Raw genomic sequence first — 114,116 nt, 5'->3', positions numbered from 1 at the left:
TGGTGGAGGTGGACGATGCCTCCATCCGCGTCACGCCCACGGGCCGGCTGCTGCTGCGCGCCATCGCGATGGTGTTCGACGGCTACCTGCGGGCGCAGGCCGAGCCGCAGCGCTACTCCAAGATCATCTAGGCGGGTACGCGGCTAGCGCCGACGTATGACCATCACCTCGTAGCGCCCGCTCGGGCCGATGTACCAGGACGTCAACGTGCTCGTAAGGCTGACCACCAGCGAGCCGAACAGGGCGGCCCAGAAGCCCGACACCGCGAAATCGGCAAGCAGCCACGCGACCAGCCCGAACATCATCGCGTTCACGACGAACAGGAACAGCCCGAGCGTGACGAGGGTGAGCGGCAGCGTCGCGACGATGGCGATGGGCCGCACCAGCGCGTTCACCACGCCCAGCAGGATGGCGGCGAGGATAAACGTTCCCACGCCGCTGATGTGCACACCCGGGACGATAGCGGCGGCCAGCCAGAGGCCGAACATATTGATCAGGAGTCGGACCAGGAGTCCGGGCATCGCTCTCTCCTCCGTCGGGCTCAGTAGATCGGCGCGTACTGGTACTCGGGGTATTCGTAGCGCGGCACGACGACATCGTAATGGGGCTGCAGGAACGCGACCAGGTTGACGAGCTGGCGCACGGTCATGCGGTCGTTGAAGGCGGGCATCAGCGACTTGCCATCCTCGGAAACCTCTTCCTCCGGGTACCAGCGGACCAGTTTGTGCGACGGATTGATGATGGAGGTCACCAGCTCCCCGTAGGTCTTCACCCGGGTCACCTCGCCGCCCAGCGTCACCTGCACCGGACCCTTCGCCGCCGGCGGCGGCAGCTCGTAATTGCTGATCACGTGGCAGGAATTGCACTGCAGCGCCAGGAACGCCGCCCGGCCGGCCTCCGGGTCACCGTCCGGCAGCCGGAATCCGGCGGCGGACTTCGGGCCGGCGTCGCAGCCGGCCAGCAGCGCCGCGCTCAGCGTCGCGACCATTACCATTGCCACCCTGGCCATCCCGGACCGAAGCCTGGTTCTGCTCATGCCGTTTTCCTCATACCGGGCTTCCTCCCCGCAACCAGTGGCCACGGCCAATCGAACGACGCGGCCACAGCTCTACAGCTTCACTCTAGGCGATCCGGCCGAACCCGGCCAGTAGTGACATGTGCTTAGCCTAACGATGACCAGAATAGCCAGGATAGCCGGGAGACGCCCGGGAGCCTGTTGCGCAATACTGTAGCCATAACGCCGTCGCTGAGACCGATCGATGAGGACACTACTGCCCGCCCTCGTTTGCCTGGCCGCACTGACAGTCCTGACGGCCCTGGCAGCCCAGGAGGCCGCCCCGCTGCTCGGCGCCGGGGAACGGGAGATCCGCCTGCAGGCCGTCGACCGGGCCCACTACCATCGGCTGACGCCGGACGAGCCCGAGGGCGTCTACCACGTCCACGTGCGCCTGCCCGAGAGCCACCAGCCGGGAGCCGAGCCGCGTTATCCCGTGGTCTACGTGCTCGACGGCGGCAACATGTTCCCGCTCCTGGCCGGCTACTACCGCTATCTGGAACTGGGCGAGGAGGTCCCCGAGCTCATACTGGTGGGCATCTCCTACGGCACCGACTACTTCCGGGAAGGCAACCAGCGCAGCCGCGACTACACCGCGGAGGCGCCGGAACCGGACTTCTGGGGCGGAGCCGGCACCTTCCTCCGCTTTCTCCGCGATGAACTGATCCCGATGATCGAGTCCCGCTATCCCGCCGACCCGCAACGCCGGGTGATCCTGGGGCAGTCTCTCGGCGGCCAGTTCGTCCTCTACAGCGCGCTGCAGCCAGAGGGCCCCTTCTGGGGCCACATCGCCATCAACCCGGCGCTGCATCGCAACCTGCCGCTGTTCCTGGCGGCACCCGGCAAAGCACCGGACGGGCCGCGGCGGCGCCTGTACGTGGCCTCCGGCGCCGACGACCTGCCCCGCCTCCGCGGCCCGGCGCTGTCCTGGATCGGCCACTGGACGGCGCAGGAGAAGACGCCCTGGGATCTCGAGGCCGAGATCCTGCCCGGCGAGAGTCATTTCTCGGCGGCGCCCCCTGCCTTCAGACGCGGTATCCGCTGGCTGTTCGGGTCAGAGGACGCCCCGACCGACGACGGACTGTAACCAATCGCGGCCGACGGCCCTATAACGGGGCAGACAACATCGAAAACGGAGCCCCCCATGCGCTTTCCGAAACTGCACGCCGTCCTTATGGTCGCCATCCTCGCCCTCCCCGGCCTCGCCGTCGCCGCGGTCACGCCCGGCGAACTGCCCGGCAACACCCGCTGGTACCTGCATGCCGACCTTGTCGAGATGCGCGGCTCCGAGGTCGGGCGCCAGCTCTACGGCTGGCTGGACAAGGAGCTGTTCGCCGACCTGCGCAATGACCTCGGCGTGGACCTGGGCGCCGAGACCGACCGGGTCACGGTGTTCAGTCAGGGCGAAGACGACGCCGTGCTCGCCATCCGCGGCCGTTTCTCGGACCAGACCCGTGACAAGGTGCTGGCATTGGCGAAGCGCGAGGCGAAAGTGGACGAACACGAGGCCGACGGCAGCCGCTATTACCAGCTCCGCCAGATGGACGACACGGATTTCGACGGTTACTTCACCTTCGCCGTCGACGGACTGCTGCTATTCACGTCCGAGGCCGCGACGATGGAGAAACTGCTTGCCGACGGCGGCCGCCTGGAGGAGCGCGAGGCGGCAGACGGCACGCTGTTCATGCTCACGGCGGACCGCAACCTGATGCAGGGCGGCATCCGTCCCCAGGCCGGCACCGGGGGCTCCTGGGAGTCCCGCATCCTCGAACACACCCGTGAGGCGACATTCTTCGTCGCCGACCGTGACGGACTCGCCGCCATCGAGGCGAAGATCGTGGCCAGCGATCCGGGCATGGCGCTGGCCGTGGGCGGCATTGTGGGAGGCCTGATCGGATTGCAGGCCGTGGCCGCGGAGGAAGAGCCCGCGCTGGCCGAGCTGCTCGGCAAGACCAGGGTGACGGTGAACGAGGGTACGGTCGGCATCTCCGCCCTGGTGGAGCCCGAGCTGATGACGAGACTGCTCGCCCGTTGAGGCGGGCTCCGGCGACCGGCGCGCCGGACGACTCATGACCAGCGAGGACGAACTCATCGCGGCGGCGAAGGCAGGCTCACACAGCGCCTTCGCCACGCTCGTCGAGCGCTACCAGGACGGCCTGCATCGCTTCCTGTGCGTGCGCTGCGCCCGCACCTGCGACGCGGAAGACGCGCTGCAGGACACCTTCGTCGGTGCCTGGCGCTATCTCGCGAGCTACGATCCGCGCTGGCGCTTCAGCACCTGGCTGTACCGCATCGCCCTGCGGCATGCGGCAGCCCGGCCGGCAGCCTGGGAATCGCTGGCCGCCGAACCGGCCGATCCGGCCGCCGATCCGCTGGCCGACTGCATCGCGGACGACGGGCGGCGCAACATCTGGCTGACTGCCCGGCAACGGCTCACGCCGGACGGCTATACGGCGCTGTGGCTCCATTACGGCGAGGACATGGCGGTGCGCGACGTGGCACGCGCGATGGGACGGAGCGTATCGTGGGTCAAGGTGAACCTCTTCCGGGCACGCCGGCGGCTGGCCCGGGAACTCGAGACGGAGGACGGGGAATGACGGAACTGGAAGAGCGTCTGCGCCGCGATGCGGCGAAGATCCGCGCGGAAACCACCCCGGAGCTGAGGGCACGCGTGCAGACATCGCTGCAGGCCGCGGAGCCCGCAGTGCCGCGCCGGCGCCGCCCGGCCCTGGTGCCCGCGCCGCGGCTGCTCGGCGGCGCCGCGCTGGCGGCCGCCGTCGCGGTGGCGGGAGTCCTGGCGCTGCGCCTCGAGACACCCGCGCCGGAATCCTGGCCCGCAACGCCCACGGCACAGACGCAGACCCCGCTCCCCGCGAGACTGCCGGCCGCGCTGCAGGCGGATTTCGTCCTGCTGGAGCTGGAGCAGCGCGCCACGCAGCCGCTGACGGAGGAACAGGAGCGCCTCGAGGCCGATTTGCGCCGGCTCGAGGAAGAGCTGCGGCGGGCCTTCTGAGGACGGGCCTTCCGGGGACTGGCTTTGCGAGGACTGGCTTTACGAGGACTGGTTTCGCGAAGAATACGGGCGACGCGATATCGCCCTATTGCCCGCCATATTGCCCGCCACAAAAAAGTGAGGGGATGACGCCGTCGCGTCATCCCCTCGGTTTTTGAGCCAGCGCTTCGTCCGATTCGATCGATCCGGCAGCTTGCGCCACCCCCTCGGACCTGCCTGACTCCGGCCTGTGGCTCGTCCGCTCGGCTCTCGCCTTGCGGAACCTCGTCTCAGGCTCCTCACGAGGACTCTTCGTCCCCGATGTTTATTTAAAGACGCCTGGCTACGTCCCCCGCGAGCTGCATGCCGGTCATGCGAGTCACGAGTACAGGCAGTTTCCGCTCTCCAATGGTCGCCAGATGCTCTCGCTCCGGCTTCCTCAACGCGCGGCCTCTCGGCGTTGCGACTTGGTCAGCTTCCGCTGCCCTTGACCACTTTGGCGGGTGGCCCTGCCCCTGCCAATCGGGCCCGGTTTCAGGATCGCGCTCCTTTACCGTGGAGTTCACATTACGCCTGCCGATCCGCCCTGTCAGCAGAATATCCTGTGCCTCTCGTGTGTTTATTCTGTGGATAAGCGGTGGAAATTGAAAAACCAATACTTATCAGAATGTTGAGACGAAGAATCGACATCCCGGCGAACTGTTTTCCACAGGTTGCTAATAGAGTGAGAGATTCCCGCCGGCCTCCTTCGCCGTGAACAGCCAGGACAGCAACCAGTGCGTGGGCAGATAGACGCAGACCGGGAAGAACAGCATCACGAAGCCGAGATAAAGCCTGCCGTCGATCCGCCGCTGTGGGCGCTCGCCCGGCCCGAACACCCAGTTGATGTTCTTCGCGGGGTCCGTGACCAGCCAGGTGACCGGCAGCACCGCCCAGGCCAGCAGCGTCTGCAGCGCCAGGGCGCGGCTGTCGTAGCCGAGCCGCCAGACGCCCCAGATCAGCAGCGGCGGCAGGATCAGGTGGAATAACGACAGCCCGCGCAGCCAGCGGGGCAGCGCCGGGTCGAACATGTAGCCGGCCAGCCCGGTGAACGGCCGCCGGAAGAGGAGTCCGCCCAGATAGCTGATCGTCCATACGGCCTCGGGCAGCAGCACTCCGACCGCCATCATGCCGAACAGCAGCGCGCTCTCGAGCCACAGCGCCGGCACCAGCAGGATCAGCGCGATGTCGGAGAACCAGAGGAAATTCTTCGGGCCGTGGCGGAGCCAGTAGATCGGCAGGATGACCGCGACGATGGCCGTGTAGCCGATCTTCAGCCAGAGCGGGATCATGCCTCCGCGGCGGCGGCTCCCGCGCCGGTGAGTTCGCGGGCCGCGGCGACGCAGCCCTCCACCGCCTCGTCCGGCGTCGCGAACGAGGTGACCAGCCGGTAGACGCCGGGGCCGGTATGGGGCCAGGGATGGAACTCGAAGCCGCGGGAGCGCAGGCCCTCCGCCAGCGCATCCGGCAGGCGCATGAAGATCTCGTTGGACTGCACCGGATGCAGCAGCTCGGCGCCCGGGCAGGCGGCCAGCCCGTCGGCCAGCGCTCGGGCGCGGCGGTTGGCGGCGGCGGCCAGGCGCAGCCAGAGATCGTCGGCGAGATAGGCCTCGAGCTGTGCCGAGACGTAGCGCATCTTGCTCAGCAGGTGACCGGCCTGCTTGCGGCGCCGCGGCAACTCCACCGTGTCCGCCGGATCGAACACGACCAGCGCCTCGGCCAGCATCGCGCCGTTCTTGGTGGCGCCGAACGAGACCAGGTCGACGCCGGCGCGCCAGGTGATGTCCGCGGGCGCGCAATCGAGCGTGGCCAGCGCGTTCGCGAGGCGTGCGCCGTCCATGTGCACGCGCAGCCCGTCGCGGTGCGCGGCTGCGGCGAGTGCGGCCACCTCGTCGGGCGTGTAGACGGTGCCCAGCTCCGTCGCCTGGGTCAGGCTCAGCAACCGCGGGCGGCTCGCATGTTCGCCCATCGCGAGGGATGCGGCCACGGTCTCCTCCACGGCGGCCGGTACCAGCTTGCCGTCAGGGCCGTCCAGGGCCAGCAGCTTGGCCCCGCCGCTGAAGAACTCGGGCGCGCCGCACTCGTCCGTGTTGAGGTGCGCGTCCCGGTGGCAGACCACCGCGCCGACGGAGCCGCAGGTCTGGGCGACGGCGAGCGAGTTGGCGGCCGTGCCGGAGGCCAGCGGATAGATCTCCACGTCCCGCTCGAACAGCTCGCGGAAACGCTGCCGCAGCCGCGCGGTGGCGGCGTCCTCGCCGTAGGCGTGGGCGGGGCCGTCGTTCACTGCGGCCAGGGCCGCCATGATCTCGGGTGCCACGGGATACTCGTTGTCGCTGCGGAAATTGCCCGGCATGGCCTGCTCTGCTCCTTCTTTCCGACCGATGGGAGCGCGGCCCGCGCTCCTGGAGCGCCAATGCTACAGCCGCGGGACGGAATGTTCGACGCCGCTCAGGTCTCGTCCCTGTCCATCCACTTGGCCGTGTAGCGCGGCGTGTAGTCGGCCATGAGATCCAGCAGCGCGGCCGCCTCGCCGGCCGCGAGGATCATGTCCCGATGCTCTCCCCGCACGAAACCCTGGCTGACGGTCTGGTCCAGGAACCGGAGCAGCTCGTCGTAGTAGCCGCCGGCATTCAGCACGCCGCAGGGTCTGGCATGGATGCCGAGCTGCGCCCAGGTGAGAATCTCGAACAGCTCTTCCAGCGTGCCGAGACCGCCGGGCAGCGCCACCACGCCGTCCGAGAGCTCCGACATCAGTGCCTTGCGCTGATGCATGGTCTGCACCACGCGCAGGTCGGTGAGTCCCCGGTGGCCCACCTCCTTGCGCAGCAGCGCCTCCGGGATCACGCCGATGACCTCGCCGCCGGCCGCCAGCGCGGCATCGGCCAGCACGCCCATCAGCCCCACCCGGCCGCCGCCGTACACCACCCGCCAGCCCCGCTCCGCGACGGCCCGGCCGAGTTCCTCGGCAGCGCTCGCGTAAACCGGACGGGTGCCGCTGCTGGACCCCGCGAAGACGCAGATCGATTTCATGGTCGCCATCAGCCAGTCTCTCCGTACAGGCGTCTGCCCCGCCTTCCCGTCACTCTGCCGCAGATCGGCATGATCCCCGCGCGGCTCATGCAGAACCCGCTCGCATGGGTCGCCCCCTCGTCCGGCAGGTGCAGCGCACTTTCGCAGATCGGACCGGTCGTGCAAAGACCGCACCCTTGATTCGGACGCCGATCACACGCATTTCCCCGGTAGAGACGCGGCAAAAGCAGACCGCAACGAGGAGGATCAATGAAAACCACAGCCGGAATGCTGCTAATCCCGGCGGCAGCGCTCGCGCTGCTGGCCGGCTGCGCCACCCAGACTTCGCCCAACGAGCCGCCCGCAGGCCCGAGCGCGGTACTGCACTTCGCCGATCTGGGCGGTATCCGTGACTGGCGCTCCGTCGACAATGGCAAGGCGGTACTGATCGAGGGACGCCGCGGTCAGTGGTACCGGGCGACTTTCTTCAGCCCGTGCACCAGCCTGCCGTTCGCGAACACCATCGCCTTCGCGACGGACACCACCGGCGACCTGGACAAGTTCAGCTCGATCCTGACCCGGGACGAGCGCTGCTACTTCCGTACCTTCGAGCGGGTGCCCGATCCCGATGAGCGGGAGTGAGCGGGCTCCGGGAACGAACGTAGGAGGGCCTTCAGGCCCGATTCGTTATCTTGATCGGGCCTGAAGGCCCTCCTACGAGGCGCTCCTGCAATTCGATGTTGATGCTGGCCGGGTCTGCGATCAGGTCGCGGCCGTAGGTGTGGACGGTGATCGCCACGTCGTCGCTCGCGTTGTAGACCCGGTGGGGATAATCGATGCCCGGCTGCACGCAGGTCACGTCGCCCGGCGCGCAGACCGCCTCGCAGGCGAGTTCGACGGCGCCGTCGCACACCAGGCGGTAGTTGGCGACGCTCGGCGTGCCGCTGTACACCCCCACGGCACCCCACGCAGTGTGGCCGTGCACCGGAGTGCCCTGGCCCGGCCGCCACACGACGGACAGCACGGTGAACCGTCCCCGCGGATCGGCGTAGAGCACATGACGGCGATACGTGTCCGTGCCCGCCGCACGGCATTCGTCCGGCAGCCAGTCGTCCGCGGCCATCAGCCGCCGCACCTCGCGGCCGACCCGGCTCGCCAGCCGGTCGTCGCTGCACGATTCGCAGAGCGCCGTCACACGGCGGATGTACTCGTCGAAATCGATGGCCTCTGCCGCCGCGGAGGCCGCCCGTCCGGCGCCGTAATGCCGCTCGTGCAGTCGGTCTGCTGAAACGCCCATGGACTCTCTCCCTGCTCCCGCATTCACGTATCCGAAACGGTAGCAGCAAGATGGGAGCATTCGGGTGCAAAATTTGCCAGGAATGTGAAACGTGTTAGGTTATTTGCCTAACGATGTTCCGATTTGGGGGATGAGGTTCCATGGACAAGAAAGACAAGCAGATTCTCGCGCTGCTGCAGGAGGACGCTTCGCTGCCGGTGGCCGAGATCGCGGAGCAGGTGGGACTGTCGCGCACGCCGTGCTGGCGGCGCATCCAGCAGCTGGAAGAGAAGGGCGTCATCCGCAAGCGGGTCGCCCTGCTCGACCGACACAAGCTCGACGTACCCATCACCGTATTCGTCGCCGTGCGCACCAACCAGCACAACGCCGCGTGGACGGAACGCTTCCGCGAGATGGTGCAGAGCATTCCGCAGATCGTGGAGGTGCACCGGCTCAGCGGCGATATCGACTATCTGCTGCGGGTGCTGGTACGCGACATCAACGGCTTCGACGCCGTCTACAAGCAGATGATTGAGATGGTGGACTTCTCCGACGTCAGCTCCAGCTTCTCGATGGAGGAATTCAAGTTCACGACGGCGATCCCGCTGGACTGAGTCAGGCGGCGCGGTCGGCCACCGCCACCGCGCCCGCGATGGCCGCGTGGGCCGCAGCCAATCGGGCGACCGGCACCCGTGGCGCCGAACAGGACACATAGCTCAATCCGATCCGGTGACAGAACGCGATGGATGCCGGATGGCCACCATGTTCGCCGCAGATGCCCACCGGCATCTCGGGCCTCCTGCCCCGCCCCCACTCGATGGCCAGCTCCATCAGGCGGCCCACGCCCTTGCTGTCGAGCACCTCGAACGGGTTGTCCTGCAGGATGCGCGTCTGGTTGTACATGGGCAGAAACTTGTTCTCCGCGTCTTCACGGGAGAACGAGAACGTCGCCTGGGTCAGGTCGTTCGTGCCGAAGCTGAAGAATTCCGCCTCGTCGGCGAGATTCTCCGCCCGCATGCAGGCCCGCACCACCTCGAGCATGGAGCCGAACCGGAACGGCACGTCGATGCCATATTCCCGCTCGACGTCCGCGTGCGCCTCGTCCACCAGCTTCTTGACCCGCTTCAGCTCCTGGGCCGTGCAGACCTGCGGCACCATGATCTCGGCGTCCACTTCCAGACCCTCCCGCATGCACTCGGCAGCCGCCTCGAGCACGGCCCGGATCTGCATCGTGTAGATCTCGGGGAACGTGAGGCCGAGGCGCACGCCGCGATGGCCGAGCATCGGGTTGACCTCGAACAGCTGGCGCACCTTGGCCAGCATCGTCTCCTTGCGCTCTATCGCCTCCTCGACGAGCAGCGGATCCGCGAGGCGCCGTACCTCGGGGTGCTCCTGGCGGGTGCGATAGATGAGATCCACCGCATCGCTCAGCGTCTCCATGCCGCGCACGGTATCGCGCAGATGGGTGAGCCGGGCGATCTCCTCCACCAGCTGCCCCTCCGAGGGCAGGAACTCGTGGATCGGCGGGTCCAGCAGGCGGATCGTCACGGGCCGGGGCGACATCACCCGGAACAGCCCCGCGAAGTCCTGCCGCTGTATGGGCAGCAGCCGGTCCAGCGCCCGCTGGCGCTGCTCCCGGTCCTCGGCCAGGATCATCTCGATCACGATCGGCAGCCGGTCGGCATCGTTGAACATGCGTTCCGTGCGGCAAAGTCCGATGCCGACGGCGCCGTAGCGCAGCGCGCGCTCGGCATCCGCCGGGGTATCCGCATTGGCGCGGACCTCGAGCACCGCCATCTCGTCGGCCCACTCGAGCAGCGTCTGCAGCTCCGCCGAGAATTCGGCCTCGATCATCGGCACCTCGCCCTGGTAGACGTCGCCCGTGGTGCCGTCGATGGTGATCAGGTCGCCTTCGTGGACGATCACCTCGCCCACATGGGCCTCACGGATGCGCGCATCCACCCGGATGCCCTCCGCCCCCGCCACGCAGGGTTTGCCCATGCCGCGGGCGACCACCGCGGCATGGGAGGTGCGGCCACCGCGCGCGGTCAGGATGCCCTGCGCGGCGAAGAAGCCGTGAATATCTTCGGGCCGCGTCTCTTCGCGCACCAGGATCACGCGCTGACCGGTCCTGCCGAGCTGCTCGGCACGATCGGCGTCGAACACGGCGATCCCTCGCGCCGCGCCGGGCGAGGCGGCCAGGCCGGTGGCGAGCGGCGCCGTGCCGTGACCCGGATCGAGGCGGGGGAACAGCAGCTGCTCCAGCGCATCGGGGGTGATGCGCAGGAGCGCCTCCCGGCGGTCGATCAGCCCGTCGGCGACCATTTCGACGGAAGAGCGCACCAGCGCGGTGGCGTTCATCTTGCCGTTGCGGGTCTGCAGGCAATAGAGCCGCCCGCGTTCGATGGTGAACTCGAAGTCCTGCACCTCGCGATAGTGCTGCTCCAGCCGGTCGCGCAGCTCCAGCAGCTGCCGGTGCATGTCGGGCATCTCGTCGGCGAGCGCGTCGATCGGCTTCGGCGTGCGGATGCCGGCCACCACGTCCTCGCCCTGGGCATTGATGAGGTACTCGCCATAGAGCCGGTTCTCGCCGGTGTCCGGATAACGGGTGAAGGCGACGCCCGTGGCCGAGTCCTCGCCCAGATTGCCGAACACCATCGCCATCACGTTCACCGCCGTGCCGTTGGCCTGTTCCGGCGTGATGTTGAACTCGCGCCGGTAATCCACGGCCCGCCGGCCCATCCAGGAGCCGAATACCGCCTTGACGGCGAGTTCCAGCTGCTCCACCGGATCGTCGGGGAACGCACGCCCCGTCTCGCGTTCCACGATGGCCAGGAACCGCAGGCAGATGTCCGCCAGCGCCGTGGCGGAGAGATCGACGTCGGCGGAGATGCCGGCGCGCTCCTTGGCAGCGACGAACTCGGCGTCGAAAGCCTCGTCGGGGATGCCGAGGGCGACCTTGGCGAAGAGCTGGATGAATCGGCGGTAGGCGTCCCAGGCAAAACGCTCGTCGCCGGTTTGCGCGATCAGGCCCCGCAAGGTGGTGTCATTCAGGCCCAGGTTCAGGATCGTATCCATCATCCCGGGCATCGACAGGGCCGAGCCGGACCGCACCGAGACCAGCAGAGGATCGTCGGCGCCACCGAAGATCCTGCCGGTCTTCTGCTCCAGTGCGCGCATCTGCCGACGCACTTCGTCCATCAGCCCGGCGGGCAGCTCGCCCCGCGAGTCGGCGAGATACGCCAGGCACGCTTCGGTGGTGATGACGAAACCGGGCGGCACGTTCAGGCCGATCCGCGTCATCTCGCACAGATTCGCGCCCTTGCCGCCGAGACGCATCCGGTCCCGGCCGTCGCCTTCGTCGAACGCAAACACGTACCGCATGATCACCCCCGATCGGTCGCTCACATCCGCTGCGCTACTGCATTCAACCTTCGCGCCGCGGGGTGGCCGGGGCAATCCGTGAAATCCTCAGGTGGGGGCAGGCGCCCTGGGCGCCGCAATGAAATCGGCCGCCCGAGGGCGGCCGTCGTTCACCACTGACGGGCAGCGGGCCTCAGGCTTTCGGTGCGTAGGCGCTGCACCAGCCGGCAGCGTTCACCAGCTTGCCCGGGAAGAGGGAGCAGCCGGCCCATTCCTCGTCGCCCTTGGCCTGGAACAGCTGACAGTTGCTGCATGCCTGGCCGGGCTGATAGCGGGCGTACTTGCTCTGATCTACCTCGGTGGCGTCGTGCACGTAGCCGAGCGCCTTCGCCTGCGGGTCGTCCACGGACAGCTTAGGCCGACCGTCGCCGGCTGCTGCCGCCTCGCCGGCCTGGCTTTCGGCGGTGTCCGCCGCTGCCTGGCCGGACTCCTGGGCCGACTCCTGGCTCATGCCCGCATCCCCGGCCGCATCTTTCGCCATGTCGGCTCCGCTGCCGGAGCCCTCGTCGGCAGACGGTTTCGCGCCGCCCCCGCTCGCAGGAGCGGAGTCGCCGCCGCCCGAGCACGCCGCCAGCCCCGCGAGGGGCACCAGCACGACCGTGCCGCCCACCAGCTTCAGGAATTTCCGGCGTCCTGCCGGATCGGAATATTCGCTCATAACAAGTCTCCGCTAGCGTCGGCTCGCGCCGACGGGTTCAAGAATCGGTCCGAATCCGCGCGCTCTCATTCTCGGCAAGGGCCCCGGCCAATGCAAATGGCGCGCGCCGCGCGGGCGGCCGGCTGCAACATTTCTGCCACACATTCCTGTCACGATGCGGTTACGAAACGGATCAACCCTCAGGTCGCGCCTGCCCCGACATGACAGCGACGCCGTTCAGCATCGCAGCGAGGATCGCCGGGCTCTGCCGCCAGATCCTCGCCCCCTCCCGCTTCCCGGGACCGCTCCGCTATGTCCGCCGCGTCGCGGTCGGCGCCGTGTTTCTGCCGGCGCTCCTGCTGCTTCAGGCCGCGCACTGGATCGGCTTCCTGCTGGACGAAGTGCTCTTCCGCGGCTATCGGCGGGTCGCCATCCGTGAGCCCGTATTCGTGCTCGGCGCACCGCGCAGCGGCACGACCTACCTGCACCGCCTGCTGGCCGTCGACAGCCGCTACACCACCTTCGCCACCTGGGAGTGCCTGTTCGCCCCGAGCATCACGGAGCGGAAACTCTGGACCGGCCTCGCCGCGGCCGACCGGCTGATCGGGTCCCCGCTGGCCCGCTCGCTCACGGCGGCGGGCCGCGCCGCCCTGCGCTGGATCGACGACAAGCACCCCCTCGGACTCGCCGAACCGGAAGAGGATTACTTCTGCTTCCTGCCGCTGCTGTGCTGCTTCATCCTAGTCGTGCCCTTCCCCGAGGCACGCTGGGTGTGGCGCATGGGCACCTTCGACAGGGACATGCCCGAGGCGGAGCGTCGGCTGCTGCTGACCTGGTACCGGCGCTGCCTGCAGCGCCACCTCTACGCCCACGGCCCGGACAGGACGCTGCTGTCGAAGAACGCCGCTTTCGCCGGCATGGCGCGGAGCCTCGCACGCGAATTCCCGGATGCCCGCATCGTGGTCTGCGAACGCGACGCCGTCGAGGTGATCGCCTCGCAATTCAATTCGGTGACTGACGGCCTGCGCCTATTCGGCGTCCCGCCCGACGACCCGCTGTTCCGGGCACGGCTGCTCGACTGCCTGGACTTCTATTACCGGAACCTGGAGGACCTGCGCGCGGAACTGCCGCCGGAGCGCATCGCGGCCGCCCCGATGGAGGAACTGGCCGCCGACCCCGCCGCGCTGGTACGCCGCCTCTACGACCGCCTGGGACACCCGGTGACCGGCGCGCTGGCGGCACGTCTCGGGCAGCTCGAGCGGCGCCGGCCCCACGTGCCGGCCGAGGCGCCGCCGCTGTCCTCCTGGGGCATCGACATGGCGGAAGTGCGGCGGCGCTTCGCCGCCTGGACACGCAAGAAGGAGCCGCAGACATGATGGCAACAGAAGCGCTGCAGTCCCGACTGCGCGAAGACGCACCGGCCCGTTCCCGTTGCGAGCGCCTGCGTGTCGCCGTCGTCTCCGACGCGGTGGCCGAACGCAACGGCGTGGGCTCGTATTACAGCGACCTGGTCGGCCAGCTCGGCTCCCGGGTCGGGCGCGCCGAGCTGTTCTGCCCGCAGGACAGCCTGCGGGGCTGGCGGCGCCGGCTGGTGCCGCCGCTGCCGGGGGACCGGACCCAGCGTCTGTGGTTTCCGCGACCCTTCCGGCTCTGGCGCCAGTTGACCACGCTGGCGCCTCACGCGGTGGTGGTGCCCACCCCGGGCCCGTTCGGCCTGATGGGCCTGCTGGCGGCACGGCGTCTGGGCATCCCCCTGATCACGGGCTTCCACACCCACTTCGAGCAGCTGGCGGACATCTACTGGCGAGACACCTTCGGCCGGCTGAGCCGCGGCTACCTGGAGCGCTGTCACCGGCTGCTGTTCCGCCACAGCGCCCTGGTGCTGGCCAACTCCCCGGAGATGGCCCGCCTGGCGAACCGTCTCGGCGCCCGCGGCACGCGGCTCATGGGCACCTCGGTGCCGCGGGAGTTCCTGGACCGTCCGCTCGTCGCACCCGCGGCCGAAGTGCGCCGCCTCCTGTTCGCCGGACGGCTCGCCGAGGAGAAGAACCTGCCCGCGGTACTGGACGTGGCCGAACGGCTGCCGGACCTGCGGGTCAGCATCGCGGGCGACGGACCCATGCGCCCCGCCGTCGCGGCCGCGGCCGCGCGGCTGCCGAACCTGGATTACCTGGGCTGGGTGCCCCGGGAGCGGCTGATCGACACGCTGGACGCCCACGACATGCTGCTGCTGCCGTCCCGGGTCGAGTCGTTCGGCACCGTGGCGCTCGAAGGCATGGCCCGCGGCCGGCCGGTCATCGTGTCCGGCGACTGCGGCATTGCCGAATGGCCCGAGCTCGAAGGCGGCTTGTTCCGCATCGGCGCGGACGAGAGCGTCATAAAGGCCGTCACGCGGGCCTGCGCGGCGGCGCCGGCCGTGCGCGCCGAAATGGGCCGCCAGGCCCATCTGGCTGCGCGCCGGCTGAACGACTGGAATCTGCGCACCTGGATCGGCTGGCTGCAGGGAGACGCCGACGGTGGCTGAGGCGGCGTCCGAGATCCTGGTCTCGGTGCACGACGTGATGCCGGAGACCCTCGACCGGGTGGCCGGCATCCTCGCCGCGCTCGAGGCCGCCGGCGCCGGTACCGCGACGCTGCTCGTGGTCCCCGGCGTCGGCTGGACGGGCGAGACCCTGGACCGACTGCACGGCCTGCTGGCCCGCGGCCATACCCTGGCCGGGCACGGCTGGCAGCACCGCTGCGCCCGGATCCGGGGGCTCCGGCACCGCCTGCACAGCGCGCTCATCTCCCGCGACGTGGCGGAACATCTGTGTCTGGACGCGGCCGGCATCGAGGCGCTGGTCCGCCGCTGCGGCGAATGGTTCCCGCGCCACGGCCTGCCCCAGCCCGACACCTACGTGCCTCCGGCCTGGGCGATGGGCTCCATCCCGCGGCGGCGCCTGCACGGCCTCGGCTTCCGCTACTTCGAGACCCTCACCGGGCTGTACGACGCAGGAACCGGGCGCTTCCGACTCCTGCCGCTCGCCGGTTTCGAGGCGGACACACGCTTCAGGGCGCTGGTGCTGCGCGGGCTCAACCGGGCGGCCCTCGCGCTGGCGGCGCCGGGGAGGCCGCTGCGGCTCGCCATCCACCCCCATGACCCCGGACTGCTGCTGGCCCGCGATCTGGAGCGTCTCATCGCCAGGGCGGCAGGCGGCACCCGCCGGCTCACCGCGAGCGCCGGAGCCGGCTGAGCGCCCGCCGGACTGGCGGACCTGCGGCCCGGCGGGTAGCTTATGCGCCTGGTCCGCTCACGACGGCAGAGAAGATGAGGCCACGACAACCTTCGGCGGCCGAGGTCCGGCAGCTCCCTGCGCTCATGACTCACGTGATCCCGGCCGACTGGGAAGACCAGAACGGCCACGTGAACATCCAGTTCTACATGACCCTGTTCGAGCGCGGCGGCTGGCCCATGGTGCAGGAGATGGGCATGGAGGATTCCTACTTCCGGGACCGTCGCCAGGGTCTGTTCGACCTGGAGCACCACCTCTACTATCTGAACGAAATCCACGTCGGCGAATCGGTCAGCATCCATGCCCGCCTGGTGGACCGCAGCGAGAAGCGCTTCCACGGCGTGATGTTCATCGTCAACGACAGCCGCGACAACCTGGCGGCCACGCTCGAGTACATCACCAGCGGCGCCGACCTGGCGCACCGTCGCACGGCACCGTTCCCGGCGGACATCGCCGCGCAACTGGACCGGCTGGTGGCCGAGCACCGCCAGCTGGCGTGGGACCCGCCGCTCTGCGGCGTGATGTCGGCCTGAGGCTGCGGACGAACCCCTACAGCGTGGGCGGCGTCTCGCCGATCTGGCCCACGTCCAGCACCGGGGACGCATCCAGTTTCTCGGCCCCCATCAGGTCCGCCACCCGCTGCAGGGCCGCGACGATGGCATGGCGCTCCCAGTCCTGCAGGGCGGAGAACTCTTCCAGGAAGCGCGTCTGCAGCGCCGTCGGCGCCCGGGCCACGAGCTCCCGGCCTTCCGGCGTCAGGCTGACCTTGACCTGCCGCCGGTCGGCGCTGCCGCGCCGGCGCACGACGAGGCCGCCCTGCTGCAGCTTGTCGATCATCGAAGTGACCGTGCCCTGGGTGAGACCGACCTTGTAGGCGATCCCGCCCACCGTGAGTTCGCCCGCCATCGACAGCAGCTCCAGCACCAGCAACTGGGACGTGGTGAGGCCGGTCTGCCGCGCGAGAGACTTGGCGTCCAGGTCCGTCGCCCGGAACACGCGGCGCAGCGCGGTCAGCACCTCCTTCTCCAGCATCTCGTCCTTCTCTGTCATCGCCCCGTCACTCTCGTCGCCATTCGCCGGCATCCGCCGGAAGGTCTGCAGGTCCCTGATCCCAGTGATGTTTGTGCCCGCCGGACACCCGCTCTCTTGAAAGGAGTACTTTGACCCTCAAATCAAAGTTGCGCCGCTAATCGCTATTTTCTAAAATTGTAGCGCTATTCGATCAGCTTTTTTAATTGAATATCGAAATATCTGTCAACTGTAAGACGCCGGGCACCCGACAGGGCTCCGATAGGACTATTATCAGTCTATCGGGCCCATTCCCGCCGCATCGGACATAAGCCCCACTCGACAGATTCCCCGACCAGGCAAACCATGCAAGCAAAGAGAATCCAGAAAGATTCTGTTATCTCCATCCGCCCGCCGGTATCCACCGACGGCGCCGCGGTCCACGCCCTCATCGGCCGCTGCCCGCCGCTGGACACCAACTCCATGTACTGCAACCTGCTGCAGTGCACCCACTTCGGCGCGACCAGCGCGCTGGCGGAAGCGGAAGGCGATGCCGTGGGCTTCGTCTCCGGCTACAGCCCGCCCCCGCATCCGGACGCGCTGTTCGTCTGGCAGGTGGCCGTCGACGAACGGGCCCGTGGCCATGGCCTGGCCAAGCGGCTCATCATGGACATCCTGGAGCGGCCAGGCAACGAGCACCTGCACTACATCCGCACGACCATCACGGCCGGGAACGAGGCTTCCTGGGCCATGTTCCAGGGCCTCGCCCGCAAACTGGGCGCGCCGACCGAAGACAACGTGCTGTTCGATCAGGACGAGCACTTCGGCGGCGAGCACGAGAGCGAGCACGAATTGATTATCGGCCCTTTTGAAATTCAGACAGACTGAGAGAAATCGAGAAACGCCATGAAAACCACCGTTGAGAAGATCGACCTTTCCAGTAACGCTCACACGGGCGGCGTGTTCGCGCGCCTCGAGTCGGACGTGCGCTCCTACTGCCGCTCGATCCCGGTCCTGTTCGATAAAGCGGTCGGCACCGAACTCGTCGATGCCGACGGCAACGTGTATCTCGACTTCCTGGCCGGCGCCGGCAGCCTGAACTACGGCCACAACAATCCGGTGCTGAAAGAGGCACTGATGGACTACATCGCCGGTGACGGCATCGCCCACAGCCTGGACATGCACACCGCGGCGAAGAAGCGCTTCCTGGAGACCTTCCACGAGCGCATCCTGAAGCCGCGCAACCTGGACTACGTGGCCCAGTTCACCGGCCCGACCGGCGCGAACGCCGTCGAGGCCGCCATGAAACTGGCGCGCAAGGTGACGGGCCGCGAGACCATCGTCGCCTTTACCAACGGCTTCCACGGCGTCACGCTCGGCGCGCTGTCGCTAACCGGCAACCGCCATCACCGGGATGCCGCCGGCGTGTCGATGAGCGGCGTCGTGCGCATGCCCTTCGACGGCTATCTGGGCGAAGGCGTGGACACGCTCGACTACTTCGAGAAGACACTGGACGACCCGAGCAGCGGCGTGGGTCATCCCGCCGCCGTCATCGTGGAGGCGGTGCAGGGCGAAGGCGGCCTGAACGTCGCCAGCGAGGCCTGGCTGAAGCGTCTCGAGGCGATCTGCCGCGCCCGCGACATCCTGCTCATCCTGGACGACATCCAGGCCGGGTGCGGTCGCACCGGCAACTTCTTCAGCTTCGAGCCGTCCGGCATCCGGCCGCACATGGTGACGCTGTCGAAATCCCTGAGCGCCATGGGCCTGCCGTTCGCGGTACTGCTCATCGAGTCGGACCTGGACGAGTGGGAGCCCGGCGAGCACATCGGCACGTTCCGCGGCAACAACCATGCGTTCGTTACTGCCGCCGCCGCGCTGGAGGAATTCTGGTCGACGCCGCGCTTCGAACAGGACGTCAGGCGCAAGGCCGGCATCCTCCGCTCACGGCTGGAGGAGATCGCCGCCGCGTCGCCCCTCGAACTCACCGTCAAGGGCCGCGGCCTCATGATCGGCATCGCGTGCCCCGACGGCGAGACCGCCGGCAGGGTATGCCGCGCCGCGCTGGAGCGCGGTCTCGTGATCGAGACCAGCGGCTCCTTCGACGAGGTGGTCAAGTGCCTGCCCCCTCTCACGATCAGCGACGACGAACTCGAGCGGGGCCTGACGGCGCTCGCGGAGAGCTTCGACGTCGCCGCCAGCGACAGCGCCTGAATGGCGCGAGGAGCACAGCAAGCATGAGTCACACCGTAGAGAAGATCGGCGGCACCTCGATCGCCGACGCCGAAGCGGCGCTGAACAACGTCTTCCTGCCGTCGCGGCGGAAGGGCGACCCGTACAACCGCATCTTCGTGGTCTCGGCCTACGCCGGCATGACCAACGAGCTCCTGGAGGACAAGAAGACCAAGGAGCCCGGCGTCTACACCCTGTACAGCCATAGCGAGTCCGACTGGGCCTGGGGCGACGCACTCACGAAGGTGTGCCGCCGCATGATCGAGAAGAACGAGGAGATCTTCACCGATCCGGGCGTGCGCGAGCCGGCCAACCAGTTCGTGCTCGAGCGCATCGAGGGCGTGCGCAGCTGCCTGATCGACCTGCAGCGGCTGTGCTCCTACGGCCACTTCCATCTGGGCGAGCACATGATGACGGTGCGCGAGATGCTCTCTGCCCTCGGCGAGGCCCACAGCGCGTTCAACACGGCCCTGCTGCTGCGCATGCACGGCGTGGAGGCCCGCTTCGTCGACCTCACCGGCTGGCGCGACGACAAGCCGCGCACGCTGGAGGAGCGCATCGACATCGGCCTCCAGGGCATCGACTTCGAGGCGGAGCTGCCCATCGTCACCGGCTACACCCAGTGCCACAGCGGGCTCTTCCGCGAGTACGGCCGCGGTTACACCGAGGTGACCTTCAGTCACGTCGCCGCCCGCACCGGCGCCAGCGAGGCGATCATCCACAAGGAGTATCACCTCAGCAGCGCCGACCCCCTGATCGTGGGCGAGGACAAAGTGCAGAAGATCGGCAACACCAACTATGACGTCGCCGACCAGCTCTCCAACATGGGCATGGAGGCCGTCCATCCCCGCGCGGCGAAAGTGCTGCGCCAGGCCGAGATCCCGCTGCGTATCAGGAACACCTTCGACCCGGACGACCCCGGCACGGTGATCCGGCAGGACTACGTGAGCGACGAACCCTGCGTGGAGATCGTGACCGGCTGCCGCGCCGTGCTGGCGATCAAGCTCTTCGACCAGGACATCGTCGGCGTGAAGGGCACCGACCGCCGCATCGTCCAGGCGCTGGAGGACAACCGGCTGCGCATCGTGACGAAGGACATGAACGCGAACACCGTGACTCACTTCGTCACCGGCACGCTGAGCCGGGCCAAGCATGCCATCGCGGAGCTGGAGCGCCTGTTCCCCCACGCGGATATCGACCTGCGCCGGGTGGGCCTGGTCTCGGTGATCGGCACCGACCTCAACCGGCCCGGCCTGCTGGCGGACACGGTCGGCTGCCTGCACGAATCGGGCATCGACGTGATCGCCCTGCACCAGGGCATGCGCCAGGTGGACATCCAGATCATCGTGGACGAGGGCGACTACGACGCGACGATCAAGGCGCTGCACGAACGGCTGGTCGAGAACCGGGACACCGTGGGCGACCGTAACGCGGCCTGAGCCGCGGGCCGCCGCCCCACGCCAACCACCGCGACTCGCGCAAGCCCGGCAATCGCAGATGCTGACCAGCTTCATCGCAGCCATGGCCATCTTCGTGCTGATCGGGCTCGCCTCGGTGATGCGCAGCCGCGGCACCAAGGACGACTACTACCTGGCCAGCCGCGACGTCTCGCCCGCCTTCGCGGGCCTGTCCGCGATCGCCACCAACAACTCGGGCTTCATGTTCATCGGCCTCATGGGCTACACCTATGCGGCCGGCGTCGCGTCGCTGTGGGTGATGATCGGCTGGATCGTCGGCGACTTCCTCATGTCGCTGGTCATCCATCGGCGGCTGCGCGAATTCACCGAGAAGCATAACGAGGTGACCTTCGCGGGCGTGCTGGCCTGCTGGCATTACACGGACTTCCGCATCCTGCGCATCGTGGTGGCGCTGCTGACCCTTGCCTTCCTGGGTGCCTACGCGGCCGCCCAGCTCACGGCCGGCGGCAAAGCGCTGCAGGCGATGTTCGGCTGGACGCCGAGCAGCGGCGCCATCCTGGTGGCGACCATGGTGGCACTGTACTGCCTGGCCGGCGGTATCCGGGCCTCGATCTGGACCGATGTGGCCCAGTCCGTGGTCATGCTTTTCGCCATGGCGCTGATGCTGGTGGTGGCGCTCGTGAGCGTCGGCGGCGTGGGCAGCGCCGTGGAGGAACTCTCCACCGTCCCCGGCTTCCTCGCACCCTTCCCCGACGAACTCAGGCTGGACGCACCCGCGGGCCCACTGCTGTTCGTGGTCGGCTGGATGTTCGCCGGCATGAGCGTCATCGGCCAGCCCCACATCATGGTGCGTTTCATGGCGCTCGAGAATGCCGGCAAGCTGCGCCGGACGCGCATGTATTACTACGGTTTCTTCACCGTATTCTACTCGCTGGCCGCCGGCGTGGGCCTGCTGTCCCGGCTGCTGCTGCCGGACCTCGGCAGCATGGATCCGGAACTCGCGCTGCCCACGATGGCCATGGAGCTGCTGCCCGGCATCTTCGCCGGGGTCGTGATCGCCGGCCTGTTCGCAGCTACCATCTCCACCGCCGACTCGCTGGTACTCAGCTGCTCCTCGGCCCTCACCCACGATCTGCTGCCGCAGAAGATCGAGAAGCCACTGGAGCTGAAGGCAGGCACGCTGCTGATTGTGGTGCTGGCCCTCATCATCGCCCTGAACGGAACGCAGAGCGTGTTCGCGCTGGTGATCTTCTCCTGGTCGGCGCTGGCCAGCGCCTTCGGGCCGCTGCTCTACGTCTACTCCCGCGGCCTGCGGGTGGCCGAGAGCCAGGCGCTGCTGATGATCGGAGTGGGAGTCGCGGTGGCCATCGGCTGGCGCTGGCTCGGCTGGCACAACGACATCTACGAGGGCATGCCCGGCATGCTCGCCGGCTGGCTCACCTACCACGCCACGCGGCCGATGCTCTCCCCCACCGGGGATACGGCGGAGGCCAAGGCAAGCCAGGAAGCCTGACCCGCCAACAAGTTCAGAAACGCAAGAACCGGGTGCCGGACACCTTTTTCCTTACAGTTTGAACTTTCCGCCGCCGCCCTGCAGACGGGGATCGGGCATGCCGCCGGCGCCTTCCGAGCCCGGCACCACGATGGAAGAGGCCGCATCCCGGCGCATCTCCTCCAGCCGCCTGATCGTGTCCTCGGCCGCCTCCGCGGCGCCGGCGCCGAACTTCCGCGCGGCATCGCCCAGGGAGCTCGCCTCGATCTCGAACGACAGGGGCAGCGCGCCTGCCGGCGTCAGCAGCTGGGTCTGGCCCACGTACTGCACGGCCCGTGAGGCATCGTCCGCGCCCTCGGCGGTGACGGGGGTCATCCGCCGGATCGTCCCCACCCGCTGATCTGTGAAGACCTCCTCCCGATACAGGTCGTCGACGGACATCTCCATCTCTTTCTCGTCGGGGCCCTCGGCCATGTCGCTCATCCTTTCTGGCTGTGAATCCGGAACGGAAGGCTAACAAGTTTGCGCCGCCGCGGCACCTGCGGCGGCCATGGCCGGGGAAGAAGCCGCCGCACAAAAAAAAGGCCGACACGGCCCGTCGGGGTCGTGCCGGCCCTCCGACCGGTTGCGGACCGGCGCCTTCCGTGGCACCGACCCGGTTCACGATTCAGCTCACGCGCCTCACTCGGGCAGGATCACCTGATCGATCACGTGGATCACGCCGTTACTGGCCGCGATGTCCACGGCCGTAATCGTGGCGCCGTCCACCGTCACCTTGCCGCCGCTCGCCTCGATGGCGACCGACTGACCGTTCACCGTGGTGGCGCTGTCCAGCTTGACGACGTCGCCGGACGTCACCTTGCCGGGCACCACGTGGTAGGTGAGGATGGAAACCAGCTGCTCCTTGTTCTCGGGCTTCAGCAGGCTCTCCACCGTGCCCTCAGGCAGCGCGGCGAACGCCGCATCCGTGGGCGCGAACACCGTGAACGGGCCCTCGCCCTTCAGCGTGCCCACCAGGCCCGCCGCATCCAGCGCGGCCGCCAGCGTGGTGAAGTCACCCGCGGCCACCGCAGTGTCCACGATGTCCTTGTCGGCCTTCTTCTCCATGTTCTTGTGATGACCCGCGACCGCGGTGGTGGCCGCCGCCAGCAGCAGCAGTCCCATCGCCAGCACGGTGCGGATGTTGGAAGGGTTCGTCGTCCTTGTCATGTCGCTCTCTCCTCTGGGGTTGTCGTAAGACTCGCGACTGTCTTCGCGGCCCCGTGAATAACGGATGAGCGGCAGGGTAGACAGAACCTCGACGCGGCGTCAGGAGCCTCAGAGCAGGAAGCCGAGATCGCGCTGGATGAAGTTGTCGATGTGAGGCGCCACCTGGGCGAGGTCGGCGTCCGGTATGCCGAACCAGCGGGCGAGCGTCGCGGCGTACTGGTCCGCCGATACGGACGGGATCATGCGCCCGCCGCCGACGTCCTCGGGCCCGTCGATCGCCAGCAGCGGATAGGCTCCGTACAGCTCCCGACCCCTCACGGCATCGCCGACCACCAGCTGGATGCCGCCCCAGCCGTGGTCCGTACCGTCGCCGTTGGAGGTCAGCGTGCGGCCGAAGTCCGACTGGGTGAACGTGGTCACGCTGTCGGCGACGCCGAGTTCCACCGTCGCCGCATGGAAGGCGGCGATCGCCTGGCTGACGCCGGCCAGCAGGCCCGGCTGCAGCTCCGCCTGATCGTCGTGGGTATCGAAGCCGCCGGCGGCCACGAAGAAGATCTGGCGTTCCATGGCGAGTTCGTCGCGCACGGCGATCAGCCGTGCGACCGTGCGCAGCTGCTCGCCGAGCTGGGAGGCCGGGAAGGCGGTGGCGAGCTCCGGCGCGCCGGCAATGGCCCCGCTGACCCGGTCCGCGGCATCCACCGCACGCCGCTGCACGTCGGCGAAACCGCGCTCGTAGATGGAACCGTACTCGCCGCCGATGATGCGCTCGAACGCCCGGCGCTGTTCCAGGAAGATGCCGCTGTCGCCGAAGCCCTCGAAGGGCACCGGGCCCTGCGGCCCCATCACGTAGGCCACGGTCTCGCTGGCCGACTGGAACAGGGTGTTGCCGAACAGCGAGGCGTTGGTGGCGAGCTGCTGCCCGGAGACTTCCAGCCGGATGAGGTCGGCGATGCGTCCGGCCCAGCCCGTAGCGGTCGGGTTCCTGCCCTTCAGCGAGTGCCACTGATCCTGCTGGTCGTTGTGCGAGAACAGCTGCGGCGGCAGCACCGCCGAGCCGGCCTGGAATGCGGCCTTCGTCACCGGCTGGATCAGCGGACCCACGTTGTTCACGAACGCGGCACGCCCGCTCTCGAACAGGCCCTGCACCTCGGGCATGGACGGATGCAGGCCGTAGTCCGTGCCGTCGGAGGCCAGTGGCTGTATCGGCAGCAGATCGTCCTGCGGGATGGCCAGATTCTGGCGCGAGGCCGCATACACGCCGTACTCGGCGTCACTCACCGGCACCAGCATGTTGAACGAGTCGTTGCCGCCGAAAAAGAACACGCAGACGAGTGCCCGGTAGTCGTCGAACGGGCCGGGCGCGGCGGCCACGTGCAGACCGGGGCAGGCGGCCAGCGCGGCGCCGGCGCCGCCCAGCTTCAGGAAATCGCGTCGATTGATGATTGCCATGATGTCCTTCCCCTCAGCGCTGGTAGGCGTATTCCGGCGACGAAGCCACGAGGTAGATCGCCTCGGCCGCCCTGGCTATCGGGTCGCCGGCCGGGATGCGTTCCACCATCCCGACCGCCTCCTGCGCGAGCAGCGGAGAGATCTCGCCGGCCAGCAGCTTGTCCGCCACCCGGGCCACGAGCGCCTCCGCATCATCTGCCAGCGCCACCTCCTCGCCGATATCGATGAACACGTCGTCCGGCCCCAGGTCCGGGTTCTCGGAGTGGTTCACGAACGCCTGTGCCAGCATCAGATTGGTGATCAGCGCGTTCTGGTACTCGGTGGCGATCTGCAGCTCGGGCGCCACCAGCCGGCGGTCGCGGATCTCGCCGGGCGGCGCGTAGAACGGGCTGTAGAAGTTGAACACGGAGGGCGACTGCAGCGGTCCCTGGCCCAGCAGGATGTAGGCGAAGCCGAACGGGAAGGCCCCGCTCTCGCTGCGGGCGTCGTAGGCGCGCCAGAGCTGGGTCAGGCGCAGCAGCGGCTCCTTCAGCTTGCCGTCGGTGTCCAGCGCGTCGTCCGGCCGCGCCTCGGGGTCGGACAGGATCGCCCGCACCACCGCCGCGAGGTCGCCGCGCACGCCGGCGCCGTTGTCGTTGAAGGTCTCGGCCACCCGCCGCACATAGGCCGGCGACGGATTGCTCGTGGTCAGGCGCTCAATCAGCCGCGTGGCGACGAATGGCCCCACGTTCGGGTGACCGAAGATGTTGTCCAGCGCGGCGCGCAGGTCTTCCTCGCCGGACTGGCCGGCCGGCAGCTCGACACCGTCGAGCAGCTGCTTCGCCCCGGTGTCGTGGAACGCCTCGCACAGCGCCATCGGTTGCGTCTGGTTGAAGGACGTGATGCGCGCCTGCTCGAAGCTCGGCGCGCCGGCGAAGTGCCAGCCCGTGTAGACGTGGGCGAAACCCTCGATGACCGACTGGTCGTAGGTGGGGATCGGCTGGCCGGCGCCGTCGGTCTTGACCGTGCCGTCCACGTTCAGCTCGACGAGACCGATGGTGAACAGCTGCATGAGTTCCCGGGCATAGTTCTCGTCCGGACGGATGTTCAGCGCCGGGTTCGGTTTCTCGTTGCCGAGCATGCTGAGGTAGATGCCCATGGCCGGATGCAGCGTGACCGCTTCCATCAGCTCGCGAAAATTACCGAAGGCGTGTTCGGCCAGGGTGTCGTAGTAGTCCGCCAGCGCCCAGGGTGCGCCCTCGAGCGCACCGAGCTGGGAGACCACCATGATCTGGGACAGGGCGAAGGCCACGCGCTGGCGCAACTGGTCGGGGCCGTCCACCGCGTTGCGGAACCAGACGTCCACCCGGTCCGGCTGCAGCTGACCGGGGAAATCCGGCCGCGGCAGCGAGCGCAGGTAGGGCAGCTGCAGCGAGGCCGGCGTATTCATCTGCTCGTCGATCCAGGCCTCGATGCCGCTCTCGACCACCGCGTCGGCCCCGGCCTCGGTGGCGCCGAAGGTCGCCTGGTTCAGGAACCGGAACGCCTCGGTCTTGCTGACCGAGGGCGGCGGCGGAGGCGGAGGCGGTTCGGAGCCGCCCCCGGAGGAGCCGCCGCCACCGCAGGCAGTGAGTGCCAGCGAGGCCGCCAGAAGGAGCGCGGCCCTCGACCCCGATGCGTATGCCCGTAACCTTCCCGTCATCCTGCCACCCCGCGTTCCGTCTGATCGGCACGAGAAACAACAACGTTTCCGCGCCGGCCGGGTTGACAAGCACCTTGCCCGGCGCCGGACACGAAAGCCGTGACCCACGCCACATCCCGCGCCGCTACTCGGCCGCCTTCAGGTTCTCGGCCAGCCCCTGGCGCAGCAGCTCGATCGCCTCGGCGGAGCGTCCCGTCTCCTTCAGGGTGTCGCTCATGAGCACGTAAGCCGCGTTGCGGATGGCCTGATTGCGGCTGTTGTCGAGCACGCGACGAAGCTCCTCCACGACCCGCGCCTTCTCGCCGCGCTCCTCGTAGATCTCCTTCATCTTCTGCATCTGCAGGATGGCCGCCTTCTCCGGCTCGGCGCTGATCTCGTGGGTGGTCTCGATGATGGCCATGTAGTCGGTCATGATGCCGAGGAAGGTCTGCATCCTCGAGAGCTCGTCCATCGACTGCGCCGGCAGCGACGGCGCCGCCGCGACCAGACCTGCCGCCGCGATGAGCGCGCATACCCTTGCCTTCGATCCCCGTCTAGCTGTTCGCATGGTCCTTCTCCTCTTCGTCCCGCGAGTGATTCCGCAGGTCTTCCAGTTCCGTGTCGGTCGGCGACGGCGCGACGGCGCCCGCGCCGGTGGCCGGGCCCGGTGGCGCCGGCAGGCTCATGCCGCGGACGGACGACAGGCCCGGCATGGCCCCGGCCGGCTTGCTGCCCGCCGCCAGCGAGAGCACCGTCAGGGAGGTCGGCCGTATCTCCGCCTCGCCGTGTTCGGCCCGGGGCAGGGCCAGCAGCAATGCGGCCACAGCCAGTGTGGCGGCCAGCGCCGCCCCAGCGGCAGGCAGGATGAGGTGCCGCGGCCGTGCCTCGGGGAGCCGCGCGTGCACCCGGCGCAGCGTATGATCCGGCGCCTTCAGGCGCCGGTACTCCCTCCTGATGGCCTCGATGTCCGTCTCCATGTCCATCTCGACACCCATTCCTTCGTCGTTCACGCGCCGGCTCATCCGCCGAGTCCCTCCATGCCGTTCTCCCGCAAGCGCCGGACGGCCTTGTGCAGCAGGGCCTTCACGGTGCCCTGCCGGCACCCCATCGCCTTCGCCGTATCGGCCACCGACAGCTCCTCGAATATTCGCAGCATCACCACCTCCCGCTGGCGGCCGGGCAGCACGGCCACGAGCCGGCGCACTCGCCTTGCCGCCTCCAGCTCGCCCGCGCGCCCCTCCGGGCCGACGGCCGGATCGGCGGGCTCGCCGTCCAGCGCCTCGCTCGTGCGCCGGCGGTTGTACTCGTTGCACACGTGCCGCGCCGTGCGGTATAGCCAGGTGAACGGCGCCGCACGGAAGCGAAAGCGCCGCAACCCGCGCCAGGCCCGCAGGAAGACGTCCTGCACCGCGTCCTCGGCGTGCTGCGGGTTGTACAGCCACACGCTCGCGAGCCGGTAAAGCGGGTCCTGGTAGCGCCGCACGATGGCATCGAAGGCCTCCGGGTCCCCGGAGCGGAAACGCTGCACCAACTCGACATCGGACGGCTCGGTCAAAACATGCAATCCCTCTTTGACCGGTTAGTGCAGCCGGGGCCGGCGAGGTTTACCCGCCGTGACGAAAAGGTCGGCCGCGGGCCGGCGGCAGCTGCTCCCTCAGGCCGGGCCGTAACCCTGCGGCGGCGTGAACCCGCCGAGCAGCCGGTACAGCCGGTCGGCCAGGTCCAGGCAGGTGCGGTCCTCGAGGAAGGGGCCGATGATCTGCAGCCCCACCGGCAGGCCGTCGTCCGCGACTCCCACGGGGATCACCGTCGCCGGCAGGAACGACGCGCCGGCCAGGCCCATCCAGCTGAATTGCTCCTGGTAGTGCCGCTGCTCGCCGTTCACCGTGATGGTGCGCCGGCTCATCGGTTCGGAATGATCGTGGGGGATGGCCGTCGTGGGCAGTACCGGCGCCAGCACGGCGTCCCAGTCGCCGAAGAACTCGTGCCAGCGCGCCCTGAGCTGCAGCCGCCGCTCGTTCGCCGACAGCCATTCCCGGTGCCGCTGGGAAGTGTAGCGCGCCGCCAGCGCACGGCCCTCCCCGGCCTCGGCGGCCCTCGCGGCCATCTTCTCGATCTCGTCCCGGCTGAAGCCGCCGGAGAGCGCCGCATTCAGCAGCTGGTTGAATACCGTGACCGCCTTGTCGAAGGTGAACGCCGGCCGTGCCTCGTAGTCCACCCTGGCGCCGGCGTCCGCCAGTGCATCGGCCGCCGCGCCGAGCAGACCGCGGACCGATGCGTCCACCGGCGCCGACGGCTCGTCGAACCACACCGCCACCCGGTAGTCGGCGAGATCCCGGTGGCGCGGCGGCGGCAGATCGAGCGACCAGGCCTTCGCGTACCACTCGTTCGGACCTGTGAGGACGTCGAGTGCGAGTTCCAGGTCGGCCACGTCCCGGGCCAGGGGGCCCACGACGGCGATGTCCGCCTCGGTCAGGGTGCCCGGCGGGCCGGGAATCTGGCCCCGCCCCGGCACGATGCCGTAGCTCGGCTTGTGGCCGGTGACGCCGCAGCAGGACGCGGGCCCGCGGATGGAGCCGCCGATGTCGCTGCCGAGTTCCAGCGGCGTGAAACCCGCGGCCAGCGCCCCGGCCGCGCCGCCCGAGGAACCACCCACGGTGCGGCCCGTATCCCAGGGGTTGTTGCTCTGCCCGAAGACCGCGTTGTAGCTCTGCACGTCCGCGGCGTAGAGCGGCAGGTTGGTCTTGCCGGCGATCACCGCGCCCGCGCCGCGCAGCCGCGCCACAGCCACCGCGTCTTCCTCCGGCACGAACTCCGCCAGCTCCGGGGCACCGGAAGTGGTGCGCAGCCCGGCGGTCTGGAAGGAATCCTTGATGGTCATGGCAATGCCGTGCAGGGGGCCTCGCCAGCGGCCGCGCGCGGCCTCCCGATCCGCCTCGTCGGCGGCGCGCCGCGCGCGCTCGTCGTCCCGGGTGACCACCAGGTTCAGCGGCCCGTCCAGCCGGTCGATGCGGGCCAGCATCGCCTCCAGGTGCTCGCGGCTGGTGAGCTCGCCGGCACGGATGGCCGCCGCCGCTTCCCGCGCACTCAGCCAGGCTATGCGCGCCTCGTCCACGGCCTGCTCAGAACTGCCCGGCGATATAGCTCTGCAGCTGCTCGATGGTGTGCTCCTGGTCCGCGATCTTCGCCTTCACCAGGTCGCCGATCGAGACCAGGCCCACAACGCCGCTGGCGTCGCGCACCGGCAGATGCCGTATGCGCTTGTCGGTCATCAGCGCCAGGCACTCGTCCACGGAACGCTCCGGCGCCACGCACACCACCTGCGTGGTCATGATCTCGCTCACCGGCAGCTCCCGCGACGACCGTCCGGCCAGCACCACCTTCCTGGCGTAGTCGCGCTCGGTGAAGATGCCGGCCAGGCGGCCGTCGTCCAGCACCACGACGGCGCCGACGTCCTTCGCGGCCATCACCTCCAGGCTCTCCAGCACGGTCGCGTGCGGCGACACCGACCACAGTCCGCCGCCCTTCTGCTTCAGGATATCGCTGACCTGCGCCATGGCTGGCTCCCTCCCCCTGACGTTGACAGCTCAGAAACTACCACAGTCACCTGCCCGGGTGCGCCGCCGCGGGCCGTCGCGCTTTTGCCCTCTTCCGGCCCTTGGCCTATGCTGCCGGGAATTTTTCAAAAGACGAGGGAGCGAGCATGGCACCGTCGGACGGCACGCCCGCCACCAACACGGGCATACTCGGCTGGATCGAGCGCACCGGCAACCGGTTGCCCGATCCGGTATTCATTTTCCTGTACCTGATCGCCGCCCTGATCGCGTTCAGCGTCTTCGCGGCCTGGGTCGACATGTCCGCGCTGCATCCCACGGCGAAAGGCGACGACGGCATGCCGCTGGTGCTCACCGCGGAGAGCCTGCTCTCGGCGGACAACATCCGGCGGCTGTGGGTGGAGATGCCGACCACGTTCACCCACTTCCATCCGCTCGGCTACGTGCTGGTGGTCATGCTGGGCGCCGGTATCGCCGAGCGCTCCGGGCTGTTCGCCTCCGCCATGCACGCCGGCGTGCGCAACGCGCCCCGCTTCCTGCTGACGCCGGTAGTCGCGCTGGTGGCCATGCTGGGCAACCTGGCGGCCGACGCCGCCTACGTGGTGCTGATCCCGCTGGCCGGCGTCCTCTATGCCGCCGCCGGCCGCCATCCCATCGCCGGCATCACGGCGTCGTTCGCCGGCGTCTCCGGCGGCTTCTCCGCCAACCTGCTGCCGGGTCAGCTGGACGCCCTGCTGTTCGGCATCACCGAGGCTGCGGCCGAGAGCATCGTGCCGGAGTGGGATGCCAACATCGCCGGCAACTGGTATTTCATCGCGGCGATGACGGTGCTCTTTCTGCCGGTGATCTGGTTCGTCACCGACCGCATCATCGAGCCCCGCCTCGGCACGTACAAACCCGAGGGCGAAGCCGCCAAATCCATCCATGAGGACAAGCCGCTCACCACGGAGGAGAAGCGAGGCCTGAAATGGGCCGGGCTGGCGGTACTCGGGGTGGTCGCGCTGTGGATCTTCTTCACCATCGGCCCGGGCACGCCGCTGATCGACGAGGAGGCGGACCCCACCGCCCGGCTGTCCCCGTTCTACCGTTCGCTCGTCGCCGGCTTCTTCATCCTGTTCCTCGCCGCCGGCTGGGCCTATGGTTCCGCCGCCGGCACCGTCAAAGGCCACCGGGACATCGTCACCATGATGTCCGAGTCCATGGCCGATCTCGCCTATTACCTGGTGCTGGCTTTCGCCGCGGCGCACTTCGTGGCCATGTTCAACTGGTCGAACCTGGGCCTCATCTTCGCGGTTCAGGGCGCAGGCGCCATCGAGTCGTCGAACCTGCCCATGCCGGTGCTGCTGGCGCTGCTCGTGCTGTTCGCCGGCGGCATCAACCTGCTGGTGGGCTCGGCCAGCGCCAAGTGGGCCCTGCTGGCGCCGGTGATGGTGCCGATGATGATGCTCCTCGGCGTCAGCGCCGAGATGACCACCGCCGCCTACCGGGTGGGCGACAGCGCCACCAACATCATCACGCCGCTGATGGTCTATTTCCCGCTGATCCTGACCTTCTGTCAGCGCTGGAAACCGGACTTCGGCATCGGCAGTCTCATGGCCTCCATGATCCCGTACTCGATCTGGCTCATGATCTCCGGCCTGGTGATGACGATGATCTGGGTGGGACTGGGCCTGCCGCTGGGTCCCGGGGCCTCGGTGGGCTATCAGCTCCCCGGCTGACACCGGCATCGCTGCGCCGCCGGTCGGCGCGGCCGTGCCGCGGGACCTGTGCACCGATTGCGGCATCTCGCGGACGGCCGAGCCGAAGCGCTGCGGCCGCGCCTGCCAGTTCATAAAGCCGGACTATCCGGGGCTCGAGCGGCAGGTGCACGGCCGCGCCCGCGACCCGGCGCGGCCCGACGAGCTGCACTTCGGCCCGTTCCGCCGCATGCTGCGGGCCCGGCTCGCCGAGCCGCGGCCGGGCGCCCAGTGGACGGGCATCACCACGCGCATCGGCGAGCGCCTGCTCGAGGAAGGGCTGGTGGATGCCGTGCTCACCATGGCGCCGGACCCGGAAGACCGCTGGAAACCCGTGCCCGTGCTGGTCACCGATTCGCGGCAGATGGCCGCCTGCCGGGGCATGCGCATGGGCTACGCGCCGCTGCTTGCCCGGCTCGAACCGGCCGTCGAGGCGGGTCACCGCCGCATCGCCGTGATCGGCATCCCCTGCCAGGTCTACGCCCTGCGGGCACTGGAGCGGGAGCTGGGGCTCGAGCGCCTGTACGTGATCGGCACGCCCTGCTCCGACAACACCACCACCGAGCGCTTCCACCAGTTCCTCGCCCTGCTGTCCGACGAACCCGAGACCATCGAGTACCTGGAGTTCCGCGCCGACTACCACGTGGAGCTGCGCTACACCGACGGGCGCCGCCGCGAGATCCCGTTCCTGAAACTGCCTATCTCGAAGCTGCCGTCGGACTTCTTCCCACTGACCTGCCGCACCTGCGTCGACTACACCAACGTGCTGGCCGACATCACCGTCGGCTACATTGGCGGCCAGGGCGAGCAGTGGCTGCTGCTGCGCAACCACCGCGGCGAGGAACTGCTGGGACTGCTGGGCACCGAGGTCGTGACGAGCGAGCCCGGCAGCGCGGGCAGGCGGAAGAGCCATGTCGAAGGCTTCCTGAAGAACACGGAACGCGCCGCCGGCGGATTGCCGGTGCGGGGCATGCCGGACTGGCTCCGGCCGCTGGTCGGCTGGCTCATGCCGCGCATCGGCCCGCGGGGTCTGGAGTTCGCCCGCGCCCGGGTGGAGATGAAGGCGGTGGAGACGGTGCTGCACCTGGCCCGCCAGGCGCCGCGGCGCATGCGCCACATGGTGCCGGCGCACGTGTGGAGACTGGTGGCGCCCTACGGACTCACGCGGGACGATTCGAAGCCCATGCGCGACAGCAGCTCCCCGTAGCGGGGATCGCCTTTAAGCGGCTCCAGCAGCGGGTCGACTTTCAGATCCGTCATGCCCGGATCGCGCGCCTCCCACGCCCGCTCGAGCCAGCGGAAGGCGAGGTCGGTCTGGCCCAGCCAAGCGTAGACTTCCGCGATCTGGTACGGCGCGGTGAGCGCATGGTCCCGCTCCAGGATCCACACGGCCGCCAGCGCCTGCTTTCTCTCGCCGCGGGCCTCCGCGATCAGTGCATCGGCCACGGGCCCCAATATGGGATTCGGCTCCACCCGGCTCCCGGCCAGCGCCACGTCACCGCGCTCGAGGTCGATCTGGACCCGTAGCAGGCCGGCGCGGGGGTAGCCGGGCACCAATTCCTCGGCGCGGTCGAGCGCGCGCTCGGCACCGTCGAGATCGCCGGCGGTATAACGGAAGTAGGCGAGGTTGTAATAGGGGCTGGCCCGCAGCGGGTCGCGCTCGGTTGCCATGGCGGCGAGCCGCACCGCCCGATCGAACTCCCCGAGATGGAAGTTCAGCGCGGCGTTGGCCATCAGCACGAAGCCGTCACCGGGGGCCAGCTCCAGGGCCCGCTCCAGAGAGCGCCGGGCTTCCTCCCAGTTCCAGTCGTGATAGAGGTGCATCCAGCCCAGCAGCAGGTGCGCTTCCGCCAGGTCGGGGGCGAGCTCCAGGGCCTGCCGCGCCTGAGCGCCGCCGCGCCCGTAGCCGTCATCCGCCGGGATGGCACCGATATCGGCAAGCCGCATCCAGGCGCCGGCGAGCGCCGAGTACGCCGGTGCGAATGCGCGATCGGCCGCCACCGCCTCCCCGAGGTAACGGATGGCTTCGCGCAGACCCGCCTCGTCCCGCGCCGTCTCGAACAGGTAGCGCCCGTGCAGATAGGCGATGTAGGCATCCCCGTCGGGCACCTCGGCGGCCGGCACCGCGGTGTCGGCCGCCAGCTTGACGCTGAGCTGACTCGCAATGGCGCGGGCAATCTCCGTCTGCAGCAGAAAGGTGTCGCCGATGCGACGGTCGTAGGTCTGCGCCCACAGGTTGTAGCCGCTGGCCACGTCCACCAGCTGGACGTTCACGCGGATGCGGTCGCGGTCCCGCCGGATGCTGCCGTCGAGCACCGCATCCACCTGCAGGCTGTCCCTGATGGCCGCGAGATCGTCGGCACGGTCGCGGAATTCGAACGCCGAATGGCGGGCCACGACCCGCAGCTCGCCGATGGTAGACAGCGTGGTCAGAATCTCCTGGGCGAGACCGTCGCCGAAGTACATGTCCGCCTCCGCGCCGCCCTGCACCGCGAACGGCAGCACGGCGATGGAGCCGGGTGCCGCGGAGGCCTCATCGCCGCCGTAGCGCCAGACCGCGAGCGCCGCCGCCCCCAGGACCAGCAGGACACCGGCCGCGAGCATCCACGTCCGCCCGCCCTTGCCCCGGCCGGCCGCAACGGGCTCCGGTGACGAGGCGTCGGCTTCCGCGACCTGCTGCGAAGCCGATTCCGAGACTTCCGCCACCAGCCGGTAGCCCCGTTTCGGAATCGTTTCCACGTAGCGGTAATTGCCCCGGCCATTCCCTGGACCATTGCTCCGACTGTCGCCGAGCACTCGCCGCAGTTCGCCGATGGTGGCCGTGAGCGGCTCGTCGGTGACGGCCGTGCGGCCCCAGACCTCGCTGAGGATGGTATCCCTCTCCACCACCTCGTCGGGGCTCGCGGCCAGCAGGCACAGCACGTCCATCGCCTTCGGCCGAAGGCGTTCGGATCTACCGTCGCGGACGATTCGGCCTTCGAGAGGGAATACCTCCCACTCGCCGACGATGAACGGCTGCCTCAGCTTCACGCTGCTTCTCTCCCCTGGTTCCCGCCAATTCTAGACCGCGGCAGCGGGCCCGAGACACATCCCGGCGCATCTCCGCACGCACCTGCGGACAAATTTCGGTTTTTCTTCGGAAATAAAGCGTTTCTATTTCAGTTAGTTAGCGCGCCAGCTCCCCATCATCCTCTTCGTCGGCAGCGCGGTTGCCGCCGACGAGCAACGAGGAGGAATCGTCATGAAGACACGCAAGCAATGGCAGGAACGCGCGATCTCGCAGGCCCTCGGCTGGCTCGTGCTCGCCGCACTGGTCACCGCCTACGGCTACAGCGTCGCGCAGTTCGCCGGCGTGGCGGGCTGAAGCGGAACCCTCCGTGGATACGTCCCGCCACCCGAAACGATCCCGTCCCGGCCGCGAGCGCACCGCTGGCGGCCGGGGCGAGGAGCTGGAGCCGGCAGTGATCGCACTGCTGGTGTTCTACGGCCTCGCCATCCTGTGCGCCAACGTCGCGCTGGTGGCAGGCCTCTGAGAGAGAGGAAAAAAGAGATGATCGAAATACTGGGCATAATCGGCCTCGCCTTCGTCCCCGCCTTCATGGCGCTGGACCTGGTCTACGAGGCGCGCAAGTTCGAGGCACCGCGCTGGTACCGGCTGCGCATGTTCGCCGCCACCATCGCCGTGTTCGGCGGCTCCATCGCCATCACCGCTTTCTGGGGCAACGTGTTCGCAGGCGTGAGCCTGCTCGACGGGTCGGTCCTGGGGACCTGGGGCGGCGTCGCGGCCGGCATCCTGGTCTACGAGCTGATCCACTACACGTATCACCGCTCGGCACACCGCTTCGACTGGCTCTGGCTGGCCGGACACCAGGTGCATCACAGCGCGGAGAAGCTGGATGCTTTCGGGGCCAACTACCTGCACCCGATCGACCTGTTCTTCTTCACCACCTGGAGCTCGCTGGTGTTCTTCCCCCTGCTGGGGCTCACGCCGGAGGCCGGTGCAATCTGCGCGACCTGGCTCGCGTTCAACGCGATGTTCCAGCACGCCAACATCCGCACGCCGCACTGGCTCGGTTACCTGATCCAGCGGCCGGAGAGCCACCTGGTGCACCACGCCCGCGGCCGGCACGAGTTCAACTACGCGAACCTGCCGCTCTGGGACATGGTGTTCGGCACGTTCCGTAATCCGCGCAGCGTGGAAGGCGTGGAAGCCGGTTTCTGGAACGGGGCATCGACCCGCATCCTGGACATGCTTCGCTTCCGCGACGTCTCCAAGGCGCCGGCAGCGGCAGCGGATGCCGATGAACCGGAATCCCGCCCGCTGCAGGAAGCCGCGTGAATCCACCCCGCCCCGCCTAGGGGCCTTTGCCCGGGCACTGCGACCTCGCCGTGCCCGGGCTTTTTTTTCGCCCGGTTTTCTGCTCAGCGGCTGAACAGCCCGCACCCCGGGCGCCACAGCGACGGCGAGCTGTGGAACAATGCGCGCCATGCGCATCACCCTCGAACAGGTCAGCAAACACTACCGGGCCGGCGAACACCGCCAGACCGTGCTGGAGGGCGTCAGCGCCGAATTCGCGAGCGGGCGCTTCGTCGCGCTGCTGGGACGCAGCGGCTCGGGCAAGTCCACGCTGCTGAACCTGATCGCCGGCTTCGACGAACCCAGCGCCGGGCGCATCCGGATCGGCGACCAATCGGTGAGCGATGCGGCGGACCGGGAGCGCACGCTGTTCCGCCGCCGCCACCTCGGCTTCGTGTTCCAGTTCTTCAACCTGCTGCCGACGCTGACGGCGGGCGAGAACGTGCGTCTGCCGCTGGAGCTGCTCGACGTGCCGGCCGCCGAGGGCCGCGAGCGGGCGGAAGCCGCGCTGGCCGGCGTGGGCATGGCCGGCTTCCGCGACCGCTTTCCGGAAGAGCTGTCCGGCGGCGAGCAGCAGCGGGTGGCCATCGCCCGGGCGCTGATCCACGAGCCGGCCATCGTGCTGGCGGACGAGCCCACCGGCAACCTGGACCTGTCCACGGCGCAGCAGGTGGTCGAACTGCTGGACGATGCCTGCCGGCGCCAGGGCACCACGCTGATCATGGCCACCCACAGCACCGAGGTCATCGGCTACGCCGACGAGGTCTACGAGGTGCGCGAGGGCGGCCTGGAGCGCCGGTGACCAGCCTGCGGCGCCAGTCCGCCATCCGCTTCTACCGGCGCCACCCCGGCCAGCTGGCGCTCGCCGTCGCGGGCATCGCGCTGGGCGTCGCGGTGGTGGTGGCCATCGACCTCGCCAACGCTGCCTCGCTGCGGGCGTTCGAGCTCTCCCGGGAGCTCACCTCGAACCGGGCCAGCCATTACGTGGAGGCAGCGGGCGGCGCGCTGGACGAGTCCGTCTACGCGCGGATCAAGACCGGCCTCGGGCTCGACCTCGCCGCGCCGGTGGTGGAAGGCCGGGTGCTCCTGCCCGGCCACGACGACCGCTCCGTGCGCCTGCTGGGCGTCGATCCGGTGGCGGAACTCGCGTTCGACGACGCGCTTCAGCTCATCCGGCGAGGGGGCCAGCGCCAGGCCGACGGCGGCGGGCTGGACGTCCGGCCGCTGATCGCCGAGCCGGGTGCGGTCCTGCTGCCGGAGGCCTTCGCCGCGTCCCTCGGGCTCGCCGCCGGGGACGAGTTCTCCGTCACGGCCAGGGAGGCAGTCCATACGCTGCACGTACGCGGCGTCGTCGTGCTGGAGGCCGGGCGCGGCTCCGGCGCATCGGGGCCCGTCATCGCCGACATCAGCACCGCCCAGGAGGTGCTGGGCCGGGTGGGCGAACTGAGCCGCATCGAGCTGGCCCTGCCCGGGGACGCGGGCGAAGACGCCGCGGAGCGGGTGGCCGCCGCCCTGCCGCCGGGTGCGGCGCTGGTGCCGGCCGGCTCCAGCGACGACGTGACCGGCGAGATGCTGCGCGCCTTCCGCATCAACCTGACCGCGCTCAGCCTGCTGGCGCTGGTGGTCGGCATGCTGCTGATCTACGCCACCATGTCCTTCGCGGTGGTGCGCCGCCGGCGCAGCCTCGGCACGCTGCGCGCCATCGGCGCCACCCGCGGCGACGTGGCCGGCGACGTGCTGGCGGAGAGCCTCGTGCTCGGGCTGGTCGCCACCGCCGCAGGCCTCGCGCTCGGCTGGGCGCTGTCCCGCTCGCTCACCGACCTGGTGCTGGCCACCATCAACGACCTCTACTTCACCGCCCGTGTGAGCCCGGACGGCATCGCCTGGTTCCCGTTCGTGAAGGCCGGCGTGCTGGGGGTCGGGGCCACGGTGATCGCCGCCCTGCGCCCGGCGATGGAGGCGGCGGGCGAGCCGCCGCGCACCGCCATGACCGAGATCGCCCGGGAGCGCAGCATGCAGCAGCGCTTTCGGGCCGGTCCCGCCGTGGCGGTCGTCGCCTTCGTGGGGGCAGCCGCACTGATCGCCTGGCCCGGCGCCGGACTGGTGCCGGCCTTCGCCGGGCTGTTCCTGGTGCTGTCGGGCTATGCGCTGCTGGTGCCGCCGGCCACGGGTCGATTGCTGGCCGGCGCCCAGGCGGCAGGCGGCCGGCGCCTCGGTCTGCCGGTCCGGATGGCCATACGCGGCGCGGCCGCCTCGCTGTCACGCACCGGCATCGCGGTCACGGCGCTGGCGGTGGCCGTGGCCACGGTGGTGGGCATCGGCGTCATGATCGACAGCTTCCGGGGCAGCGTCACGCGCTGGCTGGACGAGTCCCTCATCGCCGATTACTACCTGATCACCGAGGGCGCCGGCGAGCAGGGCTTCACCCGGGGGGAGATCCAGCGGCTGGCCGGCATCGACGGCGTGGCCGGCACCAGCCTGTCGCGCACCATCACCCTGCCGACGGCGGCAGGCGACGTGGCGGTGCGCGCCGCGAAAGCCGGGCCGCGCGGCTACGGCGAGACGCTGGTCGCCGGCGATCCGGAGACCGCCTTCGCGGCGATGGAGGCAGGCGAAGGCATCCTGCTGGCCGAAGCCTTCGCCGGCCTGCGCGGGCTGGAGGTGGGCGACACGCTGACGCTGCCGACGGCGCGGGGACAACGGGAGTTCGCGGTGCTCGGCGTCTTCCGCGACTATCGCACCGCGGGCAGCTCGGCCATGCTGTCCTACGACGTGGCGGCCGACCTGTGGGGCTACAGGAAGCCCTACGGCGTCGGCATCTATCGGCAGCCCGACGCAGACCGTCAGGCCATCGAGCAGGCGCTGGGCGCCTTCGCGGCCGAGCGCGGCGACGTGAGCCTCGCGGCCAATGAGGAGATCCGCAAGATCACGTTGAACGTGTTCGACCGCACCTTCGAGATCACGGGCGTGCTGCGTCTGCTGGCCGGCATCATCGCCTTCTTCGGCATCCTCAGCGCACTGCTGGCCCTGCAGCTGGAGCGCAGCCGGGAAGTGGCGACGCTGCGCGCCATTGGCTATACGCGCCGGCAGACCGGGGCCAATTCACTGGCCCAGACGACGCTGCTGGGCCTGGTCTCGGGACTGCTCGCGCTGCCCCTCGGCGTGGTGCTGGCCGCGCTGCTGATCTACGTCATCAACCAGCGCTCGTTCGGCTGGACCATGGGCTTTGTCGTGGCGCCGGGACAGCTCGTCACCGGCATCGTGCTCGCCGTGGCCGCCGCCTTCCTCGCCGGGCTCTATCCGGCCCGACGCCTGGCCGGCCAGCCCATCGCGGCCAACCTGCGGGGGGAATGAGCATGGCGGCATCGCGTCACCTCGCCCTCGCCATCGTCCTCGCCGGCGCGCTGCTGGCGGGCGGCTGCGACTCCTCGCCCACCGAACCTGCGGCCGACGACAGCTCGAACGTCACCACCTTCCTCGGCAGCGCGGAAGACGACGCCCGCTTTGCCCGCGCGGATGCGCCCCGGGAGTTCCGCTTCCCGGAAGATCACGGCGCTCATCCCGATTACCGCACAGAGTGGTGGTACCTCACCGGCAACCTGGAGACCGGGGCGGGCCGGCATTTCGGCTTCCAGATGACCTTCTTCCGTTTCGGCATCGACGCCGCGCCGCCCGAGCGGCCATCGGCGTGGGCCACCGACCAGCTCTGGATGGCTCACTTCGCGGTGACCGACACCGACGCCGGCGAATTCCATGCCGACGAGAAGTTCGAGCGCCAGGCGCTGGGACTGGCGGGCGCCGAGACGACGCCGTTCCGCGTCTGGCTGGACGACTGGGAACTGGCGAGCGCCGGCGACGCCGACTGGTTCCCGCTGCGCCTCGTGGCCGACGGCGGCGGCTTCGCACTGGATCTCGGCATCGACGAAGGCAAACCGCTGGTGCTGCAGGGCGAGGACGGGCTCGACCCGAAGGGCCCGGAGCCGGGCAATGCCTCCTATTACTATTCCTTCACCCGACTGCCCGCCGAGGGCCGACTGCGCATCCGGGATACCGAACACGCCGTCGACGGTCTCGTGTGGATCGATCGGGAATGGAGCACCAGTGTGCTCGGTCCCGGCGTGGAGGGCTGGAACTGGTTCGCCATCCAGCTCGACGACGGCTACGACCTCATGTATTACCGCCTGCGCCAGACCGACGGCGGCACGGCGCCCTATTCCGGCGGCATCCTGGTGGATCCGGACGGCGAGGTGGCCGCCCGCTACGGCGCCGACCGGGCCCGGCTCGAAGCGACAGGCTACTGGACCAGCCCGGAGACGGGGGTCCGCTATACGGTGGCCTGGCGCCTGCAGGTGCCCCATCTGGGCATCGACCTCGCCGTATCCCCGCGCATGCCCGGGCAGGAGCTCGATCTCTCCGTGCGCTACTGGGAAGGTGCCATCACCGTGGACGGCGAACGTGACGGCACCCCGGTCACTGGCGTAGGGTATGCAGAACACGCCGGCGTCTCTGCTCGGGGGGAGTAAGCGCCGGCGTCAGGAGGGGAAACAACCGAACCGGGACGCAGTTCACAGGCTGCGGCCTGTACCCCGGCGTAGGTTGACGTAATGACTGTCGGCAAAGCCATGACCGTCGTATGCTGCCTCGCCCTGGCGGGCTGTGCGGGCGGGAACGCCTGGACACACGCCACCACGGCGAGGACGGCCGCCGCCTGTCCCAGCGGCACCGTGAAGTACTGCGAGAGCCTGTTCGAGAAGCCGGGCTCCGGACCGCGCGGCTGCGGCTGCGCGGAGATGCCGGGCGGCCGCTGAGCGGCGACGACGAGGGGGAGAGAGACTGCCGATTGCGGCGGTCACGGAGTCCTGCGGCCTGCATGCCCGGCACCGGGCATCGTCGCGGGAGAGCGCGCGGATTTGTGCCGCCTCGTCGCCGAAGTTATCGTAGGACGCTGTTTCAGCTATCGCGTTAAACTCCCGCGGCCATCCGGCCGCCGCTCGCACGAACCCGCACGAACCGTTATGAACGTCTCTGCTAACACCCCCGGCGAGAACTTCAGGACCATCTGGCTGCACCCGGACGACCCCGCCGTCGTGCAGATCATCGACCAGCGCCGCCTGCCCCACCGCTACGAAGTCTTCGATCTGGGCACCCATGCCGACGGCGCCTACGCCATCCGCGAGATGCTGGTGCGGGGCGCGCCGCTGATCGGCGCCACCGCGGCCTGGAGCCTGTATCTGGCCGCGCTGGAAGCGAACCGGGCGGGGCTCGAAGGCGACGCCGCACGGTCATTCATCCGCGAGGCGGCGGACGTGCTGACCGCCACCCGACCGACGGCGGTAAACCTGCGCTGGGGCATCGAGCGCATGCTGGCCGCCCTGCGACAGGCCGGCGACGACGAGCTCCCACACCGCCTGCGCGCCGAGGCCGAGGCCATCTGCGAGGAAGACGTGGAGATCTCGCGCCGCATCGGCGAGCAGGGCGTGGAGCTGCTGGCGGCGATCGCCGAGCGGAAAGGCGGCGCGCCGGTGAACATACTCACCCACTGCAACGCCGGCTCGCTGGCCACCATCAACTGGGGCACGGCCACCGCGCCGATGTATCTCGCGCAGGAGCGGGGCATTCCCATCCACGTCTGGGTGGACGAGACCCGCCCCCGCAACCAGGGCTCCCAGCTCACGGCCTGGGAACTGGCGGCGAGCGGCATCGACCATACGGTGATCGTGGACAACGCCGGCGGCCATCTCATGCAGCACGGCATGGTGGACATCTGCATCACGGGCACCGATCGCACCACCCGCGCCGGCGACGTCGCCAACAAGATCGGCACCTACCTGAAGGCCCTCGCCGCCCGGGACAACGGCATCCCGTTCTACGTGGCACTGCCCTCCACCACCATCGACTGGGACATCGCCGACGGGCTCGCCGACATCCCCATCGAGGAGCGCAGCCCGGAAGAGGTGACCCACGTCGCCGGGCTGGAGGGCGGCGAGATCCGCGTGGTGCAGACGGTGGCCGATGCCTCCCCGGCCGGCAACTACGCCTTCGACGTGACGCCGGCGCGCCTGGTGACGGGCCTGATCACCGAGCGCGGTATCTGCGACGCCAGCGAGGAAGGCCTGGCGGCGCTGTTCCCGGAACGCACCGGCGCGGCCGCCTGAGGCGCAGCGCGATGACGGTGACCGGCCCCATCGACGAGGGCTATACCAAATACGAGGTCGACTGGCGCCCGGCACCCGCGCTGCCCGCCGACTCGGTCCGCGCGTTGAACGACTGCCGCAACCGCCTCCACGACGCGGGCCTCGTGGGCTACTACGCCGAGCACGGCGTCGGCTACGGCAACCTGAGCATCCGCGGCCCGGACCCGGGCACGTTCATTATCAGCGGCACCCAGACCGGCCACCTCCCGCGCACCGACGCGAGCCACTACGCCTTGGTGACCGGCTACGACATCGACGCCAACCGGGTCGCCTGCGAAGGCCCGATCCAGGCCTCCTCCGAGGCCCTGACCCACGCCGCCATCTACGAACTGGACCCGGCCATCCGCGCCATCGCCCACGTGCACAGCGGCGATCTGTGGCGGCGGCTGAAGGACCGCATCCCGACCACCGCGCCGGACGTACCCTACGGCACACCGGAGATGGCCCGGGAATTCTGCCGCCTCTACGAGCAGACCCACTTCGCGCGTTCCGGCGTAGCGGTCATGGCCGGCCACGAGGAAGGCCTGGTCGCCTTCGGCACCACCATCGAGGAAGCCGCCGACCGCCTGCTCGCCCTGCCCCCCAGGTAGGAGGGCCTTCAGGCCCGATTCCCTTCTATTATGGCCGCCCTGCGGGGGTATCCATCTTGCTCCCGACAAAAGGTCGTGGCGATGGATACCCCCGCACGACGGCCATGCTCGCGGTGGCTTGCGGGAAGCGCCAGTCACGAGCGCCTGCTGACTGGCGCCAAGCCTCTCGGCTACGGGCCCATCAGCGGCCGGGGTGGACTGCTGGGGTCGTCCGGGCCGACTGGGGCCAATGGACAATGTTAGGAGCGGCTTCAGCCGCGATTGATCGGGCCTGAAGGCCCTCCTACGGTTTTGTGCCCAGGGTGGTGGCGATGACGCGCCAGACCGCCGGGTTGAAGCCGAGGCCGAGGTGGGAGCCGGGCACGCGGATGTTGCGGGCCTGGGGGTTGTAGCGGTCGATGGAGGCGCGCCAGGAGACGACGCCGTCGGTCTTGCTGTAGATCGAGGTGACCGGGCACTGGATGCCTTCCATGTTGCGCTCGTGCACGGCTATCTCGAAGCGATCCAGGTCCAGGTTCTCGCGCTTCGCGAACTCTTCGCCGACCCGGGTGTACTTCGGCCCGCCCACGATCGGCGTGCCCATGGTGATGACCTCGCGCACGAGTTCGGGGGCCTCTCGCGCGATCTCGCGCATGACCACACCGCCGAGGCTCCAGCCGATCAGCGTCACGGTTTCGCCGGTGGACTCATGCAGTTCCCGCACGTGCTCCTTCAGCGTGGCGACGTACTTCGAAACCTTGCCCCGGTTGCGACCGAGCCCCCAGTGGTGCACGTCGTAGCCCAGGCATTTCAGGTAGCGGTACAGCGGGTACATCGAGACGTCACTGGCGCCGTAGCCCGGCGCGAGCACGACCGGCCGGCCGTCGCCGCGGGGCACGAACGTGATCCAGGGCCAGAAGGCCGCGAGGCTGAGCCCCTCCAAAGGGGCGCGGGCCTCGAGCAGGCCCAGCAGGGGCGGCGGCGGCGAGATGGTGGTCTGGTTCATCGGGAGACTCCTCCTGGGCTGGCCGCTCGGACGTGGCCTGCGCGGGGATGATACCGCGTCTGCTCAGCCGGTCCGCGTCATCCGGCTGCCCAGCGCCTTCAGTGCCTGGACGATGATCCACAGAAAGGCCAGAGGCAGCAGGATGGTCTGCAGCACGAAGATGACGATGAGGTTGACGATGTGCTCGCTCGCGTTCGAGACGCGCAGCCGCAGGTCGTCCAGCCTCTGCTTCACGTTCATCGACTCCAGCGATTCGTCCAGCATGGCACCCAATCGCCCCATCATGGTCTCGCTCTCCGGCGCGGGCGGCGCAGCCTGCTCGTTCAACTCCTCGATCTCCTCACGCGTCGTCTCCAGCGCCAGGGTCGCGGCCTCCTGCTCGGCCGCCAGGAACGTATCGAACACCGCGTTGGTGCCGAGCACGAGCAGCGGCACGGCGAAACGCAGGAACAGCAGGATCAGCAGCAGGCGGACCGCCGCGCCGTCCCAGCGCCGCGCCTGCTCCGACGGCCACCAGATCACCGCCAGCGCCAGGGCGACGGCGGCCACCAGCGCCGCCGTGGTCCCCCACCAGCCGGTCATGCCGAGCAGCACGTTCTGTATGCCGAGGGAGGTGGACGCCACCAGCATCACGCCGGCGAACTGTTCCACGAGGTCGTTGATGGGATCGAGTATCTGCCCGACGCCGAACGTCACGCCGACGCCGGCGGGCTCCACCGCCACCTCCGTGCCCTGGGCCACGGAGATGACCCCGTTCAGCGTCCTGGCCACGGCGAAGGTGACCAGAGCCCGCTTGAACGCGGCCTGTGCCTGCTCGTTGCTCACGTCGTCCAGGGTCCCGCTCAGGGCGGCGAACAGGGCGAGCGCGGCGAGCAGCGTGAGGAGGAGATTCCGTCTGAGCATGGATGCGTGTCCCGGGGCCCTGTGCGGCGAAGGTCCGGCCGGCGAAGGTCCGGCCGAAGCCCGGCCGAAAGCCGGCGTCCAGTGTAGGGAGCCGGACCGCAAAAATACAGCGGGGGTAAGGGCCCGGAACTGCAGTGGAGAGGCCGGGCCTTCTGCTATTCTCGCCCCATGGCCGAGTTCACCGAACTGCCCTGCGGCGCTGCCGACGGGGCCACGTCCACGCTCGTCGCCCACGAGCCCGACGGTCTCGCCGCCGAGGCGCCGGTCTTCCTGGTCACGCCGGCGATGGCGCTGGCGGGGAGCTTCTACCGGCCGCTCGCCGCGCCCATGGCCGCCGCCGGGCTGCGCCTGGTCGCCATGGACCTGCGCGGGCACGGCACCAGCAGCGTCCGTCCGGATCGGCACACCGACTTCGGCTACCGGGAACTGCTGGAGCTGGACTGGCCCGCCGCCATCGCCACGGTGCGCAAGCGCTATCCGGCGGCGCCGATCGTCCTGCTCGGCCACAGCCTCGGCGGACAGGTGAGCCTGCTCTATGCCGGCGCCAACCCGGGCAGCGTGGCCGCCGTGGTCACGGTGGCCACCGGCTCCATCTGGTGGCGCGCCTTCCCGGCACCACGGCGCTACGTCTTCCTGCTGGCCACCCAGTTCATCGCCGCGGCAGGCAGGCTGCTCGGCAGCTACCCGGGCCATCGTCTCGGCTTCGGCGGCCGGGAGGCCCGCAGCCTGGTGGGCGACTGGGCGCATCAGGCCCGCACCGGCCGTTATCGGGCGAAGGACTCCGACACCGATTACGAGGCGGCGCTGGGGGAGATGCGAGAGCCCGCGCTCCTGATCTCCGTGGCGGGTGACGACTTCGCCCCCGCCTCGGCGGCCGATCACCTGGCGTCGAAGCTGCCGCCGGAGAAGACGACGCGGCTGCATCTGGACGAGGCGGTCTTCCGCGAGTCGAGCAATGCCCACTTCGGCTGGGTGAAGCGCCCCGGCCCCGTCGTGGATGCGATCGCGGGCTGGATGGCAGACAGCGGAATAGCCCGACCGTGAACCTGGAAGTCACGCTGCTGTTCGCGCTGATAGCCGGCGTCCTCGTGATGCTGATCTGGGGCCGGTGGCGTTACGACATCGTCGCCTTCGCCGCCCTGGTGATCGGTGTCATCGCCGGACTGGTACCGAGCGACGAGGCATTCTCCGGCTTCGGCCACCCGGCAACCATCGTCATCGCCCTCGTGCTGGTGCTGAGCCGGGCCCTGTCGAACGCCGGCGTCGTCGACCTCGTGGTGTACTACCTGGTGGACAAGTCCCGCCGCCTCGGCGGCCACATCGCGGTGATGGCCTCCCTGTCGGCCTCACTCTCCACGCTGATGAACAACGTGGCGGCGCTGGCGCTCCTGATGCCCGTGGACATGGAGGCCGCGAGGAAGGCGAAGCGTACGGCCGCACGCACGCTGATGCCCATGTCCTTCGCCAGCATCCTCGGCGGCATGGTGACGCTGATCGGCACGCCGCCCAACATCGTCATCGCCGAGTACCGTGCCGATGCGCTCGGCGAGCCCTACCAGATGTTCGACTTCACGCCGGTGGGCCTCGCCTGCGCCGTCGTCGGCGTGGCCTTCGTGGTGCTCGCCGGCTGGCGGCTGCTGCCGGAGGGCGAGCTCAAGCCCCAGGAAGAAGACGGCGTGCTCACCGGCTACATCGCCGAACTCGAGGTGCCCGAGGATTCGGAGGTGATCGGCAAGCGCGTGCGCGAGCTGGACGAGGTGGCCGAGAACAACGACGCCGCCGTCATCGGCCTGGTGCGCCAGGGCAAGCGCATGCCGGGCTTCGCCCGCATCGTCGAGATCCGCAAGGGCGACGTGCTGGTGGTGGAGGCGAACCCCGAGGGCATCGACAAACTCGCCGACAAGCTCGGCCTCGAGCTGAGCGGTCAGCCGAAGACCGAAGATGCCGAGACGCCCGAGGACCTCGCCCTGCTGGAGGTGGCGGTACCCGTGGGCGCCCGCATCGCCGGGCGTTCGGCCAATTCCCTGCGGCTCCTGTATCGCCACGGCGTTGCACTCATGGGCGTCGCCCGCCAGGGCCGGCGCTTCCGCGACCGGGTGCGCAAGGTGGACATCGAGCCCGGCGACGTACTGTTGCTGATGGGGCCGTCGGAGCAGCTGCCCACCGTCGCGCACTGGATGGGCTGCCTGCCGCTGGCGGAGAAGGACCTGCCATCGCTGCAGCGGCGCAAGTCCGGCATTGCAGTGTCCATCTTCGCTGCGGCGATCGTCCTGGCCAGCACCGGCGTGCTGGACCTCACCGTGGCGCTGGCCGCAGCGGTGGTGGGCATGGTGGCGGCAGGCATCATGCCGCTGCGCCAGCTCTACGACTCCATCGAATGGCCGGTCATCGTGCTGCTGGGCTCGCTGATCCCTCTCGGTGAGGCGCTGGAGACCACCGGCGGCACCGGGCTCATCGCCGATACGGTGGTGCAGCATTCCGATGTCCTGTCGCCCGTGATTATCCTGGTGCTGCTGATGGTGGTCACCATGACGCTCTCCGACGTGCTGAACAACGTCGCCACGGCGGTCATCGCCGCGCCGGTGGCCGTGGAGATCGCCCACCGGCTGGGGGTGAACCCGGATACCTATCTCATGGCCGTGGCCGTCGGCGCCTCCTGCGCGTTCCTCACGCCCATCGGCCACAAGAACAATACCCTGATCCTCGGCCCCGGCGGCTACCGCTTCGGCGATTACTGGCGCATGGGCTTGCCGCTGGAGGTGTTGATCGTGCTGGTCGCTACGCCGATGCTGCTGTGGGTCTGGCCGCTCTGAGCGGCGGCGTTGGGAACCCCGCGGGCCTCTGGTAGTCTGCTCTACTTTCCACCGAAAGACTGGAAACCCTCATGAAATCAAGCTATCGCGCAGTCAGACCCGGCCTGCCGGTCACGGCCATGGCCCTGCTGCTGGCGGCCTGCCAGCCGGGCGGCGCACCGGAGACGCCCGCCGCGGGCGCCGACGCGCCCGAAGCATCCGTCGAGACCCGGGGCACCGACACCGCCGACGCCGGCTCCGGCTCCGGCTCCGGCTACCAGGTACCGGTGCGCTACCATACGCTGGACAACGGTCTGAAGGTGGCGATGTCCCGGGATACCACCGCCCCCATCGTCACGGTGGCCGTCTACTACAACATCGGCTTCCGCATCGAGCCCCGCGACCGCACGGGCTTCGCCCACCTGTTCGAGCACATGATGTTCCAGGGCTCGGCGAACCTCGGCAAGATGGAATTCGTGCAGCTCGTGCAGCGCAACGGCGGCGTGCTGAACGGCTCGACCCGGTTCGACTACACCAACTACTTCGAGATCGTGCCGGCCCACAAGCTCGAGACCGTGCTGTGGGCCGAGGCCGACCGCATGGCGAGCCTGGACATCACCCGGGAGAACCTCGCCAACCAGCAGGCGGTGGTGAAGAACGAGGTCAAGGTGAACGTCCTCAACACTCCCTACGGCGGCTTCCCGTGGCTGGACATGCCCCAGGCGGCCAACGAGAACTGGTACAACGCCCATAACTTCTACGGCGACCTGGAGGACCTGGACGCCGCCACCCTCGACGACGTGGCCGACTTCTTCCACAAGTACTACGCGCCCAACAACGCGGCCGTGGCCATCGTGGGCGACATCGACTACGACGAGGCCCTGGCTCTCGTGGACAAGCACTTCGGTGACATCCCGCGCTCGGAAGAAGAGATCGTGCTGCCGGACATCAGCGAGCCGCGCCAGGAGAGCGAGAAGCGCGAGAGCCGGGTCGATCAGCTCGCGACGCGGCCGGGCTATGCCTTCGCCTACCACGTGCCGCCGCGCCTCACGCCCGAGTGGTACGCCATGGGGCTCATCGACCAGATCCTGGTCCAGGGCGAGGACAGCCTGCTGCACCAGGCGCTGGTGAAGGACGCCGGCATCACCTCGTCGGTGTCCGGCGGCATCAACGCCTTCCTGGGCAACATGCTGAACTACAACGGCCCGATGCTCTGGCAGGCCTACCTCATCCACGACAACGACGTCGCCGCCGAGCGCATCACCGGCATCATCGACGAGGTGGTCCAGGGGCTGCGCACGGAGCCGGTGGACGCCGACACGCTGGAGCGAGCGACGGTGAAGTGGCGCTCCTCGTTCTACGACTACCTGGGCAGCATGTACGGCTTCGGCCGCGCGGACGTGCTGGCCTCGCTCTCGCTGTTCGACGACGACCCCTCACTCATCAACGAGTTCGAGCAACGCATCCTGGCGGTCACGCCGGATCTGATCCTGGAGACGGCGAAGGAATACCTGCGGCCGACGAACCGCACGATCTTCGTTCTGGAAGCCGGCGCGGCGGCAGGCGAACAGGAGGAGGCAGGCGATGAGCAGTAAGACAGCACAGCCAATGCGCCGCGGCGCCCTGGCAATCATGGCGACCCTGGCAACGACAGCGGCGCTGGCCGCCCTCCTGCTGACGGCGACGGCCGGAGCGCAGGAGGCGGAGCCGGCGAAAGAGACGCCGCCGCCGGGCGGCGAACCGAAGGACTTCTCGCTGCCGGAGAAAGAGAGTTTCGGCCTGGAGAACGGTCTCGAGGCGACGCTGGTCGGCTTCGGCACGCTGCCGAAGGCCACCGTCAGCGTGGTCGTGCGGGCCGGCAACCTGAATGAGGGCGGTCAGACCTGGCTCGCCGACCTGGCCGGCGACTTTCTCCTGGAGGGCACGGCCAGCCGCAGCGCCGCCGAGATTGCCCGGCAGGCTGCCGCCATGGGGGGCCAGGTGAGCGTCGAGGTGGGCGCCGACCGCACCATCGTCGAGAGCGACGTGCTGGCGGAATATGCGCCGCAGATGACGCGGCTGCTGGCGGACATCGTCCGCAACGCGGCCTTCCCGGCCGCCGAGCTGGAGCGGCTGAAGCGCGACCGTCAGCGCCAGCTGAGCATCGCCGGCACCCAGCCCCAGCAGATGGCACTGGCCGCGTTCCGTAACGCGCTGTACGGCGACCACCCCTACGGCAACGTGCTGCCGGATGCCGAGCAGCTCGCCGCCTACACGCTGGAGGATGCCCGCGGCTTCTACGAGGAGAACTACGGCGCCCGGCGTACCCACGTCTACGTGGCCGGGCAGTTCGACCGGCAGGCGGTGAGCGCCGTCATACGCGAGTCCTTCGGCGACTGGGCGGCCGGACCGGAGATCCTGGTGGACGTGCCCGAGCCCGCCAAGGGCAAGGTGGCGGTGGACATCATCGACCGACCCGGCGCCTCCCAGTCGAATCTGTATCTGGGGCTGCCGGTACCGGACCCCTCCAGCCCGGACTGGATCCCGCTGCAGGTCACCAACACCCTGCTGGGCGGCTTCTTCTCCTCGCGCATCACGAGCAATATCCGCGAGGACAAGGGTTACACCTATTCGCCCTACAGCACGCTCTCCAGCCGCTACCGGGACGCCTACTGGGCCGAGGTGGCCGCCGTGACCACGGAGGTCACCGGCCCCGCCATCGAGGAGATCATGGGCGAGGTCGAGCGGTTGCAGTCCACGGCACCGCCGGCGGAGGAGCTGGACGGCGTGAAGAACTACACCGCCGGCACCTTCGTCCTGCAGAACTCCACCCGCGGCGGCATCATCAACCTGCTGGCCTACCAGGAGCTGCACGAGCTGCCGGACTCCTACCTGACCGACTACGTGAGCAACGTCTTCGCGGTGACGCCGGAAGAGGTGTCGGAGACGGCCGAGCTCTACCTGCGCGAGGACGACATGACCGTGGTCGTGGTCGGCGACCGCAGCCAGATCGCCGAGCAGGTGGCACCCTGGGTCGGCGGCGACGGGGAAGACCAGGACGACCGGAGGTAGTCAGTCCCGTATCCGGCGCGCGGCGTCACCAGCGTGGCGCCGCGCTCATGCCGCCGTCCACGACGAGGTTCGCGCCGCTGACCCAGCGGGCCGCGGGGCTCAGCAGATAGACGATGGCGTCGGCCACATCCGTGCCGGTGCCGAGCGTGCCCAGCGGCACCTTCTCCCGCCAGCGGCGCACGCCCTCCGGCCAGGCCTCCGCCAGGCCCTCCCGGTCGATCAGCCCCGGCGAGACCGCGTTGACCCGGATGCCCGCCGGGCCCAGCTCCATGGCGCTCGCCCGGGTCAGCATGAGCAGACCCGCCTTGCTCGCCGCGTAATGGGCGTGGTTCGGCGCCGGATCCAGCCCCTCGACAGAGGCCACGTTGACGATGGCGCCGCCGCGCCCGGCCGCCTGCCAGCGGGCAGCCATCTCCCGCGTGATCAGGAAGACGCCGTCCAGGTTGGTGGCCATCAGCCCGCGCCATTCGTCCGCGCCGATCTCCGCGAAGGCCGTGACGTCCTGGCGGGCGGCCATGTTGACCACGCCGTCCGGCAGGCCGCCCCGCCGCTCCAGCTTGCCGAGCAGCCCGCGGATGCCTTGCTCCCCCGAAAGGTCGGCGCCGACGGTAAACGCCCGGCCGCCCTGCTCGACGATACGCCGGGCCAGGGCATCCGCACGCTCGCCCGCCGTGTGGTAATGCACGATGACGCCCGCGCCCGCCTCGGCCAGGCGCAGCGCGGTCGCGGCGCCGATGCCGCCGGCGCCGCCGGTCACGAGCACGGTCTGCCCGGCGAGGGAGAAGGCTTCGAGGCTCACGCCCGCCCTATTCCTGCGGCCAGTCGAGATCGAAGGGAAACGGGCGTTCCTCGGTGTTGAAGGTGAGGTAGCGCACGATCTGATAGGTGTAGGTGGCGAGCTGCTGGCCGAAGCGCTTCAGGTTCTCGTTCGTCCCGGCGGTGAACAGCACCCAGAAAAACTGGACCACCACCACGGCACCGAGCACGACGCGCGAGACGCCATAGAGAAAGGCGATCACCACCATGAAGAACAGCCGCAGCCAGGTGGACCGCGACTTCACGTTCTCTTCCAGGGGACGCTGCGCCCCGGGGCCGGTCCTTTCGTCGCTCATGTCGGCTCCTCCTTTACTCCGCCGGATTCTACTACCCGGCGGCGGATTCGCCAGTCGCCCTCCCGTCCGCATGCCCGTCGTCGGCCGCCGCACCGAAGCCGTAGAGCGCCGCGTCCCGGTCGGCCCGCCAGCGTTCGTGCACGGCCTCGAGGCCGCCGGCGGCCCGGATCGCGTCCGGCACCTCGCCGGGCCCGATCGCGCCGATATCCATGAGCCCGAGCGACCAGCCGATCGCCGACTCGTAGCGCGCGCGGCGTGAAGACCGCACGTCGGGCCAAAGCAGCCGGGCGAGTGCCGCGATGGGTTTGTTCTCGGCGCTGCGCAGCAGCCCCGCCTCGCCCAGCAGCGAGGCCCACTCGGCCGGATGCTCCCGGGCACTCACGTACAGCGAGATTGCGCGCCCCACTTCCTGCACGGCCCTCTCCTCCCGGGAGGCACGCTCCCCGGCGAGTATCCGGCGCGGGTCCTCGGCACCGCCGGTGATCCGCCGGTCCGCCGGGATCAGGTCGAAAATGAGGTGGATCCGGTCCGATTCGGAGTCGTTGCAGGCATCGTGCACGGCCTTGTTGTCGAACCACCAGAGTTCGCCCTCGCGCATGCGCACGCTCTCGCCGCCCGCGCGGAGCAGGCTGCCCTTCTCGCTGCGGATCACCAGGTGATAGCGGTCACGGTAGCGGTAGTACTCTCCGCGGTCCGTGTGCGGCAGCACCGTCTTGCCGGGCGGCAGCCGGGCGTAGCGGGCGCGGCCCAGGCTGCCGTTGCGCTCGGCGGCGAACGCCTCGATCAACGCGACGGTGGCGGGGAAGCTGGCGGACAGCGACGTGTAACGGCTCTCGTGCACGTCCCGGCGCCGGCGGCCGCGGATGCGCGAACGGCGCAGGCCGCGGATCGGGATGGCGTTGGTATGGCGCTGCGCGGGCGCGGTGAGCTGGCGCCCGGGCTGCGCGACCCACAGCGCATCGTGCTCCGCCAGCTCCGCCAGCAGCGGCTCGAGGTCGACCTGCTCCCGGACGCGGTGAAAGTGCCGCATGGCCCGACTCCTACAACGCCGCCTGGAAGCGGAACATCAGGATGGAGCCGTCCTCGTCGATGCCGTCCGGGTTCGGCGCGGCATCGTAACGGCTGTAGTTCACCGAGACCCGCAGCTGCTCGTTGAGATGGAGCGAGACCGCCGCGGTGATCTGGGATTGCTCGCCGCCGGTCACGGGGCCGTCCTCCAGGTCCAGGGTGCTGTAGCGGGCCGAGAGCTCCAGCGCGCCCCAGTCCCCTTTCGGACGGACGGACGTGGGCACGCCGCGGGAGCGGCTGTAGCGGTAACGCTCGCCGGTGACGATCCAGCCGGCCTGCACGTAGCCGCCGGTGAAATCGGCCTCGTTGGGGCCGCCGCTGAGACCCATGCGCATGAACTCCGACTGCAGCCGGACGTTGTCGAGGATGCCCATGAACTCGATGCCCGTGGTCCAGAGGGCGTCCACGCCGGCGAGACGGTCCGTGTTGACCAGGCGCTCGTCGGTCAGGCGCGACTCCGGGCGCGAGCGGATGCGCACGTCCTCGTTCGAATCCACGGAGCGGTACTCCTGGGCCAGGCCGAGGTGCAGCACCCGGCGCTTCTTGCGGATGGGCGCCCAGGTCACCCGGCCGATCACCGACGTGCCGTCGACGGTGCGCCGGTCGAGATCGCTGAGCTCGTCGCCGAACACGCCGGCGGTGGCGCTCCAGTCGTCGCCCCAGGCCCGCAGCGAGACGCCGGTGAGCATGCCCGGGCTGAGAGCGGAGGCCAGCGAGCGCTCCATGAAGGCCAGGTCGTTGCTGCTGGCCAGATCGTCCAGGGAGAACGGCGCCACCTGATTGCCGATGGTGAGCCGCTTGCGGCTCCAGCCCCGGTAGCGCACATACAGATTGCGCCAGCCCTCGACGATGCCGACGTCGTAGTCCGCCCGGAACTGCCAGTCGTCGTAGCGGGCCCGCAGGATGGCGCGGGCGCGGCGGAAGTCCTGCTCGTCCTCGAGCACCGTCACGTCGTCGTCGTAGCGGGCGACGTCGTAGTGGATGCGCCCGCCCATGCTGAGGTAACGGTCGTCGTCCCACTCGATCTCGAGGCCGTCGTCCAGGCTGAACGACGTCTCCGCAGCCGCGGCCGTGAGTGTCGGCGCCGCGCCGGCCAGGAACCCGAACAGCAGTATGCGGCACGGTAGCGTGTGCATGATTCTCTCCATGATCAATCGAAAGGTGTGTAAGCGCCCGCCGCCGCGACGCGGGGATAAGGCGAGTCGGGGGTTGCCGACGCCTGCGGCTGCAGTGCGTCGAAGAAGTCGGTGACGCGGCGGGCGAGTCCGCCGCTGGCATAGCATTCATTCCAGTCGTGCCCAGCGCCGGGCAGGATCACGAGTTCGCAGGCGAGCGCTCCCGGCGTCTTGCGGGCCTGCCGGTTCACGGACTCCACCCAGGCCGTAGCGCGCGTGAGCCGGTTGTCGCCCTGCTCGCTGTCAAGGCGGCGGTTGGAGCGCAGGGAGTCGTCCCGCTCCACGTCCCGGTCACCCACCAGCACGCATTTCGGCAGGCCCAGGAAGCCGGGGTAGTCGATGGCGAGCGAGCCGGGCAGGCGGCCGGGCGCGAGACCGTAGGGGAAGCTCGCGGCGCGGCTCGGGAAGGTGTACCAGCCGGCCGCGGCCATCGCCAGGGCGGCCACCCGACCGGGCCGCACCAGTGCATAGCGGTGCGCGAACTGCGCGCCGCCGGAGAAGCCGAACAGCAGGGACGGCCGGTCCATGACGGTCTCGTCGAGGATCGCATCCAGCGCGGCCGCGGCATGCAGCCGCCGGTTCGACGACCGCAGGCGCTGGTAGCCGCGGTAGCGCCGGCGGTCGTATAGCGGCGCGATCAGCTCCGTGCCGGTGCTCTCGGCCCACGGCACGAAGGCGTCCAGATGGCCCCGCGCGTGGCGGCTGATGCCGTGGACGCACACCATGGGCAGCCGCGCGGGATCCGGGTTGCGCGGCAGGAAACGCAGATAGCGGGTGCGGGGGTCGAGCGCCAGCTTGCGTTTCACGATGAGGCCGCCGCCGGCGGTATGAGTGGTCATGGCCGGCGCTCAGGCGACTTCAGCGGCGGCGTGCGCACGGTCGGAGGCCACCGAGCCGTCGGCGGCCAGTTCGATGACGCGGCCCGCCGCCTCCAGCAGCCGCGGGTCGTGGGTCACGATCACGACGGTGCCGGGAAAGCCGGCGATGATATTGCGCACCACCCGAAGCGTATCGGTGTCGAGATGGGCATCGATCTCGTCCAGCAGCAGGAGGCCGGGCTCCGGCCACAGCGCCCGCGCCAGGGCGAGCCGCTGACGCTCGCCGCTGGAGAGATTCAGCCCGGCCTCGGCGATGCGGTCCGGGGAATCGCCGCCCTCCTCCAGGAGATGTTCGAGCCGGCAGCGGCGCATCAGACTGCGGAAGGCCTCCGGCGTCATGCCGCGGCTGCGATAGCTGACATTGCGCCGCACGGACCCGCGGATGAGCGGGAGATCCGGCCCGACGATGGCGACGTGGCGGCGGATGTCCCGGTTGCGTACCCGGGCCAGGTCCTGGCCGTCGAGGAGCACCCGGCCGGCCACCGGCGCCTGCAGCCGGGCCGTGACGGCGAGCAGCGAACTCTTGCCGCAGCCGTTCGGGCCGGTGATCGCGATGACGCTGCCGGCCTCGACCGCCAGCTTCAGAGGGGCTGCGCCCGGGCAGGCGACCACGCCTTCGTAGCGCAGCTCGCCGGCGGCCCGGCGCAGGCGGCGGCCGGTGCGATTGCGGGGCAGCCGCGGCCAGCGCAGGAAGGCGCGGATGCGCTCGCGCGCCACGTCGGCCGCCTGCCAGTATTCGAACACCCGGCCGAGATCGCGGATGGGCGTGGTCAGCCAGGCGACCACGGTCAGGGCGGCCACCATCTCGGCGGCGTCGAGCCGGCCGGCCCCGCCGACCAGCACGGCCAGCAGCGCGCCGGAGCCGAGCAGCTGCACCAGGCTGCGGACCCGGCCCACCAGACGGGCGCGGTCCCCGGCGGCGTGGATCAGTTTCTCGCCACGGCTGTCGAGCCTGCGCCGCTCCCGGGACTCCTTGCCGTGGGCCTGGACCGACGGCACCGCCTGCATCATCTCGGTGACGAAGCGCGCCAGCTGACCGCGCCGGTTGCGCAGGCGCCGGTTGGCATCCGCGAGGGGACCGGCCAGAAGGGCGGCACCGAACCCGCCGACTACCACGAGGCCCGCCGCCATCGCGCCGAGCAGCGCATCCATCCAGGCCAGCACGGCGACCGCAGCCACGAGCAGCGGCAGCGCCACCAGCAACTGGGCGAGTCCCCGGCTTACCCAGGTCTTGATGGCCTGCAGGTCGCCGACGAAGCGCACCAGTGCGCCGCCTTTCGGCTTGCCGGCCAGCGTGCGCGACGGCACGCCGAGCAGATGATCGAACAGCCGCAGCCGCAGCCCGTGCACGAAGACCTGGCCGAGTTCCTCGGCGTCCACACGCTCGCGTCCGCGCAGCCACGCGCCGGCCAGCGCGGCGGTCACCAGGACCGCCAGCGTGACGCCGCCGGCGCCACCGCCCACCACCGCCTTCGCACCCAGCGCCAGGGCGACCGTGCAGGCCGCCTGCCCCAGCGCGTTCGCCATCAGCGCGGCGAAGCGGGCAGGCGCCGCCCGGGCCGCCGCGCGGACGTCCAGGGCGAGGCTGTCAGCCTGCGACGGCATCGCGCAGTTCCGTGCTGCCGTGCTCGCAGGCGAGCAGCGAGCGGGAGACATAGCGGTCGGACAGCCCGTCGAGGCCGATCACCGGCGGTTCCACCAGGTCGGCGGTCTCGCGCATGGCCAGCGGCGCAGCCGTCAGCAGACCGGAGACGGCAATGACGTCGTGGCCGCGCTCGCGCAGCCAGTCCACACCCGCCCGCGCGCCCATCGCATCCTGGGCACAGAACACGACGCCGTCGATCGCCCGACGCAGCCAGTCGGCGCCGAGCAGCGCCGCGGTCTCGGACTGGACCAGGCCGTCGGCCACTTCGACCACGGCCACGTCGATGCCGCTGCGGCCGAGTTCCGCGATCAGGGTCTCGTAGATGCGCCGGATGGCGGCCTCTCCCACACGGTAGGTGGATACGTAACCGGCGTCGGTGAAATCGAACACCGGTTCCGCGCCGGCGTCCTTCATCAGGAAGTAGTCGTTGCAGGCACCCGTGCCGGTGATCTTCGCGGCGCCCACGCGCAGGCCCGCCCGGGTCAGCCCGCGCACCAGATGGGCACCCGCCGTGGTCTTGCCGGAGTCCATGGAAGTGCCGGCCACGACGATCACGCGGGGCGGCGCCTCGCCGCCGGAACCCGCCGGCAGCGTGTAGCGGCGCAGGTTGAGCGTATTGCCGTGCTCGTCGGCCAGGATGCCCAGCGCCTCGATCTCGGTGGGACCGCGGTGGATGCGCTGATGCCAGTTGACCGCCTGGGCGGCGACGCCGCCGGAGGCCACCAGATGACAATGGCCGATGGTGCGCGGCACGTAGGCCTCGAACTGCTGGGGCGCATAGCGGTCGCCGTAGCAGACCACGATCTCGTCGCCGTGGAACAGTTGCACGCGTCGCCCGCGCGCGCACTGCAGCTTGCCGTGGTGGCGGATGCGCTTGACCCGGGCCAGGACCAGGTCGCCGGCGGCGGGCCGGGCGTCCGTGACCAGCACCTTCGCATCCTCCAGCGGCACCCGCCGGGTCACGAACGCCGCGCGCGCCGCCCGCAGGCGACCGGCCTCCAGCGGACGCACCGAGCCCGCGGGGAGAGCCGATGGAGCCGGGCCCACCCGGATATCCACAGTTCCTTTGGTCGTCATCACATCAGTCCTCCACCTCGAACTCGACTTCCTCGGCCGTCAGTACGCTGCCGTCCCAGGTGCCCTCGACGTCGACGATCCGGCCGACCGCATTGGCGAAGAACTCCGCTGCCGTGATCTCCGTGTCGCCGTCTTCGAACTCCGTCTCGCCGTTGGTGCGTACGGTGACGCCGAGCAAAATGAAGTCCGGATTGCCGACTGATTGCACCCGGGCCTGCAGTTCGACGCCGTCGTCGCCGTCGTCGTCGCGCTTCAGCAGCACCGCTGTCGCCTCGGAGGTGCCGGATTCGCTGCCGCCGATCTCCACGAAGTCACCCACGTTGATGTCGGCGAGCGAGAAGCGGCGCAGGTCGAGGTCGCTGTCGTCCTCCAGCCGCGTGCCGTCCTCGATGACCACCGTGATGCCGAGGGTCTGCAGCGTGCCCGCTGCGGCGTCCACCGCCTCCACGGTGGCCTCGATCTCCACCACCTTCTCCGGCTCGAATTCCACTTTCGTGGCCAGCAGACTGCCGCCGGCCCGGGCCACGGCATCGACGTCCACCCGCGCGCCCTCGACGATGTCGGCAGGGCCGCCGCCCTCGTACACGGTGGCGCCGTCGGTGCTGACGGCGATGCCGTTCACCTCGAACTCGTCGCCGGAGACGACCGCGGTGACGATGCCCTCGATCTCGGCCAGGTCGTCGTCGTCGGCGCCAAGGTCGTCGGTGACCCGCTCGACCTTGGTCGCCGGCAGCTCGCCGCCGGCGGCCAGGGCGTTGCCCTCCACCTCCACCACCTGGCCGTCGGCCAGATCGGCGCCGTCGAAGTCCTCGAACGTCGCGGCCGAATAGTCGATGGACAGACTGCCGATGCTGAACGTCTGCGCCGAATCGTCGAGGTTGCTGACGACGCCGACCACCTGCACGTCGTCGCCGTCGTCGGGTTCCACGCGGGTAGCGATGATGCGCCCGTCCGGAGAGAGGAAGCCGTCCACGCGTACGGCCTGATCGACGCTCAGGCCGTCGATGGCGTTGTTCGGCACCGCATCGTCGAAGGCCGTGTCGACCTCCACCTTTACGGTCTGGCCCAGCACCACGAACGTACCGGCGACTAGGTCGATGCTATCGATCCGCCCGCGCAGCAGATCGTCGGTCACCACGGTGGCCGCCGTCGCATTGCCGTCGTCGTCGACCTCTCCGGCGACGAACACGATCTCGCCGGTCTTGAGATCGTCTTCCGTGGCCGGCTCGTCATCCACCTCGATGGTGGCGCCGGAGGTGTCGAAGCGCACGCCGTCCACGATCACGCTGCCGAACCCGCTGATGGAGCCGAGCACGCGGAGACCGCTGCGGTCGATGCCGCCGGTGTCGCCACCGCCGTCGTCTGGCGGCGGCGGGGCGATGCTGCCGGAGCCGCCGCCACCGCCGCCGCAGGCGGCAAGCGCGAAGGCCGCGAGGAGTGTTGTGAGCAATTTCGGGGAGGGGGATGCCATGGGGAATCTTCCTTGCGTTGAGTGCGTCAGTGAGTGTCTTGTGGATGTTCGAAGAGGTAGACGCCGACGCCGATGCGGCTGGCGGCTTCTTTTCCGTTTCTGTTGCCGCTGCCGGACGAAGTGTCGAGCTCGTTCTCGCTCAGCCAGGCGTCCACCCGCTCGAGGAAGGCCTGACCCTCCTGCTGCAGGAGGGCATTGAGCTTGTCGGCGGCGCCGCGGGGCATCTGATTATTGGAAGCGAAGCCCTCGAACCAGCCTTCGCTGCGCTCGGGGTTCAGGTTGTGCGCCAGTGAAACCCCGTGGTCGTGCAGTGCCTGGCCCATGTGGCGGACGATATCGGCGTCGGCGGCATTACGCAGGTAGTCGCGCCGCATCGCCCGGTAGCGGCCGTCCGCCGCGGCTTCCATGAGACCCAGGTCCAGCATCTCCTTGGTGATGGCCCGGTCCGGGATGTCGCCGGCATAGCGGTGCGTCAGCCGGTGGAATTCGGCCTCGTCCAGTTGCCGGGGCCGGCCGCCTTCGGAGAACTCGGGATCCTTGTGCCACCCCGTCAGCACCCGCGATATGCGGCTCTTTGGCTCGATCGCCAGCGGGGTCTCGCTGTCGAGTCGCTTGCGGATCTCGCCCACCTCGCGGCGGCTGAGCCCCGTCATGAGGGCCACGCGGGAGGCGTTGGTGGGCCTGCCGTGGACGCCGTAGTCCTCTCTGGCGATCTCGACGAATACCAATTTCGCTATCTCCGCGAACTCTTTCCAGCTGATGCCGAGCCTGAGCAGTATCCGGATCACCGGCCGCAGCAGGCGGCGGCAGGCATTTCTCGCGATCTCTGTCAGGTCAGAACTCATGTGTGCAATTTACGCACACATCAGACCGCCATGCAACCCCCGCCGGAAATTTTGGGCGGCAGGGCCCGCAACGGTCCGCGGCGTATCGCGAACCGGAGCAGCGGAGACTTCGCGCGCCACGGCGCGGATGCCGTTGCGACCAGGGCTGCAGGATTTACATAAGCGGCCGCGGACGCCGCTAACTGCATGATTCGGGCGTCACAGGGGCGGGCCGGCCCTGTCGCCGGTTTGCGACAGGTTGATTCCTGCGCATATAGGACGAAAATGCCCATTACAGTCACTCGATAACCGACGAGAGCGAATCATGATGAACACGACTTCCTGGCGGCGCGGCATTGCCGCGTTCTCCGTACTCTTCCTCCTCGCCGGTTGCGGCGGCGGGGGCGGCGGCAGCCCCGCGGCAACCGAGCCCGACCCGGATCCGGCGCCGCCGCCGAGTTCGTGGGCCAAGACCGGCACCGTCGGCATCATGTTCACCGATGGCCCCACGGACCGCTTCGACCAGTTCCTGGCCGAGATCCGCGAGATCCGCCTGCTCGGCGACAGCGGCGACGTGACCATCTTCTCGATACCCGACGGCGAACCCGCCGAGGTGGTCGACTTCCTGCAACTGGGCAGCTTCAACGAGCTGTTCACCGTTGCCGAGGACGTCCCGGCCGGCGACTACGACAAGATCCGGCTGATCCTTGACGATCTGACCATCGTGGATCTCGACACGGACCCGGTGGAGGAGTACTCGGTCAAGCTGCCGGGCAACGGCAAGGTGGACCTGAATCCCCGCGGAACCTTCTTCGTCACGCCGGGCGCAACGCTGCTGGTCGAGATCGACGTGGATGCGAAGAAGTCGCTCAAGGTGGTCGAGGCCGGCAACAGCGAGAAGTACCTTTTCCGTCCCGTCGTCTTCGTGAAGATCAGCGAGGAAGGCTCGATGGAACCGGGCACCAAACTCACTCGCATCTTCGGCTCGGTGGAGTCGATCAGCGACACCGAAGACAGCTTCGTCCTGTGTCAGCAGGCCCGCGCGTCCGACAACGACGGCGACAGCGACGACGACAGCGACTCCGACCGTGGCGGTGATGACCGCGACAACAACAAGTGCGTCACCGTCCTCGCTAGCGGCGAGACCGGCATCTTCGGCACCGACGGTACGCCGGCCCTGTTCGGCGACATCGTCGTCGGCGAGCCGCTGACCGCGATCGGCCGGCTGCGGGCCAGCAACGAGACGCCGGCCGATGACGGCGACACCGACGGCGATTCGGACAGCGATTCGGATAGCGATACCGACAGCGGCGACGGCAACGGCAACGGCGGCGACGACGATGGAGACACCGACGGCGACAGCGACGGCTCCGAAGACTCGGCCGACTCCGATTCCGACACGGACAGCGACAGCGACTCTTCCTTCGACGACGACGATCTGATCCTCGACGCCTACGTCATCGAACTCGGCGACATGGGCACGTTCGAGCGCCTGAACGGCGAGATCACCGAAGACATCGACGTCGACGACGCGTTCGGTCTGGCCATCGCGCCGGGACAGGGCTTCGGCGACGACACCGTCGTCACCGGCCTGTACCAGGACGGCACCGGCATCTTCAACAAGGCCGGCGAGCGTCTGGCCAGAGAGGATCTCCTGCGCGGCCAGGTCGGCCACTTCGAAGGCGTGCTCGCCCTCTCCGACGACGAGCCGGACGCGCTCAGGACCTCGTTCATCGTGCTGGATCCGGAAGCCGCAGTCGGCGAGACCATCACCGGCACCATCCAGAGCGTGGACACGGAGGCCGGTCAGTTCATCCTGACCACCGCCGAAACCGGCGACCGCCAGGTGTGCGTCGACGACGATACGACCATCACCCTGGTAACGCTCACGGACGAGGGCAGCGAGTCGGCCGAAGCGGAACTCGGCGATCTCGAGGGAGGCCTGGAGGCCGAAGTCTTCGGCGCCGAAGGTGTCGACGGCTGCTTCGAGGCCGAGAGCGTGCGTGCCGAGGTCGATGAGACCACCAACACGGCACCCGTGGCCGATGCCGGCGCCGATCAGACCGTGACCGCGGGCGACACCGTCAATCTGGACGGTTCTGCCAGCTTCGACGACGACGGCGATACGCTCAGCTACAGCTGGGCGTTCGTCTCCGTCCCGGAGGGCAGCGAAGCATCGCTGACGAATGCGGATACGGCCGGCGCCACGTTCACCGCGGACCTGGCCGGCGAGTATGTGGTCGAGCTGGTGGTGAACGACGGCACCGAGGACAGCGCAGCGGACCAGGTCACGATCACCGCAGAAGCTGCGGCGGAGTGACAGGGGCCGCGATCCGGACCATCCGGGTCCTCGTGATCTAGACTCGCCATCCACACTCGTGGTCTAGACTAGGGGGCGGGCTCCAGCGGGGCCCGCCCCTTTTCTTTGTGGAGTGCCTCTTGCGCGTCACCGGCTGGATCATCGCCAACCTGATCATCGCGGCGCCGGCCGCCCTCGCCTGGTGGCTGGACACGCGCCATGCCGATCTCTATTACCGCCTCGTCCAGGAGGACCACTGGATGGAGTGGGCCACGGTCTGGGCGTTCCTGCTGGCCGCCGCGGCGGCCGCCTGGGCCGCGCATCACCAGTGGTGGCGCCACCGGCGGGTGCCCTGGTTTCTGCTCGGCCTCGGCGCATTCTGCTTCTTCGTCGCCGGCGAGGAGATCTCGTGGGGCCAGCGGCTGCTCGGCTTCACGCCGCCCGAGTACTTCCTCACCGACAACTTCCAGCAGGAGCTGAACGTCCACAACGTGGTGGCCAGCGACCTGCGCCAGCTCGCCTTCCAGCTCATCGTGCTCGGCTACGGCGTGGCACTGCCGCTCGCCGCCGCCATACCGGCCACCGGCCGCCTGCTGTCGAAGCTGGCCATCGTCGCGCCGCACCCCGCACTGATGTCCGCCTTCGCCGCCACGGCCGCCTTCTACGCCGCCTATCCCTTCGAATACGCCGGCGAATGGGCCGAGCTCATGCTCGGCCTGGGCATGCTGACGGCGATCGCGGCCAACGCCCTCGAACTCCGCGGGGGAGCGCGTTCGGGCCGCTCCGCCGTCACCGTCGCCGCCGCCGGCGCGGCCCTGGCGGCGCTGGCGGGCTACGCGACGCTGCACTCCACCCGCCTGCTGCACGCGGATGCGCAGGAACTGCGGCGCGCGGCAGAGACGGAGCTGCGGGTGCTCGCCACCGATTTCACCCATGAGCGCGTGCGCACCCGCTGCGGCGTGCACAAGCGGGTGTACACCTTCCGCGTGGAATGGGGCCAGAGCTACGTGAGCGAAGGGCGGTTCGCGAATCTCACGGGGGAGGGGCTGGATGCCACCCGGGCACGCTACTTCCTGGACCCCTGGGGCCTGCCCTACTGGGTGCGCCACGAATGCGCAGGCGGCGGGGAGATGCGCTTCGTCTACTCCTTCGGGCCGAACCGCAGGCGGGACTCGGCGTCGCGGGAGATCCGGGGTGACGACGTCGGCGTACTCATCGAAGCCGACCGCTGACGGTGACAAGTCCGTATTGCGTCCGCCTCCACGCCGGGAGGAGTCTCGGAGAACAATCATGCCGCCGGCGGACACGAACCGAGGGACGGAGGCGCGAAGCGCCGGCAGGCGGAGGAGAGCGACATGAAAATCCCCAAATGGTTTCTGCTGCTGTTCACGGCGGCGCTTCTGTTCCTGGCCGGCGTCGGCAGCGTCGATGCCGGAGACTTCCGCAAGTTCCGGGCCGGCCAGCTCACGGTCATGACGCAGAATCTCTACGTGGGCGGCGACATACTGCTGCCGCTGTCGGTGCCGCCCGAGGACTTCGCGGACGCGGCGGCGCTGGTCGTGAGTCAGATCCTCACCACGGACTACCCGCAGCGCGCGATGAAGCTGGCCGAACTCATCCGCGAGGAGCGTCCGCACCTCGTCGGCCTGCAGGAGGTCTACGTGATCCGGCTCTGTCTCGACGAAGCGCTCACGCAGTGTCCCATCGACCTCGACTACCTCGACATCCTGCTGGCCAATCTGAACGCCGAAGGCATGCTGTACCGGGAAGCCGCCTCGGTCACGAACATCGATCTCGCCGGACTGCCGGCCAGCCTGCCTGACGGCACACCCGTCTACGTCGGCCTGACCGACCGGGACGTCACCATCGCGCGCAAGGACGTCCAGACCCGCAATCCGGTGGCGAAGAACTTCGACGCAGGACTTCCTGTGAACAATCCGCTGCTGCCCGGCTTCGACAAGGTGCTGCGCGGCTATACCGCGGTCGAGGCGACGGTGCGCGGACGCGACTACCGCTTCGTGAACACCCACCTGGAAGTCAGCGGCGGCGGCGAGCTGGGACCATTCTTCCGGGCTATCCAGGCCGCTCAGACGGCCGAACTCGTCCAGTTCCTGTACGCGGACGACCACGTCCAGGTCGTGGTCGGCGACTTCAACTCGAGCCCGGACGACGGCCCGTTCGTAGATTGTCTCCTGCCGGACGGCAGCGGCGGGTTCGTCCCCGCGTCCTGCCCGACCCCCTACTATCTGATGGGCCAGGCCACCTACATCGACGTCTGGAACGAACGCGGCGGACGCTGGAGCCCGGGCTACACCTGCTGCCAGGACACACTGCTCGACAACCCGGTCTCGCGGCTCGACGAACGGATCGACCTCATCTGGGTGCGCCAGGCGCCTGACCATTACGGCGGGCCGGCGGTGCGCGGCGTGCGCGCCGACGTCATCGGCGAGGAACCCGACGACAAGACCCTCTATGGACTCTGGCCCTCGGACCATGCGGGCGTCTCTGCCGGCATGACGTTACGCGTGCCCCGCTAGGCGGGCCGATGGAACGCTTCGACTCCCAGGGCTTCAGCATCGCCTACGACGACGTCGGCGAAGGTGATCCCATCATCCTGCTGCACGGCTTCGCGGCCGACCGCATCACCAACTGGAAGGCCACGGGCTGGTACCGGGTGCTGCGCGACGCGGGCTTCCGGGTCATCGCCCCGGACGCCCGCGGCCACGGCCGCAGCGACAAGCCCTCAGAACCGGAGGACTACGCGCCGGAGGGAATCGCGGGGGACGTGATCCGGCTGATGGATCACCTGGAGATCGACCAGGCGGACCTGTTCGGCTACTCCATGGGCGGGCGTAACGCCGGCTGGCTGCTCGCCCATCACGGCGAGCGCTTCCACTCCGTCGTCATCGGCGGCACGGGCATCAACCTGCTGGAACTCGAGGATCCGGAGTACTGGACCTCCCGTGGCTTCAAGCTGACGGCCGACAACAAGAAGACGGAATCGCTCGCGATCCCGGCGATGGTGCCGCTGTACGAGAAGATGACGAAGATCGGCGGGCGTCCGGGCGCGCTGTCCGCGTGCCTGCTGGGTTCGTTCGCCGGTCTTCGCGAGACCGCGTTCGAGGAGGTGGAGACCCCCGCGCTGGTCATCGCCGGCTCCCGGGACACCGTGGCCGGCAGTCCCATCCCGCTGGCGGAGGTGATCCCGGGCGGTAAGGCCGTCATCGTACCCGGCAAGTCGCACCTGTCCTGCGTAACGGATTCCTTCTTTCGCGGCGCGGTGCTCGGCTTTCTCGGCTATCGCTGGGAGCGGGAATAAAAAAAGGAGCCGGCTGACTCAGCACGGCTCCCCTGGTTCGAGGTCGTATAGAGGAATGATCGGGCGGCTGCCGGTCAGGCGGCTACCGGGCACTCCCTCAGCAGCGAGTTCCAGTCGGCACGCGCCTCCTGGAAGCGGGCCTTGGCCTCGGCGACCCGGCGGCGGGCGGACTCGCGGATATCGTCGGAGTAGTGCGATACCTGGCCCTGCAGAACCTTGCGGTGCTCCTTCGCAGCGGCCTCCCAGTCGACCAGGCGCTTGCGCAGACGTTCGTAGCGCTTCGCCGCCTGCTCACCGAAGTTGGCACGCAGGCGATGCGACGCATCCGCCTTCTCCTCCAGCCAGCTGTCCAGCCGCGTCTTCTCGCCGTCCAGCCGGGCGGCCATGATGCGGAAGTCGGACACCCGCTTCAGGTCCCAGGCGAGGCCCAGTTTCTCCAGCAGCGCGATGGTCCACTTGCTGGGGTCGAACTGGTACCAGCGCACGCCGTTGCGGTAGTCGCCGCCGAACCTGTGGTGGAAGTTGTGATAGCCCTCGCCGAAGGTGAGGAATGCCACCAGCCAGTTGTCCTTCGCCGTGGCATCCACGTCGTAGGTGGCCTTGCCGAAAGTATGGCAGACGGAGTTGATGAAGAACGTGGCGTGATAGACCAGCGTGAGGCGCAGGCACACGGCGATCAGCAGTGCGCCCAGCAGGTGCCCGGTCATCCAGCCGATGGCCGCCGGCGTCAGGATTCCTGCCACAGTCGCCCACAGAACGTAGTAGCGGTGCTGGTGCATGATCATCGGGTCGTTCGAGAGATTCTTCACGTTGCTGAAGTCGTTCTCACGCTTCCAGAAGATCAGCCAGCCGATATGGGCGTAGAAGAAGCCCTTCTTGATGCTGTAAGGGTCCTTGTCCGTGTCCACGTACTTGTGATGATCCCGGTGCTGCGACGACCATTCCAGCGCCGACTGCTCGAAGGCCGCCGCGCCGAAAAACAGCATCAGGAATTTCACCACCCGGTTGGTCTTGAACGTGGCATGGGCGAACAGCCGGTGATAGCCGACGGTGATGCCGAGGCCGCTCAGCACGAAGAATGCCAGCGCCAGCCAGATCTCGGCCGCGGCGATGCCATTGTAGTAGATATAGAGCGGCGCGCCGACGACGCCGCCGAGCGTCGTCACGGCGAAGAAGATGATGTTGACCCACTGGAGGCCGGGGGTCGATCTGGATTCGGTCGTCATGATTGGGTGATATACCTGATCTTGGTGGAGTTGCTGCGCTAATTATACGGATTGGACCGCGCCGAACACTGTGGAATGCCGCAAATTTCAGCCGAGAAACGCCAGTACGGCTTCAGACCACTCCTTCGGCCGCTCGTTCAACATGAATATGCCGCCGTCGATACTCGCCAGGCGGCAATCGGGGAGAACGTCTGCAAATACCTGATTTTTATCAGGTTGACTGAAGGGATCGTCAACGCCCGAGAGCACCAGCGCCGGCGCTTTCACCCGCGGCAGGCGGTCCTCCATGTGGTACTCCGCCACCGCGAAATGGCCCCATTCGCTGATCTCGCCGGCCCGGAACAGGTCCAGCACGCAGCGCTGCACCAGCGCCGGATCGTCGATCCAGCCGGCCATCCGGTGCCATTTCTCGGCCAGATGGGAGCCGTCCGACTGCACGTGCCACTGCTCGAAGAGGGCGCCGAGCTCCCGGCGGGCCGCCTCGTCCATATAGACCGGGCCCGACAGGACCAGGTGCGAGACCCGCTCCGGCCGGGCGGCGGCCGCCTCGACGGAGACGATGGCGCCCGTGTGGTGGCCGCCGAGCGCCGCACGCTCCAGGCCGAGATGATCCAGCAGCGCGACGGCCGCCTCGGCATACCCGGCGACGTCGGGCCGGGACGCCGGGCGGTCCGAGCAGCCGTAGCCGGGCAGGTCCATGGCGATCACGCGCAGATGCTCATCCAGCAGCGGAATGACCTCGGCGAACTCGTCCACCGACCGGGGCACCTGGTGCAGCAGCAGCAGGGGCCGGGCCGCCGGGTCGCCGCTGTCCACGAAGTGGACCTGGCCCAGGGGGCTGTCGAAGAGGTGTCGTCTCATGGCGGGACAGACTGCCACATCCGTTGCCCTGCGGTCGATTCCAGGTCATCCTGTCGTCGGCCTGAGACGCATATTCGCGACTTCCGTCACCGTCTCACGGGCCGATCCGTGCTTGAACTGACGGGTGTGCTCGCCGCCGCGGCGCAGGAAGCCGATCATGCTTCTGAATCACCTGACCGACGAGGTACTCGATGCCTTCGACGGTATCTGCTACACCGTGGAGCCCGACGGACGCATAGCCGCCATCGGCCCCGGCAACTGGAATCGATTTGCCGAAACAGGCGGCGTGAACTCTCCCCGAGCGCACGATATCCGTGGCAGGAACCTGTTCGATTTCGTCGGCGGCGACGAGGTGGGCGGCCACTACCGGACGATCCTGCGAGAGCTCCGGCGGCCGGAGTTCAGCGAATGGGTCATGCACTTCCGCTGCGACGGGCCGGACTGCAAGCGCGGCATCCGCCTGGTCATCCGGTCCCTGCGCGAAGACGAAACCGTCACCGGCTATCTGTTCCAGTCCGTTGTGCTCGAGGAATCCCTGAGACCCAATCTGGACCTGCTCGATTTCGAAGCCATGCGGCGAGGCCTCGAACACGACCGGACCCGGCCGCTGGTGACGATGTGCAGCTACTGCCAGCGCGTGAAGGACGAGGTCCACACCGGCGGCGAGTGGGTTTCCGCCGAACGCTATTATTCCCTCGGCGGCGATTCGCGGGTACGACTGAGTCACGGTGTATGCCCGCCGTGCTACAAGACTGTGACCGAGTCCTTCGTCCGCAACTGAGCGGCCGCAGCGTCCCGCCCTTCCGGCGCTGCCATTGCCATAGCGATTGCCATTGCGGTTGCCATTGCGGTTGCCATTACAATCCCGCCCATGCTCCAGCTCTCAGACGTCGCGCTCCGCCGCGGGCCGAGGCTCCTGTTCGAACACGCCAGCGCCCAGATCCACCCCGGCCAGAAGGTGGGCGTGACCGGCGCCAACGGCACAGGCAAGACCAGCCTGCTGCGGATGATCCTTGGCGAACTGGCCCCTGACGCCGGCGAGTGCCGGCTGCCGCCGGACTGGGTCATCGCCCACGTCGACCAGGCCACGCCGTCGGATACGCGGCCGGCCATCGAATACGTCCTGGACGGTGATGCGGACCTGCGCGCCATCGCGGCCGACCTGGCGGACGCCGAGGCGGCCGGCGACGGCACGGCGATTGCGAAAGCTCATGCCCGCATCGAATCCGCCGACGGCTACACCGCCCGCAGCCGCGCTGCCCGCCTGCTGCACGGCCTCGGCTTCCTGCCCGGCCAGGAGGAGCGTCCCGTCGACACCTTCTCCGGCGGCTGGCGCATGCGCCTGAACCTGGCCCGCGCGCTGATGTGCCGCTCGGACCTCCTGCTGCTGGACGAGCCCACCAACCACCTCGATCTGGATGCCGTCATCTGGCTGGAGGGCTGGCTCAGGGAGTATCCGGGCACCCTGCTGCTGATCTCCCACGACCGGGACTTCCTGGACGGCGTGGCGGAGTACATCCTCAACATCGAGCAGGGCCGGCTCACGCTGTACACCGGCAACTACACGACGTTCGAGACCGTGCGCGCGGCGCGTCTCGCCCACCAGCAGGCCCAGTACGAGAAGCAGCAGCGGGAGATCGCCCACATGCATTCCTTCGTGGAGCGCTTCCGCTACAAGGCCACCAAGGCGCGCCAGGCCCAGAGCCGGCTGAAGGCGCTGGAGCGGATGGAGACCATCGCGCCGGCGCACGTCGACTCCCCGTTCCGCTTCTCGCTGCTGCCGCCGGAGAAGACGCCGCGCCCTCTCCTCACGCTGGACCGGGTAGCGGCCGGCTACGGCAACGTCACCGTCTTCTCCGGCGTGCAGCTCGCTTTCGCCCCCGGCGACCGCATCGGGCTGCTCGGACCGAACGGCGCCGGCAAGTCCACGCTGATCAAGCTCGCCGCCGGCATGCTGGAACCTCGTCGCGGGGAACGGCTGCCGGCGAAGGACCTGGCGGTCGGCTACTTCGCCCAGCACCAGGTGGAGCAGCTCGATCCCGCGCGCTCCGCCATCGACCACCTGGCCGAGATCGACCCAGACGCCCGGGAAGAGGCGCTCAGGAATTTCCTCGGCGGCTTCGGCTTCTCCGGCGACACGGTGTTCATGCTCACCGGCCCGTTCTCCGGCGGCGAGAAGTCCCGTCTGGCACTCGCGCTGCTGGTCTACCGGCGCCCCAACCTCCTGCTGCTGGACGAGCCGACCAACCACCTGGACATCGAGATGCGCCAGGCGCTCGCCGTCGCGCTGCAGGACTTCGAGGGCGCCATGATGATCGTCTCCCACGACCGGCATCTGCTGCGCGTCACCTGCGACACCCTGCTGCTGGTGCACAGCGGCACCGTGGACGAGTTCGCCGGCAGCCTCGACGACTACCCCCGCTGGCTCGCCGAGCACAACCGGGGCGACCGGCGCGCGGACGACGAGATCGCCAGCGAAGCCACGGCCAACACGGCGGCGGCACGGCGCGAGCGCAAGCGCCGGGAAGCCGAACGGCGCCGACAGCTTACGCCCCTGAAGAAACGCCTGGCCCGCGCCGAGGAATCGCTGGCGGCGCTGGAGGCCCGCCGCGGCAGGCTGCAGTCGGAGCTCACCGACGAGAACCTGTACGATGAGGCGAACCGGGACCGCCTTAAGTCCCTGCTGGCCGATCAGGCGGAGCTGGAACGCGAACTGGCGGCCGCGGAGGCGGAATGGCTCGCAGCGGGCGAGGCTCTGGAAGGGTTGACGGAGAGCGATGCATGAAAACCCCAGGTAGGAGGGCCTTCAGGCCCGATTCCGATGCGCCCGGGGGGGAGGAATCGGGCCTGAAGGCCCTCCTACCGGCCACCATCAGCCGGCGGCACCTCCTCGCCGGCCTCGGCGCGCTTGCGCTGTGCCCCTTCGCCAATCGGGCGCAGGCCGACGAGGACGCACCCCGCTACTCCGCACTCGCGCTGCAGACCCTGTGCGACGCGGTCAACCAGGACGCCACCGCGGAGGCCGCCCGCGCCCGCATGATGGCCTCCATCCGCCGCATCGCCGGCCAGGTCGCATCGGCCAAAGGATTCCTGAAGACCTTCAACGGCAGCGAGCTCCGCCTGGTGGTGCTGCCGGAGTACTACCTCACCGGCTTCCCCCTGCGCGAGAGCCGGGAGGAATGGAAGGCGAAGGCCGCCGTCGACATCGGCGGGCCGGAATACGAGGCGCTGGCCGGCATCGCGGAGCGCTTCGGCGTATATCTCGCCGGCAACCTGTACGAGAACGACCCGGCCTTCCCGGAACTCTATTTCCAGGCCAACACCGTCATCGCGCCGCACGGCGACACCATCCTGCGTTACCGGCGCATGATCTCGCTGTACACGCCGACGCCCTGGGACGTCTGGGACGACTACCTCGCCCGCTACGGCGCGGACGCCGTGTTCCCGGTGGCCCGCACCGAGATCGGCACGCTCGGCACCATCGCCTCCGAGGAGATCCTGTACCCCGAGATCGCCCGCATGACCGCCATGAAGGGCGCCGAGATACTGCTGCATCACACCTCCGAAGTGGGCTCGCCCCTGCAGACCAAGAAGGACGTGATGAAGCGCGCCCGCGCCATCGAGAACATGGCCTACGTGGTCTCGGCGAACACGGCCGGCATCGCGGGCACGCCCCTGCCGTCGGCCTCCGCGGACGCGATGTCGAAGGTGGTGGACTGGGAGGGCAAGGTGCTGGGCGAGGCCGAGAGCGGCGAGAGCGTGAACGCCAATGCCATCCTGGATCTGCCGGCCCTGCGCGCGGCACGCCGGCGCACCGGCATGGCGAATCTCCTCTCGCGCCAGCCCTGGGGCGCCTACGAATCCGCCTACGCCGGCACCGACTGGGTGCCGCACGGCGCCATGGCGGAAGGCCGCATGCTCTCGCAGCAGGCCGTGATCGAGCGTCAGCGCGCCATCATCGAACGGCTGCGTGAGGACGGCGTGCTGCGCTGAGCCGAGCAGGAACCAACCGGGGGGGGAAAGTCCGATGACCACACGAACACTGAAAGGCAGCTGCCTCTGCGGCGCGGTGCGCTACGTCGTGGAAGGCGAAGCACGGGGCTTCTACCACTGCCACTGCTCGCGCTGCCGCAAGGCGTCCGGCACGGGCCACGCGAGCAACCTCTTCGTCCGCGGGTCGCTGAGCTGGGAGGCCGGCGAGGATCTGCTGACGCACTACCGGGTGCCCGAGGCCGAACGCTTCGGCACCAGTTTCTGCAGCCGCTGCGGCTCGCGCATGCCGCGCTACATGGAGGCGTCCGGACTCGCCTTCATCCCCGCCGGCTCGCTGGACACGGAGCCCGATATCCTGCCCCAGGCGCGCATCTTCACCGGCTCGCGCAGCGCATGGTCGTGCACCGCAGCGGCGCTGCCGGAGTTTCCCGAATACCCGGAGTAAGCTAGGGTCGGCAGCACGCCCGTCGGAAAAGCCCATTACACGAAGAGAGTCAGCGCATGAGCGACAAGAAAGAATTCGACCTGGTCCTGTACGGCGCCACCGGTTTCACCGGACGGCTGGTCGCCGAATACCTCGTCCAGCAGTACGGCGACGACCCGGACCTCGCATGGGCGATGGCGGGCCGCAGCGAGGAGAAGCTCGCCGCCGTGCGCGACGAGATCGGCGCGCCGAAGGACACGCCGCTGGTGGTCGCCGACGCGAGCGATCCGGGCTCGCTGCAGGCGATGGCGGAGCGCACGCGGCTGGTCCTGACCACGGTGGGCCCCTACCAGCTTTACGGCTCCGACCTGGTCGCCGTGTGCGCGAAGACCGGCACCGACTACGTCGATCTCTGCGGCGAACCCGCGTGGATGCGCTACATGATCGACGAGCACGAGGAGCAGGCCACCGAGAGCGGCGCCCGCATCGTCTTCTCCTGCGGCTTCGACTCCATCCCCTTCGACCTGGGCGTGTACTTCCTGCAGCAGGCGGCGAAGAAGGAGTTCGGCGCGACGGCACCCCGTGTGAAAGGCCGGGTCCGCAAGATGAAAGGCGGCTTCTCCGGCGGCACGGCGGCGAGCCTGAAGGCCACGCTGGCCGCCGCTCAGAACAACCCGAGCGTGCTGGCCCTGCTGCGGGATCCCTTCGCGCTGACGCCCGGATTCAGCGGGCCGGAACAGCCCCGCGGCACGAAGCCGGCGTACGACGAATCCATGGGCGTCTGGTGCGCGCCTTTCATCATGGCGCCCATCAACACCCGCAACGTGCACCGCTCCAACGCGCTGCTCGGGCACGCCTACGGCGAGGAGTTCGTCTACGACGAGATGCTGGTGGTGGGCCCCGGCGACGAAGGCGAGGCGAAGGCGAAGGCCATTGCCAAAGCCGACGCACTCGGCGGCGACAACGCGCCGAAACCCGGCGAGGGCCCCGGCAAGGAAGAGCGCGAAGCCGGCTCCTACGATGTGCTGTTCATCGGCGAGATGCCCGACGGCCGCGAGATTCGGGCCAGCGTCGGCGGCGACCTCGACCCCGGCTACGGCTCCACCTCGCGCATGATCGCCGAGAGCGCGATCTGCCTGCTGCGCGACGCCGCCGACACCCCCGGCGGCATCTGGACCACCGCGCCGGCCATGGGCGAGAAGCTGATCCGCCGCCTGGTCGACAACGCCGGGCTGCGCTTCACCGTGGAGACTTGATCGGCACCGCGAGTGCAGCGCACACTCTCTCCCCATAAGAACAGACAGAGGGGCAGACCATGACCGAGCTGGATAACAAACCGCCCGGGCTGTACTGGACCGTCGCCTGGGTGGCACTGGTCTGGAACCTGATCGGCGTCGCCACCTATCTGGGCCACGTGATGAGCGAGGCAGGCGCTGCTCCGCCGGTGCCCGCGTGGGTCACGGGCGCCTACGCGCTGGCGGTATTCGGCGGCACGTTCGGTGCGGTGGGACTGCTGCTGCGCAAGGCCTGGGCCGTGCCGCTGTTCGCGGTTTCGCTCGTGGCCGTCTTCGGCTGGGCCGGCTACGCCTTCACCGCCTTCGAGGGCACCGCCGCCGACCTGGTGCTGCCCGTCCTGATCCTCGTCATCGCCGCCTACCTCATGTGGGCGTCGGTGTCGGCGAAGAAGAGGGGGTGGATCGGCTAGCAGGAGGGCCTTCAGGCCCGATTGTCTAACGGAATCGGGGCTAAAGCCCCTCCTACATGCTGAGGCGCGTTATCGCCTCGTTCACCTGGCTGTCCGCCATCTCCCGGCCTCCCGCCAGCGAGGCGCACAGGTTCGCGCCCGCCGCGGGCTCCGGGCTGCGCGCGCGGAACAGATCGAGGCACGGCCCGCCGCCGGCGGCCAGGTCGCGGATCACCGGCGGGCTCAGCATGCCGGCCCGCTCGGCCACCGGGAAGCCGACGATATTGTGCAGCGCGGTCAGCAGCTTCGGCCCGACGAACTGGGGCGGGTACGGGCCCGAGTGGGCGCCGAGCAGGCGCTCGACGGCATCGATGCAGAAGTCCAGGAACGGATTGCCCCGGCGGAAAAGCAGGAAGGCATTGTGCACCTTCACCCGGGCCCGAGGCGTACGTCCGGGGCCCCGGCCCTCGATCCAGACTTCCCGGCCCACGGCATACGACTCGGCAGGCAGCGCCAGGCGCTCCGGATCGAACACGAGGAAATCCGCATCACACCAGACGGCCGCCTCGAAACCCTCGTCGAGGGCGGCGCGCAGCGCCAGCAGCCGGGCGAGATCGCTGGCCACCACCGGCTGGCCGCGGAGGCGCTCACGCAGGTGGTCGGGGACGGGGTCGAACAGTTCGTCGTCGATGTAGCGGTAATCGTAGCCGGCCGCGCCGGCCCAGGCCTCCACGGAAGCCAGGCAGCGGGTCAGCCATGGGGCCGGCAGGGGGTCTCGGTGGGATTGGAGGACGAGGGTGCGCCTCATCATGCAGGAGGGGCTTGTAGGAGGGGCTCGTAGGAGGGGCTTTAGCCCCGATCCCTTAAACCATCGGGCCTGAAGGCCCTCCTACATCAGCCGGCACCTATTTCTTCGACATGGAGAGATGGACCCTGCCGGAACGGCCCATGCGGCGCTCGTTCATGCGCTGCACGATGTCCTTCACGGCTTCCCGCACCTTCTTCTTCGTCCCGCGACGGTGACCCACGATGGACTGGCCGCCCTGGCTGATCACGTAGCGGTACCAGCGGCCGTCGTCGCTGCCGTCCGGCGCCTCCACCTGCTCCAGTTCCACGAACTCGAAGGGCTGCTGATAATCGCGCGCCGGGGCCGCGCTCTCGCGTTTAGTGTTGCTCATCCCGCCCACCTTACCGGATCGGGCGGGCGGCGCAACCCGGCCGAGTACCCCATGCCCGATTCCGGCGGTAAAATCAAGAAGATAGAGCTGCCGGCGAGGCTCGGGCGGGGGTCGTAATTGCCCGGATACTGGGCGAACTCACGCAGAGGGTAAGCTAGGCTCCCAGACATCCCCTCGAAATATAAAGACACCTCGATAAGGGAGGAATCCATGGCGTATCAGACGGCTGACATCCGTAACGTGTGCCTGGCGGGGCCCAGTAACGCGGGCAAGACGACGCTCGTGGAGGCCCTGCTGAAGGCAGGCGGCTCCATCCAGAGCTGCGGCGAAGTGGAGCGCGGCAACACCGTCGCCGATTTCCATCCCCGGGAACGCGAATTCGGCCACTCGCTGCATCCGGCGGTGTGCCATCTCGACCATGAGGGCATCCACGTCAACGTGGTGGATACGCCGGGATACCCGGACTTCTACGGCCGCGCGCTGGCCGTCCTGCCCGCCGTGGAGACCGCCGCCATCGTGGTGGATGCGCAGAACGGCGTCGACCTCACTGCCCGGCGCATGATGGAGGCCGCGGCGAGACAGCGCCTGTGCCGGATGATCATCGTCAACAAGATCGACGCCGACGGCGTGGACCACGCCCGCATCATGGAGGAGATCCAGTCCGCGTTCGGTGCGGAGTGCCTGCCCATCAACCTGCCGTCCGCCTCCGGCGAGGCCGTCGTCGACTGCTTCTTCCAGCTGGAGGGCGAGGAGACGGCCTTCAGCGACGTGGCCACTGCCCACGAGAAGATCATCGACCAGGTCGTCGAGCTGGACGAGGAACTGATGGAGGTCTACCTGGAGCAGGGCCAGGAACTCGCGCCGGAGCAGCTGCACGACCCCTTCGAGAAGGCGCTCCGGGAGGGTCACCTGGTGCCGGTCTGTTTCGTCTCGGCGAAGACCGGCGCCGGCGTGCGCCAGCTGCTGCGCATCTTCGAGCGACTGATGCCGAATCCGGCGGAGGGCAACCCGGCGGTCTACTTCAGGGGAGAGGATGACGGCGCAGAGGAAGTCGTCGCGACGCCCGATGCGGACGCCCACGTGGTGGCCCACGTCTTCATGGTGAACATCGACCCCTTCAAGGGCCGGCTCGCCGTGTTCCGCATCCACCAGGGCACCGTCCGCCCGGGCATGCAGTTGTTCGTGGGCGACGCCCGCAAACCCGTCAAGGTCGGCCAGCTGCTGAAGCTGAACGGCGCGGAGCACGTGAAGGCCGAGCGCGGCATCCCGGGCGACATCTGCGCCATCCCGCGGCTGGAGGAGGCCCACTACGACGCGGTGCTGCACGACTCCCACGACGAGGATCACTACCATCTGAAATCCCTGCGCAACGCCAGGCCGATGTACGGACTGGCCATCAAGCTCTCGGACGACGCGGACGTGCAGAAGATCTCCGATGCGCTGCACGCGGTGGAAGCCGAAGACCCGTCACTGCATCTCGAGCACGTCCCGGCACTGAACGAGATCGTCCTGAACGGGCTGGGCGACCTGCATCTCAGGACCGTGCTGGAGGAGATCAGGGACCGCTACGGCATCGAGGTGGAGACGGCGCCGCCCTCCATCGCCTACCGGGAGACGATTACCGCCCCGGCGGAGGGTCATCACCGGCACAAGAAACAGACCGGCGGCGCGGGTCAGTTCGGCGAGGTGTATCTGCGCATCGAGCCGCTGCCGGACGGCGGGGGCTTCGAGTTCAAGAGCGAGGTCGTCGGCGGTGCCATCCCCTCCGGTCTCATCCCGGCGGTGGAAACCGGCGTGCGGCAGGTGATGGAGTCCGGCGCGCTCGCCGGCTATCCCATGCAGGACGTGCGCGTCGTCGTCTACGACGGCAAGTACCACACGGTGGACTCGAAGGAGATCGCGTTCGTCCAGGCCGGCAAGAAAGCCTTCATGGATGCCGTGGAGAAAGCCTCACCGGTGATCATGGAGCCCATCGTCGACGTGGTCTTCCGCGTGCCCGCCGATTGCGTCGGCGCGGTGACCGGCGACCTGTCCGGCATGCGCGGCATCGTCAGCGGCACCGCCGTGCTGGGCGAGAACCGCATGGAGATCTCGGGCCAGGCCCCGCTGGAGGAGATCCAGGGCTATCACTCGCGGCTGAAGTCCATCTCCGGCGGCGAGGGCCGCCTGTCGATGGAGTTCAGCCATTACGCGCGGGTGCCGCAGAACATCCAGGAGCGGCTGGTCGCGGCCCACAGGGACGGCTAGCCAGGACGGCCGGCATTGCCGGGATGGTCGGCGAGGACGGCTAGATCGCGGGGTGCCGGTTGTGCCAGCCGGTCGCGCCCTCGTAGGCGTGGCCGATGCGGCACAGCATGGCCTCGCCGCCCGGCGCCGCCATGTATTGCATCCCCAGCGGGACGCCGTCCTCCGTGAAACCGCAGGGCAGCGTCAGCGCCGGCGCGCCCGAGAAGTTGGCCGGCACCGCGAAATACTGGTGCAGGTGCTCCGCCAGGGGCTCGATCCCCTCCATGCCGCCGCGCTGGATTTCCTCGGTGACGGGCATGGTCGGGTTGCCCGCCGGCATGGCGATGGCGTCCACCGTCCCCAGCAGCTCGTTCATCCTGCCGGCGTAATCGGCGCGGAAGGCCCGGGCCGCGGCCAGCTGCTCTTCCGTCAGCGCGGCCCCGGCCTGCAGGAACTCGCGGAAGAAGGGCCCGAACTCGTCGGCCCGCTCCGGGTAGAACTCGGCGTGCGCCTCGAGGGCCTCGGCCGCGGCGATGGCGGACCAGGGATCGGCGAGGCCGGTGCTGCCGGCGGGCATGGTCACGTCCACGATCTCGGCGCCCATCGCCGCCAGCTGGCCCAGCGCATCCTGGATGGCGCTCGCCAGGCGCGGGTCGACGCCCTCGGTGGCGAAGGCCTCGTCGTAGCCGATGCGCAGCCCCTTCACGCCGGCGTCGATGTCGGCGAAGAGGTCCGGCACCGGCTCGTCCAGGGTGGTGGGATCGTTCGGGTCGGGGCCGCCGATCACCTGCAGCATGGCCGCCGCATCGGCCACCCGCCGGGTCATGGGGCCGACGTGGTCCAGCGATTCCGCCAGCGGGATGACGCCGTAGCGGCTGACCCGGCCGTAGGTCGGCTTCAGACCCACGATGCCGTTGGCCTGGGACGGAAAGCGGATGGAGCCGCCGGTGTCGCTGCCGAGCGAGCCGAAGCACAGGCCTGCCGCCGTCGCGACGCCAGAGCCGCTGGACGACACACCCGGCCAGAGGTCCGGATCCCAGGGATTCTTCGGCACCTCGAAGGACGGGTGATAGCCGGCCATCGCGCCCTCGGTGAGATTGAGCTTGCCGACCAGGACGGCGCCGGCCGCCTGCAGGCGCGCGACCACGGTGGCATCGTAATCCGGCACGAAGTCGCGATAGACCGCCATGCCGCCCATGGTCGGCACCGCCTTCGTGTAACAGAGGTCCTTCACCGCCACCGGCACGCCGTGCAGCGGGCCGCGGTAATTGCCGGCGGCGATCTCGGCCTCGGCCCGTTCGGCCGCCTCGAGTGCCGCGACGTTCATGACCGTGGCGTAGGCCCTGAGCGAGGGCTCCAGGTCCTCGATGCGGCCGAGCATGGCCTGGGTGAGCGCAACGGGCGAGATCTCCTGCGCCTGGACCCGCGCGGCCACGGACAGCAGGCTCTCGTAGTGCAGCGGCGCCGTCGCCCGGCCGGCCGGAGTGGCCGCAGGTCCGGGGCCGCCGCCATTGCCACCGCTGCCGCCATTGCCGCAGCCGCCCGTGGCCGCGGCCACGCCCGCCCCGCCGATGAGCGTCAGCACCTGGCGTCTCGTTAATCCTGCCTTGCCGGTCGTCATGATGGCGTCTCCCCTTCATCGTCGGAATTCCCCGGGGAACAGTGTAACGGACCGGGCGAACGATAATTCGCCGCATGTCGCCGCATAGCGACAGTTGTTGGGCCGGGCAGGCGCGTGCTAGAACCGCTCGAACGACAACCGGATCGACCGGCACGACCGGATCGACGCAATCGACACGACGAGGGGACAGCAATGTTTGAACGTGGCAGGAAAGACGGCGGCGAAACCGCCACCAATCCCGGCGAGAGCCGCAGCACGAGCGCGCCCGCAGCGAAGCCCGCCTATACCGCGGGCGGCGGCACCGGCGAAATGGCGGTCATCGGGCGCTCCATCCGCATCGACGGCGACCTGCAGGGCGAGGAGGATCTGCGCATCGAGGGGCGGGTGACCGGCACGGTGAAGCTGGTGAACAACAGCCTGACCATCGGCAAGGAAGGCGAGATTCATGCCGACGTCTACGCCAAGGCCATCACCGTGGACGGCGTCATGGAGGGCGACCTGTTCGGTGCCGAGCAGGTGGCGATCCGCCGCAACGCCCGGGTGAAGGGCAACATCACCGCCCCGCGGGTGAGCCTCGAGGACGGCGCCCATTTCAAGGGCTCCATCGAGATGGACTCCGAGGCCGTCGAGGCCGCGCTGGGCAAGCAGGGCGCGACCCGCAAGCCGGCCTCGGTGGCATCCTCTACTACGCCGTCCACGGCGAAGAAAGAGGAATCGGCAGCCTGACATGGCCGGCGCGGCCGCGCAGGTGCTGCCGGGGGCGGCGGGGCCGGTACGGGCCCCGCTGTTCCGCTCCCTGGTGGAGCGGATGGAGGAAGGCGGCCGCTGGGTGATACTGGACCTCGGTCCGGCGCGCCCCGAGAGCATCGATCTGTTCGGCCGCTTCCGCTGCCGCCTGGAGATCGCCGACCTCGCGGACGATCTCGACGCGCTCGTGCCGCCGGAAGACGCGGGCGAGGAGCTGCTGCGCGAGCGCATGGAGGACGCGCTGCCGCCGCGCAACCCGGAGCCGGTGGACGTCGTCCTGTGCTGGGACCTGCTCAACTACCTGCAGCCGGCCGCCCTGCCCGCGCTGTCGTCCCGTCTGGCGGCACGGGGGCTGCCCGGCACGCTCGTGCATGCCCTGGTCGCCTACCGGGACCCGCTGATGCCCGCCCTGCCCGGCGGCTTCTGCCCGGTGGACGGCGAGCACCTGGTGCGGCGCAACGCCGCCCCGGACGAACGACCGGCACCCCGCTATTCGCCGGAGGAACTCGGCAAGGCCTTCCGGGAGTTCTCCATCGAGCGTGCCATCCTGCTCGGCAACGGCATGCAGGAGTTTCTGTTCCGCCTCTGAAGCCTGCCGGTCGCGGCGACGGTTGACTCGATCCGCGATTGTGTCAACAGTCCCCGTAATTCCACTGACAGGCCCTGCCATGACTGCAACTGCTCCCCGTCTTCCGCGACCCGCCATCCCCCCGGCGGTCGTCTTCCCGACCCTGTGCACGGTCCTCGTCGCCGCGCTTGCACTGACCGGCTGCGCCGCCGGGCCGCAGCCGGCGGACTATCCGGTCGTCTTCGCCGACGTCGAGACCGAGCCGGTGCCGGACGCAGGAGACGCCGCCGACGACCCGGCCGTCTGGGCACGCTCCGCCCGGGACGGCGGCGCACTCGTACTCGGCAGCAACAAGCTCCGCGCGCTGCATCTCTACGATCTCGACGGCCGGGAGACCCAGTCCATCGAGTCGGGCCGCCTCAACAACGTGGATCTGCGCCCGCTGCCGGACGGCGATGCGGTGGCCGTGGCGTCCAACCGGACCACCGGCAGCATCGACGTCTTCCTGCTCGACGCGGCGACGGGCAGTGCACGGCCGTTGCCGGGTTCGGCCGTCGCCACCGGTCTCGACGAGATCTACGGCATCTGCCTCGGCTCGGCGGGCGGCGACAGCTTCCACGTGTTCGTGAACGACAAGGACGGCCGCTATCAGCAGTGGTCGCTCGCACGCACCGGTCCGGCGGCCTTCTCGGCCCGGCTCGCCCGGGAGTTCCGCCTGGCGGGCCAGCCCGAGGGCTGTGTGGTCGACGAGGCCGCCGGGCATGTCTACGTGGGCGAGGAGCCCCGCGGCATCTGGCGCGGCACGCTCGACCCGGCGGCCGACTGGACGCCGGAACTCGTCGACAGCGTCGACGGCCCGGCGCTGGTGGCCGATGTGGAAGGCCTCACCATCTACTCGCCCGCCGCGGGCCCGCGCTACCTGCTCGCCTCCAGCCAGGGCGACAACAGCTACGCCGTCTACTGCCTCGGCGAAGAAGTCCGCTACCTGGTCTCCTTCCGCGTGGCCGACAACGAGGATGCCGGCATCGACGGCACCGAGGAGACCGACGGCATCGACGTGACCGCCGCCGATCTGGGCCCCCGCTTCCCCCGCGGCATCTTCGTCGGCCAGGACGGGCGCAACGAAGGTGCCGACAGCCAGAACTTCAAGATCGTGGACTGGCGGCGGATAGAAAGCGTGATCCCGGAAGGCCGCTGCCGGTAACGAAACAGGTAGGAGGGCCTTCAGGCCCGATCTATTCTCCTTTTGGCGTAGGCCCGCCATCGGGTGGGTAAGGGTCGCGGGGACGCTCAGTCGGACGTCCTGTCCTCCTTCGCTTCGGCCGGGCCTCCTTCCCGCCGTCATGGCTCCAGTCGGCCCGGACGACCCCGCAACCCTTACCCACCCGCTAACGGGCCCGTGGCCGAAAGGGATGGCACCGGTCAGCCGGCGCTACTGACTGGCAGCTCCGCCACGCCACCGGTAGCACGGCCGTCATGCGGGGGTATCCGTCGCCGCGACCTTTTGTCTGGAGCAAGACGGATGCCCCCGCAGGGCGGCCATAAGAGAAGGGGTCGGGAGGTAGGGATCGGGCCTGAAGGCCCTCCTACGAAATTGCGGCCGCCAGCCCGATCATCGCCAGCGTCGCCAGCACCGGGATCACCACCGTGATGATGCCCACGTCGCGATACGCTTCCTTGTGGGTCAGGCCGGTGATGGTGAGCATGGCGACCACCGCGCCGCAGTGAGGCAGCGAGTCGAAGCCGCCGCTGGCCATGGTGGCCAGGCGATGCAGCGTGCCGGGTTCGATGCCCATCTCCAGATAGGCCGGCGCCATGGTCTGCATGAAAATCTGCAGGCCGCCCGAGGCCGATCCCGTGATGCCGGCCACCAGGCTGACGGACCCGAACATGGAGACGAGCGGCGGCAGGCCCGACTCCAGCATCAGGCGGGTGAACTGCTCGAAGCCCGCCGTCTGCGTCACGACGCCGCCGAAGCCGATGACCGCCGCGGTGTTGATCAGCGGCATGATCGAGTCCTGCGTGCCGTGGCCCACCACCTCGAGCGCGCGGCCGCGCACCATCGGGAACATGAGCACCGCGAGCAGGGTGCCGGCGAGCAGCGCGATGCTGGGCCAGACGACGGGCTGGCCGTCGGCGAAACGCAGCAGCGCGAAGAACCAGCCCGACTGCGCCAGCGTGGCCTCGTCCAGCGACATGATGATCAGCCTCGGCGCCACGATCGTGCCCAGGACCAGCGCCAGCGGCAGCGCCGCCGGCAGCCAGTGCGGATAGCCGGGATCACCGGCGTTCGCGGTCGAGACGGGGTCGCTCGGCGCCGGCTGGAAATGCTCGCCGTTGGCGGCGGCGATGCGGCGCTGGCGCTCGAGATACCACATGCCGCCGGCGAACATCAGGGCGCCTCCGCCCACCCCGTACCAGCCGCCGGCGAACAGGGTGGTCTCCAGCGCCGCCGCCGAGATCACGTTGTGGATGGAGGGGGTGCCCGGCAGTGCCGTCAGCGTGAAAGTGCCGGCCCCCAGTGCCAGCGCGCCGCAGAACAGCCGCTTCGGGATGTCCGCCTGCTGCAGCAGCTTCAGCCCGAGCGGATACATGGCGAAGATCACCACGAAGACGACCACGCCACCGTAGGTCAGCAGCGCGCAGGCCAGCACCGTGATCCACAGCGCCCGGTGGGCACCCAGCCGCTCCACCAGCGCCAGCGCGATGCTGGCGGCCGCGTGGCTCTCGCCCATGACCCGCCCGAACATGGCGCCGGCGGCGAACAGCAGGAAGAACCGCCCCGCGAAGGTGAACGCGCCCAGCGGCCCGAACGAGAAATACTCGGTCAGCCCGGCGGCGACCGGCAGCTGGTTGGTGGCGATGACCACCACCGAGCACAGCAGCGCAGCAAAGACGATGTTGATGCCCCTGAGCGCCAGCCAGATGAGCAGCGCGACGCTGCCGATGAGACCGATGTATTCCATGCTCCCCCCGAAGCGGTTTCCGGCCCGGAGCAGTATACGCACTCATCGGCAGTGCCGGCGACGTCAGCCCCGCGAGGCCCGATGAGGGCGATCGCGACGATGCCGGTCGTCGGCCACCGGCACCTGCAGTGACTTCAGGAACTCGATTACCGCATCCCGCTCGTGCTCCGGCAGCGCCTGGAAGGCCTGCCGGGACGCGCGTGCCTCGCCGTCGTGGGCCAGAGTCGCCTCGCGCAGCGTGGTGTAGCGGCCGTGATGGAAATACGGCGGCTCGCTGGCCGCGCCCCACAGCCGCTTCGTCAGGAACCGCCGGTTGCCGGCGAAGAACCCCGGCGAGCCTGCCGGGTGATTGATGTCGATGGCCTCAATGCCGGCGGCCTGCGGCCCGGCCGTGATGTCGTGCAGCTTCAGGTCCGTGAACGCCGGCACCCACACCACGCCGTCGCGGGGCCGGAGCCGGCGGCCGGGCAGGTCGTCCCGGCTGAGATCCACGCGCACCGGGCGCGTATCGCCGGGCTGCAGATTGCCGGGCGGGTTGTAGGGGTTCGGCTCCGTGTACACCCAGCCCTCGTCCACCAGCGGCAGGGCCGGCACGTGGCAGTCGGCGCAGCCGATGCGCCGGAACAACTGCCCGCCCCGGCGCACGGCCCGCCGGGCCTCCCGGCCCCCGGGCAGCACCTGGCGCGGCGGCGGCAGCGTCGCCTGGAACAGGGTGGCCGCGGTGATGTCCGCGCGGGTCAGCTCGTCGGCGATGCCGTCGCCGTCGGCATCCACACCGTCGCCGAAGCGCTCCGCCGCCTGCATGCCGTGATGGTGATTGAAGGCATTACTCGTGAACTGGCGGAGGGACACCGCGCTGCCCGACTGGTGGAACGGATGGATGACCAGGCTCGGCGGGTCTTCGGCGCCCGCGCTCGCCACGCTCTGCGGCGGCAGGCCCTCCACCGCGGAGACATCCCAGACGCCGCCCGCCTCGCGGCGGATCACGCCGAAAGACACGCCCTTCGTCTCCAGTTCGAGGGCGCCGCCCGGCGGCGTGGCATCCCGGATGGTCTGCAGCTCGGCGGTCATCTGGCGGGCCAGCATCTCGATGTAGCCGGAGCCGTACATGCCGGGCGTCGCGCGGAAATTGCCGATGCTCTGCAGCGTGGTGAAGGCGCCCGCCTCGTCCCGCGAGCCCTTCAGCGGCACGGTGTCGTCCACGTCGAAGCTCGCGAAGTCGAAACGCTGGGCGGCGACGAACACGCCGGTGACGAAGTCGCCGCCGCCGCCGGGCCGGCCCGCCGGCACGTTGTGGCAGCCGGCACAGCTGTTGGCGTCCCGCCCCGACACCCGGTTGAAGCTGCGGGGAAAAACCAGCGGTGCCGCGGCATCGGCGAGCGGGCCGCCGGTGCCGTCGCTGAACGGACGCCCGGCGCCCTCCGCCGGCGTCCAGCGCGCCGTGAAGGCGGCCTCGCCGCGGCGCAGCAGCTCGTGCAGCGGCAGCCGGTGCTCCTCGCCGTCCTCGAGCCGCCGGTAGCCCGAACGTTCCTCGCCGATCCGCCCGGCCGAGGGTCCGACGATTCGTTCAGCCAATGGCCCGGCGACGGGTCCGGCAGCTGGACCCGCGGCCGGTTCAGCGACGGCCCCGGCGGTCACGTCTGCGCTCATCAGCAGCAATACGACGAGAGCCGCTGCGACCGTCCCGGCGCCGGCGCCCTTCCCTTCCTGGTATGTGTCCATGACCTCCTCCCCGGTTCGGTTGCGAAGGCGGCCGACACTAGGCCCGGGCGGCGGCTCGGGCGACCCGAATAACTGCGGCTACGGGCGGGATTGGGTAGACTGGCACCGTGTCTCTCGGGGGGAGCACCGCCATGCCGATCCGTTACCTGAAGATCGTCCTGATCGTGTTTCTGGGCCTGATGGCCCTTTTCTACGGCCTGCAGAACATCGTCAACCTGGAGGCCGCGCACCAGGTGGTCGCCGCCGTCCTCGCGATGGCCGACCACGAGTACTACGCCTCGTCGCTGGGGCCGCCGATGACGAGCCCGATCGTCTCGGGCCTGGCGCTCGCCGTCATCATCGCCGGCGAACTCGCCGCGGGTGTGGTGGCGCTGAAGGGCGCGTGGGACCTGTGGGCGAACCGCAGGGCGCCGGCGGCCGCGTTCAACGGCGCGAAGACCTGGGCGCTGCTGGGCGCCGGCATCGGCATGGTCGTGTGGTTCGGGTTCTTTCTGTCCATCGGCGGGTCATGGTTCCAGATGTGGCAGACCCAGCTCGGCGCGCAATCCCTGGACGGCGCGCTGCAGTACTTCCTCTGCTGCGCCATCGTCTTCGTCATCGTCAACATGGACGACGCCTGACACTTGGACGACGCGCCGAGCCGCACCGCCTTCGGCACTGCCTTCGCCCGCGCGGTGCACCGGCGCATCGACGATGCGCCTGCCGTCCTCGACGACGCCGTCGCAGAACGGCTGCTGCCCGCCTATCAGCAGCGCTACATTCGCCGCCTCGGGCGGCTGTCCCGATTCTGGCGTCGCTACTACGTGGGCCAGGCCGATGCCTTCACGGCGTTGCGCTCCCAGGTCGTCGTGCGCTGCCGCTACGCCGAAGACGCCCTCGCCGAGGCCCGCACCCACGGAGCCGGGCGCTACGTCATACTCGCCGCGGGCCTCGATACCTTCGCACTGCGGCAGCAGCCGCCGCTGATCGACGTGCTGGAGATCGACCATCCCGCCACCCAGCGGTGGAAGCAGGACCTGCTGCAAAGCCGGGGCCTGGAACTGCCGCCGGAGCTCGACTTCCTGCCGGTCGATTTCGAGGCCGTGAGCCTGGACGAAATCTGGCCCGGCCGTCCGTCCCCCGACTTCATCTCCTGGCTGGGCGCCACCTACTACCTCAGCCGCGACGCCATACGGAACACGCTGGCGGCGCTGGCCTCGTGCACCGCGCCCGGCTCCCGTATCGTCTTCGACTACTGGAGCGAGCATCCGCCCACCGCCGCCGGCAACCTGCTGCTGTGGGGCACGCGGCTGGCCGTCGCCCTGCAGCAGGAACCGATGCTGAGCTTCTTCGACCCGGACGAGATCGAAACCCTGGCCGCGGAGGCCGGCTGGAGCGTGACGGAACACCTGACGCCAGCGGCGCAGAACGAACGTTACCTGGCCGGACGGCGGGACGGACTCATCGTCCCCTCCTTCGCCCATCTCCTCGAGCTCACTAACGCGGCCGAGGGCTGAGCCGGGGCTGCATCGGCAGCGGCCACCGGTCCGAATAACCGGCCATGAACGCCGCTACCGCCACCGCCACAGCCGACGTCACGGTCTGGTACGACAGCGAGTGTCCGCTGTGCCTGCGGGAGATCGCGCTGATGCGGCGGCTCGACCGGCGCGGCGCCATCCGTTTTGTCGCCATCCAGGACGGCGGCGACTGCCCGCTCGACCGGTCCACGCTCCTCGAGCGCTTCCACGCGCAGGAGGACGGCCGGTCCATCGTCTCCGGCGCCGCGGCCTTCGCGGCGATGTGGCGGGCCATCCCGCTGCTGCGCCCACTCGGTCTGCTGGCGCGATTCCGGCCGGTGCTGTGGGTGCTCGAACGGCTCTACCGGGGATTCCTTCGTATCAGGCCGTGGTTGCAGCGGCGTTTCGGGGGCGTGGGTCGGGCCTGAAGGCCCTACTACGCGGGACGGCTGCTGTAGGAGGGCCTTCAGGCCCGGNNCCCCCCCCCCCCCCACCCCCGCCCCCATCCAATAGCCCCCCCCACACCATCGTCTCCCGCCCGCCCAGCCGCAGCCTCTGCCTGACACCGAACCCCAGTTTCTCCAGCACGCGGATGGACGCGGCGTTGTCCGGCGAGACCAGCGCCACGATGTCGGCGACGCCGAGGCCGCGTCCGTACGCCAGCACGGCCCGGGCCGCCTCCACGGCATAGCCCCGCCCCCGTGCCTCCGGCAGGAAGGCGAAGCCGACGTCCGTGACGTCGAGTTCCTCCCGGTACAACAGGCCGCAGACGCCCAGCGCCTCGCCGCTCTCCCGGCTGCCCACGAAGAACTGCCCGTAGCCCGGCCTGGGCTGGCAGGTCCATGCGCCCTCCCGGATGAAGCGCCGGGCGTCCTCGTCCGTGGTCAGCTGCTTGTCGCCGATGTGGGTGCGGAACGCCGCCTCGTTCACGAGGCGGAGCAGGAATCCGGCATCGTCTTCCCGCAGGCGGCGCAACGTGAGCCGCCGGGTCTGCGCGACGGGCCTCCCCTCGGCATCCGCCGGGGCGGTCGTCACCGGTCCGCCCCGGCGGCGCCCGTCACGCCCGGCCGGCTCAATCCCCGGCCCCTCGCATGCCGCGGGACCAGGCTTCCTTCAGCACGGGATACTGCTCGACCTTCAGCATCTGCTTGCCGGCGGCGCGGCGCGCGGCGGCACTGCCGGCCCGCTCCTGCGTGATGCGCCGCTGTTCCGCGTAGGGCAGCTGGGGCATCGCGTTGATACGTGCGGCCAGGCGCTGCAGCTCGCCGCTCAGCTCCTCGATCCTGGGGGCCGCGGCCGCGGCCGACTCCTCGTCGGTGACGCCTTCCAGCACGCCGGTGATCTCGGTAACCAGCTCGCGCTGGGCCTCCATGGCCTGCTCGTAGGCCGCCACGGCATCGCCGGGCCCGGCGTCGATGACGGTATCGGCAATGGCATCAGTATCGATATCGGTATCGGTATCGGTTTCCGGCTCGTTGCCGCAGGCGGCAATGGCGAGCACCGCGGCCAGTAGCAGCAGCGATCGAATCATGGACGAACTCCCGGATGGCATGCCGCCAGATTCTACAGGTAGGAGGGCCTTCAGGCCCGACCCCCGGGCGGCAACTCGGGGTCGGGCCTGAAGGCCCTCCTACACCTGTCAACCGTAGCGTTGCCCGCGCGTTGATGGATTACGTCAACAGCATCTGCAGGAGCAGCACCATGCGACAGGAATGGTTGGGAATCACGGTTCTGGGCGCCCTCGTCTCCCTTTCGGGACCGGCGCTGGCGGACCACAACAGCAAATGGGGCGAAGGCACGGCCAACATGCCGAACGACATCCACAACACCCGCATCGAGACGAGGGGCGACAACGAGACGTTCCGCGAGTTCGTGCAGAAGGGCAACGGCGCCGACTCGGTCAACCGCTATGCCTCGGAAGAGGACGAGACGCAGCCGGCCGCGGCCGCCCGCGAGAAGGGTGCCGACCGCAGGGCCGCCGAAGCCGGCGATGCCGGCAATGGCGGCAATGGCGGCAATGGCGTACGCGAGAATACCCGGGCGCAGAAACAGGAGCACCGGGCGGCCGAAGCCGCACCGACCGGATCCGAGGCGCGCAGCATGGAGCGCATCCGCGCCGAGCGGCGCATCGAGACCCGCTCGCGCGACGGGCTGAGAGGCAACGCGCGCGCCGCGAACCGCGCCGGCGGCCGCGGTCGCTGACGCCAACCCGGCACCTCAGGCGCCCCCGCCCCCGGGGCGCATGCTTGCCGGCGGATCCAGGGAAGGATCCGCCGGCTTTTTACGGCCGGTGTGCTAGATTGGCGGACCCCATTCCGGAACCGGAACCATGCACGTGTCCGCCGCCGTTACCCGGCTCTGGCCCCTGCTCCTGGCCGCCGTACTCGCGGCCTGCGCAACCCCGCCGGCCGAACCGCTCCGCGTCACCGGCGAGCGCCTTTTCATACCCGTGACGGTCAACGGCGTCGAGACCGAAGCCCTGCTGGATTCCGGCGCCGAGATGACGCTGATCGATGCGCACTTCGCCGAGCGTCTCGGACTGGCGTACGCGGGCGAGCACGTGGCGAAAGGAACCGGCGGCAGCGAGCCCATCCGCTTCGCGGAGAACGTCTCCATCCAGGCACCGGGCTTCGCCGCGGACGCGGTGACCGTCGCCGTGCTGGATCTGACGGACATCTCGGCCCGGCTCGTCGGCGAACCGGTGCACGTGGTGATGGGCCGGGAAATCTTCGATTCGGGCCGCTATCGGGTCGACATCGCGGGCCGGCGCTTCGAACGCGTATCGAGGTCGTCCCCACCGTCGGGTATCGCCCTGCCTCTCACCGAGCACCGCGGCATACGGCAGCTGCCGGTCAGCATCGACGACCTGCCGCCGACGGCTGCGGACTTCGACCTCGGCAACGGCAACGAAGTCCTCGTCGGCAGGGACTATGCCGCCGCCTCGGGCCTGCTCGAGGCGCACCCGGTCGTCGGCACCAAAGCGGGCGGCGGCATCGGCGGCGAGCTCGAGCGCGATCTCATCGTCGTGGACCGCCTCAGCGTCGGCGGCGTGGCCTTCGAGGACGTCACCGTCGCCATCGATCCCACGCCCACGGGTGCCGACGTCAACATCGGCGTGCGCATACTCCGGCATTTCGTCATCACGGTCGATTTCCCGCAGGACACCCTCTGGCTGCAGGCCAGGCCTTCCGTCGCGCAGTCCCCCTGACCGGCGCGCCGCGAACCACCCGGAGCGAAGCTCCTGAGCGCCCGGTCCAATTACGGGTTAGTATGGTTTCAGATGCAAGGATCGCATCCACACCAGGAACGACATCAATAACGACAATCGACCAAATATAAAAAGATAATCAGGGGGATAAATCATGAAGTCACAACTCACGACGCTGCTCGTGGCCGGCTCGCTGTTGCTGCTCGCCGGGCCCGCCTCGGCGCAGGACGCCTCACCGCAGATTCGGCCCGCCGAGTTCTTTCCCTGCACCTTCAACGAGGGCAGGGACATGGGCGACCTGGAGAAGGTCATCGCCCGCTGGAACGCTTTCACGGACGACAATGACGCCGACACCGGTTATCAGGCCTGGCTGCTCACGCCGGACTTCGTCAGCGGCGATCATGCCGGCTGGGATGTCGGCTGGCTCGGCGGATGGCCGAGCGGCGCGGACATGGGCAAGAGCCTCGATATCTGGCACACGAAAGGCGGCGAGCTGCAGCGCGCCTTCGCCGACGTGGTCACCTGCGCGGCGCACATGAACTACGCCGTCATGCCGATGAGAGAGGCCGCCGGCGAGCCGCCGAAAGCCCCGCTCCTGACGTTCGCCGACTGCGAAGTGGAGCGTAATGCCAACATGGAAGTGGGCCTGGGAGCGATCCGGGAATGGATCGAGTACGAGACCTCGGCCGGCGGCGACTCGCCGCACTGGGTCTTCTTCCCCGCCTACGGCGAGCCGGTGGATGCCGACTACGACTTCAAATGGGTGACCGGCTACCGCGACTACGCAGCCTTCGGCAAGGACTGGGACGCCTACGCCAACGAGGGCGGCTGGCAGAGGGCCCAGCAGATATTCCCGGGTGCGCTGGAATGCGACAGTCCGCGTGTCTACCGGGCGAAGCCGATCCGACTGCCCAAGGGGGGCTGACACACCGGACCGGATTCTGCTTCAGTCGCTGAACGTAGCGCAGCGTCACGAAAAAGCCGGAGTCCGCCGACATGGCATTCCGTCCGCACCTATAGGCCCGTCAGACCGGCGACCCCCACCAGGATGAGGTAGCCGGCAACGACGTAGTTCAACAGGCGGGGCACCACCAGGATCAGGATGCCCGCGAGGAGTGCGATCAGGGGCTGGAAAGCGAGGTGTATGGTCATATGTGTCCCGCCGGCCGTGCCGGGCCGACGACTCTCTTCAGCTTCGTCCCGCGAGAAGATGCAGGGAACATGCCAGCCGCAACGTGCCGGCCGGAGGCCCGCGGGCATGCCGCACCGGGCTGTCCGTGGCAAGGCCTGCGCACGTTCTTGCAGAAGTTGCACCATCGGCCGGCCCGGACGGTACCCGGACGAACCTCGACAGTAGCTGGAGCCCGCTGCCGCCCGGACGGGCGCGGTGCTAATCTACCGCCATGGACGGCCTGTTCAACAGACTGCACGATCGGCGGGAGCCGCCCGGCATCGAGCTGGACATCCTGCGGCGCATGCCGCGGATATTCCTGCTCGGCACCGCCGCGCCGTTCGTCCTCTCCGGCCTGATCCGGCTCTGGCTCGCCGGCGACCCCGGATTCGACGTGGCGAAGCGCATCGCCAGCGTGGACATATTCGCGATCGCGCTGGTGGTGACCTTCTGGACGGCTGCGCTCACCGTCTCCATCGCGTGCTTCATCATCTTCGTGATGAAGGGGCCTGGCTACGTGGCGGACGCCTATCACCTGGACGACTCGCCGGAGCCGGCCGCACGCCCGGACAGACTCCGGCCCTGAATCGGACGGCCCGGTCAGACCCGCGAGTAGACCTCCCGCATCACCTCCCCCACCTCGGTCATCGCCTGCGCGCCGTCGCCCTCGTAGGCCGCGCCGTGCATCGTCGCGCAGACCCGCGGGCTCAGCGCGGCGAGCCGAGCCAGGTGCGTGCCGGTATCCGGCGTCCACGGCATGTAACCGGCCATCGGGCTCTGCTGGTAGGTGGTCAGCGTCTCGCGGAAGCGCTCCGTGACGCTGTTGCCGGTGGCCGCTTCCACGTCGCCGAGCTGGTGCAGCAGATCCGAGCAGAACAGCACCCGCTCGGTCTCCTCGAACAGCATGGCGGCATCCCAGCCGTGGGGCAGGTGCGGCGTCGTGCAGAAATGGAATCGGCGGGCGCCGGTCGCAAAGGTCTCGCCGTCTTCCAGTATGCGCGGCGGGCGCTCGGCGTAGTCGCCCAGGAAGACCATCGCGCCCACGTGGCTGCTCACGGCGGCCGCGGCCGGCGCCGCCTCGAGCCAGCGGTTCAGCGATCCGCACTCGTCCGGCTCGAAGTGGCTGAAGCCGATCCAGCGCAGGCTCGCCGGGTCGATCACGCTGCCGACCGCCTCGTACACGGCCGGGAAGATCGACTGCATGCCCGTGTGGTAGAGCAGGGGTTCCTCGTCGCGGACGAGGAACTGGTTGAACTGGATGCCGGCCTCGGGCACGAAGGTGGAGATGCGGAACACGTCCGCGGCGATCTCGGTGATGGTGGTCATACCGCTCCCCTGATCTGACGACCACCCCGAAGCATACGCCGTTTGCGGCGAGGCGGCATTGGCCGCACCCGGGCCGCACCCGGGCCGCACCCGGACCATATAACGAGATGGAATACCACGGTAACAAAGCTCTATTTCACGCCGGACACCCGCGCCGGTAGCCTTCCCCGGCCCAGTATCCATCAGCCGGGAGAGAGATGATGTCTGCAACCGAAGAATTCCTTGCCGCCAACGAACGCTACGCCGAGACCTTCGACAAGGGCGACAAGCCCATGCCACCGGGCAAGAAGGTGTCCGTGGTCGCCTGCATGGACGCGCGGATCGAGACCGGGCGCCTGCTCGGCCTCGAGGAAGGCGACGCCCACGTGATCCGCAACGCCGGCGGCGTGGTCACCGACGACGTGATCCGCTCGCTGGCCATCTCCCAGCGCCTGCTCGGCACCCGGGAGATCGTGCTGATCCACCACACCGACTGCGGCATGCTGACCTTCAGGGACGATGCCGTGAAGGCGGAGATCGAGGAGGAGACCGGCGTGCGGCCGCACTTCGCGCTGGAGGCGTTCCCGGACCCGGCCGAAGATGTGGTGCAGTCGATCCGACGCATCCGTAACAGCCCCTTCGTGCCGCACAAGGACGCAGTGCGGGGATTCGTGTACGACGTGAAGACGGGGCGGCTGAACGAGGTGGAGGCGGCCTGAGGAGTCGGGGCTGAGGCCTTTGGGTATCGGGCCTGAAGGCCTTTGGGTGTCGGGCCTGAAGGCCCTCCTACCGTGCGATTGCTTGACCCGGGGGCGTGGGGATGCAAGCCTGACGGGGTGATCTAACCCGGCGTGCACCGCCGGAACGGAGCGCTGCATGCCGAACGAGACTTGGAGGTTCTTCCAGGCCTTCATGAAAGCCCCGATGGTCGTGGCCTCGGTCGTACCGAGTTCACTCTTCCTGAAGCGCCGCATCGTCGCGGCGGCCGACCTGGCGAACGCCGGGGTCGTCGTGGAACTCGGTGCGGGCACCGGCGGCACCACCCGGGCATTGCTCGAGGCCATGGGCAGCCGTGGCAGGCTGATCGCCATCGAGCGCACCGCCGACTTCGTGCCCGGGCTGGAGGCCATCGAGGACGAGCGCTTCGAAGTCGTACATGGCTGCGCGAGCACCATCGGCGAGGTACTGGCGGAGCGAGGCTACGCCGGCGCCGACGTCGTCGTCTCCGGCATCCCCTTCTCCACCATGCCGGAGGCGCTCTCCGCTGAGATCATCACGGCGGTCCACGACGCCCTCAACCCGGGCGGGCACTTCGTTGCCTATCAGTTCAGCGGCCGCGTGGCCGACTACACCCGGCCGGTGATGGGCCGCCCGACGATCCAGCGCGAGATCCTGAACGTGCCGCCCATGCGCGTGTTTACGTGGGAGAAGAAGCGGGCCGACCTCGACGCTGCCGCCAACGCGGCGTAGTCTGGGCGAGGCGCGGGTATCCGCGCGTGCCCGGAGTGCCACCGTGAAGCGACCGTCCTTCTCTGCCATCGCCATCGTGACCCTGGCAACCCTGGCGCTCGGCCTGGGCGCCTGCACGGGTCTGCGGCCGGGTTTCGAGACGCCGACCGTGACGGTGAGTTCCTTCCGCCCGCTGCCCGGCGATGGCGCCGTGCCCCGCTTCGAGATCGGGCTGCACATCGTGAATCCCAACCGGGAGGCGCTGAAACTGCAGGGCCTCGCCTATACCGTCAGCCTGGAAGGCCGGGAACTCGTGAAAGGCGTGGACAACGACCTGCCCGTGATCGAGGGCTACGGCGAAGGGGACGTGACGCTGGTGGCCACCCCGAACCTCCTCGGCGGCATCCGTCTCGTCACGGACCTGATGGCCACCCCGCGCGACCGCTTCTCCTACGCGCTGGAGGCGAAGCTGGACGTGGGCCGATTCACGCCGGCGATCCGGGTAAGGGACGAGGGCGAGATCGCGCTGCGATAGCGACGCAGGGATAGCGACGTAGGAGGGGCTTTAGCCCCGATCCATTAAATCAATCGGGCCTGAAGGCCCTCCTACCTCCTGCACTCAATTGCCTCCAAACGGGACGTCGCATCCCTCGTAGGTCTCGGTGCCCGCGATCGGCCGCGCCAGGCCCAGCTTGTCGGTGCCGCTCTCTATCTTCCTGGCCTGGGACGGCGTCGGTGTCGACAGGCCCGTCAGGCAGATGCGGTCCCGCGCCGAGCGTACGCCGTAGGTGCAGAGCCCGTCCCTGCCTCCGTCTGCACATTCCACCCCGATCTGCTGCACCGGCGCGTTCAGGAAGACGGTGTTGCCGCTCTCGTCGACGGAATCGTCCCAGGTGAAGATGATGGTATAGGCCTCCGGCAGCGGATTGCCCTGCGCGTCCACCCGGTTCTGCGGGATGACGTTGTCGATCGGCAGCCTGAGCGGATCGTCCCGCCGGTAGACCGGGTCCCCGTTCTTGTCCAGCAGCGTGACCCGCATCGTGTCGTCCTTCTCGACGCCCTGGTCGCCGATGGCGATAAGCGGCCGGGGCTCGCTGTCCACGAAGATCGGGTCTCGCGTGACCAGCGTTGGCAGATTGTCCTTGTCCGCATCGAAATTCGGCCGCAGCACCACCCGGTACAGCCCGCGCGGCACCCGCTCCAGCACCTTCAGGCCCACCTTGGTGCCTTCCTCGTTCACCTGCCGCGTCAGGGGCAGCGTATACACGACGCTGGTATCCGACTCGCTGACGAGATCCCAGATGGCGGAGTCGCCGTACAGGTCCATCCGGAAACCGAGAACGGTGATCTCCTCGCCCGGCTGCACGATGGGCGGATCCACGCCGCCGAGACCGCCCAGTCCCAGTAACAGCTCGTTGTCACCGGGTACCGGGACACGCAGCTTGTTGCCGGGGTAACTGTCATAGGCGTTGTTGCCGTCGGTGTCGCCGATGGCCAGCTCGACCTCCAGCGGTCCGCTGCCCAGCTGCGAGAAATCGATCGCGGAGAACGGCATCTCCAGCCGGGTGCACGCAAATCCGCAGTTGCCGATGCCGGAGATGTCCGTCTCGATGTAGCCGACCTCCGTCGAGTTACCGAACTGGTCCCGGATCACGAGTTGCGGACACCAGCCTTCGCCGAGACATGGCGCCGGCGCGTCGGGGTCCAGATTGCCGAGCCAGTCGCCTTCCAGCACCAGCGTGCGGTCAGTGTCGAACGCGTCGATGGTCTGCGGCGTCATCTTGCGAATCTGGGCTCGCGGTTCGATCTTGAACACGAAGCGTTCCGGGGTGAAGACGGCGCTGCCGAGATCGCGCACGAACTCGTAGATCTCGACAAACTTGAATATCTGCTTGGAATCCGGCCATTTGTCGGTAATCCGCTTCTCGATCGCATCCGCGCCCTCGCCCTGCAGGAACTTGGTCATGCAGTTGTACAGCTGGGGGCCGAGCTGCCCCTTCACGTATTTGCGGGCCCAGTCCGAGACGGTGGCGTCGAACGCGGCGGCGAGTTCGTCGGCCGGATCCGCCTTGATCTTGTCTTCGTCGGTCTCCAGGCGCTTGACGAGACGATCGATGGCGTCCCGCAGCGCCGGGTCGCCCATCAACCCGTCGATCATGCAGCGCCCGATCTTGTTGCGGGTATCGCTTTCGCCCACTTCGGCCAGGTCGAGGATCCAGGGGATGATGGCCTCCAGCCACATTCGTATCCGCAACGTGCGCACGAGTTCCTTCTGGGTCTCGCTCAGGGGTTTGGCGGGGTTGAACAGCCCGTAGCCGCTGGTGATCACCTCGATATAGCACTCCTCCATGTGGCACAGCGGCGTGCCGTCGTCACCGCGGAGGTAATAACCCCCGTTGTCGCCGGCGGCGTACTGGTAGGCGAGATCCGCGAAGGAAGAGCGGGAGTGGCGCCGCACGACCTCCTTCGGGTTCTGGCTCGCATAGGCGGCCTGCGCCATCTCGCCGAGGATCGCATCCGGGTCGCGGAAGCCGGGTTTGAACACCGCGGCGCTCAGCACGACCTTGCCGTCGACCTGCATGCAGAGGTCCGACCGCCAGAGGGCGCGGTACTCGTCCGCAGCGGTCGCGATCTCGTGCGCCTGTTTCCATTGCACTTCCTCGGGGCCGTAGCTGCAGCCGCCGATGCTGAACAGGCCGGGCACGGTGACGTCGGCGTCCCCATGACGCAGCACGGTGACCTGGGAGTTTTCGTTGCCGAAGGTCTGGCGGACGGCCTCACCTTCCGGATCCGGGTCGTCGATCGTCGACGCCACGATGGAGTCCAGCTGCTTGCCGTTGGTCGGCGTCCGCGGCTCGGACGAGGTCACGGTCCGCCCGCCATCGCCCGTTGCCTTTTCAGGGGTGCCGGCCGTGACGGCAGTCTCCGCCGTGAGCGATTCCCAGGAGCGCGCGACGGCGCTGACCGTGGAGTCCTCCGGTGCTGCTCCGCGCCCGGCGATGTGTTCCGTCATCGTGACCAGGTAGTCCCGTGCGGCGGGCGTCGTCAGTGCGCGTTCGAGCGAACCGCGTATTGCCGACCAGTCGTCGCCGCCCAGCCCGTCCAGATACCGGCGGATCCCCATCAGGCGGCCGACCAGCGTGCTGCGCTCCGATACCTCGGCCACCCTGTCGCCCGGCCACACAATGACCTCGAGGATGCCAGGGGAGCGCACGGCCCCGTCCTGGCCGACCACGTCGAAGCTCAGGGTCGTCGGCGCCCAGGCCGGGAGACTCGCTGTCAGCGTTTCGCCGTATGCAAGCGCCTGCCGGCCTCCGCCCAGGCGGACCGTCAGGTGCTCACCCTGGGCCAGCGGCAGATCGCCCGCGATCGTGATGCCCACTTCCTGGCGCAGATCGACGGCCAGGGCATTCGAGAGGCCCGCGCCGGTCCGTGCCAGCAGCCGATTGCCGCGAGCGGCCTCCGGCAGCGTCAGCGTCAGCGCGTCCGGGCCCTGCCCGGTAATCGGGATTGGCTCGCCGCCAAGGGTGACGGTCTGCACCCGGTCCAGGTTACGTCCGTCCAGGGTCAGCCGGCCGCCCGCGCTCGCGCTGCCGTCCAGCGGGAACAGCAGCGGCTCGTCGAGGCGCAGCGCGCGCAGCTCGTAGTTCTGCCCGCGCGAGGAGCCGACGACGACATGGGCACCGAACGAGTCGGGCTCCGGCATGACTTCCAGCAGCCCTTCGCCGGCAATGCTCGCCCTCGCCGCGCGGTAACCCTTGCCGCTGCGGAAAACCACCCAGATGCCGTTGCTGCCGTAGGCCGGCAGTCCCGTCACCTCCAGCTGCAGGGGATGGCCTTCCAGCGCCACATCGTCCACACGGCGGCCGTCGATCACAGACCACGCCGCCTCGACGGTCAGCGACTGATCCGACGACGGGTCGGCCATGCGCGGCCGGGTCGCCGGAGCCGGGTCGAATTCGTCGGGGATGCCATCGCCGTCGGCGTCGACGAAACGCAGACCCTGTTGCAGCCAGGTGTCCAGAGTCATGCTCTCGGCGATCTTCCCGGCATCGAAGCCCGCATCGGCCGGGGTGTCGTCTTCATCGCCCGGCTCCTCTTCTCTGCCGCCGTCGTCGTCGGTCTCGTCACCGGACTCGTCGCCGGTGCCGTCACCGGCGTCGCCGCCATCATTGCCGCCGCCTGCAACGGGCGGTGCCGGTGCCGGCTCGGCGGCGGTGCCGCCGCCACCGCCACCGCCGCACGCGGTGAGACCCGCGGCGAGCAGCACGGCCAGGCAGAACGCGGCCAGACGGGATACGCGATTCCCTGTGCTCATCTCGATACTCATCACGGTGCCACCACCTCGATCTCCACCGGCAGCTCGATCACGAACTCGCCGTCTGTCACCTCGATGCCAAACGAGGTTGCACCCGTCGTCGCGCTGCCCAGGCCGAACAGATAGAGGCTGTCCGGAGCCGGGTCGCCGTCGCCGTCCTCGGCCTCGTACAGTGCCCCGGCTTCCACGCTCGCGAACGGCCGGCAGCCGACGCCCTCCTGGGCCACTTCCAGCGAGGGCACGAGCAACACGTCGCAGATCCCGAACGTGGCCGTGCTCACGAAGGCGCCGAAGGTATCGGGTGCCGCAACCAGGAACTCGTAGGGCGCGCTCTCCGAGAACTCGACGGGCCAGCGGCCGTCGAAACTGCCCGGCACCGTAGCGTAGAGCTCCAGCGCCGGGTCCGCGCCGGCCGCCGGATTCACGCGATAGACGAAGCGCTCCGCGTTCGTGTCGTGATCCTGCACCTGCCAGTACAGCTGCCCGCCGATCACATCCAGCGCACCCATGTGGTTACTCAACGCCGGGAATACGCCGATGTTCAGCTCGGCCACCGTGCCGTCCGCCGGATCGCCCGACCAGGTCAGCATGGAAAGCGGATCGCCGTTGTTCCCCTTCCGTGCGGACGGCGCGACGACCATGACCACCCGGCCGTCCGGCATGACCACCGTTTCGGGCGCCACGTCGATGGGTGACAGCGTCTCGATCAGCGCGGCCGGCTCGAGCAGCGTCTCGCCGCTGATCTGATCGACCACGAAGGCATTCGGCTCGATGAGGAAAGTGGCGAAGCCGATCGGCTCGCCGCCGGCCTCCTCGAGGCTTGCGAACAGCAGGGCCGTCTCACCGGTCTGCTCGATGCCGAGCAGCGTGTCGTCCGTGGCGGTGGCGCCGAAATCGGCCTTCGTGAACACGGTGGTGAACTCGTTGCCGCCCGGCTCGGTGCACCAGAGCCCGAACTCGCCGAGCAGCGCGCAGTAGCGCTGGTCCACCACGACGCTTCGCATCGGCACACTGCCGGCGCAGCTGCCGTAGGGCGCAGAGACCGTGCCGTCGGCCGCGTCCACCCGGTACCAGCGGTTCTCGCCGGCCGCCGGATCCGGGCCGCAGTAGTGCAGATCGCCGGTGCGCGGGTCGACCGCCGTTTCGGTGATCAGCACACCCGCCAGGCTCTCCGGCGGCACCACGGAGATCAGCGTCTCGGCCGCCGCCGGGTCGTAGCGGAACAGCTCGCCGCCGGCGAGGAACCAGGCGGCCGGCGCGCCGCGGACCGTGCTGAAGCCTTCGGCAGCGGCCTCGAGCACCAGGCTGCGCGTGCGCGTCGAGAGGTCATAGGCGACCACCCGATCGGTGCCGGCGAAGTCCTCGGCCGCGCCGGTCTCGGACAGGACCACCAGGCCGCCGTCGGCGAACACCTCCCAGCTCACGATCTGCGGATCGGACAGACGGCCGGCCAGCAGGTTGGCAGGCGTGAAAGCGGCGTCGTAATAGGTGGTGAACAGCAGGTCCACGCCGCCATTGAAGAGGTTACCGCCGCCCTCGATGACCGCGCCGTCGGGATACTGTCCGGGCACGACGGCGCCCATGACCAGCGCGTCGGCGATGATGAACTCCATGGCGTACTCGGTGCCGGGGACGACGGGCACCGCGCCGAAGCGGAACTCCATTAACGTGCCGCGCGGCACGTCCGGCAGGGTGGCGGTGACGAGCGGCTCACCGACCCGCAGCGCAGACCGCGGCCAGACGTTGACGGTGACGTCGGAAGAGAACGCGCCCGTGCCACTCAGGAAGGCGTCGATGCCGGTCAGCGACGCCTGCTGCGGCACGAAGGTCTGTACCACCGGATCGCCGAGGCCGCCGCTGATGGTGCCCCCGCTCACCTGGTCCGCGAGTGGCACCGACGGGACGAAGGCCTCGTCGTAATAGGTGCGGAAGAATACGTCCGAACCGGTGCGGCCCACGACCTCGCCATCGGCGTAGCCGTCGCCGGTGGTACCGATCAGCAGCGTGGAGAAACGGAACTCCAGCGCATAGGCCTGACCCGGCACGACCGGTATCGGATCGAAACGGAACGGGATCTCGGTGAGGCGCGGGTGATCCGTGATGGTCGCGGTCGCCAGCGGTTCGCCGACACCGACGGCACCCGCGAACCAGACGTTGAGGGTGACGTCCGCCGTCAGCTCCGACGTCCCGTTCAGATAGGCGTCTACGCCGGCGAGATTGGTCTGCTGCGGCACGAAGGTCTGCACCACCGGCGTGCCGATGCCGCCGCTGACGCCCGCATCGTTCACCTGATCGAGCGCCAGCACGGGCTCGGTCGTCGACGAATAGAGGAAGCCCGTGCCGGTGTCCTCGACCCGGCCGATGGAGGGCTGGCGGAGGATCGCGCCGATCGTGAGGATATCCTCGTCCGGATCCTCGGCGAAGGCGAGCAGCTGCTCATAGGTCCACTCGAAGGTGTCACCGCTAACGACCTGCGCGAAGGGCGCGGCCGCGACGAACGGCGGGTCGTTGACCGGATTCACCGTGACGGTGACCTGGCCGATATCCGCCAGGCCCGACTGGTTGGTGACCACCACCTCGAACTCGAGGTCCAGCGGCTGCAGGGTGACCGGCGCCGTGAACGTGGCCTGGCTCGTGTTGTCTCCCTGGAGCGGTACCGTCGGTGCGCCGGTATCGATCTGCGCCCAGGAATAGCTGAGCGTCTCGCCGTTCGGGTCGGTACTGCCGGAGGCGTCCAGGGTGACCGGCTCGCGCTCGTCGGCGACGAGAGCAGTGCTCGCCAGCAGCACGTCCGGCGGCAGTGCGGAGGCCTCGGTATCGTTCAGCGTGACCAGCACGACCCCGTCGTCGGCCACGGTGGCGTTGTCGGCGCTGGTGATGCGCACGGAGAACGACTCGGCGCCCTCGTCGACGCCGTCGGCGAATATCGGCACCTCGATGAGCGCGCTCATCTGGCCGGGCTCGATGGTCACGCAGCCCGTGACGGCCTGGAAATCCTCGCCGGCCGTGGCAGTGTCCGCCACATCGACGAAGGCCTCGTAGCAGACGGTGACCGCCTCGTCGTACATGCGGTTGAGTTGCACGGCGACCAGCGCGCTGCCACCCGGACCGGCGGGTTCGAAGACGACGAAGTCGGCCTCCACCGTCACCGTCGGCAGCACCGGGTTGTCGCTGCATTCGTCGAAGGCGTCATTCGGGCAGGGATCTGCGCCGTCGGCCACGCCGTCGGCATCGCTGTCCGTCACCCAGGGCAGGGTCAGCCGGTCCACCGGCACGCCCACCTCGGCGATGTTCACGAAGCCGTCGGCGTCCGAATCGCTGTCGCGGACGAGCAGGGTGGCGTCCGCCTGTATCTCGGGCGCGGCGCCGGGCAGCAGATTCAGCCGCACCTGGTAACGGCGCTCCCGGTCGGCCTCGAGCCTTGCCGTCAGCTCCGCCTCGTCAAACCATACCGGGCAGCGATCGAGGAACGCATTCCAGTCCGCCTCGTCGGCCTGCAGGATGGGCACGAGCTCCGCCCGTATGAGGCAGCTGCCGTCGAAACTGCGGCGCAACTGCGCCGCCATGTAATCGTCCGAGCGCGTCCCGGGCACGCCGGCGTAGAAACGCGCTCGCAGCCACTCGCCCAGCGTCGCCAGCGGATTGCCGGTGGCCAGGGCCGCGACCACTTCGGCGTGGCTGTCGTCCAGGGTGAAGTCGTCCGCGCCGAGTGCGCCGAGGGCATCCTCCCATTCGGTCACGTAGGGCGAAGGTTCGCCGGACAGGCCGCCGAACACCGGCTCCGCGGGCAGCCACTCGTACACCGGCTGGCCCGGCTGGAACACGCGGGTGAGGATCTGCAGGTCCTCGTCGCCGGCCAGCCGCGCCTCCTCGCTGAGTGCGGACTCGATCACGGCGACTTCGAGGGTGCTGGCCTCGTCCAGCACCGGCGTGGCGGGCAGCACCAGCCGGACGGCGAGGAAGTCGACGAATGCCGCGCGCCACTCGTCCGGCGTCGTCCAGGTGCCCTCGCCCCGCTCCGTGAGCATGTCCACCGGGGTCACGTCGGACTCCCGCGGCAGCCACAGCTTGTAGACGCGGCTGTAGCCGAGAGGCCGCTCCCACGCCGTTTCGGCCGGCGGCGCGTAGCGGTGCACCGCGCCCAGCACCAGGCTGTCGCCGGCGGGCAGCCGCATCTCGGGCAGATCGTCGGCTGCCAGGGCCGCACCGACGCCGCTCATGCGACGGCGCGGCGCGATCTGATCCGCCGTCAGCCCGGCAGCGGTGATCTCGTCGTCCCGCAACAGGGTAGCGGCGTCGAAGGCCACGCGCCCTGCCAGGTCCGCGGCCGCCACGTTCCACCAGCGCATGCCCTGCCGGGTGCCGCCGATGCCGTTGGCGAAGGCGGTGTCGTTGAACAGCGTGAAGACGAGGTCCGTATCGCCCGCCACCGCCGCGCCGTCGATCTCCACCACGCCGCCTCCGGCCAGCGTATCGGCGCCGGTCGTCTGCAGCGCGGCCGCGCTCTTGCGGAACTCCAGGTACACCGGCTGGCCCGGCTGCAGAGCCACCGGCTCGAAGCGGAAACTGACCGGCAGCGCGGTGCCCGGATCGATCGGCACGTCCTCCAGCGTCCGCGACACCAGCAGCTCGCCGTCGCGCAGCGAGCCCTGCCAGACATTCAGCGTGATGTCGTCGAGCGTCCGGGTCTCGTCCGCCATAGCCGTGACCGCCACGTCGACGCCGGCGAGGTTATCGGCGCTCGCCGTGAAACTCTGCACCACGATGCCGGGGTAGGGGTCGGCGGCGGCCGCGCCCGCGCTCTGCTGGCCGGCGGTCACCGCGGCCGGCGGCGGCGTCACCAGGCTGCCGGCGCCCGGCGCCACGGTGCGCTCCACCTCGTACAGCCGGCTGGCTGCGGGGAAGTCCTTGAAGCGCAGACGCTGCTGCTCGTCGAATTCGGTCGCCAGGGTGCCATCCGGTTCGGGAGCCGACACCTCGCCGGTGCAATCGGCCGGATCGGCCGAGACGACGTAGTTGCCACCGCTCGAATTGCCGCTGACGAACGCGCGCAGCGCGAAGGTGGAGACGCTGTCACCCGGAGCGAACGGCTCGGTACCTACCGGTACGCTGCCGTAGATCCGCCAGTTCGAGCCAGATATCGATTCGATGCTGAAATCGGCGATGGGCCCGTCCAGCCAGCGGTCTGGCGGGAATTCGCCGGTGTCCTTCGGCGAGCTGCGAACGATGGGCTCCTGGCGGGTGATCTGCGTCTGCTCGCCGAAGTTCACGCGGATCGCTTCCTCGCCCGAACGGAAGGGGAAGCCGTCGGCGCCGACGCCGACGACGATGTCGTAGCCCTCGACGTCGTCGGCCTCGGCGAAGAACCGCAGGTCGAAGTAGAAGATGTCGCCGTCCGTGCAGAACGTCGCGTCCTGAACCCGGGTGGGGCTGCCCGGCTCGAACAACTGGTAATCGACGTTGGGGGTGCCGCCCGTAGTGCCGCCCGAGCCGTCGCCGAGATCGATGCCGGTCACCGGCTCGCCGAGCTGTGGTTCCGGGTCGAGATGGTTGGTACCGCGCAGGATCTCGTCGAAGTCCGACCAGTTGTCCGCATCGGAGTCCAGCGGCAGTCCCGCTGCGTCGAGGCAGCTGGTGTCGCCCGTGACCGGCGCGCCGGTGGCCGGGTCGAGGCAGTAGCGGCGCAGCCACTCGTCGAACTCGCTCCAGCCGTCGCCGTCGGTATCGGCGGTCCAGTCGTCCTCGAGCGGATTCAGGCCCATGTCGATCTCGACCGCGTCGGGTATGCCGTCGCCGTCGGTGTCGCGGCGCTGCTGGGAGGGGTCGATGACCAGGTTGAAAGTGGCCTGATCCGTGGCGACCACGCTGCCGCCGGAGCTCAGCTGCGCCTGCACCGAGAAGCTGCCGTTATCCACCAGGTAGAGCACCTCCTGGTAGTAGCCGTTCTCGCCGACGACTTCGTCGCTCTGCGCGATCGCCACGGTGTCGCTGCGCACGACAGTGGTGGTGGCCGTGTCGGTGACGCTCCAGCTGAGCGAGTGGTCGGCGGCAGCCAGCCGTTCGGCGCTGACACCGATGGTCACGGCGACGGTGCCGGTGTAGTCGCCGCCGGCCGGGTTGATCACGAGGTCGCGGTGGCCGCCCGCATCGCCGGCGCCGAGCACGAGCGCGGCGTCGCCGATGCCGATCAACGACACCGCCGGCTGCCCGGACGTCATGGGAACCGTGCTCGACGGCAGGGTGTTGATGAGGACCGGGTCGCCTACGCCGATGCCGAGCAGGCTGGCGTAATCCTTCGTGACCTGGTTCAGCCACGCGCCGTCGCTGTAGCCGGTGACCTGGCCCGTCTGCGGGTCCACCAGCCAGAGGTTGGCCGTGTCGCCGTTGAACAGCGGGCTCGCCGCCTCCTGGGCGCCTGCTATTCCCGAGAGACCGGCCAGCAGCAGCGCAGCCGCGGCCGGTGCCGGCGAGATGGTCCTTGCCCTGCGCATCAGTTGGCCCCTCCCACCCAGTCGCTGACCCGCCACTCCACCGGCGCCTGGTTCTCGTCGAAGTACACCGCCTGGTACCGCCACTCGTAGGGCTCGGCACCCGCGTTGTCCCGCGACAGGCGGAACGGATAGCGATCGACGAACCAGACGGCGACACCCGCACCCGTGAAATCGCTATTGTCCACCAGCTCGATGTACGGATCGTTCAGCGTCCAGATGGAGATGTTGCGGTCCGAGATCTCGATGACCTCGCGGTCGAAATGCACGTAGTCGATCAGCGGCGAGATCTGGATCCAGTCGGAGGGCGGCTCCGCACTGCCCTGGACCCGACTCTGCCGGTACAGAATGAAATCCAGTGCTTCGGCGATGGCCGAGCGGCTCCGCGCGAGCCCGCCGGAAAGGCACTGGTAGGTATCGAAGTTGCGCTCGGCGATATCGGGCACCACCGGGTCGGTGACGTTGCCCTGCCCCGGCCGCAGCAGCTGGCAGTCGGGGAAATCCTGGATGCCGTTCGGCGCCGGCAGCAGCGCGGGCGTCTGCGTGAGCTCCAGCGCGAGGAAAGGCTGCAGCTGGCGGAAGCCGGTGATGAAACCCGCCGCCAGCGGCTCTCCCTGGGGCACACCGGTCACCAGCGGCCAGGGCAGATACTCGGGCAGGTCCTCGCCGCCGGCCGTGCGGGTGAAGCAGCGCTCCGTGGTCCAGTCCGACGTGCGCGCCCGGCCGTTGCCGTCATCGCGGCCTACCGAGAGCAGGCTGAGGCAGAAACGGTCCCTGCTGCCCTGCCGGGGATCGACGGGCACGTTGAAGCTCACGCTGGCGCCCGGCTCCTCCGCCATTACGGGGATACTCTCGACCGAGCGCCTGGTCTCGCCGCCGGGCGGCTCGTAGTCCAGCCGCGCCAGCGTCGTCGCCACCTCCTCGGCCGGCAGCCGGAAGGTGAAGCGGGCCAGCGAGTCGTCGACGGCGAAGGTCAGTATCTGCGGCGGCGCCGGCGGCTTCGGATTCGACGGCGCCAGCGTGCACGGGATGTGCACCACCGCCGAGATGTTGTTGTTCTCGTCGCTGGCGATGGCGTAGCCGCAGAACTGCCCGCCGCGGGGCCGATAGTTGATGAGTCCGCCCGGATCGCAGGTGCTGCCGACGCGGGTGGAAGTGCCGTCCATGTTCTCGAACAGGGCAATGCAGGTGCGGCTGGTCGGGTCGTCGGGCTGGTTCACCGTTACCGTCACGCCGCCGGGCACGAGGTCGCCGGCCTCGGCGGGAACCAGGTCGTCGACGAGTTCCGGTACGAGGCGGACGCTGCCCGTCTTACAGAAGTCGATGTTCTCCGGAATCGCCACATCGCAGGCCACGCCGCCGGTCTTCTCCGTGGCCGGGAACTCGATCACCACGTCCTGGTTCTCGCACTGGGACGCGATCTGCTGACACTGGTTCGTGTTGGGCGACAGGAGAGAGGAGGCAGTGTAAGAGCCCGAGGCACAGCTGATCGTGAAGCTCGTGCCCTTCTCGTCCTTGTCGCTGCTGATCTCCTCCTCGAAGCTCCAGGCCGCGTTCGGATCGGTCTCGGCGCGGCAGCCGCGCACGACCTCTCCCGGCTTCTCCACGTCGACCAGCGGCGGCGGCGGCGGATCCCGGTCAGGGAAGATGCCGCGCTGGGGCGAACTCAGGTGGCTCAGCCGTCCCACCGGCGCAGCCGGCGTGACCGCCTCCGAGGCGATGCGGTACCAGTACACGGCATCCCGGTTGTCCTGCACGATGTTGCCCTGGGAATCCCGCTCGACGAAGGCAGGCACGCGGTCCCGCAGCCGCACCACGGGCCGGGCGTTCGGATTGAACAGGCGGGGAATCGAGAGTTCGGCGCCGCTGTTCGTCGCCGGCCAGATCAGGTAGTTCGGCGCGCCGTCCGGCTGCCGGGTGGCGTCGCACTGGCTGCCGAGGCTGCGCTCGAACAGGTCATAGCGCCCGTTGCCGTCGAGGTCCGGCACCTCGGCCTTGTCCTCGACGCCGTCGCCGTCGCTGTCGCGGAAGCGGCCGGCCACGTCGAAATCGGTGAAGCGGTAGACGCGGTAGCGGTTCACGTCCAGCCGTACGCTGTTGTTCCGGCCCGCCGCACAGTTGCCGCCCAGCGGCGCATATTCCAGCAAGCCGGTGGTGGTCGCCTCGATCACGTTGCAGAACAGCCGCGTGCCGGTATAGGCGTCGGCGTAGGTATCGACATTCACCTCGTCCCAGGTGAGCGCGAGCGTCTCGGGGGCGCCGGTTAGATCCGGGCTGGTGCGGTCCGGGAAGGTGCGCACGTTCCAGGGCGCCGGCGGCCGGGTCAGGTACGGCACCTGCACGATCGTCGCGGCCGTGGGGCCGTAGCTGCCCGTGAAATCACGGGGCACCAGATAGTAGGCGCGGCGGTCGCCCGGCCGCACGCCCGCGCGGGCCAGCGTGTCACGCGCCTCCAGCCACTTGGGCTCGACGGGCACCTGCTCCTCGGGCACGTCCGGCAGGTCGACGCCGGCCTCGCGCAGCCGGTCCCGGGCCGCCAGCCAGTCCGGGTCGACGACGCGTTTGCCCGGATCCACGATCAGCGAGACGTTGACCTTCTCGACACCCGGTATCTGCGGCCGGCCGCGGCTGTCCACCCCGGCGCCTGCCGCCAGCGCCGCGATGTCGCGGGCCGGCGGGGTCGCCACGGAGGGGTCGAGGTTCTCGGTCGTGCGGTAGATGTCGAAACCGGCGATATAGGTCTGCGCGGCCACGCGGTCGGTGACGACGTCGGCTCCCGGGGCGGCCCAGTCGAGCATTACGGTGAAATGGTCCTTGCCGGACTCCGGCAGGTCGCAGCGATAGTCCGTATAGCGGATCTGTCGGAACTCCGTGGCCCCGAGCGGCTGCTGCACCTGTGTCAGGTCGATCCGGACTTCGCCCACCTTCACGGTGGCGCCCGCCGCGTTCACGGCCAGCAGCTCGTAACCGGCGATATCGCCGCCGCCGGCCCCGGCCGGCGCGGTGTCTATCCAGGCGCGGTTGCGGGCACGCGCGACGTTGAAGTCCGTGCGCGAGCCGAGCATGGCCCAGAGCGGGTTGAAAGTACCCGATGCCGGGTCGATCAGCGCATGCAGCTCGCCGGCGAACTGGTTGGCGGAGAACGGACGGCCGGCATCGCTGGCGAGTTCCGCGAGACGGGTGATGGTCTCGAGCCTGCGACGCGTCTGACCCGGCTCCTGGTAGAGGGCCGCGATCTCCTGCACCGGCTTCACCGTCAGCGCGGGGAAGTCCGGCTCGACGGCCGTACCGTTACGCACCACGCGGAAGGCGGTGACGTCGGGCGGCAGCTGCCCCTCCAGCACGTCCCAGCGCAGGTAGACCTCGGTGCGTGCCGGCTGCACCGCGTCGTTCACGACCACCCGGCCGAGGAAGTAGAACTGGCTCTCGGCTGCCTGTGCCGCCGTTGCGGAGAAGAGCGCCGCGGCCGCGAGCAGCGCGGCGATGGCAGCGGCGAACGAGTTACGGATATCGAGCATGCTGCTACCCATCAGAAGATCGCCTTCGGCGACGGCGGATCGAACAGCCAGTTGCCGTTATCGAAGGTGGCGCGGAATTGCACGTCACCGGTGCCGCACCAGGAGTCTCTGCGGCTGCGCGGCACGCTGGTCCAGGTGCCCGGGTCGCAGTCGAACCCGGCGCCGGCCACGCCCCACGCCTCGCCGGTGAGTTTCAGGTCGCCGTCGGTGCTGACGCTGCCGCCCACGGTGACCTTGCCCTTGATGGCGGCGATGCAGGCCACCTGGCCGACGGCACCGCCGCCGACCAGGCCGCCGAGCACGGTCGGCTGACCCACGAATATCCACTGGCCGAAGTCCGCAGAGACGCCGACGTTCAGCGCGCAGCCGCCCGGGATGATGGGAATGGTGGCGCCGCCGCGCATGTACGCGCCGGTGAAGCCGCTCGCGGGCAGCGAGGGCAGGAACTTCTCCACCTGGGGGTCGAGGTCCGTCAGCACCGTATTGCCCGGACAGACGCGCCCGATGAGGAAGGCCACGTCGGCGGTGAGGCCGCTGAACGAGGCACCGGCCGTGGCGCCGACGTAGGTCTGCAGCTCGCCGAGCCCGGCGGCGAAGCCCGGGTCGAAGACGATGGCGTCACTGAAGCCGATCTCGCCGATGGTATTGATGCCGCCGAACACCCCGATGGGCAGCAGCGCCGGCCCCGGGCCGTCCTCGTTGCCTTCCAGCGTGAAGCCGAGATACAGCTTCTCGATCGTGATATCCGCCGCCAGCACCTTGATGGGCAGGCCGTAGGCCGAGATCTTCACGTCGAGCAGGCTCTCGCTCTCGCCCACGGCGCAGGCCGTCGGCGTATTGAGATCCGGATCGATGTTGCGCGCCGACCAGCTCTCGGCATCCAGCGCCGCCCCGAAGGTGGTGCTGTCGCCGTCGCCGGAGCCTCTCATCGTCCAGCCGGCGCTGATGTGCGCCCGCTCGAGCTCGTTGCCCGCGATGGTGGCGAAGCCGTTGACCTCGGCGGCCTGCAGCGGTATGGCCCGCACGACTGCGGTGGCCTCGGCCAGGGCGTCGTTCACGGGGCCGGTGACGCTCGCGAGCGCCTCGCGGATGACCTCGTTCAGTTGGTCGGTGTACTGCAGCACGATGCCGTTCAGCGAGGTGCCGATCTCCGCGAAATGGCGGTCCATGGCGAGGCGCAGATCGCGCACCGGCTGGGTGCGCATGATCTCTGTCGCCAGCAGCCGCCGGAGCTCGTCCGGCGTCATATAGGCGCCGGGCAGCGTATCCTCTGTCCAGGACACGAGAATGCCCTGGGCCTCGTCGAGCTCCGCGCCGAGGGCGCCGAGCGCGGTGCCGAACACCAGCCCGGCGAGGTCGCGATCCGTGGTGCTCTGCGGATCGTCCACTGCGATGCGGTTGATGCCGAACTCGCCCTGCACGTCCAGCGGTCCGTTCAGGCCCGAGCAGCGGGGGCCGGCATTGGTGGCGTTGTAGAGCGAACACTCGATCAGCGCGACGAGCTGGTCACCGTTGAAGTTGTCGCCCTCGGCGCCGATGGCCTCCAGCGTCTCCTCCAGCGTCGTGATGGGCGTCAGGATGCGGTCGCTCAGCAGCTGCCGCGCATCCTTCAGCGCATTCAGCGGCGGCGCGATCGCGGCGAGGGTCGGCTCCAGCTGGTCGATGCGGCTGCGGATGTCCCGGGTAAGATCGAACACGCGCAGCAGCACGGTCTGCGCATCATCCGTCTGGCAGATCACGTCGCGCACCGCCTGATCGGCGGCGCCAACGAACTCCAGCAGCTCCTCGGTGGCATTGCGGATGCGCTGTCGCGCAGTGGCGAGCCGGCGCTTGACGTCCTCGTTCTTCGCCAGCGTCTCGGCGGCATCGAAGATCCGGTTGGTGTTGCGGATGACGTCCGCCACGTCGCGCACGGCGGAGACGCGCACCGCCACGTCCTCGAGGTAGCCGTTGCCCTCGCCGCCCGGCGTGATGCCGTCGCGGCAGGCGCGGTCCGCGAAGGTCACGGCCTGGGAGACGGCCAGATCCACGTCCAGGGTGGCCTGTCGCAGGGCGGCGAGCTGATCCGCCGCCTCGTTGGTCAGGTCTTCCACCTGGGTGATGGCATCGCCGGCGCGGGCATCCACCTCGGCCACCGCGGCACGGACCTCGTCCAGCACACCGCGGAGTTCGTCGAGGTCGGCCAGCGCGGCCTCGAGCTGCTCGCCCTGCAATCCCTGGGGCAGGTTACGAATCAGTTGCTCGGCCGCGGCAAGCTCGGTGCGCATCTCGTTCTCCAGCCCGAGCAGCCGGCTGGCGAGGGGACGCTCTATCTCGGAACGGATCAGGCCGATGGCCTGCTGCGGCACGCCCTGCACCTTCGCCAGCAGTTCGCTGGCGGTGACGAAGGGGTCCTGGTTGTTCGGCGTCAGCGGCGCCGTGGCCTCGCCGATCTCCTCCAGCGAAGCCTCGATGCCGCGCTGCAGCAGCTCGTCCATGCCCCGGCCGGCGTACCGGTTCACCACGTTCACGGTGTCGAGGAAATCGGTCAGCGCCGGCTCCAGCAGCGGGCCGTTGATGATGCCGAGATCCTCCAGCGTGCGGTCCACCGCGGCAGCGCTGTCCGGGTCGGTGATGTCGATCTGGATGCTCAGGCCTTCAAGCCGCGTGAAGTCTGCGCTGGCGCCGAAGCTGAGCTTGGTGCGGTCCGGCTCGATGAAGTTGATGCCCGCGCGGGCGTCGAGCACGAACAGGTCGTAGGTGAGATCACGGCCGAGGAAGCGGGACTGTAGACCGCGGGCATCCTCGTCGCTGTTGCCGGAGTCGAGCTGCCAGGGCTGGTAGTAGACCGGCAGCTGGAAGCCGAAGCCGGTGCGGCCCCATTCGTAGCGGGCGGTCAGGTTCAGCGTGTCGTCGTTTTCGCCGTCCTGTATCGCCTCCTCCAGCAGGTCACGATTGCGTTGCGCCTGTGTGCGCGATGCGAGCTTGCCCTGGGGCAGCACCACCGTCGGCTCGGCGGCTACTTCGGAGAATCGACGCTGGTTGGCTATGCGCAAATCCGCCTCCAGGGAATTCCAGAACGGCACGCCCACCTGGGTGTTGCCGAGCGTCAACCAGCCGTAGCCGTCTCCGTCGACCGAGGCGGCGCCGAGTTCGGCACCGTTCGTGCGCACCGGGAAGCCCTGTCCTTCGTCGCTGCGATCGAAGCGATAGGTGGCAAGCTCGCCGCTCCTCTGATCCGAAAGCGACCCGGTCGGATCCCAGAAGGTGTCGAACGCCACCGGCTTGTCCAGCGCGGCGAAGTTCATCTGGTGCTGCAGGAAGAAGTCCTGGCGGCCGACGGCACAGACCTCGCCGACGCTGCCTCCGTCGAAGCCCGCGGCGAAGATGTCGGTGGGCGTCTTCCAGCTGTAGAGCACCGGGCTGCAGTTCTCGTCGGTAAACCCGTTGGAGTTGTTATCGACGCCGTCCTCGCAGCGCTCATAGAGCAGATCGACGTTGCCGAGACGGGCGCTGCAGTCGATTTCGAGGTTGGTGAAATGGATGTCCAGGCCGCTCGGACCGCCCGCATCACCCTGCAGGGCCAGCCGTCCGTCGATCCAGGTGTAGTCGTCCAGCACGTTGTCCACGGCCCGCACCGCGAAGCGCGTCAGGTCCAGGTCGTAGCCGTAGAACTGCGGCGCGGCACCGCCGAGGCCCGCCGAGCGCACGTTGAACACGCCGGTGATGCCCGCGTTGCGGATGACGTATTTCACCGCCGGGGCGGAGTCGAGGGAGAAGGCAGGATCGACGCCGTTGTCGAGCCGCAGCGCGGTGCCGAGCAGTCCCACGTCCTGGCCGTCGCCGGTCTGGGGGATGCCCTGGGCGTCGCGATAGATCTCGGGCCCGATCGAGAGGCCGGCGGGATGATAATTGCCATCGACGAAGGCGTCGCTGCCGGCCGGGTACTTCTCGATGTCGCCGGGCGCGCCCGGCTCGTTCAGGTGGGCCAGCAGGTGGCCGCTCAGCGGCACGCCGTCGTCGGGGATGACGTAACCCGCCATCGCCAGCTTCAGCGTCTGCTGCAGCGTCAGGTCGTCCGGCCGGGACCAGGCGTGGCTGCCGTCCGCGCGCGCCCCGAAGCGCGGCGCGGCGTGACTGCCGTTGTTGCTGACGTCGCCGACCAGATAGCCGTCGCCGTCCAGCAGCAGCGAGGCGCCGGTGACCTCGAACTCGTCGGCCTGCCCCGTCACGCAGTCCGGACCGCTGCAGGAGGTCCGTTGCTCCAGCGCGAAGGACGTCAGGCCGATGGCGGCCGGCTGCAGGGCGTTGCCGTCGATAGTCTGGGTGAACGTCTGCCACTCGGCTCGGGCCTTCGGGAAGGCGGTGCGGCCTGCGCTCGCCGGACCGCCGGGCACGGTGACGTCACCGTCGATACCATCGGGCCCCAGAATCAGGGCGCCGGTGTTGGTGGCGACGTCGTTGTACCAGACGTCGTTGGAAACGATGCCGCCGCGGGCACGCGGGTCCTGGCTCGAGTAGCCCGGGTTCATGATGTAGCGCATGCCGCTGTAGCCGATCTCCAGCCCGGCCGGCGTCAGCGAGAAGCGAGAGATCCGGAAGGTAAACGGCCAGCCCTCGGCGTGCAGTTCGTTGACGAACGTGCCGCCCGGGATGATCGACGGCAGGAGGAACAGCCCCGGGAAGACGCTGGATTCGTCCCTGAGCGCGTCGTTGGTGTTGTCCAGCGTGAGCACCGAGTACACGCCATCGGGCAGCAGGAAGAACGCGGAGCTGTCCGGCGGTGCCGTGCCGCCGAAGGCGTCGAGCTGTCCCTCGACCATGACCGCCGGGCCGGGATCCGCCGCGCCGGCGTCGAAATCCACGCACAGCTGGCCGCTGGTGAACGGCTGTCCGAAACCGGCCTGGCCGTAGTTCGCGTCGATGGCGTACTGGCTCTCGGCGCAGCCGGCGTCGGCACCGTTGCTGACCTCGCTCACCACCACGATGTCGAGCTCCGTGTCGCCCACCAGCACGGTGTCGGGCACGGTGATCAGCGACGGCAGCGCGATGACGTCGGCCACCTGCGGATCCGCGCCGATGCGTGCCTGCAGCGACAGGTCCCAGCCGTTGGCCTGTGCATCCGCCGCTAGGGTAGCGAGTGCTGCGTCGTCGAGGCGGACCAGCGGCGTGCGTGGTTTCGCCGCCTCGCTCACGAGCTGCAGCGACTCCTGCCGGTAGATGTACGGCCCGAGGGGCACTTCGCCCTCGGTGCCGACGCTGCTCTCGGCCACCAGGAAGAAGTCCACCCGCCAGTCGCTCGCCTGGGGTGTGCACAGCGTCGGATCGGGACAGTCAGCGGCGAGGTCGATGAGCGTGTCGCCCACTGCCACGCGGCCCTCGACAAAGCCCAGCCCGGACTCCTGCCCGGTGAGCTCCGCACAGCTCGCATCGCCCAGGCCGAGCGCCGGGTTGCAGATGCGCGCGAGCTCGAAGCTCATCACCTGGATATCCGCCGCGGCCTGGTTGTCCAGGCTGGAGGGCGCGCCGTTACGCACCGAGACGCTGGCACTGCCCTGGTAGACCGGGTAGGCAGCGGTCTGCGAGGCGATGGTCACCGCGATGGTCTCGGTGCCCTCGGCGAGGGCGTCGATGATCAACGGGATCTCCACATTCGCGATGGAGTCGCCGGCCGGGATGGTCACGCGCTCGACGGTGCCGATGAAGTCCTCGCCGCTGGTCGCCGTGTCGGAGGCGATGGTAACGTCCACGATGACGGCCTCGGTGGCCGCCTCGCCCAGGCGCACGGAGATGCGGGCACGCCCGCTCGCTTCCCAGACCCTCGCCCCGCTGACGGAGACGGAGGCGGCGGGTGCGGTCTCCCATTCACAGGTGCCTTCGGCGATGCAGGTGAGTATCTGGGTGTCGATGCCGCCGAACAGATCCTGCGGCAGCGTGTAACCGGAGTTGTCGACGGCAGCGTCATAAACGAGACCGGCGGACAGGCCCGAGAGCGGGCCGAGGGCCGCCTGAGCGTCTTCCAGCGAATCGGCGGCGAGGATGCCGTCCACCAGTTCCCCGAACCCGCCGGCGTACAGCTCGTTGCTCTCCAGCTGCTGCACCACGCCGCCGGAATAGATGAGCAGCGCCAGGTTCGGGTCCGTGAGGTCGGACTCCTCGGTGATGTCGTTGAAGTCGAGCTGGGAGGGATCGGTGCCCTCGGGGAAGCCCAGCACGTCGCCCACCAGCGCGTCCTGCTGGTCGATCAGGTCGCCGGCGGAGAGCTCCGTGGTGGTCAGTTCCTGCAGGGCGAGCTCGGCGGAGAGCGTCGTCGCCAGGTTGATGTTGGCGTCGATGTCCTGGGTGCCCGTATCCAGCAGCAGCATGAGCGGCTCGTCGAGAACGACGATCTCGCCCGTGAACTCGCTGGTGAAAGAGCCCGTGGCCTCGAGCAGCGTGAGCTGGCCGGACTGGACCTCGACCGAGTAGTCCTGGCCGGTGACGGTGGCCGCTATCGGATCGGTGAACCCGCCGGTGCCGTCGTCGAAACCGAAGGCCGAGACGTCCAGGTCGTCGAACAGGCCCTTCTGGACCGTGCCGGAGATGGTGATGGTCGCAGGCGCCGGCGGCTCCGGCGGCGGCTCGGGGAATTCGTAGTCGTCTCCGCCGCTGCCCCCGCAGCCCGCGAGCACGAGGCTCGCGACCACGCCCAGTCCGAATGATGCTCCCCTGCCCCGATTTTTCGTCAGGTGCCGGAGTGCCGTCCCGTCTAGCACTCGATTGCCCACCCTT

General features: G+C 69.1%; 99 protein-coding genes (1 of these 99 running past the window's edge). 54 read left to right on the top strand and 45 right to left on the bottom strand.

The window, feature by feature from the left end:
- Positions 1-131, top strand: partial view of an oxygen-independent coproporphyrinogen III oxidase gene (hemN, locus tag ACJMK0_RS05775; protein WP_405236383.1) — the 3' end only. 1,252 nt of this gene lie to the left of the window's left edge; 131 of the gene's 1,383 nt are visible here — the last part of the coding sequence; its start codon lies beyond the left edge, outside the window; the stop codon is at positions 129-131.
- Between the two features lie 12 nt (positions 132-143).
- Here hemN and ACJMK0_RS05770 read toward each other — a convergent pair whose 3' ends face one another.
- Positions 144-521, bottom strand: a complete 378-nt coding sequence (locus tag ACJMK0_RS05770; protein WP_405236381.1) for a phage holin family protein — start codon at positions 519-521, stop codon at positions 144-146.
- Positions 522-541: 20 nt separating this feature from the next.
- The gene (locus tag ACJMK0_RS05765) at positions 542-1,036 is read right to left on the bottom strand and encodes a cytochrome C (protein ID WP_405236379.1); all 495 of its coding nucleotides are present in this window, start codon (positions 1,034-1,036) and stop codon (positions 542-544) included.
- A 223-nt stretch (positions 1,037-1,259) separates the two neighbouring features.
- Between ACJMK0_RS05765 and ACJMK0_RS05760 the strand changes: the two genes are divergently transcribed.
- From ACJMK0_RS05760 to ACJMK0_RS05745, 4 genes are read left to right on the top strand one after another with little or no spacing between them, the layout of a single operon-like run.
- Positions 1,260-2,141, top strand: a complete 882-nt coding sequence (locus ACJMK0_RS05760) for an alpha/beta hydrolase (protein WP_405236377.1) — start codon at positions 1,260-1,262, stop codon at positions 2,139-2,141.
- Positions 2,142-2,198: 57 nt separating this feature from the next.
- A complete protein-coding gene (locus ACJMK0_RS05755; protein WP_405236375.1) occupies positions 2,199-3,089 on the top strand; it encodes a hypothetical protein in 891 nt (296 codons plus the stop codon).
- A 34-nt stretch (positions 3,090-3,123) separates the two neighbouring features.
- Positions 3,124-3,651, top strand: a complete 528-nt coding sequence (locus tag ACJMK0_RS05750; RefSeq protein ID WP_405236374.1) for an RNA polymerase sigma factor — start codon at positions 3,124-3,126, stop codon at positions 3,649-3,651.
- The gene (locus tag ACJMK0_RS05745) at positions 3,648-4,067 is read left to right on the top strand and encodes a hypothetical protein (RefSeq protein ID WP_405236372.1); all 420 of its coding nucleotides are present in this window, start codon (positions 3,648-3,650) and stop codon (positions 4,065-4,067) included. Before ACJMK0_RS05750 ends, ACJMK0_RS05745 begins: the two co-directional genes overlap by 4 nt.
- 695 nt (positions 4,068-4,762) lie before the next feature.
- On the opposite strand, the gene ACJMK0_RS05740 is transcribed toward ACJMK0_RS05745, so the two are convergent.
- From ACJMK0_RS05740 to ACJMK0_RS05730, 3 genes are all read right to left on the bottom strand, one after another.
- Entirely contained in the window at positions 4,763-5,377 is a 615-nt protein-coding gene (locus tag ACJMK0_RS05740) for a membrane-associated protein (RefSeq protein ID WP_405236370.1), read from the bottom strand.
- Entirely contained in the window at positions 5,374-6,438 is a 1,065-nt protein-coding gene (locus tag ACJMK0_RS05735) for a threonine aldolase family protein (RefSeq protein ID WP_405236368.1), read from the bottom strand. The genes ACJMK0_RS05740 and ACJMK0_RS05735 overlap by 4 nt, the downstream gene beginning before the upstream one ends.
- A gap of 95 nt (positions 6,439-6,533) precedes the next feature.
- The gene (locus tag ACJMK0_RS05730) at positions 6,534-7,124 is read right to left on the bottom strand and encodes an LOG family protein (RefSeq protein WP_405236366.1); all 591 of its coding nucleotides are present in this window, start codon (positions 7,122-7,124) and stop codon (positions 6,534-6,536) included.
- 240 nt (positions 7,125-7,364) lie between these two features.
- On the opposite strand from ACJMK0_RS05730, the gene ACJMK0_RS05725 reads away from it, so the two are divergent.
- Complete coding sequence (locus ACJMK0_RS05725) at positions 7,365-7,736, top strand: DUF6491 family protein (RefSeq protein ID WP_405236365.1); 372 nt, start codon at positions 7,365-7,367, stop codon at positions 7,734-7,736.
- Between the two features lie 31 nt (positions 7,737-7,767).
- Here the strand turns inward: ACJMK0_RS05725 and ACJMK0_RS05720 are convergent, their stop codons facing one another.
- Positions 7,768-8,391, bottom strand: a complete 624-nt coding sequence (locus tag ACJMK0_RS05720) for a cysteine dioxygenase family protein (protein ID WP_405236363.1) — start codon at positions 8,389-8,391, stop codon at positions 7,768-7,770.
- A 140-nt stretch (positions 8,392-8,531) separates the two neighbouring features.
- Between ACJMK0_RS05720 and ACJMK0_RS05715 the strand changes: the two genes are divergently transcribed.
- Positions 8,532-8,984: an Lrp/AsnC family transcriptional regulator gene (locus ACJMK0_RS05715; protein WP_405232382.1), complete on the top strand. Its 453-nt coding sequence runs from the start codon at positions 8,532-8,534 to the stop codon at positions 8,982-8,984.
- Position 8,985: 1 nt separating this feature from the next.
- On the opposite strand, the gene ppdK is transcribed toward ACJMK0_RS05715, so the two are convergent.
- Both ppdK and ACJMK0_RS05705 read right to left on the bottom strand, forming a co-directional pair.
- Entirely contained in the window at positions 8,986-11,754 is a 2,769-nt protein-coding gene (ppdK, locus tag ACJMK0_RS05710; RefSeq protein ID WP_405237900.1) for a pyruvate, phosphate dikinase, read from the bottom strand.
- Positions 11,755-11,926: 172 nt separating this feature from the next.
- Entirely contained in the window at positions 11,927-12,451 is a 525-nt protein-coding gene (locus ACJMK0_RS05705) for a high-potential iron-sulfur protein (RefSeq protein WP_405236361.1), read from the bottom strand.
- A 200-nt stretch (positions 12,452-12,651) separates the two neighbouring features.
- Between ACJMK0_RS05705 and ACJMK0_RS05700 the strand changes: the two genes are divergently transcribed.
- From ACJMK0_RS05700 to ACJMK0_RS05685, 4 genes are all read left to right on the top strand, one after another.
- Entirely contained in the window at positions 12,652-13,806 is a 1,155-nt protein-coding gene (locus ACJMK0_RS05700; protein ID WP_405236359.1) for a sulfotransferase family protein, read from the top strand.
- A complete protein-coding gene (locus ACJMK0_RS05695; RefSeq protein WP_405236357.1) occupies positions 13,803-14,954 on the top strand; it encodes a glycosyltransferase in 1,152 nt (383 codons plus the stop codon). Before ACJMK0_RS05700 ends, ACJMK0_RS05695 begins: the two co-directional genes overlap by 4 nt.
- Complete coding sequence (locus ACJMK0_RS05690; RefSeq protein WP_405236355.1) at positions 14,947-15,663, top strand: polysaccharide deacetylase family protein; 717 nt, start codon at positions 14,947-14,949, stop codon at positions 15,661-15,663. The genes ACJMK0_RS05695 and ACJMK0_RS05690 overlap by 8 nt, the downstream gene beginning before the upstream one ends.
- Before the next feature lie 74 nt (positions 15,664-15,737).
- Positions 15,738-16,235 (top strand): thioesterase family protein, encoded by a 498-nt coding sequence (locus tag ACJMK0_RS05685; protein WP_405236353.1) that lies wholly within the window; start codon positions 15,738-15,740, stop codon positions 16,233-16,235.
- A gap of 16 nt (positions 16,236-16,251) precedes the next feature.
- Here the strand turns inward: ACJMK0_RS05685 and ACJMK0_RS05680 are convergent, their stop codons facing one another.
- A complete protein-coding gene (locus tag ACJMK0_RS05680) occupies positions 16,252-16,752 on the bottom strand; it encodes a MarR family winged helix-turn-helix transcriptional regulator (RefSeq protein ID WP_405236351.1) in 501 nt (166 codons plus the stop codon).
- Between the two features lie 324 nt (positions 16,753-17,076).
- Between ACJMK0_RS05680 and ectA the strand changes: the two genes are divergently transcribed.
- Genes ectA through ACJMK0_RS05660 form a run of 4 tightly spaced genes read left to right on the top strand, consistent with a single transcriptional unit; the run spans position 17,077 to position 21,870 of the window.
- Positions 17,077-17,598: a diaminobutyrate acetyltransferase gene (gene ectA, locus ACJMK0_RS05675; protein ID WP_405236349.1), complete on the top strand. Its 522-nt coding sequence runs from the start codon at positions 17,077-17,079 to the stop codon at positions 17,596-17,598.
- 18 nt (positions 17,599-17,616) lie between these two features.
- The gene (ectB, locus tag ACJMK0_RS05670; RefSeq protein WP_405236347.1) at positions 17,617-18,921 is read left to right on the top strand and encodes a diaminobutyrate--2-oxoglutarate transaminase; all 1,305 of its coding nucleotides are present in this window, start codon (positions 17,617-17,619) and stop codon (positions 18,919-18,921) included.
- A 23-nt stretch (positions 18,922-18,944) separates the two neighbouring features.
- On the top strand, positions 18,945-20,378 hold the full coding sequence (locus ACJMK0_RS05665; protein WP_405236345.1) for an aspartate kinase: 1,434 nt from the start codon (positions 18,945-18,947) through the stop codon (positions 20,376-20,378).
- 58 nt (positions 20,379-20,436) lie between these two features.
- Positions 20,437-21,870, top strand: a complete 1,434-nt coding sequence (locus ACJMK0_RS05660) for a sodium/proline symporter (RefSeq protein WP_405236344.1) — start codon at positions 20,437-20,439, stop codon at positions 21,868-21,870.
- A gap of 51 nt (positions 21,871-21,921) precedes the next feature.
- Here ACJMK0_RS05660 and ACJMK0_RS05655 read toward each other — a convergent pair whose 3' ends face one another.
- From ACJMK0_RS05655 to ACJMK0_RS05615, 9 genes are all read right to left on the bottom strand, one after another.
- Positions 21,922-22,323: a hypothetical protein gene (locus tag ACJMK0_RS05655; protein ID WP_405236342.1), complete on the bottom strand. Its 402-nt coding sequence runs from the start codon at positions 22,321-22,323 to the stop codon at positions 21,922-21,924.
- Between the two features lie 207 nt (positions 22,324-22,530).
- A complete protein-coding gene (locus ACJMK0_RS05650; protein ID WP_405236341.1) occupies positions 22,531-23,058 on the bottom strand; it encodes a fasciclin domain-containing protein in 528 nt (175 codons plus the stop codon).
- 108 nt (positions 23,059-23,166) lie between these two features.
- Entirely contained in the window at positions 23,167-24,507 is a 1,341-nt protein-coding gene (locus ACJMK0_RS05645; protein WP_405236339.1) for a DUF1501 domain-containing protein, read from the bottom strand.
- A 13-nt stretch (positions 24,508-24,520) separates the two neighbouring features.
- Positions 24,521-26,188, bottom strand: a complete 1,668-nt coding sequence (locus tag ACJMK0_RS05640) for a DUF1800 domain-containing protein (protein WP_405236337.1) — start codon at positions 26,186-26,188, stop codon at positions 24,521-24,523.
- 124 nt (positions 26,189-26,312) lie between these two features.
- Positions 26,313-26,735 carry a hypothetical protein gene (locus tag ACJMK0_RS05635; RefSeq protein ID WP_405236335.1) on the bottom strand — a complete coding sequence of 141 codons (423 nt, stop codon included), beginning with the start codon at positions 26,733-26,735 and terminating at the stop codon, positions 26,313-26,315.
- Positions 26,722-27,177, bottom strand: coding sequence for a hypothetical protein (locus ACJMK0_RS05630; protein ID WP_405236333.1), 456 nt, complete (start codon positions 27,175-27,177; stop codon positions 26,722-26,724). The genes ACJMK0_RS05635 and ACJMK0_RS05630 overlap by 14 nt, the downstream gene beginning before the upstream one ends.
- 8 nt (positions 27,178-27,185) lie before the next feature.
- Positions 27,186-27,722 (bottom strand): RNA polymerase sigma factor, encoded by a 537-nt coding sequence (locus ACJMK0_RS05625; protein WP_405236331.1) that lies wholly within the window; start codon positions 27,720-27,722, stop codon positions 27,186-27,188.
- Positions 27,723-27,821: 99 nt separating this feature from the next.
- A complete protein-coding gene (locus tag ACJMK0_RS05620) occupies positions 27,822-29,282 on the bottom strand; it encodes an amidase (protein ID WP_405236329.1) in 1,461 nt (486 codons plus the stop codon).
- A 7-nt stretch (positions 29,283-29,289) separates the two neighbouring features.
- Positions 29,290-29,724: a CBS domain-containing protein gene (locus tag ACJMK0_RS05615; protein ID WP_405236327.1), complete on the bottom strand. Its 435-nt coding sequence runs from the start codon at positions 29,722-29,724 to the stop codon at positions 29,290-29,292.
- A gap of 146 nt (positions 29,725-29,870) precedes the next feature.
- Here ACJMK0_RS05615 and ACJMK0_RS05610 point away from each other — a divergent pair, with 146 nt between their 5' ends.
- Positions 29,871-31,439: an AbgT family transporter gene (locus ACJMK0_RS05610; RefSeq protein WP_405236325.1), complete on the top strand. Its 1,569-nt coding sequence runs from the start codon at positions 29,871-29,873 to the stop codon at positions 31,437-31,439.
- Between the two features lie 34 nt (positions 31,440-31,473).
- Positions 31,474-32,664, top strand: a complete 1,191-nt coding sequence (locus ACJMK0_RS05605; RefSeq protein ID WP_405236323.1) for a Coenzyme F420 hydrogenase/dehydrogenase, beta subunit C-terminal domain — start codon at positions 31,474-31,476, stop codon at positions 32,662-32,664.
- Here ACJMK0_RS05605 and ACJMK0_RS05600 read toward each other — a convergent pair.
- Positions 32,610-34,487: a TPR end-of-group domain-containing protein gene (locus tag ACJMK0_RS05600; protein ID WP_405236321.1), complete on the bottom strand. Its 1,878-nt coding sequence runs from the start codon at positions 34,485-34,487 to the stop codon at positions 32,610-32,612. The genes ACJMK0_RS05605 and ACJMK0_RS05600 overlap by 55 nt on opposite strands.
- A 211-nt stretch (positions 34,488-34,698) precedes the next feature.
- On the opposite strand from ACJMK0_RS05600, the gene ACJMK0_RS05595 reads away from it, so the two are divergent.
- The 9 genes from ACJMK0_RS05595 to ACJMK0_RS05555 all read left to right on the top strand — a co-directional run bounded on the left by ACJMK0_RS05595 (position 34,699) and on the right by ACJMK0_RS05555 (position 42,598).
- On the top strand, positions 34,699-34,821 hold the full coding sequence (locus ACJMK0_RS05595) for a hypothetical protein (protein WP_405236319.1): 123 nt from the start codon (positions 34,699-34,701) through the stop codon (positions 34,819-34,821).
- A gap of 13 nt (positions 34,822-34,834) precedes the next feature.
- Positions 34,835-34,990, top strand: coding sequence for a hypothetical protein (locus tag ACJMK0_RS05590; RefSeq protein WP_405236317.1), 156 nt, complete (start codon positions 34,835-34,837; stop codon positions 34,988-34,990).
- 17 nt (positions 34,991-35,007) lie between these two features.
- Complete coding sequence (locus ACJMK0_RS05585; protein WP_405236315.1) at positions 35,008-35,796, top strand: sterol desaturase family protein; 789 nt, start codon at positions 35,008-35,010, stop codon at positions 35,794-35,796.
- A 148-nt stretch (positions 35,797-35,944) separates the two neighbouring features.
- Positions 35,945-36,616: an ABC transporter ATP-binding protein gene (locus tag ACJMK0_RS05580; RefSeq protein ID WP_405236313.1), complete on the top strand. Its 672-nt coding sequence runs from the start codon at positions 35,945-35,947 to the stop codon at positions 36,614-36,616.
- Positions 36,613-39,168 carry an FtsX-like permease family protein gene (locus tag ACJMK0_RS05575; RefSeq protein ID WP_405236311.1) on the top strand — a complete coding sequence of 852 codons (2,556 nt, stop codon included), beginning with the start codon at positions 36,613-36,615 and terminating at the stop codon, positions 39,166-39,168. Before ACJMK0_RS05580 ends, ACJMK0_RS05575 begins: the two co-directional genes overlap by 4 nt.
- A 2-nt stretch (positions 39,169-39,170) precedes the next feature.
- On the top strand, positions 39,171-40,337 hold the full coding sequence (locus ACJMK0_RS05570; protein ID WP_405236309.1) for a lipocalin-like domain-containing protein: 1,167 nt from the start codon (positions 39,171-39,173) through the stop codon (positions 40,335-40,337).
- An 81-nt stretch (positions 40,338-40,418) separates the two neighbouring features.
- On the top strand, positions 40,419-40,622 hold the full coding sequence (locus ACJMK0_RS05565) for a hypothetical protein (protein WP_405232407.1): 204 nt from the start codon (positions 40,419-40,421) through the stop codon (positions 40,620-40,622).
- Positions 40,623-40,829: 207 nt separating this feature from the next.
- The gene (mtnA, locus tag ACJMK0_RS05560; RefSeq protein ID WP_405236308.1) at positions 40,830-41,969 is read left to right on the top strand and encodes an S-methyl-5-thioribose-1-phosphate isomerase; all 1,140 of its coding nucleotides are present in this window, start codon (positions 40,830-40,832) and stop codon (positions 41,967-41,969) included.
- Between the two features lie 11 nt (positions 41,970-41,980).
- A complete protein-coding gene (locus ACJMK0_RS05555) occupies positions 41,981-42,598 on the top strand; it encodes a class II aldolase/adducin family protein (RefSeq protein WP_405236306.1) in 618 nt (205 codons plus the stop codon).
- A 283-nt stretch (positions 42,599-42,881) separates the two neighbouring features.
- Here ACJMK0_RS05555 and ACJMK0_RS05550 read toward each other — a convergent pair whose 3' ends face one another.
- Both ACJMK0_RS05550 and ACJMK0_RS05545 read right to left on the bottom strand, forming a co-directional pair.
- Positions 42,882-43,583 carry an esterase/lipase family protein gene (locus tag ACJMK0_RS05550; protein WP_405236304.1) on the bottom strand — a complete coding sequence of 234 codons (702 nt, stop codon included), beginning with the start codon at positions 43,581-43,583 and terminating at the stop codon, positions 42,882-42,884.
- Positions 43,584-43,646: 63 nt separating this feature from the next.
- Positions 43,647-44,486 (bottom strand): hypothetical protein, encoded by an 840-nt coding sequence (locus ACJMK0_RS05545; protein ID WP_405236302.1) that lies wholly within the window; start codon positions 44,484-44,486, stop codon positions 43,647-43,649.
- 168 nt (positions 44,487-44,654) lie between these two features.
- Between ACJMK0_RS05545 and ACJMK0_RS05540 the strand changes: the two genes are divergently transcribed.
- The 4 genes from ACJMK0_RS05540 (at position 44,655) to ACJMK0_RS05525 (ending at position 50,329) form a co-directional block, all read left to right on the top strand.
- Entirely contained in the window at positions 44,655-45,530 is an 876-nt protein-coding gene (locus tag ACJMK0_RS05540) for an alpha/beta hydrolase family protein (protein ID WP_405236300.1), read from the top strand.
- Positions 45,527-47,299 carry an SLC13 family permease gene (locus ACJMK0_RS05535; RefSeq protein WP_405236298.1) on the top strand — a complete coding sequence of 591 codons (1,773 nt, stop codon included), beginning with the start codon at positions 45,527-45,529 and terminating at the stop codon, positions 47,297-47,299. Before ACJMK0_RS05540 ends, ACJMK0_RS05535 begins: the two co-directional genes overlap by 4 nt.
- Before the next feature lie 71 nt (positions 47,300-47,370).
- Positions 47,371-48,873: a M16 family metallopeptidase gene (locus ACJMK0_RS05530; RefSeq protein ID WP_405236296.1), complete on the top strand. Its 1,503-nt coding sequence runs from the start codon at positions 47,371-47,373 to the stop codon at positions 48,871-48,873.
- Positions 48,863-50,329: a M16 family metallopeptidase gene (locus tag ACJMK0_RS05525; RefSeq protein ID WP_405236294.1), complete on the top strand. Its 1,467-nt coding sequence runs from the start codon at positions 48,863-48,865 to the stop codon at positions 50,327-50,329. The genes ACJMK0_RS05530 and ACJMK0_RS05525 overlap by 11 nt, the downstream gene beginning before the upstream one ends.
- A 25-nt stretch (positions 50,330-50,354) precedes the next feature.
- On the opposite strand, the gene ACJMK0_RS05520 is transcribed toward ACJMK0_RS05525, so the two are convergent.
- The 9 genes from ACJMK0_RS05520 to ACJMK0_RS05480 are packed head-to-tail and all read right to left on the bottom strand — an operon-like array spanning position 50,355 to position 59,600.
- The gene (locus ACJMK0_RS05520; protein WP_405236292.1) at positions 50,355-51,128 is read right to left on the bottom strand and encodes an SDR family NAD(P)-dependent oxidoreductase; all 774 of its coding nucleotides are present in this window, start codon (positions 51,126-51,128) and stop codon (positions 50,355-50,357) included.
- A gap of 7 nt (positions 51,129-51,135) precedes the next feature.
- Positions 51,136-51,441 carry a DUF4389 domain-containing protein gene (locus ACJMK0_RS05515; RefSeq protein WP_405236290.1) on the bottom strand — a complete coding sequence of 102 codons (306 nt, stop codon included), beginning with the start codon at positions 51,439-51,441 and terminating at the stop codon, positions 51,136-51,138.
- A gap of 31 nt (positions 51,442-51,472) precedes the next feature.
- Positions 51,473-52,471, bottom strand: a complete 999-nt coding sequence (locus ACJMK0_RS05510) for an aspartyl/asparaginyl beta-hydroxylase domain-containing protein (protein ID WP_405236288.1) — start codon at positions 52,469-52,471, stop codon at positions 51,473-51,475.
- A gap of 10 nt (positions 52,472-52,481) precedes the next feature.
- Positions 52,482-53,645 (bottom strand): OprO/OprP family phosphate-selective porin, encoded by a 1,164-nt coding sequence (locus ACJMK0_RS05505; protein ID WP_405236286.1) that lies wholly within the window; start codon positions 53,643-53,645, stop codon positions 52,482-52,484.
- Positions 53,646-53,659: 14 nt separating this feature from the next.
- Positions 53,660-54,523, bottom strand: a complete 864-nt coding sequence (locus ACJMK0_RS05500) for a hypothetical protein (protein WP_405236284.1) — start codon at positions 54,521-54,523, stop codon at positions 53,660-53,662.
- Between the two features lie 9 nt (positions 54,524-54,532).
- Complete coding sequence (locus ACJMK0_RS05495; protein WP_405236282.1) at positions 54,533-56,167, bottom strand: ATP-binding cassette domain-containing protein; 1,635 nt, start codon at positions 56,165-56,167, stop codon at positions 54,533-54,535.
- Positions 56,151-57,284 (bottom strand): hypothetical protein, encoded by a 1,134-nt coding sequence (locus ACJMK0_RS05490; protein ID WP_405236280.1) that lies wholly within the window; start codon positions 57,282-57,284, stop codon positions 56,151-56,153. The genes ACJMK0_RS05495 and ACJMK0_RS05490 overlap by 17 nt, the downstream gene beginning before the upstream one ends.
- Positions 57,285-57,288: 4 nt before the next feature.
- Positions 57,289-58,755, bottom strand: a complete 1,467-nt coding sequence (locus ACJMK0_RS05485) for a DUF5666 domain-containing protein (protein ID WP_405236278.1) — start codon at positions 58,753-58,755, stop codon at positions 57,289-57,291.
- A gap of 26 nt (positions 58,756-58,781) precedes the next feature.
- On the bottom strand, positions 58,782-59,600 hold the full coding sequence (locus ACJMK0_RS05480; protein WP_405236276.1) for a DUF6502 family protein: 819 nt from the start codon (positions 59,598-59,600) through the stop codon (positions 58,782-58,784).
- A 304-nt stretch (positions 59,601-59,904) separates the two neighbouring features.
- On the opposite strand from ACJMK0_RS05480, the gene ACJMK0_RS05475 reads away from it, so the two are divergent.
- The 4 genes from ACJMK0_RS05475 (at position 59,905) to ACJMK0_RS05460 (ending at position 65,197) form a co-directional block, all read left to right on the top strand.
- Positions 59,905-61,899: a DUF4382 domain-containing protein gene (locus ACJMK0_RS05475; RefSeq protein WP_405236274.1), complete on the top strand. Its 1,995-nt coding sequence runs from the start codon at positions 59,905-59,907 to the stop codon at positions 61,897-61,899.
- Positions 61,900-62,018: 119 nt separating this feature from the next.
- Positions 62,019-63,110, top strand: a complete 1,092-nt coding sequence (locus ACJMK0_RS05470; RefSeq protein ID WP_405236272.1) for a hypothetical protein — start codon at positions 62,019-62,021, stop codon at positions 63,108-63,110.
- A gap of 123 nt (positions 63,111-63,233) precedes the next feature.
- A complete protein-coding gene (locus tag ACJMK0_RS05465) occupies positions 63,234-64,415 on the top strand; it encodes an endonuclease/exonuclease/phosphatase family protein (RefSeq protein WP_405236270.1) in 1,182 nt (393 codons plus the stop codon).
- An 8-nt stretch (positions 64,416-64,423) separates the two neighbouring features.
- Positions 64,424-65,197 (top strand): alpha/beta fold hydrolase, encoded by a 774-nt coding sequence (locus ACJMK0_RS05460; protein WP_405236268.1) that lies wholly within the window; start codon positions 64,424-64,426, stop codon positions 65,195-65,197.
- A 74-nt stretch (positions 65,198-65,271) separates the two neighbouring features.
- Here ACJMK0_RS05460 and ACJMK0_RS05455 read toward each other — a convergent pair whose 3' ends face one another.
- Both ACJMK0_RS05455 and ACJMK0_RS05450 read right to left on the bottom strand, forming a co-directional pair.
- Complete coding sequence (locus tag ACJMK0_RS05455) at positions 65,272-66,423, bottom strand: fatty acid desaturase (RefSeq protein ID WP_405236266.1); 1,152 nt, start codon at positions 66,421-66,423, stop codon at positions 65,272-65,274.
- 87 nt (positions 66,424-66,510) lie between these two features.
- A complete protein-coding gene (locus tag ACJMK0_RS05450) occupies positions 66,511-67,284 on the bottom strand; it encodes an alpha/beta fold hydrolase (RefSeq protein WP_405236264.1) in 774 nt (257 codons plus the stop codon).
- Positions 67,285-67,441: 157 nt separating this feature from the next.
- On the opposite strand from ACJMK0_RS05450, the gene ACJMK0_RS05445 reads away from it, so the two are divergent.
- From ACJMK0_RS05445 to ACJMK0_RS05420, 6 genes are all read left to right on the top strand, one after another.
- Complete coding sequence (locus tag ACJMK0_RS05445; protein ID WP_405236262.1) at positions 67,442-68,065, top strand: hypothetical protein; 624 nt, start codon at positions 67,442-67,444, stop codon at positions 68,063-68,065.
- Positions 68,066-68,155: 90 nt separating this feature from the next.
- Entirely contained in the window at positions 68,156-70,069 is a 1,914-nt protein-coding gene (locus ACJMK0_RS05440) for an ATP-binding cassette domain-containing protein (protein ID WP_405236260.1), read from the top strand.
- Positions 70,066-71,277, top strand: a complete 1,212-nt coding sequence (locus ACJMK0_RS05435) for a nitrilase-related carbon-nitrogen hydrolase (RefSeq protein ID WP_405236258.1) — start codon at positions 70,066-70,068, stop codon at positions 71,275-71,277. Before ACJMK0_RS05440 ends, ACJMK0_RS05435 begins: the two co-directional genes overlap by 4 nt.
- Positions 71,278-71,311: 34 nt before the next feature.
- Positions 71,312-71,722: a GFA family protein gene (locus ACJMK0_RS05430; protein ID WP_405236256.1), complete on the top strand. Its 411-nt coding sequence runs from the start codon at positions 71,312-71,314 to the stop codon at positions 71,720-71,722.
- 56 nt (positions 71,723-71,778) lie between these two features.
- Complete coding sequence (locus ACJMK0_RS05425; protein WP_405236254.1) at positions 71,779-72,957, top strand: saccharopine dehydrogenase family protein; 1,179 nt, start codon at positions 71,779-71,781, stop codon at positions 72,955-72,957.
- A 59-nt stretch (positions 72,958-73,016) separates the two neighbouring features.
- Positions 73,017-73,406 (top strand): hypothetical protein, encoded by a 390-nt coding sequence (locus tag ACJMK0_RS05420; protein ID WP_405236253.1) that lies wholly within the window; start codon positions 73,017-73,019, stop codon positions 73,404-73,406.
- 52 nt (positions 73,407-73,458) lie between these two features.
- On the opposite strand, the gene ACJMK0_RS05415 is transcribed toward ACJMK0_RS05420, so the two are convergent.
- Positions 73,459-74,196 (bottom strand): hypothetical protein, encoded by a 738-nt coding sequence (locus tag ACJMK0_RS05415; RefSeq protein WP_405236251.1) that lies wholly within the window; start codon positions 74,194-74,196, stop codon positions 73,459-73,461.
- A gap of 94 nt (positions 74,197-74,290) precedes the next feature.
- Positions 74,291-74,563: a hypothetical protein gene (locus tag ACJMK0_RS05410; protein WP_405232437.1), complete on the bottom strand. Its 273-nt coding sequence runs from the start codon at positions 74,561-74,563 to the stop codon at positions 74,291-74,293.
- A gap of 210 nt (positions 74,564-74,773) precedes the next feature.
- Here ACJMK0_RS05410 and fusA point away from each other — a divergent pair, with 210 nt between their 5' ends.
- Positions 74,774-76,810, top strand: a complete 2,037-nt coding sequence (gene fusA, locus ACJMK0_RS05405) for an elongation factor G (RefSeq protein ID WP_405236249.1) — start codon at positions 74,774-74,776, stop codon at positions 76,808-76,810.
- Positions 76,811-76,850: 40 nt separating this feature from the next.
- On the opposite strand, the gene ACJMK0_RS05400 is transcribed toward fusA, so the two are convergent.
- Positions 76,851-78,410 (bottom strand): amidase, encoded by a 1,560-nt coding sequence (locus ACJMK0_RS05400; protein ID WP_405236247.1) that lies wholly within the window; start codon positions 78,408-78,410, stop codon positions 76,851-76,853.
- Between the two features lie 192 nt (positions 78,411-78,602).
- On the opposite strand from ACJMK0_RS05400, the gene ACJMK0_RS05395 reads away from it, so the two are divergent.
- The 3 genes from ACJMK0_RS05395 to ACJMK0_RS05385 all read left to right on the top strand — a co-directional run bounded on the left by ACJMK0_RS05395 (position 78,603) and on the right by ACJMK0_RS05385 (position 80,929).
- On the top strand, positions 78,603-79,136 hold the full coding sequence (locus ACJMK0_RS05395; RefSeq protein WP_405236245.1) for a bactofilin family protein: 534 nt from the start codon (positions 78,603-78,605) through the stop codon (positions 79,134-79,136).
- A 1-nt stretch (position 79,137) separates the two neighbouring features.
- Positions 79,138-79,746 carry a hypothetical protein gene (locus ACJMK0_RS05390; RefSeq protein ID WP_405236243.1) on the top strand — a complete coding sequence of 203 codons (609 nt, stop codon included), beginning with the start codon at positions 79,138-79,140 and terminating at the stop codon, positions 79,744-79,746.
- Between the two features lie 79 nt (positions 79,747-79,825).
- On the top strand, positions 79,826-80,929 hold the full coding sequence (locus tag ACJMK0_RS05385; RefSeq protein WP_405236241.1) for a phytase: 1,104 nt from the start codon (positions 79,826-79,828) through the stop codon (positions 80,927-80,929).
- A 382-nt stretch (positions 80,930-81,311) separates the two neighbouring features.
- Here ACJMK0_RS05385 and ACJMK0_RS05380 read toward each other — a convergent pair whose 3' ends face one another.
- On the bottom strand, positions 81,312-82,691 hold the full coding sequence (locus tag ACJMK0_RS05380; RefSeq protein ID WP_405236239.1) for a GntP family permease: 1,380 nt from the start codon (positions 82,689-82,691) through the stop codon (positions 81,312-81,314).
- Positions 82,692-82,754: 63 nt separating this feature from the next.
- The gene (locus tag ACJMK0_RS05375) at positions 82,755-84,413 is read right to left on the bottom strand and encodes a di-heme oxidoredictase family protein (protein WP_405236237.1); all 1,659 of its coding nucleotides are present in this window, start codon (positions 84,411-84,413) and stop codon (positions 82,755-82,757) included.
- Positions 84,414-84,544: 131 nt separating this feature from the next.
- Here ACJMK0_RS05375 and ACJMK0_RS05370 point away from each other — a divergent pair, with 131 nt between their 5' ends.
- The 3 genes from ACJMK0_RS05370 to ACJMK0_RS05360 are packed head-to-tail and all read left to right on the top strand — an operon-like array spanning position 84,545 to position 86,337.
- Positions 84,545-85,033, top strand: coding sequence for a DUF2165 family protein (locus ACJMK0_RS05370; RefSeq protein WP_405236235.1), 489 nt, complete (start codon positions 84,545-84,547; stop codon positions 85,031-85,033).
- A 3-nt stretch (positions 85,034-85,036) separates the two neighbouring features.
- Complete coding sequence (locus ACJMK0_RS05365; protein WP_405236233.1) at positions 85,037-85,909, top strand: class I SAM-dependent methyltransferase; 873 nt, start codon at positions 85,037-85,039, stop codon at positions 85,907-85,909.
- Positions 85,910-85,953: 44 nt separating this feature from the next.
- Complete coding sequence (locus ACJMK0_RS05360; RefSeq protein WP_405236231.1) at positions 85,954-86,337, top strand: thiol-disulfide oxidoreductase DCC family protein; 384 nt, start codon at positions 85,954-85,956, stop codon at positions 86,335-86,337.
- Here ACJMK0_RS05360 and ACJMK0_RS05355 read toward each other — a convergent pair.
- Together ACJMK0_RS05355 and ACJMK0_RS05350 are read right to left on the bottom strand one after the other, a co-directional pair.
- A complete protein-coding gene (locus ACJMK0_RS05355) occupies positions 86,291-86,944 on the bottom strand; it encodes a GNAT family N-acetyltransferase (protein ID WP_405236229.1) in 654 nt (217 codons plus the stop codon). The two genes, ACJMK0_RS05360 and ACJMK0_RS05355, sit on opposite strands and share 47 nt — an antisense overlap.
- Before the next feature lie 37 nt (positions 86,945-86,981).
- Positions 86,982-87,440 carry a hypothetical protein gene (locus tag ACJMK0_RS05350; protein ID WP_405236227.1) on the bottom strand — a complete coding sequence of 153 codons (459 nt, stop codon included), beginning with the start codon at positions 87,438-87,440 and terminating at the stop codon, positions 86,982-86,984.
- Between the two features lie 170 nt (positions 87,441-87,610).
- On the opposite strand from ACJMK0_RS05350, the gene ACJMK0_RS05345 reads away from it, so the two are divergent.
- From ACJMK0_RS05345 to ACJMK0_RS05335, 3 genes are all read left to right on the top strand, one after another.
- A complete protein-coding gene (locus ACJMK0_RS05345; RefSeq protein ID WP_405236225.1) occupies positions 87,611-88,111 on the top strand; it encodes a hypothetical protein in 501 nt (166 codons plus the stop codon).
- Between the two features lie 127 nt (positions 88,112-88,238).
- Complete coding sequence (locus tag ACJMK0_RS05340; protein ID WP_405236223.1) at positions 88,239-89,117, top strand: retropepsin-like aspartic protease; 879 nt, start codon at positions 88,239-88,241, stop codon at positions 89,115-89,117.
- 154 nt (positions 89,118-89,271) lie between these two features.
- Positions 89,272-90,042: a hypothetical protein gene (locus tag ACJMK0_RS05335; protein WP_405236221.1), complete on the top strand. Its 771-nt coding sequence runs from the start codon at positions 89,272-89,274 to the stop codon at positions 90,040-90,042.
- A gap of 89 nt (positions 90,043-90,131) precedes the next feature.
- Here ACJMK0_RS05335 and ACJMK0_RS05330 read toward each other — a convergent pair whose 3' ends face one another.
- Positions 90,132-90,269: a DUF3096 domain-containing protein gene (locus tag ACJMK0_RS05330; protein WP_405236219.1), complete on the bottom strand. Its 138-nt coding sequence runs from the start codon at positions 90,267-90,269 to the stop codon at positions 90,132-90,134.
- A gap of 251 nt (positions 90,270-90,520) precedes the next feature.
- On the opposite strand from ACJMK0_RS05330, the gene ACJMK0_RS05325 reads away from it, so the two are divergent.
- The gene (locus tag ACJMK0_RS05325) at positions 90,521-90,874 is read left to right on the top strand and encodes a hypothetical protein (RefSeq protein ID WP_405236217.1); all 354 of its coding nucleotides are present in this window, start codon (positions 90,521-90,523) and stop codon (positions 90,872-90,874) included.
- Between the two features lie 14 nt (positions 90,875-90,888).
- Here ACJMK0_RS05325 and ACJMK0_RS05320 read toward each other — a convergent pair whose 3' ends face one another.
- Positions 90,889-91,614 (bottom strand): oxygen-binding di-iron domain-containing protein, encoded by a 726-nt coding sequence (locus ACJMK0_RS05320; protein ID WP_405236215.1) that lies wholly within the window; start codon positions 91,612-91,614, stop codon positions 90,889-90,891.
- Between the two features lie 200 nt (positions 91,615-91,814).
- Here ACJMK0_RS05320 and ACJMK0_RS05315 point away from each other — a divergent pair, with 200 nt between their 5' ends.
- The 3 genes from ACJMK0_RS05315 (at position 91,815) to ACJMK0_RS05305 (ending at position 93,577) form a co-directional block, all read left to right on the top strand.
- The gene (locus ACJMK0_RS05315) at positions 91,815-92,312 is read left to right on the top strand and encodes a beta-class carbonic anhydrase (RefSeq protein ID WP_405237898.1); all 498 of its coding nucleotides are present in this window, start codon (positions 91,815-91,817) and stop codon (positions 92,310-92,312) included.
- Between the two features lie 157 nt (positions 92,313-92,469).
- On the top strand, positions 92,470-93,063 hold the full coding sequence (locus tag ACJMK0_RS05310; protein WP_405236213.1) for a class I SAM-dependent methyltransferase: 594 nt from the start codon (positions 92,470-92,472) through the stop codon (positions 93,061-93,063).
- 43 nt (positions 93,064-93,106) lie between these two features.
- Positions 93,107-93,577 carry an LEA type 2 family protein gene (locus ACJMK0_RS05305; RefSeq protein WP_405236211.1) on the top strand — a complete coding sequence of 157 codons (471 nt, stop codon included), beginning with the start codon at positions 93,107-93,109 and terminating at the stop codon, positions 93,575-93,577.
- 84 nt (positions 93,578-93,661) lie between these two features.
- Here the strand turns inward: ACJMK0_RS05305 and ACJMK0_RS05300 are convergent, their stop codons facing one another.
- Genes ACJMK0_RS05300 through ACJMK0_RS05285 form a run of 4 tightly spaced genes read right to left on the bottom strand, consistent with a single transcriptional unit; the run spans position 93,662 to position 114,031 of the window.
- The gene (locus ACJMK0_RS05300) at positions 93,662-97,360 is read right to left on the bottom strand and encodes an IPT/TIG domain-containing protein (protein ID WP_405236209.1); all 3,699 of its coding nucleotides are present in this window, start codon (positions 97,358-97,360) and stop codon (positions 93,662-93,664) included.
- A gap of 11 nt (positions 97,361-97,371) precedes the next feature.
- Positions 97,372-103,851 (bottom strand): PKD domain-containing protein, encoded by a 6,480-nt coding sequence (locus ACJMK0_RS05295; protein WP_405236207.1) that lies wholly within the window; start codon positions 103,849-103,851, stop codon positions 97,372-97,374.
- On the bottom strand, positions 103,851-107,378 hold the full coding sequence (locus ACJMK0_RS05290; protein WP_405236205.1) for a hypothetical protein: 3,528 nt from the start codon (positions 107,376-107,378) through the stop codon (positions 103,851-103,853). Before ACJMK0_RS05290 ends, ACJMK0_RS05295 begins: the two co-directional genes overlap by 1 nt.
- Positions 107,378-114,031: a Calx-beta domain-containing protein gene (locus ACJMK0_RS05285; RefSeq protein ID WP_405236203.1), complete on the bottom strand. Its 6,654-nt coding sequence runs from the start codon at positions 114,029-114,031 to the stop codon at positions 107,378-107,380. Before ACJMK0_RS05285 ends, ACJMK0_RS05290 begins: the two co-directional genes overlap by 1 nt.
- Between the last annotated feature and the right edge of the window lie 85 nt (positions 114,032-114,116).

The organism is Lentisalinibacter orientalis (assembly GCF_040706535.1).
Lineage (GTDB): Bacteria > Pseudomonadota > Gammaproteobacteria > Steroidobacterales > Woeseiaceae > Lentisalinibacter > Lentisalinibacter orientalis.
This window is presented reverse-complemented; position numbering and strand designations above follow the sequence as displayed.

Excerpts from the sequence above, each read along its gene's own strand:
- ACJMK0_RS05380 (WP_405236239.1), bottom strand. The coding sequence starts at position 82,691 with ATGGAATACATCGGTCTCATCGGCAGCGTCGCGCTGCTCATCTGGCTG.
- ACJMK0_RS05320 (WP_405236215.1), bottom strand. The coding sequence starts at position 91,614 with ATGACCACCATCACCGAGATCGCCGCGGACGTGTTCCGCATCTCCACC.
- ACJMK0_RS05570 (WP_405236309.1), top strand. The coding sequence starts at position 39,171 with ATGGCGGCATCGCGTCACCTCGCCCTCGCCATCGTCCTCGCCGGCGCG.
- ACJMK0_RS05530 (WP_405236296.1), top strand. The coding sequence starts at position 47,371 with ATGAAATCAAGCTATCGCGCAGTCAGACCCGGCCTGCCGGTCACGGCC.
- ACJMK0_RS05500 (WP_405236284.1), bottom strand. The coding sequence starts at position 54,523 with ATGACCACTCATACCGCCGGCGGCGGCCTCATCGTGAAACGCAAGCTG.
- ACJMK0_RS05475 (WP_405236274.1), top strand. The coding sequence starts at position 59,905 with ATGATGAACACGACTTCCTGGCGGCGCGGCATTGCCGCGTTCTCCGTA.
- ACJMK0_RS05455 (WP_405236266.1), bottom strand. The coding sequence starts at position 66,423 with ATGACGACCGAATCCAGATCGACCCCCGGCCTCCAGTGGGTCAACATC.
- ACJMK0_RS05730 (WP_405236366.1), bottom strand. The coding sequence starts at position 7,124 with ATGGCGACCATGAAATCGATCTGCGTCTTCGCGGGGTCCAGCAGCGGC.
- ACJMK0_RS05700 (WP_405236359.1), top strand. The coding sequence starts at position 12,652 with ATGACAGCGACGCCGTTCAGCATCGCAGCGAGGATCGCCGGGCTCTGC.
- ACJMK0_RS05715 (WP_405232382.1), top strand. The coding sequence starts at position 8,532 with ATGGACAAGAAAGACAAGCAGATTCTCGCGCTGCTGCAGGAGGACGCT.
- ACJMK0_RS05735 (WP_405236368.1), bottom strand. The coding sequence starts at position 6,438 with ATGCCGGGCAATTTCCGCAGCGACAACGAGTATCCCGTGGCACCCGAG.
- ACJMK0_RS05655 (WP_405236342.1), bottom strand. The coding sequence starts at position 22,323 with ATGGCCGAGGGCCCCGACGAGAAAGAGATGGAGATGTCCGTCGACGAC.
- ACJMK0_RS05345 (WP_405236225.1), top strand. The coding sequence starts at position 87,611 with ATGCGACAGGAATGGTTGGGAATCACGGTTCTGGGCGCCCTCGTCTCC.
- ACJMK0_RS05310 (WP_405236213.1), top strand. The coding sequence starts at position 92,470 with ATGCCGAACGAGACTTGGAGGTTCTTCCAGGCCTTCATGAAAGCCCCG.
- ACJMK0_RS05740 (WP_405236370.1), bottom strand. The coding sequence starts at position 5,377 with ATGATCCCGCTCTGGCTGAAGATCGGCTACACGGCCATCGTCGCGGTC.
- ACJMK0_RS05465 (WP_405236270.1), top strand. The coding sequence starts at position 63,234 with ATGAAAATCCCCAAATGGTTTCTGCTGCTGTTCACGGCGGCGCTTCTG.
- ACJMK0_RS05330 (WP_405236219.1), bottom strand. The coding sequence starts at position 90,269 with ATGACCATACACCTCGCTTTCCAGCCCCTGATCGCACTCCTCGCGGGC.
- ACJMK0_RS05635 (WP_405236335.1), bottom strand. The coding sequence starts at position 26,735 with ATGCGAACAGCTAGACGGGGATCGAAGGCAAGGGTATGCGCGCTCATC.
- ACJMK0_RS05595 (WP_405236319.1), top strand. The coding sequence starts at position 34,699 with ATGAAGACACGCAAGCAATGGCAGGAACGCGCGATCTCGCAGGCCCTC.
- ACJMK0_RS05510 (WP_405236288.1), bottom strand. The coding sequence starts at position 52,471 with ATGCGGCACTTTCACCGCGTCCGGGAGCAGGTCGACCTCGAGCCGCTG.
- ACJMK0_RS05770 (WP_405236381.1), bottom strand. The coding sequence starts at position 521 with ATGCCCGGACTCCTGGTCCGACTCCTGATCAATATGTTCGGCCTCTGG.
- ACJMK0_RS05325 (WP_405236217.1), top strand. The coding sequence starts at position 90,521 with ATGGACGGCCTGTTCAACAGACTGCACGATCGGCGGGAGCCGCCCGGC.
- ACJMK0_RS05755 (WP_405236375.1), top strand. The coding sequence starts at position 2,199 with ATGCGCTTTCCGAAACTGCACGCCGTCCTTATGGTCGCCATCCTCGCC.
- ACJMK0_RS05395 (WP_405236245.1), top strand. The coding sequence starts at position 78,603 with ATGTTTGAACGTGGCAGGAAAGACGGCGGCGAAACCGCCACCAATCCC.
- ACJMK0_RS05445 (WP_405236262.1), top strand. The coding sequence starts at position 67,442 with ATGCTTCTGAATCACCTGACCGACGAGGTACTCGATGCCTTCGACGGT.
- ACJMK0_RS05650 (WP_405236341.1), bottom strand. The coding sequence starts at position 23,058 with ATGACAAGGACGACGAACCCTTCCAACATCCGCACCGTGCTGGCGATG.
- ACJMK0_RS05375 (WP_405236237.1), bottom strand. The coding sequence starts at position 84,413 with ATGGACACATACCAGGAAGGGAAGGGCGCCGGCGCCGGGACGGTCGCA.
- ACJMK0_RS05725 (WP_405236365.1), top strand. The coding sequence starts at position 7,365 with ATGAAAACCACAGCCGGAATGCTGCTAATCCCGGCGGCAGCGCTCGCG.
- ACJMK0_RS05640 (WP_405236337.1), bottom strand. The coding sequence starts at position 26,188 with ATGACGGGAAGGTTACGGGCATACGCATCGGGGTCGAGGGCCGCGCTC.
- ACJMK0_RS05545 (WP_405236302.1), bottom strand. The coding sequence starts at position 44,486 with ATGCTCAGACGGAATCTCCTCCTCACGCTGCTCGCCGCGCTCGCCCTG.
- ACJMK0_RS05765 (WP_405236379.1), bottom strand. The coding sequence starts at position 1,036 with ATGAGCAGAACCAGGCTTCGGTCCGGGATGGCCAGGGTGGCAATGGTA.
- ACJMK0_RS05390 (WP_405236243.1), top strand. The coding sequence starts at position 79,138 with ATGGCCGGCGCGGCCGCGCAGGTGCTGCCGGGGGCGGCGGGGCCGGTA.
- ACJMK0_RS05685 (WP_405236353.1), top strand. The coding sequence starts at position 15,738 with ATGAGGCCACGACAACCTTCGGCGGCCGAGGTCCGGCAGCTCCCTGCG.
- ACJMK0_RS05665 (WP_405236345.1), top strand. The coding sequence starts at position 18,945 with ATGAGTCACACCGTAGAGAAGATCGGCGGCACCTCGATCGCCGACGCC.
- ACJMK0_RS05415 (WP_405236251.1), bottom strand. The coding sequence starts at position 74,196 with ATGATGAGGCGCACCCTCGTCCTCCAATCCCACCGAGACCCCCTGCCG.
- ACJMK0_RS05410 (WP_405232437.1), bottom strand. The coding sequence starts at position 74,563 with ATGAGCAACACTAAACGCGAGAGCGCGGCCCCGGCGCGCGATTATCAG.
- ACJMK0_RS05645 (WP_405236339.1), bottom strand. The coding sequence starts at position 24,507 with ATGGCAATCATCAATCGACGCGATTTCCTGAAGCTGGGCGGCGCCGGC.
- ACJMK0_RS05615 (WP_405236327.1), bottom strand. The coding sequence starts at position 29,724 with ATGGCGCAGGTCAGCGATATCCTGAAGCAGAAGGGCGGCGGACTGTGG.
- ACJMK0_RS05565 (WP_405232407.1), top strand. The coding sequence starts at position 40,419 with ATGACTGTCGGCAAAGCCATGACCGTCGTATGCTGCCTCGCCCTGGCG.
- ACJMK0_RS05760 (WP_405236377.1), top strand. The coding sequence starts at position 1,260 with ATGAGGACACTACTGCCCGCCCTCGTTTGCCTGGCCGCACTGACAGTC.
- ACJMK0_RS05610 (WP_405236325.1), top strand. The coding sequence starts at position 29,871 with ATGGCACCGTCGGACGGCACGCCCGCCACCAACACGGGCATACTCGGC.
- ACJMK0_RS05495 (WP_405236282.1), bottom strand. The coding sequence starts at position 56,167 with ATGCCGTCGCAGGCTGACAGCCTCGCCCTGGACGTCCGCGCGGCGGCC.
- ACJMK0_RS05315 (WP_405237898.1), top strand. The coding sequence starts at position 91,815 with ATGTCTGCAACCGAAGAATTCCTTGCCGCCAACGAACGCTACGCCGAG.
- ACJMK0_RS05370 (WP_405236235.1), top strand. The coding sequence starts at position 84,545 with ATGCCGATCCGTTACCTGAAGATCGTCCTGATCGTGTTTCTGGGCCTG.
- ACJMK0_RS05555 (WP_405236306.1), top strand. The coding sequence starts at position 41,981 with ATGACGGTGACCGGCCCCATCGACGAGGGCTATACCAAATACGAGGTC.
- ACJMK0_RS05750 (WP_405236374.1), top strand. The coding sequence starts at position 3,124 with ATGACCAGCGAGGACGAACTCATCGCGGCGGCGAAGGCAGGCTCACAC.
- ACJMK0_RS05420 (WP_405236253.1), top strand. The coding sequence starts at position 73,017 with ATGACCGAGCTGGATAACAAACCGCCCGGGCTGTACTGGACCGTCGCC.
- ectA (WP_405236349.1), top strand. The coding sequence starts at position 17,077 with ATGCAAGCAAAGAGAATCCAGAAAGATTCTGTTATCTCCATCCGCCCG.
- ACJMK0_RS05720 (WP_405236363.1), bottom strand. The coding sequence starts at position 8,391 with ATGGGCGTTTCAGCAGACCGACTGCACGAGCGGCATTACGGCGCCGGA.
- ACJMK0_RS05450 (WP_405236264.1), bottom strand. The coding sequence starts at position 67,284 with ATGAGACGACACCTCTTCGACAGCCCCCTGGGCCAGGTCCACTTCGTG.
- ACJMK0_RS05505 (WP_405236286.1), bottom strand. The coding sequence starts at position 53,645 with ATGCACACGCTACCGTGCCGCATACTGCTGTTCGGGTTCCTGGCCGGC.
- ACJMK0_RS05660 (WP_405236344.1), top strand. The coding sequence starts at position 20,437 with ATGCTGACCAGCTTCATCGCAGCCATGGCCATCTTCGTGCTGATCGGG.
- ACJMK0_RS05335 (WP_405236221.1), top strand. The coding sequence starts at position 89,272 with ATGAAGTCACAACTCACGACGCTGCTCGTGGCCGGCTCGCTGTTGCTG.
- ACJMK0_RS05515 (WP_405236290.1), bottom strand. The coding sequence starts at position 51,441 with ATGAGCGACGAAAGGACCGGCCCCGGGGCGCAGCGTCCCCTGGAAGAG.
- ACJMK0_RS05695 (WP_405236357.1), top strand. The coding sequence starts at position 13,803 with ATGATGGCAACAGAAGCGCTGCAGTCCCGACTGCGCGAAGACGCACCG.
- ACJMK0_RS05550 (WP_405236304.1), bottom strand. The coding sequence starts at position 43,583 with ATGAACCAGACCACCATCTCGCCGCCGCCGCCCCTGCTGGGCCTGCTC.
- ACJMK0_RS05400 (WP_405236247.1), bottom strand. The coding sequence starts at position 78,410 with ATGACGACCGGCAAGGCAGGATTAACGAGACGCCAGGTGCTGACGCTC.
- ectB (WP_405236347.1), top strand. The coding sequence starts at position 17,617 with ATGAAAACCACCGTTGAGAAGATCGACCTTTCCAGTAACGCTCACACG.
- ACJMK0_RS05290 (WP_405236205.1), bottom strand. The coding sequence starts at position 107,378 with ATGGGTAGCAGCATGCTCGATATCCGTAACTCGTTCGCCGCTGCCATC.
- ACJMK0_RS05385 (WP_405236241.1), top strand. The coding sequence starts at position 79,826 with ATGACTGCAACTGCTCCCCGTCTTCCGCGACCCGCCATCCCCCCGGCG.
- ppdK (WP_405237900.1), bottom strand. The coding sequence starts at position 11,754 with ATGCGGTACGTGTTTGCGTTCGACGAAGGCGACGGCCGGGACCGGATG.
- ACJMK0_RS05440 (WP_405236260.1), top strand. The coding sequence starts at position 68,156 with ATGCTCCAGCTCTCAGACGTCGCGCTCCGCCGCGGGCCGAGGCTCCTG.
- ACJMK0_RS05430 (WP_405236256.1), top strand. The coding sequence starts at position 71,312 with ATGACCACACGAACACTGAAAGGCAGCTGCCTCTGCGGCGCGGTGCGC.
- ACJMK0_RS05460 (WP_405236268.1), top strand. The coding sequence starts at position 64,424 with ATGGAACGCTTCGACTCCCAGGGCTTCAGCATCGCCTACGACGACGTC.
- ACJMK0_RS05585 (WP_405236315.1), top strand. The coding sequence starts at position 35,008 with ATGATCGAAATACTGGGCATAATCGGCCTCGCCTTCGTCCCCGCCTTC.
- ACJMK0_RS05300 (WP_405236209.1), bottom strand. The coding sequence starts at position 97,360 with ATGAGCACAGGGAATCGCGTATCCCGTCTGGCCGCGTTCTGCCTGGCC.
- mtnA (WP_405236308.1), top strand. The coding sequence starts at position 40,830 with ATGAACGTCTCTGCTAACACCCCCGGCGAGAACTTCAGGACCATCTGG.
- fusA (WP_405236249.1), top strand. The coding sequence starts at position 74,774 with ATGGCGTATCAGACGGCTGACATCCGTAACGTGTGCCTGGCGGGGCCC.
- ACJMK0_RS05340 (WP_405236223.1), top strand. The coding sequence starts at position 88,239 with ATGCACGTGTCCGCCGCCGTTACCCGGCTCTGGCCCCTGCTCCTGGCC.
- ACJMK0_RS05540 (WP_405236300.1), top strand. The coding sequence starts at position 44,655 with ATGGCCGAGTTCACCGAACTGCCCTGCGGCGCTGCCGACGGGGCCACG.
- ACJMK0_RS05525 (WP_405236294.1), top strand. The coding sequence starts at position 48,863 with ATGAGCAGTAAGACAGCACAGCCAATGCGCCGCGGCGCCCTGGCAATC.
- ACJMK0_RS05480 (WP_405236276.1), bottom strand. The coding sequence starts at position 59,600 with ATGAGTTCTGACCTGACAGAGATCGCGAGAAATGCCTGCCGCCGCCTG.
- ACJMK0_RS05485 (WP_405236278.1), bottom strand. The coding sequence starts at position 58,755 with ATGGCATCCCCCTCCCCGAAATTGCTCACAACACTCCTCGCGGCCTTC.
- ACJMK0_RS05360 (WP_405236231.1), top strand. The coding sequence starts at position 85,954 with ATGAACGCCGCTACCGCCACCGCCACAGCCGACGTCACGGTCTGGTAC.
- ACJMK0_RS05435 (WP_405236258.1), top strand. The coding sequence starts at position 70,066 with ATGAAAACCCCAGGTAGGAGGGCCTTCAGGCCCGATTCCGATGCGCCC.
- ACJMK0_RS05295 (WP_405236207.1), bottom strand. The coding sequence starts at position 103,851 with ATGCGCAGGGCAAGGACCATCTCGCCGGCACCGGCCGCGGCTGCGCTG.
- ACJMK0_RS05680 (WP_405236351.1), bottom strand. The coding sequence starts at position 16,752 with ATGACAGAGAAGGACGAGATGCTGGAGAAGGAGGTGCTGACCGCGCTG.
- ACJMK0_RS05705 (WP_405236361.1), bottom strand. The coding sequence starts at position 12,451 with ATGAGCGAATATTCCGATCCGGCAGGACGCCGGAAATTCCTGAAGCTG.
- ACJMK0_RS05745 (WP_405236372.1), top strand. The coding sequence starts at position 3,648 with ATGACGGAACTGGAAGAGCGTCTGCGCCGCGATGCGGCGAAGATCCGC.
- ACJMK0_RS05425 (WP_405236254.1), top strand. The coding sequence starts at position 71,779 with ATGAGCGACAAGAAAGAATTCGACCTGGTCCTGTACGGCGCCACCGGT.
- ACJMK0_RS05350 (WP_405236227.1), bottom strand. The coding sequence starts at position 87,440 with ATGATTCGATCGCTGCTGCTACTGGCCGCGGTGCTCGCCATTGCCGCC.
- ACJMK0_RS05490 (WP_405236280.1), bottom strand. The coding sequence starts at position 57,284 with ATGACGACCAAAGGAACTGTGGATATCCGGGTGGGCCCGGCTCCATCG.
- ACJMK0_RS05580 (WP_405236313.1), top strand. The coding sequence starts at position 35,945 with ATGCGCATCACCCTCGAACAGGTCAGCAAACACTACCGGGCCGGCGAA.